Source organism: Kitasatospora sp. NPDC087315 (assembly GCF_044744345.1).
Classification (GTDB): domain Bacteria; phylum Actinomycetota; class Actinomycetes; order Streptomycetales; family Streptomycetaceae; genus Kitasatospora.
This window is the reverse complement of the sequence record NZ_JBIUYD010000005.1, coordinates 55,121-170,463: the sequence shown is the minus strand read 5'-3', so window position 1 is coordinate 170,463 and position 115,343 is coordinate 55,121. Positions and strand designations below refer to the sequence as shown.

Genomic DNA, 115,343 nt, shown 5'->3' with positions numbered 1-115,343 from the left:
GGGTGATGCCCTTGACCAGGGCGTACTGCTGCGGGGACGCTCCGAGGCCGTCGATGAAGGACTTGTCGATCTTCAGGACGGAGATCGGGAACTCCCGCAGGTAGCTCAGCGAGGAGTAGCCGGTGCCGAAGTCGTCGATCGCGATGCCCACGCCCAGGTCGGTCAGGGTGCGCATGTCGGTCCTGATGCGCTCGTCGCGGCGCATCAGGACGGACTCGGTGAGCTCCAGCACCAGCGAGTGGGGGTCGATCCCGGAGGTCCGGAGGGCGCCGCGCACCACGTCCACGAAGCCCGCGTCGCGGAACTGGCGCGCCGAGACGTTGACGTTGACCCGTAGCGGGGGGAGGCCATCGGCGAGCCGCCGGTCGGAGCTGGTCCGCTGCCAGGCGGCCACCTCCTGGGCCGCGTGCTCCAGGACCCAGGCGCCGAGCGGGACGATCTGGCCGCTCTCCTCGGCGAGGGCGATGAACTCGTCCGGCAGGATCATGCCGCGGCGGGTGTGCGGCCAGCGGACCAGGGCCTCGAAGGCGACCAGGCCGCCCGTCGCCAGATCGACGATCGGCTGGTAGTACAGGGTGAAGGCGGACTCGGCGATCGCCGTGTCCAGGTTCTCGTTCAGCTCGTGCCGCTCGACCAGGCCGGTCTGTAAGGCGGGCCGGTAGTGGCACCACTGCCGCTTGCCGGCCGCCTTCGCCGAGTAGAGCGCCAGGTCCGCGTGGGTGAGCAGCTCGGCCGCGTCCACGCTGTCCTCGGTGGTCGCCACGCCGACGCTGGCGGTCACCCGGACGGCGCCCGCGCTCAGCTTGAACGGCTCCGCGAAGGCCGCCAGCACGGTGTCCGCGATCACCCCGACGTCCTCCGGGCGCAGCGCGTCCTCCACCAGCACCGCGAACTCGTCGCCGCCGAGGCGGGCCGCCGTGTCGGAGGTGCGCAGCGCGGTGGAGACCCGCAGGGAGACGGCGACCAGCAGTTCGTCGCCGACCGCGTGCCCCTGGGTGTCGTTGACCACCTTGAAGTCGTCCAGGTCGACGAAGAGCACGCCGATGACCGCGCCGGTGCGTTCGCCGCGGGAGAGGGCGTGCCCGAGCCGGTCCTGGAAGAGGACGCGGTTGGCGAGACCGGTCAGCGAGTCGTGGAAGGCCCGGTGGGTGAGCTCGCGCTCCATCTGGCGCTGTTCGGTGACGTCGCGCAGGGTGAGCACCAGGCCGCCGACGGTCGGGTCGGCGCGCAGGTCGTTGCAGCGCACCTCGGCCTCGATCGGGGTGCGGTCGTGGCGCAGCAGGCGCCAGTGCTCGCGCCGCTGCTCCCGCCCGTCGGCGCCGTCCTGCCCGCGCATCCGGGCGAGCGCGTGGTCGACGGCGCGGCTGTCCTCGGGCGGGACGAGGTCGGTGATCAGGGTGCCGTCCAGGCTGGGGTAGCCGAGGACCTGCTCGGCGGACGAACTGGCGTACCGGACGCCGTCGTCGGCGTTGAGGATCAGGATGACGTCGCTGGTGCTCTGGACCAGGGTGCGGAAGTAGGCCTCGCTGTTGCGGAGGTTGATCTCCTGGCTCAGCATGACGCGTTCGACGGCCAGCGCCGCCTGGGCGGCCAGGATCTCCAGCGAGCCCCAGAGGCTGGCGAGCTCGTGCTCGGTGCCGGTGACGATGAGCGCGCCGATCAGCGGGTCGCCGGAGGGGCGTTCGGCCAGGGTGAGCGGGCAGAGCAGGGCGTACGGCATCCCGCCGAAGCGGGCCGAGAGGTCGGCGCCGATGTCGTCGACGGCGAGTAACCGGGTCTCGCGGTAGGCGGCGAGGGCCAGCACCTCGTCGGAGCCGGGGGCGGCGGGCGGGGCGAAGGGGGCGTGCCGGGTGGCGCCGCGCTCGGCGTGCCGGACGTGCAGCACGCCCGCCTCGGTGACCGCGAGCAGCGCGACGTGCCCGGCCTCGGCGGGCATCAGGGTGGAGGCGGCGGTCTGGACGGCGTCCGCGACCTCCTCGACGGTGACGGCGGCGGTCAGTGAGGCGCCGGCCTCGCGCAGCGCGCGTTCGCGGGCGATGGCCTGCCGCCGGGCGTGGACCACCACGGCGAGCCGGGCCAGCACCAGCAGGTAGAGGACGGCGGAGAACGCGCCGATGACCCCGGCGTTGCTGGTGTTGCCGTGGATCGCCTCGATGATCAGGATGGCCGGGGCGATCAGCGCGGCGAAGGTGAGCAGGGCGAGCCGGCCGGCGCTGATGTCGGGCTGCTGGCTGGGGACGGGTCTGGTCAGCTGGACCATGGACGGATGCAGGGCGGCCGCGCCCCACGCGGTGTAGAAGGCGGCCCAGCCGAGGTCCACGGGCGTGCCGATGTGCCAGCCGCCGTGCAGCTGGGTCAGTCCGTACAGCACGTCGGAGACCAGCATGCCGACGGTGCCGACGGTGAGCAGCTGGAGGGCGCGGCTGGTGCCGCCGCGTGGCACCAGCAGCCGCAGCAGCAGGGCGAGGACCACCACGTCGCCCAGCGGGTAGGCGATCGAGGTGGCCCGCTGGATCCAGGTGAGGTCGGGGTTGCGGGTGTAGGGGAGGATCAGGTAGATCCAGGAGAGCAGGGCCAGGCCCATGGTGAGGATGAGGGCGTCGAGCAGGCTGGCGCGGTCCTGATGGGCCGTCCGCCAGCGGATGAAGCCCAGCACGCCTGCGGCGTACAGCAGGTACTCGGCGAGGTAGAAGATGTCGGCGACGGAGGGGAACGGGTATCCCAGCCGCAGGAACTGCAGCTGGATCACCTGCACCACCTCGCCCGCGGTGAAGCTGAGGTTGGCGAGGGCCAGCAGGTACCAGAACCGTGCGTGCGAGGGGCGGTTGAGGCGGACGCCGACCACGATGGCCACGACGCCGCTGAGGCCGATGCCCGTCCACCAGATGATCCGCTGGGAGGGGTTGGTGTAGTAGATGCCGGTGAGCAGCACCATCCACAGCAGGTAGCAGGCCGTCAGGCGCTGTCGCCGGCGTGTCAACGAGGCTACCTCCTCCGCGACTTCACCCCGCCGAGCGGGCGGGGGACTTCGGGTGAGGGCGGGTTCGGGAGTGGGTAGAGGCATAGGGGAACGGCCCGGGGGAACGTCCGGCTGAACGGCGGTGGAAAGGCGCCGGAAAGACGGTTGGGCGTTCGAGTCGAGCGGTGGGTGCGTATAGTCAGAAATGTCGCACCTCCCAGCATTCTGCCGCCACAGCACGAGGTCAAGCCGGTGGATGAGGCACCAGACAGCGCAGAGGGCGCACGAACGGATGTGAATTCCGGTCGTCACGCCGTGCTTTGCAACAACAACGGTCAGTATGCGATCTGGCCCGGTGACTCAACGGTCCCCGGCGGTTGGCGAAGCGTGTTCGGGCCGGCCGGGCGCGCCGACTGCCGCGCGTACGTGGAGCGCGAGGCGCGGCTCGGCGGGCGGCGTGACGGGCCCTGGGGGTCCGGGCTTCCCGGGCGGGGCGGTGGCGGGCCGGTGCGGGCCGGGTTCGCGGACACCGTGCACGGGCTGTTCCGCGCGCGGGCCGCCCACGACCCGGACGCGGTCGCGGTGCTCGCCGAGGACGGCGCGCTGAGCTACCGCGAACTGGACCTGCGCAGCGACCGGCTGGCCGGCGCGCTGCGGGCCCGGGGCGTCGGCGCGGAGCGGGTGGTGCCGGTCTGTCTGGAACGCGGGACGGGCCTGGTGACGGCCTGGCTGGGGGTACTGAAGGCCGGCGGGGCGTTCCTGCCCCTGGACCCGGCGCACCCGCGCCGGCGGCTCGCGCGACTCGTCGAGGACTGCGGGGCGGACGTCGTGGTGGCGGAGGCGGGCGCGTTCGGCCGGAACGGGGGGCGGGGCGGCTTCGCGGGGGCGGAGGTGCTCTCGGTGGACACGGCGGCGGCCCCGGTGGACCCCGGTGCCGGCGCCGTCCCGCACGCCGTCCCGCACGCCGTCCCGTTCGTCGACGAGGCGGTGCCCGACGACCTCGCCTACCTGATCCACACCTCGGGTACCACCGGCACCCCCAAGGGCGTTGCGGTCACCCACCGTTCACTGGTCTTCACCCTGGACCGGGTGATCAACGCGTACGGTCTCACCCCGCGCGACCGGGTGCTGCAACTCGCCGCGCTCGGCTTCGACACCTCCCTGGAGCAGGTGTTCGCGACCCTGCTCAGCGGCGCCACCCTCGTCCTGGGCGGGGTCCGGACCTGGGCGCCCACCGAACTCGTCCACCGGATGGGCACCCTGGGGCTGACCGTCGCCGACCTCACCCCCGCCTACTGGCACCAGGTGCTGGAACTGCTCCCCGAGGGCGGGCCGGCCCCGGAGGGCCTGCGGCTGCTCGTGGTCGGCGGCGACACCGTGCACGCCGACGACTGCCGCAGGTGCCTGGACCGGCTGCCGGGTGTCCGGCTGGTCAACGCCTACGGCGTGACCGAGGCGGCCGTCACCTCCCTGCTCTACGAGGTCACCCCGGCCGTCCTCGACGACGCCGACGGGGCCGCAGGGACGGGCGCCGCGCCCGTCCCGATCGGCAGACCGTTGCCGGGCGTCCGGGCGCGGGTGCTGGACGCCCGGCTCAGGCCGGTGCGCCCCGGTGAGAAGGGCGAGATCCACCTCGGCGGGCCCGGCCTCGCCCGCGGCTACTGGCGGTCGCCCGTCCTCACCGCCGAGTCCTTCCTGCCCGACCCGTACGCGCCCGTCCCCGGCGAGCGGATGTACCGCACCGGCGACACCGGCCGCTGGCGCCCCGACGGCGGGCTGGAGATCCTCGGCCGCTCCGACGACCAGGTGAAGGTCCGCGGCTACCGGGTCGACCCGGCCGAGGTCGAGTCGGTGCTCGCTGCCCACCCCGAGGTCCGGCTGGCGAGGGTCGCCGCCGACCGGCACACGGACGGCGCGTACGTCCTCACCGCCTACTACACGCTCGCCGACCGGGACGGCTCCGGCTCCCGCGCGCGGCGCGACCGGATCCGCGCGTACCTGGCCGACCGGCTGCCGGACTTCATGGTCCCCGCCGAGTTCGTCCTGCTGGAAAGCATGCCGCTGACCGCCGCCGGGAAGATCGACCGCCGCCGGCTGACCGGCGGCGGACTGCGGCAGCGGCGGGGGGAGGACGGGGGGGGCGGCATCGCCGGCCGCCGCGGCGGGAACGGCGGGAGCGACCGGGACCGCGAGACCGCCGCCATCGAGACCGCGGTCGCCCCGCTCTGGTCCGAACTGCTCGGCGTCGAGGACGTCGGCCCGGCGGACGACTTCTTCGTCCTCGGCGGCAACTCGCTGCTCGCCATGGAGATGCTGGCCCGGGCCCGCATCATGTTCGGCATCGACGTCACCCGGATCCGCTTCCTCGCCCGCGCCCTGCTGCACGACGCCACCCTGCGCGCCTTCGCCGCCGCCACCCGGCGGGCGCGCTCCGGCCGCGACGGCTTCGGCGAGGCGGCCGTCGACTGGGCGGCGGAGGCCGAACTCGGCGTTCCCGTCCGGCAGTCCTGGCAGCCCGCGCCCTCCCGTGCCGAGCCGGCCGAGATCCTGCTCACCGGTGCCACCGGATTCTGCGGTGCCCACCTGCTGAACACCCTGCTGCACACCACCCGGGCCCGCGTGCACTGCCTGGTCCGCGCACCCGACGAGGAGCACGCGCTGGAACGCATCCGCGCCGCGCAGCAGCGCTTCCTGCGGCACGACCTCGCGGACCCGAGGGTCGTCCCGCTGGTCGGCGACCTCGCCGAACCGCTCCTCGGCCTGACGAGGAGCCGCTTCGAGCGCCTGGCCCAGAGTCTGGACGCCATCCACCACCTCGGCGGCCAGGTCAACTTCATCTACCCCTACCGCCAGCTGCGCGCTCCCAACGTGGGCGGCACCCGCGAGATCGTCCGGCTGGCCGGCCACACGCGCGGCATCCCCGTCCACTATCTGTCCACCCTCGCCGTCCTGGCCGGGTTCGGCGCGGCGGGCGTCGGCGAGGTCTCCGAACGGACGCCGCTCGCCCACCCCGACCGGCTGGCGGTCGGCTACGTGCAGAGCAAGTGGGTCGCGGAGCAGGTGCTGCACAACGCGGCGGCGGCCGGGCTGCCGGTCACCGTGCTGCGCACCAACGACGTCACGGGGGACCTCGCGACGGGTGTGATGAACACCGGGACGGAGATCTGCGCGCTGATCAAGTACATCGCGGACACCGGGAGTTGCCCGGACGTCCGGTTGCCGCTCGACTTCGTCCCGGCCGACCGCTTCGGCCGCGCCGTCGCCCACATCGCCGCCCACGCCCCGGCGGAGGGCGAGGTGTACCACGTGACCTCGCCGCTCCCGGCCGATCCGGCGGACCTCGCGGAGCGCCTGCGGGCGCACGGGTACGCGGTGGACGAAGTCCCGTACGGGGACTGGGTGCGGGGCCTGGTCCGCTTCGCGGCGGGCCACCCGACCCACCCGATGACCCCGTTCGTCCCGCTCTTCGTCGACCGCGGCCCGGGGACCGAACTCTCCATCAGTGAAATGTACTTCCGGCCGACGTTCCCGCTCTTCGACCGGTCCAACACGGAGCGGGCGCTGGCCGGCAGCGGCATCGAGCTGCCGCCGGTGGACGAGGAGCTGATCGACCACTACCTGCGACGGCTGACGGTGGAGGGCTTCCTCCTTCCGCCGGCCCGGGCGGTCCGGCGGTGAGCGATCGCGGCGGGTGCGGCGGTCGCGGCGGTGAACGGGTACGGCGGTGAACGGGTGATGCCGTGGTGAACGGGCGTGCGGGGGCGGCCGGATGAGCGAGATGAGCGAGGTGTTCGCGGGGCTGGACGTGGCGCGGGCGCCGACCGGCGGGCCGGCCGCGTTCGGGGCGGGGCTGGACGCCGAGGTGCTGTTCGACGCCTACCGGCACGGGCTCTTCCCGCTGCCGGCCGTCGACGACTACACGATCGCCTTCAACGAGGCCCGGTTCGAAGACGCCGTGGCGGCGGGGGAGGTGGCGCTGCTGCCCGCCACCGGGGGCGGGGGAGGCGTCGGCGCGGATCCGTACGCGCTCGCGTGGTGGTCCCCCGATCCGCGGCCGGTGATCGCGCCGGACGGCGTGCGGCTCGGGAGCCGGTTCGCCCGGCGGTTGCGGAACGGCCTGGACTGGTGGACCAGCGCGGACCGGGCGTTCGAGTCCGTCCTCGCCGGCTGCGCCGAAGGCCGCCGACCGGCCTGGCTCACACGTGAGTTGCGGGCCGCGCTGGTAGGGCTGCACGAGCGCGGCGCGGCGCACAGCGCGGAGGTGTGGGAGGACGGGGAGCTGATCGGCGGTGTCTTCGGTGTCGCCGCGGGCCCCGTCCTCAGCCTCGACTCGATGTTCCACCGCCGCTCCGGTGCCGCCAGGGTCGCCGTCGCCGATCTCGCGGCCCGCTTCGCCGCCGCGGGCGGCCGGCTGCTGGACGCCCAGTGGGACAGCCCGCACGTCCGCAGTCTCGGCGCCGTCCCGATGCCCCGGGCCCGTTATCTCGCGGAGCTGGCCGGGCCACCCGCACCGCGCCCGCTGCCGGCCGGACCGCTCCCGGCGGCCCGGCTGGGGTGAGGACGGGCCGGCTGCCCGGCCCGGCGGCCCGGCGGCTCAGCCCTCCCCGCGCCGCTCCTCCAGCAGACCGAGCAGCCTGGCCACCTCGTGGTCCACGTTGACGTGCTTGTCGTCGACGAACGGCAGCAGGATCCCCTTGCCTCTGTGCGGGTACGCGTAGGTGAAGAAGTCCGGCGCGCCCTTGCCGAGGCCCGAGTTGGGGTTCGGCACCTTGCGGAACTCCTTGATGTCCGCCCAGGCGAGCCGGCGCCGGCGGACGATGCCGCGGACCCGGACGCCCTCCTCGGTGACCAGGGTCGCGGCGCGCGCGGCCGAGATGATCAGCAGGAACAGCAGGCCCAGGATGATCAGCGTGCCGGCGGTCTTCGTCGAGGAGGCGAACTCCTGGTCGGCCCAGAGCGGTACCAGCGCGCCGCCGGAGGCCAGCAGGATGGTGAACGCGAAGCCCCCGATCCGCATGGTGGCCACCCGGTACTCGTGCGGAAGCCGAAGCTGTTCGGAACTCATGCCGCCCCCTGACGAAGGTCATCCCCGGTAATCGACCGGTTCCGCAGTGTAAGGGCTTCGGGGTGCCCGCCGATAGGCTTGAGGAGGACCGGATGTGACGGTACGTCAATTTCGCCGCCACGCTGGGTGAGGTTTGCCCGGGGTGGGGCCGGGCAATCAGCCGGGCATGTTGTCTGTGGTGGTGGCGCCCTGGGAAGGGGAGCCGGTGTTCGTCCGGGCTCCCGACGAACCGCACGACGCGGCGAGCACGATGAAGGTGGCCGTGCTCGCGGCGCTGCACCGGAGCGGGGCCGACCTGGACGCCGAGGTGCCGGTGGTGAACCGCTTCGTCTCCGTGGCGGGCGGCGAGTTCGCCAACGACCCCGGCTGGGACAGCGATCCGGAGCCGTGGGCGCTGCTCGGCGGGACGGCACCGCTGCGGCTGCTCGCCGAGCGGATGATCACCCACTCCTCCAACCTCGCCACCAACCTCTGCCTAGCCCGGGTCGGGCACCCGGCGGTCGCCGAGGTCTGGCGCCGCGCGGGCGCCACCCGCAGTGCCAGCCCGCGCGGGATCGAGGACTACCCGGCACGTGACCAGGGCGTGCACAACCGGGTGAGCGCGCTGGACCTGGTGCGGCTGCTGCGCTCGCTGGCGGGGGAGCCGGAGCTGCTGGCGCTGCTGGAGCGCAACGCGTTCCGGGTGGACCTGGCGGCCGGGCTGCCGCCGGGGACGAGGATCGCGTTCAAGAACGGGTGGTCCCCCGGGGTCCGGCACGGCGTCGGCCTCGTCCACCCCGGGGACTGCCCGTCGTACCTGCTCGCCGTCTGCTACACCGGGCCGCTGGCCTCGGGCGAGGACGAGACGGCGGCGGATCCGGCGGCCCGGCTGCTGGCCCGGATCTCGGCGGCGGTCTGGGAACGGCGCCGGGAGATCGCCCGGTAGGCGGCCTGGCCCGCCGCCGTTCCGGCCCGGCCCCGGACGCACGCGACCCCGCGCGGGCAGCGGCCCGTGCGGGGTCGAGACGAACGGCCGGACGGCGGCCGTCAGTACGGCTTGACCAGGACGTGCGCGGCGCCCGGGATACCGACCTTCAGCAGCTCGTCCTCCTCCGGGGTGGTCGGCGTGCCGGTCTCCTGCTTGAGGACGGCCCGCGACATCGCCTGCACCCACATCGCGCGCGGGCGGCGGCGCTCCTCCCAGGCGGCGAGCGCCGCGGCCACGTCCTCGGTGGCGTCCAGGCTCTCGGCCAGCACCAGCGCGTCCTCGACCGCCATGGCCGCGCCCTGGGCGAGGTGCGGGGTGCTGGCGTGCGCGGCGTCACCGGCCAGGACCACCCGGCCGACGTGCCACGGCTCCTCCACCGTGACCTGCGAGATGCGCGAGTAGACCACCGCCGACGGGTCGGTGACCAGGGTCAGCGCCTCGGCGACCGGGCCGCCGAAGCCGGCCAGCCGCTCGGCCAGCTGCTCGTGGGCGCGCTCCGGGTCCGGGCGGAAGTCCTCGGCCTCGGCGAACACCGAGCCCAGGTACATCAGTTCCTCGGTGATCGGGGTGAGCAGCGCCTTCGCCTTCAGGTTCCCGGCGGACATCACCACACCCTGCACCTCGGGCGAACGCGGCAGCGTCACCCGCCAGTTGGCGAAGCCGGTGTACTCGGGCGCGTACACGTCTCCGTACAGGCGCTTGCGCAGCGGCGAGCCGATGCCGTCGAAGCCGACCACCAGGTCGTACCGGCCGCTGTGGCCGTCGGTCAGGGTGACGTCCACGCCCTGGCCGTCGTCGGCGAGTTCGGCGATCGTGGCGCCGAAGCGCACGGACGCGCCGGCCGCGGTGGCGGCGGCGCTCAGCACCCCGGCCAGGGCGGGCCGCGGGATGCCGTTGTTGGAGGGGGCGTCGCCCATCCGGGGCTGCGGGATCTTGGCGAGCGTGGTGCCGGCCGGGTCGCAGATGGTCAGCACCTCCCACTCGAAGCCGGCCGCCAGGCACGCGTCCAGCACGCCGATCTCGCGCATCACGTGCAGCGCGTTGGACGGCTGGATGATGCCGACGCCGAGCGCCTCCAGCTCGTCGCGCAGCTCGGCCACGTCGACCTGGTGGCCGCGCCGGGCGAGGGCGGTGGCCAGGGTCAGGCCGCCGATGCCGCCGCCGTGGATCAGTACGCGCAGGGGTGAGGTCATGACGGGGTTCTCCCGGGGAGGTCGGTACAGGAACGTCGGTGCGGGAAACAGGGGAGGGAGGGCGCGGGGCCGGTCAGCCGACGGGCGCGGCCCGGACGGCGGAGAGGTCCATCAGGTGGTCGACCAGGGCCAGCAGCAGATCCCGGCCGAACGAGCGCTCCCGCACGTCGCCGAGCAGCATCGGCACCTGCGGGTCGAGGTCGAGGGCGGCCCGGATCTCGTCCGGCGTCCGGGTGTTGTGCGCGTGGAAGCAGTTGATCGCCACCACGAACGGGATGCCGCGGCTCTCGAAGAAGTCGATCGAGGCGAAGCTGGTGTCCAGCCGGCGGGTGTCGGCGATGACGATCCCGCCGAGCGCGCCGTTCACCAGGTCGTTCCACATGAACCAGAAGCGCTCCTGCCCGGGCGTGCCGAACAGGTAGACGACGAGGTCCGCGTTGACGGTGATCCGGCCGAAGTCCAGGGCGACGGTGGTGGTGTTCTTGCTGTCCACGCCGGACAGGTCGTCCACCCCCACGCTCGCGCGGGTGAGCAACTCCTCGGTGCGCAGCGGCGCGACCTCGCTGACCGAGCCGACCAGGGTGGTCTTGCCGACGCCGAAGCCGCCCGCGATCAGGATCTTCACGGCGGCGGGCGCGGCGGGGGGAGCGGGCGGGGTTGGTGCGGTTGGTGCCATGGTTCAGAGTCTCCGGAGTCCTTCGCGTACGGCCGTCAGCAGACCGAGGTCAACGCCCCCGCTCGCCCGGGCCACCGAGAGCGGCGCCCGGGCCAGCAGCAGGCCCTGGGAGATCAGGTCGTCCAAGAGGATCTTGGTGACCGAGACCGGCAGGTCCAGCCCGGCCGCCACCTCGGCGACGGCGGCCGGACGGCGGCACTGGTTCAGGATCATCCGGTGCTCGGGCTGGAGGTTGCGCGGCCCGGACCGGGAACCCCGGGCCAGGGCCACGCGGGCCTCCTCCTCGACCGTGGTCAGCACCGTGATCAGTGTGAGGTTGTCGCGCTCGGGCGCGGTGCGGCCGCGGGTGATGGTGTACGGGCGCACCATCGATCCCGAGCCGTCGTCCTCGTCCTCGTCGGACACCTCGCTCCAGTGGGGCCTCACCGCGCGATCACCCGCGGCCGGCGTGTGTGCTGCGGGCGGCGAACGCGTCGAACTCGCTGCGCGCCGGGGTGCTCATCTTCTGGCCGACCTGCTGCACCAGGGTGTGCATGGCCACCGACATCACCTCGGCGTCCACCTCCTGGGAGGCGATCACGGCCAGGTGGGTGCCCTGGGCGGCGGCGATGATGAACAGCCAGACCTCGGCCAGCTCGACGATCACCTGGTGCACCGGACCGCCGTCGAACAGGGCGCCGACACCCCGGGCGAGGCTCTGCTGGCCGGTGGCGACGGCCGCCAGGCGCTCGGCGTCGGCCCGGTCGATGCTCCGGGAGTGGCTGACGACCAGGCCGTCGTCGGAGAGCAGGACGGCGTTCCTGGTTCCGGGCACCGAGTCGACGAGTCCGTCCAGCAGCCAGTCCAGGTCCTGGTGGGTGGCGATCGTACGGTTCATCACTGGTCATCCGTCCTAGTGGTTCGGGAATCCGCGGCGGGGAGGGCCCAGGGGGACGGGCCCGACGCGGGAGTCGGGGGACCGGCGGCTGCGGTGGGGGACGCCGGGTGTGCGGTGGCGGCGGGCAGCCGGTGCTGCCCGGAGTCCTGGTCACCGTCCTGGCCGCGGGCGGCGCGGGACTGGCGCTGGAAGGCGCCGATCGCGGCGCCCGAGCGGCGCACCGGGCGCGGGCCCGTCCTCGGGGGCCCGTCCTGCCGGTGCGGCTGCTCGGCGGCCGCACCGAAGCCGCCCGGCGCGCCGGGGGCGTCGGGCCGCGGCGGCACCCGCAGCTCGGCGGCCAGGCTGGCCTGGCGGACACGCTGCGGCAGCGGCGGCTGCTCGCCGGTGGGCTCGCTGACCGGCACCGAGGAGGCGTACTCGCGGCGCTCGGCGAGCCGGTAGTGGTCGGCCGGGCGGTACTGCTCGTCGGCGTACGGGGCCTCGGCCGGCGTCACCGTGGCGTAGGCGATGTCCGGGTAGGCGGGGGTGTCGTACCCCTGCTTGTCGTACGCCGCGGAGCCGTGGGCCGCGGAGCCGTGGGCGGGGTTGTCGTACGCCGGGTTGTCGTACGTCGGGGAGTCGTACCCCGTCGCGCTGTACCGGGGGGTGCCGTACCCCGGGGTGGTGTGGTCGCCGTACCCGGTCTGGGCCGAGCCGTACGACTGCGCGCCGTGCTGCTCCATCCCGTACCCGGGGCCGCCGTGGGCGGAGGCGCCGGACGGCTGGAAGCCCGGGAAACCGTGCGCGGCCGTGCCGTCCGCCGGGGAGCTGTGCTCGACCGGCTGGTCGGTCTCCAGCGGCTGGATGTACTCGACGTGCGCGAACGCCTCGACGGGGGTCGGCGCCGAGCCGGGCAGCAGGGCCTGCACGGTCTCGTCGTCCAGGCCGTTCAGGCTGTTCTGGTTGTTCAGATCGTCCAGGCCGTCCGAGCCGTTCAGGTCGTTCAGGTCGTCCAGGTCGGCGATGCCGGCCGCGTGGTCCGGGCCGTCCGCGGGCTCGCTCGCCGCGGTCAGCGCGGTGAGCGCCGCCTTGCGCGAGCGCCGGGCGAGCGGGATCGGCTCGACGGGCGTCGCGTCCGGCAGCCCGGCGTCGCCGTCGATCACCAGTTCCTCCGGGACGAGCACGACCACCCGGGTGCCGCCGAAGGCCGACGGCCGGAACTCGATCCGCAGCCCGGTGTTGGCGGCCAGCCGCGCGACCACGTAGAAGCCGAGGCGGATGTCGTCCGCCCGGGCCAGCACGTCCATCCGGGGCGGACTGCTCATCAGCTCGTTGGCCGCGTCGTACTGCTCGGGGTCCATGCCGAGCCCGCGGTCCTCGATCTCCACCGCGAGGCCGCGGCCGACCATGGCGGCCCGGACCTCCACCGGCGTGGGCGGCTTGGAGAAGGTCGCCGCGTTCTCCATCAGCTCGGCGATCACGTGCGCGACCGAGCCGACGGCCCGCTCGGAGAGCCACGGGTGGCCCTCCACGTCCAGCATGATCCGCCGGTAGTCCTGCACCTCGCTCTGCGCGGCGCGCAGCACGTCCAGCAGCGGGACGGGCTTGCGCCAGCGCCGCTGCGGCTGGCCGCCGGCGAGGATGACCAGGTTCTCCTCGTAGCGCCGCAGACGGGCGGTGAGGTGGTCGAGGTCGAAGAGGCCCTCCAGGACCTCCGGGTCCTCGTGCTTGCGCTCCAGCTCGTCCAGCTTGCGGAGCTGCTGACCGATCAGCAGCTGGGTGCGGCGGGCGATGCGCTGCAGCAGCCGTTCGAAGCCGCGGTGCTGCTCGGCCTGCCGGACGGAGGTCTCCAGCGCGGAGGTCCGGGCCAGGTTGAGCGCATGGCCGAGGCGGGCCAGCTCGTCGGTGCCGTTGCCGTGCGGGCCGGCGGTGATGGCGTGGGTCTCGGCCTCGACGTCCACCTGCTCGCCGCGCGACAGACGCTCCACCACCTCGGGGAGGGTGCGCTCCAGCTCCTGCGCCTGGGTGTGCAGCTCCTGGATGCGGCGGCGCAGCGACCGGGTCAGGCGCCAGGTGGTCAGGATCACCGCGATGACCGCGACCAGGCCGATGAGGCTGGTCAGCACGACCTTGGTGAGCAGCGAGAGGAAGGAGTCCTTGCCGACCTCGACGATGCCGTCGGTGCGGGCCTCGATCGCCTTCACCAGCTGCGGGTTGAGCTGGTCCAGGGCCTGGCGCCACTGGTCCTGCGACGCGGGGAGTCTGACCGTCCCGCCGGACTCCGGCGTGGTCGGCTTGGTCAGGGCCTGCTCGACGGTGTCCTTGGCCTGCCAGGCGGGGCTGTTCATCAGCTCCTGCCAGGCCTGGTCCTCACCGGCGGGGATGTACGGCACGACCTGCACGCCGAACAGGTGCTGCTGCGCGCCGATGGACTGCTGGACCTGCTGGTAGTCGGCGACGCTCAGCCGCCCGGACGGCCAGCCGCGGGCCAGGATGGCATCCTCGCGGGCCAGCATCTCCTTGGCCCAGAAGGCGTTCACCAGGGTCTTGGAGATCCAGGTGACCTCGCCGTTGTCGACGTGGCTGAGCGCGGTGAACAGCCGCAGGTCCACGGCGATCAGGTCGGTGTAGTACGTGAAGACCGTCTGCTGGTCGGTGGCGGCGCGGTCGACCGCGGCGCGCTGCTCGGCCAGCTTGCCCATCGCCTGGCGCGCCTCGGTGACGGCGCTGAGCACCTCGGCGGGCGCGCTGTCGGCGGTCTCGCCGGAGAGCGCCTGGAACTGGCGCACGGCGTCGTCGGTCAGCGCGCGCTGGCGGCGCAGCGCGTCGGTGACGCTGCCGGGCCGGGCGAGCGCCTCGGCGCTGAGCCGGCGCTCCTCCTGGAGGTTGTAGTAGACGATGTTGGAGGGCTTCCCGGCCTTCTGTGCCAGCAGGCCCTGGGCCGCCTGGCGCTGGAAGTCGAGGAAGGTCTCGCCACTGGTCCCGGCCCAGAGGGCGACGAGGGAGAGGCTGGGGACGATGGCCAGGACGAGCAGAGCCGTCCGCAGTGACAGGCGCGGACGCCTGCGGGGGGCCTTCGGCGTCGGGGGCCGCCGATTCGCACGCGCGCGCAGAGCTGACTCCTTGGGACTGGCGGCCGACCCTTCCGGGCCGAACCGTCCGGGGGGCACGGGCTTTGACGAAGCGATACTAGTCATACGGTGTGATGGGAGTGAAAACTCGTTCGCCGCCTGGACGGTGGCCGCACACCGCCTGAACACAACGTCACCGGTCGGTTGACGGTTGGTGGTCGAAGCATCCTTGTGATGGCTGATGACCCGACGTCAGTGCAGGTGGGGGCGGTGGGGGCGGCAGATGCGGAGAGTGTGTGCCCGCGGGGAGCGGGCCGTCCGCAGCCGTAAGGAGCGGGCCTGCCGAGCCTGTGGGCGGCGGGTCGTCGCGCCCGCCGAATCCGTGGGCGGTGGGCCCTCCGTGCGGGGATGGGGCGGGCCTGCCGCGCCCGAGGGCGGCGGCCCACCGTGCCCGCGGAGGGCGGGCCTGCTGTGCCCGAGCGGGAGGGGTGAAGGTGCCCGCGCGCGCAGGACCGGAGTGTCCGCCCGGTCAGGCCGCGAGCAGGCGGGCGCGGGTGGCCTCCAGCTCGGCCGCCAGCCCCTGCCCGGCGCCCTCCGCGTCGCCCCGGCGTACGGCCTCGACCAGTTCGGCGTGCGCCGGGTGGCCGTGGTTCGGATCGCCCTTGCGTAGCTCCAGCAGCCCGACCAGCTCGACCAGACGCTCCTTCAGAACCGGGACGAACTCCGCGAAAAGGTCGGAAAGGACCGGGTTGTGCGCGGCCGCGACCACCGCCGTGTGCAGCGCGATGTCCGCCGTCACGAAGGCGGCGTCGTCCCCCTCGCCCGCCGCCAGGCGGGCCGTCAGCGCCTCGTCCATCGCGGCCAGGTCCGCCTCGGTGCGGCGCACGGCGGCCAGCCGGGCCGCCTGCACCTCGACCACCGTGCGGACCTCGTAGACGTGCGCCAGCTCCGCCCTGCGCAGCCGCGCCGACCAGTCCTCGCTCGGCCGGTCCGCCGTCACGAACACCCCGGCGCCCTGGCGGCTCTGCACCATGCCGGCCCCCGCCAGCGCGCGCAGGGCCTCCCGGACGGTCGAGCGGCCGACACCCAGCTCCTTCGCCAGCGTCACCTCGCCGGGCAGCTTGCCGCCGACGGGCCAGTGCCCGGCCGCGATCTGCTCCTCGATCCGCCGGGTCGCCTGATCGACCAGAGGGGAGGGGCGGAGGGGGCCGAGCGGGGACATCGCGTTCACCTGCCAGGTTGTCTGAGGACTTGGTTCGTGGTTACTGTACCCCGCATGAAGCCGTGGAGTCTCCTTCTTGGTGGCCGCAGCGGGGTCTGACCGGACCGGCACCCCGCTGCGGGGCGCCGTGCTGCCGGTCGTCCTCCGGTGCCGCACCCGGCCGACGCGACCGCACCGTCGCCGCCCGGGTGCCGCACCCCGTCGTGAAGGACTCACGAGACCCATGCGATTCCCCACCCTCCGCACCCCCGCCGGCCCCGTCCCGGCCACCGCCCCCGCCTGGAACCCGCAGCGCGGCAGCGCCATGCCGCACCACCGCTACCGCCCGGCACACGAGCGCGTCCAGCTGCCCGGCGGCCGGCCCGCCGACCGGCCCCGGGAGTGGCCGGGCCGGCGGATCGAGCACGCCCCGCTCTGGGTGCCCGTCGACCTGCGCGACGGCAACCAGGCGCTCGCCGAGCCGATGGACCCGGCACGCAAGCAGCGGATGTTCGACCTCTTCCTGGCCATGGGCTTCAAGGAGATCGAGGTCGGCTACCCCTCCGCCAGCCGCGCCGACTTCGACTTCGTCCGGCAGCTGGCCACCGTGCCCGGCGCCGTCCCGCCGGACGTCACCGTCGTCGTCTTCACCGCCGCCCGCGCCGACCTGATCGACCGCACCTTCGAGGCCGTCGAGGGCCTGCCCCGGGTCGTCGTCCACCTCTACACCGCCACCGCGCCGGTCTGGCGGGACGTCGTCCTCGGCCGCGGCCGCGAGGAGCTGCGCACCCTGATCACCGGGGCCGCCGAACACCTGGCCCGGCGGGCGGAAGGCCGCCCGGGCGTGCGCTTCGAGTTCTCGCCCGAGGTGTTCAACCTGACCGAACCGGACTACGTCCTGGAGATCTGCAACGGCCTCACCGCCCTGTGGGACGCCGACCCCGACCGGCCGGTGATCCACAACCTGCCCGCCACCGTCGAGATCGCCACGCCCAACATCTACGCCGACCAGATCGAGTACATGCACCGCCACCTGGACCGGCGCGACGCGGTGATCCTCTCCGTCCACCCGCACAACGACCGCGGCACCGGCGTGGCCTGCGCCGAACTCGCCGTCCTGGCCGGCGCCCAGCGGGTCGAGGGCTGCCTGTTCGGCAACGGCGAGCGGACCGGCAACGTCGACCTGGTGACCCTGGCGCTCAACCTCCACACCCAGGGCGTCGATCCGATGATCGACTTCTCCGACATCGACGAGATCCGGCGCACCGTCGAACACTGCAACCGCCTGCCCGTCCACGAACGCCACCCCTACGTCGGCGACCTCGTGCACACCGCCTTCTCCGGCACCCACCAGGACGCCATCAGGAAGGGCCTGGCCCACCACGCCAAGACGGCCGCCGACCTGGGCGTCCCGGCCGGCGAGGCGCCGTGGGCCGTGCCCTACCTGCCGATCGACCCGGCCGACCTCGGGCGGGACTACGAGGCGGTGATCCGGGTCAACAGCCAGTCCGGCAAGGGCGGCATCGCCTACCTGCTGCAGACCGGACACGGGCTGGACCTGCCCCGCCGGCTCCAGATCGAGTTCTCCCGGGTGGTCCAGGAGTCGACGGACGACAGCGGCCGCGAGATCGGCGCCGACGAGCTGTACGCGCTGTTCCGGGCGACGTACCTGGACGCGGCGCCGGCGGCCTCGTGGCGCACGGGGGAGCGTGCCGGGCAGGGAGGCGGTGGCGGCCACTGGGCGGAGGTCACCCTCGACGGCCGGGCCTGGCGCGGCGAGGGCAACGGCCCGCTGGACGCCGTCACGGCGGCCCTGCGGGAGGCCGGGACGGCCGTGGACATCCTGCAGTTCAGCGAGCACGCCGTCCGCACCGGCCCCGACAGCGACGCCGTCGCCTACGTCGAGGCGCGGGTCGCCGGGGAGGCGGTGTGGGGCGCCGGGCGCGACACCTCCGTCCTCACGGCGGGCGTACGGGCGGTGCTGAGCGCCGTCGGCCGTGCGGGGGCCCGGGAGATGACGGCCCGATGACAGCCGGTCTCCCCGCCCGCAGCCTGACCGTCGCCGCCGCCCTCGCGGCGGCCGGCCTGACCGGCGAGATCCGCGTCCTGCCCGACTCCGCCCGCACCGCCGCCGAGGCCGCCGCCGCCCTCGGCTGCGAGGTCGGCGCCATCGCCGGCAGCCTGGTCTTCCAGTGCGACGGGGCGCCCCTGCTGGTCATGACCAGCGGCGCCCACCGCGTCGACACCGCCTACCTGGCCGACCGGCTCGGCACCGGCCCGATCGAACGCGCCACCGCCCAACAGGTCCGCGACGCCACCGGCCAGGCCATCGGCGGCGTCGCCCCGACCGGCCACCCGGCCAGACTGCGCACCGTCGTGGACACCGCCCTCGCCGGGCACGACGTCCTCTGGGCGGCCGCCGGCCACCCGCACACGGTCGTGCCGATGACGTACGACGAACTGCTGCGCCTCACCGGCGGGACACCGTCGGAGGTGCACGCCTGAGCGGGCCCGGCCCCGGTTCGTTCCGTTCCGCGCGGGCCCTCCCGGCTGCCGCCCGTAGCCGGGAGGGCCCGCGTCGCTGCCGGACGCGAGCATCCTGCCGTCCGCCCCGTCCGCACGCCATCCCAGAATTCTGGTGGGTGACCGCCCCGGCCGCCGCCGACCGAACCCCCGGTTTCCGCCAAGTTGCCTCCGGGGCGCCCTTCTTCGGTATCCGCGCAGCTCGGAGTGGCTGACCGGCCGGGGCGTCCGGCAGACCCGGAACGGTGGCCGGGCGGAACCGCCGAGGCCGCACGGCGGGCGCGCGCCGACGGCGCCGGGGCGCACCGGGCGGGCGCACATGTCCGGTTCGGGACGGTCGAGTTGTCCGTATGCCGAGGACCGGCCCTCCCGTGTCGGCCGCCACTGCTACACCAAGGGGCGGGCCGAGGCGCACCGGGCGCCCGCCCTCTCGGGAGGCACAGTGGCGAACGACGACGGCCGGGTGTGGGTGCGGGGCCACTTCCGGCGCAAGCCCGCGTCGGGAGGTGGCGGGACCACGAAGGCGAGCGGGTGGGTGATCGCCGGAGCCGTGGCCGTGTTCTGGCTCTGGGGCCACTACGTCGGCTTCACCGACGACGCCGGAGCCCCGCCGCCGACCGCCGCCACGCCGTCCGCGGTCGGCACCCCCTGATGGCCCGGCGCCGGCCCCTGCTGCGCAAGCCACGCGGCCCGGTCGAGCACGTCGCCGCGGCCGCCGTCGGCGTCGCGCTCGCCGTACTGCTGCTCGGCGCCGCGCAGAGCCTCCTCCGGTCCTGGCCCTTCCTCGCCGCCGTCGCCGTCCTCGCCCTCGCGGCCGCCGCCCGCCAGCCGGCCCTCGACCGGGCCCGCACCGAACGCCTGGCCGCCCTGCGGCTCACCCTCGCCCAGGTGGACGCCCTGGACGACCAGGCCTTCGAGTACGCCCTGCGGGACCTGCTGATCCGCGACGGCTGGAGCGCCCGCAAGGTCGGCCAACAGGGCGACCAGGCCGCCGATGTGACAGGCCAGCACCCGAGCCACGGCCGCATCGTGCTCCAGGCCAAACACACCAGGGTCGGCGCCAAGGTCGGCGTCCACGTGATGTACGAGGTGAAGGGGACCGCAGGACCGGTGCACGGTGCCGACATCGCCGTCGTGGTCACCAACGGCACCCTCACCCGCGATGCCATGGCCTGGGGCGACCGGCACCGCATCCACTGGATCGACCGCCCCCGCCTGGAGACCTGGGCCGACCGGGGCACGCCGCTGCACGACCTGCTCGCCCTGCCGGGCCGCCCGGCGAAGCGACGGATCGGGTGGCGGCGGGTGGCGTGAACCGCGGCGGGTTCCAGGGCGGTTCGGTGTCGTTCACACCCGCGATGGCGAAACTCCCGTGCTCCGCGCCGAATGCGTCGACCGCGTCGACGCGGTCCCGCAGGGCGACACGCCGCCCGTGGAACGAAGTCGTGATCTCCCCATCAGCCGCAGGCCAACTGTCATTCAGCAGCGCATGGTTGACAAGGTGAATGTGAGAACTGACCGACGGCCGGGCCACCCCGGGGCCGGTCAGGACGGGCTCTCGGGGTCGGCCCCGAGGGTCTTGCCGTCGACTCCCGGCCGGGGGACGCCGTCGACCGCCACGCAGATGCCGAAGACGCGGGCCTGGCCGGTCCAGCCATTGACCCGGCCGCGGTTGTTGCTGATCTGGACCCGCCTCCGGGCCGGATCCACGGCCGAGACCAGATGCAGGTACACCGCCCCGGCGACGCGGGCCAGGACGATGTCCCCGACCTCCAGCTTCGACGCGTCGACCGGCGCGACGACCACCTGCTGCCGACTGCGGATCAACGGGACCATCGAGGAGCCGCTGGGCCGGAATCCGACGACGGCCCCGGCGGCGACCCGGCCCGCCACTGCGTCCAGCACACCCATGCGGTGATCGTGGCAGACCTGGCCGGGTCACCCAACCGATTTACGCCCCGCCCTGGCGGAACCGCGCCACGAACGTGCGCTGCCAGGGCGTTTCGACGGCGTGCGGGTGGTAGTGCTCCCGGACGAACGCCACCGCCCGGTCGGCCGGGACCCCGTCCAGGACGGCCAGGCAGGCCAGCGCGGTGCCGGTACGGCCGCGGCCTCCGGCGCAGGCGAGCTCGACCCGGTCCGAGGCCGACCGCCCCCACGCCTCGCGGAACGCCCCGGCGGCCTCGGTGCGGTCGGCGGGGAGCCGGAAGTCGGGCCAGCGGAGCCAGCGGCTCTCCCAGTCGACCGCCGGTGGCCTTCGCCCCAGCAGGTAGAGCCCGAAGCCGGGTCGGGGCCCCGGAGGCAGCGGCCGGCTCAGGCCGCGCCCCCGGACGAGCCGGCCCGACGGCAGCCGCAGCACTCCGGCGGCCGTGGGCTCCCAGGACGGCGCGGTGGTCATGGGCCGAGCGTACTTCGTGCCCCGGGTTGTCGGCGGTGTGGCCCTGTGTCGCCAGGTTTCCCTGTCCGGTCCCGGTCTGGGTGCTCCGGCCGCCGCTCGGCTAGTGTGCGTGCATGGGGCTGACGGAAGAGAAGGCCGACCACCTCGCTCCGGAAGCGACGCCGCCCCACGGGGCCGTCTGCCCACGGTGCGAGGAGTCCTCCCGGCTGGCCGTCTTCGAGGAGTACCGCCGGCCGGTCGTACGCTCGGCGGGCCGGGTCCGGCTCCTGGCCGCGGCAGCCCTCGGGGCGTACGGCTGGGGACTGCTGCTCCAGGGGCACACGGGGTTCGGTGCGTCGTTGCTCGCAGGCGCCCTCGCGGCGGGGGCCCTCATCGCCAGGGCGCTCACCCGGGCGGGGTCGGGGTGGCGGACGCAGGTCCTCTACTGTCCACGGTGCCGCGTGCGCTTTCGTCCCGGCGACCCGGTCACCGCGTTGACGATGCCGTCCTCGTTCTCTGCCCCGTGGTGAACCACCGGGCCCGTGCGGGCGCCACCGGCAACGGCCCCGCGCTGCACTTCGGCGGACTCCCCGGTCAGGACGCGGCGTAGAGCGCGGCGGTCGTCGGCAGCCCGGCCCGGTGGGCCAGCGCGGCGGCCTCTCCGCGTGATGCCACGCCCAACTTGGCGAGGATGTTGGCGACATGGAACTTCACCGTGGACTCGCTGATGTGCAGCGCCCGCGCGATGTCCCGGTTGCGGCGGCCCTGGGCGAGCTGGTCCAGGACCTCCAACTCCCTTGGCTGCAAACCTTCCAGGGGATCCGGGCCGGAGGGCGCGGCCGGTGCGGTGAGCGGCAGGTCGACGGTCACCGTGGTGCCCCAGCCGGGCACGGCGTCCACGGCGAGGCGGCCCGCGAGGGCGGTGACGCGGTCCGCCGTCCGGTGTGCGGCGAGCCCGTCCGTGACGAGCAGGCCGGGGCCGTCGTCGCGGACCACCGCGCGCAGGGTGTCGTCGCTGATGCGCCAACTCACGTGCAGGCGCGTCAGGTCGTCCTGTTCCAGCATGATGAGCACGGTGGAGCGGACCGCGGCCCGGGCGGTGTGCGCGGTGTCGGCCGGGATGGACGGGGTGGCCGGGGTGGGCGGTGCCAGGTCGAGGCGGACGGGGCTGTGCCGCAGCAGTGGGCGCAACTCGTCGGCGAGGCGGGCGAACGCGGTGTCGGCGGGCTCCTCGCTGAGCTCCCGGTCGAGGTCCGCGCCGGCCCGCAGGTCCAGCAGGGCGTTCACCGCGAGTTCGGTGGCGCTGCGGCGGGCGGTGGCGTCGTCCAGGGCGGTGGACCGCAGGGGCGCCAGGATCGCGGACAGCGCCGAGGCGTGGGTGCCGGTCAGGTCGGCGATCGCGCGGGCCCGGGCGCCCGCCGAGGCACGGGAGGCGGCGGCGTGCACGGGGGCGGCGTCGGTGGCGCGGTGGTCGGAGTGGATGGTGACCAGCTCCCACACCTGCTGGAGGACGGCGAGCGCCTGCCCGGGCAGCGGTTCGGCGCTCTCCAGGACCAGGACGAGCAGTGCGCCGGTACCGTTCGCCGACGCGGTGATGGTCGAGGCGGCGACGACGGGCCGGGACCGGCCCGCCAGGACGGCGGTGCCCTGCCACGGCCGGCCGACGGCCACGGCGTCCGTCAGCCGGGCGAGTTCCAGGCTGGTGATCCCCCCGGCCAGCTCGGTGGCGCCGAACGCCTTCACGGGCGTGTAGGTGCAGATGCCGCTGAGGTGGGCGATCGCCGTGTGCGGGACGAGGCCGGCGAGCACCTCGGAGAGCCGCCGCAGCAGGTTCGGCCGGGGTGTCCGCAGCACCTCCACGGCCCGCGCCAGCGCCTCCTCGGGCCGCCCCCAGGCATCCCGCCACCGCTCGTGCGCAGCGCCCGCCGTACTGCCCGCCCCGTTGTCCGTCATGCCGTTCAGCCTAGGGCCTGTCGTCGAACTCCCGCCTGCGTGGCGACGCTCCCCCAGCCTTCGGCCGGGAGCCCTCCGGGCGGACGACGGGAGTTCGACGACAGACCCTGGGCCCGGTCGGGCCGGCCCTGGCCGTTCGGCCGGGCGGAACCGGCCGAACGGCGGGCCGGGCACCGGTCGGTGGGGCGTCAGGCTGGAGCCGTCGAGTTCACGAACTCCCTGACACGTGAACTCCCTGACACGTAAAGGACTGTGCGATTCCATGACGAAGGCCATCAGCTTCTCCGAGTACGGCGGCGTGGACGTGCTGCGCCCGGTCGATGTCGAACTGCCCGCCCCCGGTCCCGGCCAGGTGCGGATCGCCGTCCGCGCCGCGGGCGTCAACCCGCTGGACCACAAGCTGCGCAGCGGCGCGATGACCGAGGTGTTCCCGGTCGAGCTCCCGCACGTCACGGGGTACGAGGCGGCGGGTGTGGTGGAGGCCGTCGGCGGGGCTGTGACGCGGTGGCGGCCGGGCGACGAGGTGTTCGGCCTGACCCACGGCGGCGCGTACGCCGAGCACGCACTGGTGGAGGCCGACAGGCTGGCCCGCAAGCCGGCCTTGCTGAGCTGGGAGGAGGCCGCGGCGATCCCGGTGGCGGCGGAGACGGCCTGGCGGGCGCTGGCCGTGCTGGGCGCGGAGAGCGGCCAGACGCTGCTGGTGCACGGCGCGGCCGGTGGGGTCGGCACGTTCCTGCTGCAGTTCGCCCGCTCGCGCGGGATCCGGGTGATCGGTACGGCGAGCGAGGCCAACCACGCGTATCTGCGCGAGCTGGGCGCCATCCCGGTCACGTACGGTGACGGCCTGGCCGGGCGGGTGCGGGCCGTCGCGCCGGACGGGGTGGACCGGGCGCTGGACGCGGCCGGGCAGGGCGGGGTGCTGCCGTTGTCGATCGAGCTGACCGGTGCCGCGGAGAAGGTGGTGACGATCGTCGACTGGGCGGGTGCCGCCGATCACGGGGTCCGGTTCACCGGGGGGACGACGGAGGCCGTCGAGTACCACGGGCCGGCGCTGGCGGGTGCGCTCGCACTGCACGAGGCGGGCACGCTGCTGCTGCCGCTGCACCGGGTGTTTCCGCTGGTGGAGGCGGTCGAGGCGCACCGGCTGAGCGAGCACGGGCACCTGCGGGGAAAGATCGTTCTGACCGTCGGGTGAGCCCGCTCGGCGCCGTCGATCCGTCGGCAGGCCCTGCGGGTCGCCGGCCGGGCCGCGATCCGGGCCGAGATTCGGGTCACGGCCTGAGTCGCCGGCCGGGCCGCGGCGTGGCGCCCCGCGATCTGACTGGCAATCTGTCCGAAATTGTCCCATTCACCCGCTTAGGGTAATTTGGCGGGCGGATTTCCCGGGAACGCGGCGTTGGGCCGTTCGGCCGATGTGCGGTCCTCCGTTCGGTTACGGAGGGTTGACCGGGAGCGGGCGGTGCGGTGCCGCCCGCCCGATCCGGACAGGAGGTCAGATGGACAGGCGCGCGGTGATCAGCGAGTTTCTCGGAACTCTGCTGTTGGTGCTGCTGGCGGTGGGCGCCGCGGTAGTGGCGGGGGAGGCGATCGGTTCCGTCGGGATCGCGCTCGCGTTCGGCCTGGTGCTGCTGGCGCTCGCGTACGCGCTCGGGCCGATCTCCGGCTGCCACGTGAACCCGGCGGTGACGCTCGGTTTCCTGCTGGCCCGCCGGATCGACGGACGGACGGCGGTGTCGTACTGGGTCGCGCAGTTCCTCGGCGGTATCGCCGGCGCGGCGCTGGTCCTGCTGGTGGCCAAGCAGATACCGGGCCTGGAGACCCACGAGAAGCTCGGGACCAACGGCTGGGGTGACCGCTCGCAGGTGCACATCAACGCCGGCGGCGCGTTCCTGACCGAGATCATCCTGACCTTCCTCCTCGTGTACGTGGTCCTGTCGGTCACCCACCGGCTGGCGGCCACCGGCTTCGACGGGCTGCCGATCGGCATGGCGCTGGTGGTCGTGCACCTGGTCGGCATCCCGCTCACCGGCACCTCCGTCAACCCGGCGCGCAGCCTGGGCCCGGCGCTGTTCGCGGGCGGTGCGGCGCTGTCGCAGCTGTGGCTGTTCATCCTGGCACCGCTGATCGGCGGCGCACTGGCGGCCGGGGTGCACCTGCTGACCCATCCGCAGCCGAACCTGGCCGTGGCCGAGGCCGCGGCCACGGACGCACGGGTGGCCGCCGCCGGGCGGTGAACCCAGCCGGACGAAGCCCGGTGCGACGCTGAACTCGGCGTTGTACCGGGCTTTCTGACGTCCGGTCGGTAGAGTCGGGCGCTATGGCGCATCTGAGTGGGGCCTCGGGGCCCGGGCGGCTGGCGGGCAAGTCGTGTGTGGTGACGGGCGCGGCGAACGGCATCGGCCGCGCGGTCGCCGAACGCTTCGCCCGGGAGGGCGCGTTGGTGGTCGCGACGGACATCGACGGCGACGGCCTGCGGCGGCTGGCGGAGCGGCTGCCGCAGGCCGTCACCACGGTGGTCGGCGACGTCTCCCGGGACGACGACGCCCGCCGGATGATCCGCGCCGCCGTCGAGCGGCACGGCCGCCTCGACGTCCTGGTGGCCAACGCGGGCGTGATCCCGCTGATGGAGATCACCGAGGCCGGGGCCGACGACTGGGACCAGGTGATGGCCGTCGACGGCCGCGGGATGTTCCTCACCTGCAAGTACGCCGTGGAGGCGATGAGTGGCACGGACGGCGGAGCCGGCGGGAGCGGTACGGGCGGCGCGATCGTCTGCGTCTCGTCCATCTCCGGCGAGGCCGGGCAGCGCGGCCAGGCGATCTACGGGCCGGCGAAGTTCGTCGCGTCCGGGCTGACCAAGCACCTCGCGGTGGAATGGGCGGACCGGGGCATCCGGGTCAACGCCGTCGCCCCCGGGACGATCACCACCGAGCGGGTGGCCCGGCTGTACGACGAGCCGGGCGGGCCGGAGTACCTGGCGGCGATCGAGAAGCGGCACCCGATGGGGCGGCTGGGCATACCGTCCGAGGTGGCCTCGGCGGTGCTGTTCCTGGCCTCGGACGACGCCTCGTTCGTCACCGGGGTCGTGCTGCCGGTGGACGGCGGGTATCTGGCGCAGTAGGGGGCCCAGGCGCGGGCGTCGGGTTCTAAGGGCGCCGCTCCCCGCGCGCGGGGTTGGTCCCGCCGGCTTCTTGCCGCCGTGAACCTTCCGTGCCCGCTCCCCGCGCGCTCGCCTCGCCGGCTACTCCGGCAGTCGCTCGACCGCGACGATCGCCGCGTCGTCGTCCAGCCGGCCGCCGACGTGGGCGAGCAGGTCCTGGCGGAGCCGGTGCAGCAGGACGGTCGGGGGCTCGGTGTGCCAGGCGGCGACGCGTTCGGTGAGCGGGTAGAAGCGGCGCCGCGTGTCGCGGGCCTCGATCACGCCGTCGGTGTAGATCAGCAGACGGTCGCCGGGCAGGAACGGGAACACCTCCACCTCGTACGCGGCCGGGGCCAGCTCGCCGAGGCCGAGCGGCGGGGCGGGCCGGCGGGCGGCCAGTGCGGTGATGCCGTCGGCGTGCAGCAGGAGCGGGGGCGGGTGGCCGCAGTCGATCAGGCGGAGCACCGAGTCGTTGTCCGGGATGTCCAGGATGACGGCGGTGATGAAGGACTCGCTGCGGTTGTCGACACAGTCCTCGGCCCGGTCGGGCGCGGGGTCGCCCGCCCCGGCGCGGTCGGTCCGCTCGCTCGGCTGGGCGAGGTCCCAGCAGACGCTGCCGTCCAGATAGGCGGCGAGGTCGGGCAGGTCGGCGTGGAGGTGGGCGGCCGCGCGGAACGCGCCGAGCAGCAGGGCGGCGTCGCCGAGCGAGGAGAGGCCCTTGCCGCGTACGTCGCCGACCAGCAGCCGGGTGCCGGTGGCGGTCCGGGCCGCCGCGTAGAGGTCGCCTCCGACCTGCGCCTCGGCCTCGGCGGCCAGGTAGACGGCGGCGAGGTGGAGCGGCCCGATCCGGTCGGGCAGTGGGCGCAGCAGCACCCGCTGGGCGGCCTCGGAGACCGAGCGGACCTGGGCCAGCTGTCGTTCGTGTCGCTCGCGCAGCGCCCGCAGGCCGATCACCAGCGCCGAGACCACGATCAGCGAGCTGAGCTGAGCCTCGATGTTGGAGGTCGCCAGGCCTTCGCGCAGAACGCCGATGAGGGTCAGCGCGGCGATCGCGAGGGCGGCGACACCGGTGGTGGCCCACACGCCGGCGAAGGAGGCCGTGATGGCGGGGGCGACGACCAGCAGCGGGCCGAGGTGGATCTGCGGCGGCGACAGGACTTCGACGACGGTGATCACCGCGATCAGCGCGAGCGGGAGCGCCGTCATCGCGCGGCGGTCGGGCCGCCACGTCCGGTGGCGGTCACGGGGACGCTGCCGAAGTGGCACCTTTCCTCTGTACACCGTGGGGGCGGCCCACCGCACTTCGGGGGGACGTTTCCCGGCACGCGGGCTCCGGCGGGCGTGCTGCTGCGGCGCCTCCGGGCCGGTCGGGTCAGCCCTCGGCGCCGTACCGCGCCAGGTACTGGGCGAAGCGGGCGACGTCCTCGTCCGACCAGTCGGTGAAGCGGGCGGTGAAGGAGATCCGGCGCTGTTCGTTCGCCTCGCGCAGCAGGGTCAGCCCGGCCTCGGTGGCGCGCAGGATCTGGCCCCGCTGGTCGTCCGGGTCGGTCTCGCGGCGCAGCAGGCCGAGCTTCTCCAGGGCGCCGACCTGACGGCTGACGGTCGACTTGTCGAGCATGAAGTGCGAGGCCACGTCGGCGGCCCGGCAGCCGCCGCGCTCGTTGATCAGGTCGAGGATGCTGTAGGTGACCAGGGAGAGGTCCGGGTGCAGCTGGGAGGCCTTGTGCCGGGCGCGCCGGGCGAAGGCGGTCAGCTCGCGCTGGATGGTGTCGATCGACGTCTCGCGGCCGGGCACGGTGGTCCTACCTCCTCGGGAATTTGTTGCACTATACAACGATTCTCGGGTCCACTGCCGCCTGCCGGGGCTCAGCCGGTCTGTCCCGCCCGATGTCCCGCCCGATCGACCGCCACCTGCCAGGCGCGGGCGGCCGCGATCCGGCGGGTCGCACTCGGATGAGTGGCGAACAGTAGCTCAAGCATCCGGGGCGGGTCGACATCGGACACGTTGGCCAGTGCCAGTCTGCGCTGCATCGCGATGAACTGCTCGGTGTCCGAGGTGAGTTCGAGTGCATGCCGGTCCGCCCTGGCCTCGATCCGACGGCTCACCGCGCACTGTACCGGCCCCGACAGGGCGCCCAGCAGCGCGGCGCACGCCGCCAGCAGCGGCAGCGAGCGCGGATCGGCCGCGTCCGCCGCCCCCGCCGCCGACAGCAACGGGCCCCAGCCGGTGAGCAGCCCCAGCAGGCAGACCACCACGGCGGCCCCGGCCGCGCCCAGCAGCGTCCCGGTCAGCACGTCCCGGTGCTTGACGTGCCCGAGTTCGTGCGCCACCACCAGCTCCACCTCACGCGGCTCGGCGGTCGACAGCAGCGTGTCGTACGCGACGATCCGGCGGGTCGCGCCCAGCCCCGAGACGTACGCGTTGAGCGCCGTCGTCCGGCGGGACGCGTCCGCCACCAGCACGTCCCGCACCCGGACGCCGTCCCGCTCGGCGAGCGCGAGCAGCGCCTCGCGCTGGGGGCCCGGCGGCATCGGCGTGAAGCGGTTGAACACCGGCTCGACGAGCAGCGGATGGAGGAAGGACAGGGCCGCCGTCAGCAGCGCCGCCGCGCCCGCCGCCGGGAGCCACCAGCGCTCCGGCGACCAGGCGGTGAGCGCGAACAGCCCGAACACCACCGGCAGCGCCAGCACCAGGGCCAGCGCCAGCCCGCGCAGGGCGTCCACCGCCCAGCCGCCCCAGCCCTGCGTCACCAGCCCGAACCGGGCCCGGACCGACCGGGCGCCCGCCCCGAAGGGCAGCTGTGCCGCCTGGCCGAGGACGACCAGGACCGCCGCCCCCGCCAGCACCTCCGCCGTCCGGGAACCGCCGAACCGGCCGCCCGCCGCCGTCACCAGGCCGGCCCCGGCCGGGGTCAGCCCGAGGGCCAGCGTCAGCGCCAGGCCGGTCAGCCGGCCGCCCAGCGCCCAGGGCAGCTGGGCGCGGCGCAGCGCGCGGCCCCGGGCGCGCTGGGCGGGGGTGAAGTCGGCGGCGGGGGGCGCCAGGTGGCCGGTGCTCTCGGTGCTGCTGCTCTTCGTACCGCTGTTCTCCGTACCGCTCTCGGTGCTGCTCTCCATGGGGGTGCCTGCCGCTCCCGGTGTCCGTCGCCGTGCTCCCGCGCCGTCCGGCGCCTTCCGGGGTTCAGCATGACGCACCGCGCCCGGTCCTCACCCCTCCGCGGGCTCGGTGGCCCCGTGGGTGCCCGCGCGGAGCAGCTGGTGGCCGAGGTCGACCAGCGCCCGGCCGACGGCGAACTCGTCCCCGACCGCCGGGGCCGGTTCGTCGCGCGGATTGCGCCGGGCCTGCGCGTCGCTGTGCAGCAGGGTGCCGTCGGCGTCGAGGACGGCGTGCACCCGGGTGGTGTCGCGGTCCTCGACCACGTGCAGGTTCAACTGCCAGTCCTTGGTGCGGACGGTGCTGCCGCCGGTCGCCCCGGGGCCGGTCGTCGTGTCCGTCGCGGCGACCGCCCTCGGCGCCGCCGAGGCGGTGCCGTCCGCGCGGACGATCACCACCGGGCAGGCGCCGTGCACGGCGCAGCGGACGCTCACCGAACCCAGCAGCGTCCGGGCGAACGTGCCGCGCCCGCGGCTGCCGAGGACCAGCAGGTCGGCGTTCTCGGCGGCCTCCAGCAGCACCTCGGCCGCGTGCCCGAGCACCAGGCTCTCCCGGATCTCCACCGGCCGGTCCGCGCCGACCACCTCGTCCACCTCGGCGGTCAGGGTGCGGCGCGCCGACTCCTCGAACCCGTTGTCCGTCATGGGCGCGAACCACCCGTACAGCGCCGGGTACTCCCACGCCGCCACCACGTGCACCACCGCGCCCGTCAGCGTCGCCTGCCCGACCGCCCAGCGCAGGGCCGCCTTCGAGGGCGCCGAGCCGTCGATCCCGACCACGATCCGCCGGCCGCAGCCGGCTTCCCCGCCGCCCATGACCCACCACCTCGACCTGCCGTGCCGTCCCCCCTCCACGCTGCGCGCGGGTGCGGCCCGCGGGCCAGGGACGGGGTGGCCTGTTCGGGCGGGCCGGTTGGGCCCGGCGGGCCTGTTCGGGCGTTCGCGTCGTTTCCTCGACGCGGCCGTGGGGCGGAGGGGGGCGCGGGGGAGTGGCGTAGGCTGACCGCTCTCGAATCGACCCCGGGGGGACGTTCCATGCGCCGTGTCGCGGCCGCTGTCGCACTGCTGCTCGGGCTGATACCCCTGGCCGCCTGTGGACCCGACGACCCCGCCCCGGCCCCTGCCGCCGACGCGGCCAAACCCCCGGCCACCGGCACCGGCGGGGCCGACGGCGCGACGCCCTCCGGCAAACCCAGCGCCCCCCGCCCCGACGGCAGCATCACCGTGGCGTTCGCCGGTGACGTCCACTTCGAGGGCCGCACCGAGGCCCGGCTCGCCGTGAAGGCGCCGGACCAGGCACTCGGCCCGATCTCCCAGACCCTCTCCGACGCGGACCTCGCCGTCCTCAACCTGGAGACCGCGATCACCGACCGCGGCGCCCCCGAACCGAAGACCTACACCTTCCGCACCTCGCCCAAGGCGCTCACCGCGCTCAAGGACTCCGGCGTCGACGTCGTCTCGATGGCCAACAACCACGCGGTGGACTTCGGCGCGGACGGCCTCACCGACACCCTCGCCGCCAAGGCCTCCTCCCCGGTCCCGGTCATCGGCGTCGGGCGCAACGCCAAGGAGGCGTACGCCCCGTACGTCACCACCGTGCGCGGGGTGAAGGTCGCCGTGGTCGCGGCCAGCCAGGTCGAGGACCTCACCAACCAGAAGTGGCGGGCCGGCGCCAACAAGCCGGGCATCGCGTCGGCCCTGGACACGGCGGCGCTGACCAAGGCGGTCGAGACGGCCAAGCAGCAGGCCCCCGTCGTCCTCGTCTACCTGCACTGGGGCGACGAGGGCAAGGCCTGTCCGACCGGTGCCCAGACCGCCATCGCCAAGAAGCTCGCGGCGGCGGGCGCCACCGCCGTCGTCGGCACGCACGCCCACACCATGCTGGGCTCGGGCATGCTCGGCAACACCTACATCGGGTACGGCTTCGGCAACTTCCTCTGGTACGGCACCTCCAACTACGCCTTCTCCAACGAGACCGGTGTCACCACCCTGACCCTGACTGCGGCGGGCAAGGTGACCGGAGAAACGTTCACCCCGGCCACCATCGACGGCCAGGGCGTCCCCGTCCCGCAGACCGGCCCCGCCGCCGAAGCCGCCCTCAAACGCCGCGACGCCCTGCGCGGCTGCACCGGCCTCACCCCGGCCCCCGCTGCGGCACGCTGAGTACGCTCACGGCATCGGTGGCCGGCGCGCTGCTTTCCGGATCGCGGGCCCTCTCGTCCGCAATGTCCGACCCGATGAAAGTTGCTTCCCGGAGCACGACCCCCGGCTAAAGTTGCAGCTCAGTAAGCTGCTCCCCGCACGCGCGGGGTTGGTCCCACCCTCGGCGCGCTGCCCGGCATCCTGGTCGCCTGTTCCCCGCATACGCGGGGCTGGTCCCGGAAAGCGCCATATCTTCCCTGCCCGCCACGTCTGTTCAGCGCTTCGAGGTGCCGCTTGCCCCGTCGGATCGACAGCTGGGACGGGGCGAGTCATCGTCACGGGGTGGGGAAGTCGGAGGTGGCGATCCGGCCCAGGAGAGTGGCAAGTCGCCGGGGCATGGAGAGGAACGGCGAGTGGCTGCTCGGCAGTCGGTGGACGGAATCGGCGCGCGTGGCGAGTTCGCGCTGCCGGGACGGTTCGAGCGCCTGGTCGCGGTCGCAGACGACGTAGCTGGAGGGCACGGTACGCCACCCTGCCGTGGTCACCCGCTCGGTGAAGGACCGGATGCTCTGCGGGCGCAGCCGGGCCACGGCGCGGTCGGCATCGGCCTCGGGCACGTCGGCGAAGAGTATTCGCCGGGCGTCCTCGTACGGCGGGGTGTGGCCCGTGCCGTCGCCCGGCGCGGGCGTTCCGAGGAACGTGAACATGCTCTCGCCCACGTCCAGTTGGAAAGCGGCGAGGTACACCGCCCCCACCACGTTCGCGGCATCCGCGATGACCTCCGTGGTGGGGACGCCGCCGTAGGAGTGGGCGACCACCACCACCGGGCCGTCGATGCGCCGGAGGCTGTCCCGGATGGCGTCCGCGTCGTCCAGCATGCCCGCCGGGCGGGCGCCGTCGTGCCGGCCGGCCGGGGGATTGGCGCTGGGCAGGTCGACGGTGTGGGACCGCCAGCCGTCGGCGTCGAGCGCGGCGCGTACGGAGTCCCAGCACCAGGCTCCGTGCCAGGCCCCGTGGACCAGCAGGAAGGTCGGCCGGTCGGTGTCAGCGTTCATGTGCGGTACCTCCGTTGTCCGAGCTGCGGATGGCGGGAGACCGTGGCACGAAGCGGGCCGCCCCGCCCAGGGCTCGCGGGCCGAGTGGCCGCACTCGGCACTCCCGACGATACTGCGCGGCCCCTGCACCACCGGCGGCCGGTTGGAGCGTCCGGGGGTGGCCGGCTCGTTGGCGTGATCGACCGGACGGCAGCGGGGTTGGTCCCGCCCTGCAAGAAGAGATCTGAGGAGAAGACGACTGCTCCCCGCACACGCGGGGTTGGTCCCCAGTGGGTGGACACCGCCGACCGGGCGTGGGCCTGCTCCCCGCATGTGCGGGGCCGCTCCCCAGGGCTGAAATCGGGAGCCTGGTGCCAGGTGGGGGCGCTACGCTCTGGTGATCACGAAAACTGGGCGTTGAGGCTCGGCGGGGGGGGGCTGGTCGTATGACGGGTGTTGAGGTGGCGTCCTCCGGGGTGAGACGTGGTGGTGGGCGGCGGCGCTGGGTGGTCGGCGGGGTGGCGGCTGTGGTCGTCGCGGCCGTAGTGACCGGGGTCGCCTTTGTGGCCGGGGTGTGGGACGAGCCCGAGTTGAAGCAGTCGCTCTGCGGGTTGCCGAGGGCGGACAAGAGCCCGCTCGGCGTCGTGCTGCCCAAGGGGCGGCGGGGGGTGGAGACGCGTGAGGTGTCCGAGATGTCGGGGCACGGGAAGGTCTTGTGCGTGATCTCGGTGGACGGGGAAGGGGCCGTCACCGTCCTGATGTTCGGCCAGGATCCGAATCGGCCGACCTCGACCGATACGACCGGTATGGACACCAGGAAGATGATCGCCAAGGGGGTGGTGGCCAGTCTGGGCGGCGCCTCTCAGGTGGACTACTGCCCCGGTACGCGCGACCTGGCCGCGTTCGTCACGGTCATGTCGGACCCCGCTACCTGGCCGGAGTCCCCTGCGGAGCAGGCGGCGCACACCCGCGCACTGGCTTCGCTGGCGGCGACCGTGCTGGCCGAACAGCGGCACGAGGTGTGCTACTGACGGCTGCGAGGCCGGGCGTCAGCCCTTGTGGTCGGCTTCGCCCTGCTTCCAGTAGCCCTTGGCCTGGACGAGTTCGCGGGGGTAGCCGCAGGTGTCGAGGAGGTGTCGGCGGATGGTGGTGACGGCGGTGGACTCGCCGGCGAGCCAGGCGGCTTGAGGGTCGGGCGACGCCGTGAGGACGGCGTCGGTGAGGAGGCGGCCCTTGGGGGAGCCGTTGCGGGGGAGCCGGATGGTGGTGAGGTCGGCGCGGGTGGCGATGGGGAGGGTGTCGGCCGGGGCGGCGATCTCGACGTAGGCGGACACCCTTACGGTCGGCGGGAGTTGTTCGAGGATGGTGAGGGCGGCGGGCAGGGCGCTTTCGTCGGCGGCGAGGAGCAGGTGGGTGGCGCCGTCGAGGGGCGAGTAGCGGCCGCTGGGGCCGGCGAGGCGGGCGCGGTCGCCGGGGCCGGCGATGGACGCCCAGCGGGCGAGCGGGCCGTTGCCGTGGAGGACGATGTCGATGTCCACCTCGTGCTGCTCGGGGCGGTGGTGGCGGATGGTGTAGGCGCGGGAGTGGCCTTCGGGGATCGCCAACTTGACCCACTGGGTGGGGTGTTCGATGCCGAGGCCGGGCAGGGTGGGGCCGGTGGAGGTGAGCCGGACGAGGGTGGAGGTCAGCGGGGTGACGGCGATGACCTCGGCGTCGTGGGTCGGGCGGGTCGGGCGGGAACGGCCGAACACGGCGTACTCCTGATCGGGCCCGGAGGCGGACACGGGCCGGTGGAGGGAGGCGGGGAGGGGCGGGCTCAGCCCTTGAGGTGCTGGTCGAGCAGCGCGTCGACGAAGGCCCGGTCGAGCGGGCGGCGCAGCACCAGGGCGCGGTGGTAGAGCGGGGCGAGCAGGGCGTCGAGGACGACGGCGGCTTCGTCGGCGGAGACGGCCAGACAGGCCCGGGTGTGCGCGACGTCCCGGGTGCGCAGTTCGTCGAGGAAGCCGGTGTGCATCAACTCCGCCGTTCGGGCGTCGAGTTGGGCGTGGCCGAGGAGGGCCTGGAGGACGCGGCCGGCCGGTTCCTCGCCGAGGAAGACGGCGAAGCGGTGGACGTACGCGCGCAGGTCGGCGGGGGTGGAGGGGGCCTCGGGCCAGGCGAGGGCGGGGGTGGCGTCCAGGACCAGGTTGTCGAAGAGGATGTCGACCTTGGACTTCCACCAGCGGTAGATCGTCTGCTTGGCGACCCCGGCGGCGGCGGCGATGCCCTCGATGGTGAGGGCCTCGAAGCCGTGCTCCACCAGGAGGTCGTCGGCGGCGTTCAGCACGGCCAGGCGCGCGGCCTCGCTGCGGCGGCTGCTGGTGGAGCTGCTGCCGGTGGCGGGGCGGGGCTGGGCGGCGATGGTGCTGACGTCCTCACGGGCGGGCCGGTGGGGTTGCCGGCCGGGGGGTCTGATCGGGGCCATCCTCTCATGCCCCTTCCGCCACACCAGCCGCAACGTTGCGTCCAGGTTCAAGGCCCGGTCGCGAAGGCTCGGCGTGGACCGCCCGGCGCGAACTCCGTACGCGGCCTCGCCTCCGGAGTGGAGGTGGCGGTCCGCAAGTTGACGGACCCGCAGCCCTCTCGGCCTGGTCGAACAGCTGTGTTAGGTTAGCCTTGCCTAATGTCGCTGGTCGGAGGGGATTTCCTGTGCAGCAGTCCGAACTGGCCGGTACCGTCGCGATGGTCACCGGCGCCGGGCAGGGTATCGGCGCGGCCGTGACGCGTGCGCTCGTCGCCGCAGGGGCCGTCGTCGCCGCCGTGGACCGCAACCCGGGCCCGCTCGCCGCCCTCGCGGACGAGCTGGCGGGCGCATCCGTGCACGGGTCCGACGGCGTCGGGCGGCCCGTCCGGCCCTACGTCCTGGACGTCACCGACGCCGCCGCCGTCGAGGCGGCCGTCTCCCTGATGGAAAGTCAACTCGGCCCCCTGGGAATCCTGGTGAACGTCGCCGGCATCCTGCGCGCCGCGCCCGCCGTCGAACTCTCCGACGAGGACTGGGTGGACACCTTCGCCGTCAACACCAACGGGGTGTTCCACACCTGCCGGGCGGTCGGCCGCCGGATGGCGGAACGCGGTACCGGCGCCATCGTCACCGTCGGGTCCAACGCCGCCGGGGTGCCGCGTACCGGCATGGCCGCCTACGCGGCCTCCAAGGCGGCGGCCACCATGTTCACCCGCTGTCTGGGGCTGGAGCTCGCCCGCTCCGGCGTGCGCTGCAACATCGTCTCGCCGGGATCCACCGACACCGACATGCAGCGGGCGCTCTGGCAGGGCGACGCGGGGGCCGCCGAACAGCGGGTCATCGACGGCGATCCGGCCGGCTACCGGGTGGGCATCCCGCTCGGCCGGATCGCCGCGCCCGCCGACATCGCCGAGGCGGTGGCCTTCCTGGTCTCCGACCGGGCGCGGCACATCACCATGCACGACCTGTACGTGGACGGCGGCGCCACCCTGCGCGCCTGACCCCACGGCACACCAGGGCCCCGGGACACCCGGAACCCCGACACCCCGGAACCCCGGGACACCGCGACGCGCACCCCCGCCACCGCAGAGCCCGAACCACACCACCCGCCGGCCGGCCGACAACGGCGCCCGGCGGCCACTCGCAGACTGGAGAATCCAGGTGACCACGGTGCATCACGCCCCCGCCGGGACGGACCACACCGTCATCGGCGCGGCCAGCGGGCTGCTGGGCCAGTACCGGGCCGCGCCCGACGAGGCGTTCTTCGCCTCACCGACCCGCACGCTGCTCACCGAGGGCGTGCACGCCAGGGTCCCGCAGGACGGGCGCCCGCTGCCGGTGCGGGTCGCCGAGACGCTCGCCCGGGCCCGCCGCGACGGGGTCGAACACCCGCTGGTGGTCGGCGCGGTGGCGTTCGACCACGACAGCCGGGCCGAGCTGGCCGTCCCCGCGCTGGTCCGCCGGTGCGGCGCGCTGCGCGACGACCCGCTGATCGCGCTGCCCGCCCCGGCGGCCGACCGGGTGGAGTGGCTGGTCCGCCCGGTGCCCGAGCCGGCCGCGTACGGTGCCGGCGTCGCGGCGGCCGTCGAGCGGCTGCGCGGCGGCGAGTTGAGCAAGGTGGTGCTCGCCCGGACGCTGGAGCTGAGTGCCGACCGCCCGCTCGACCTGCCCACGATCCTGCAGCGGCTGGGCCGCCGCGACCCGGGCGGCTACACCTTCGCGGTGCCCGCCGGCGGCGGCCGGACGCTGATCGGCGCCAGCCCCGAACTGCTGCTCTCCCGCCGGGGAACGGCCGTGCTGGCCAACCCGCTGGCCGGCTCGGTGCCGCGCAGCGCCGACCTCGGCGAGGATGTCCGCAGGGCGGCCGGGCTGCTGGAGTCCCCCAAGGACCTGCACGAGCACGCCGTCGTGGTGGACGCCATCCGCGCGGCGCTGGCGCCGTACTGCCGCACGCTGGACGTGCCGGAGCGGCCGACCCTGGTCCGTACGGCCGCGATGTGGCACCTGGCCACCACGATCACCGGCGAGCTGGCCGACCCGGCCGTCTCGGCGCTGGAGCTGGCCACCGCGCTGCACCCGACCCCGGCCGTCTGCGGCACCCCGACTCCGCTCGCCCGCACCGTGATCGGCGAGGTGGAGCCCTTCGACCGCGGCCTGTACACCGGCATGGTCGGCTGGGGCGACGCGGACGGTGACGGCGAGTGGGTGGTCACCATCCGCTGCGCGGAGGCGGAGGAGCGCACGCTGCGCGTGTACGCGGGGGCGGGGGTGGTCGCCGAGTCCCGGCCGGAGGCCGAACTCGCCGAGACCAGCGCCAAGTTCCGTACCTTCCTGGACGCCGCGGGGGTGCCGCGATGAGCAGCGCCCAGCCGGTGGAGTTCCCCGGATTCACCCCGTACCCCGCCGAGTTCGCCGAGCGCTACCGCGCCGCCGGGTACTGGCGCGGCGAGACCTTCGGCCGGATGCTGCGCGAGCGGGCCGCCGCCCACGGCGAGCGGATCGCGATCGTCGATCCGTCCGGCCTGTCCGGCCCTTCCGCTCCGGAGGGCGGGCGCCGCTGGTCGTACGCCGAACTCGACCGCCGGGCCGACCGGATGGCCGCCGGCCTGCTCGCCCGGGGGATCGGCAGGGGTGACCGGGTGGTGGTCCAGCTGCCCAACACCGCCGAGTTCTTCGAGGTGGTCTTCGCGCTGTTCCGGATCGGCGCGCTGCCGGTCTTCGCGCTGCCCGCCCACCGGTACACCGAGATCGGCTACTTCTGCGGGTTCACCGGTGCCGCGGCCTATGTCGTCCCGGCCGTCGAGAACGGCTTCGACTACCGTGAACTGGCCTCCCGCGTCCGGTCGGAGAACCCGTCGCTGCGGCTGGTCCTGGTGGCCGGCGAGGACCCGGGGGAGCACGTCCGGCTGGCGGACGTGCCGTCCGACGGGCCGGGGCCCGACGCCGAGCCGCGCCCGGAGGACGTCGCCTTCCTCCAGCTCTCCGGCGGCAGCACCGGCGTGCCCAAGCTGATCCCGCGCACCCACGACGACTACATCTACTCGCTGCGCGGCTCGGTGGAGCTGTGCGCGGTGGACGAGGACAGCGTCTACCTCTGCGTGCTGCCCGCCGCGCACAACTTCCCGCTCAGCTCGCCGGGCACGCTCGGCACGCTGTACGCGGGCGGCCGGGTGGTGCTCTGCCCGCAGCCGGGCCCCGAGACGGCGTTCCCGCTGATCGAGCGGGAGGGCGTGACCATCACCGGCCTGGTGCCGCCGCTGGCGCTGCTCTGGCTGGACGCGGCCGAGCGCGGGCGCGGCCTGGCCGGCGCGCCCCGACTGGACAGCCTGGAGGTGCTGCTGGTCGGCGGCGCCAAGTTCAGCGAGGAGGCGGCCCGCCGGGTCCGCCCGGTGCTGGGCTGCACGCTCCAGCAGGTGTTCGGGATGGCCGAGGGCCTGGTCAACTACACCCGGCTGGACGACCCGGAGGAGGTGATCGTCTCCACCCAGGGCCTGCCGATCTCCCCGGACGACGAGATCCGGGTGGTCGACGACCAGGGCGCGGACCTGCCCGCCGGCGCCACCGGCCATCTGCTCACCCGCGGCCCGTACACCATCCGCGGCTACTGGAACGCGCCGGAGCACAACGCCAACTCCTTCACCGGGGACGGCTTCTACCGCACCGGGGACCTCGTCCGGCGGACCGCCACCGGCCACCTGGTGGTCGAGGGGCGGGCGAAGGACCAGATCAACCGGGGCGGCGAGAAGGTCGCCGCCGAGGAGATCGAGAACCACCTGCTCGCCCACCCGGCCGTGCACGACGCCGCCGTGGTGTCGATGCCCGACCCGTACCTCGGCGAGCGCACCTGCGCCTATGTCGTGCTGCGCGCGGAGGCCCGCCCGACGCCGCCGAAGGCGATCGAGCTGAAGCGCTTCGTCCGCGGGCGCGGCCTGGCCGACTTCAAGGTCCCGGACCGGGTCGAGTTCGTCGAGGCCTTCCCCGCCACCGGGATCGGCAAGGTCAGCAAGAAGGACCTGCGCGCGGCCATCGCCGCCACCCTCCGCCCCGCCCCTACCAGCTGAAGGAAGCACCGCCGTGGGTCTGCCCCGCATCCCCTCCTATCCCATGCCCTCCGCCGACGGCCTGCCGGCCAACCGGGTCGCCTGGACGGTCGACCCGTCCCGTGCGGTGCTGCTGGTGCACGACCTGCAGAACCACTTCATGAACGCCTTCGACACCGGCGCCGCTCCCGTCACCGAACTCTTCGGGAACGTCGGCCGGTTGCGCCGGCAGGCCGACCGCCTGGGCATCCCCGTCGTCTACTCGGCGCAGCCCGGCGGCCAGAGCCCGGCCGAGCGCGGCCTCCAGCAGGACTTCTGGGGCCCGGGCATCCCGGACGACCCGCGCGCGGCGGCCATCGCCGACGCCGTCGCCCCGGCCGGCCACGACACCGTGCTCACCAAGTGGAAGTACAGCGCCTTCGTCCGCACCGGGCTGGACGAACTGCTGCGCGAGCAGGGCCGCGACCAACTGGTGATCACCGGCGTGTACGCGCACATCGGGGTCCAGGCCACCGCCTGCGACGCCTGGATGCGTGACATCCAGGCCTTTGTGGTGGCCGACGCGGTCGCCGACTTCAGCGAGGCCGAGCACCGTGCCGCGCTCTCCTGGGTGGCCGGCCGCTGCGGCCTGGTCACCACCACCGACGCAGTGCTGGAAGGGAAGTGACGGGCATGGCCTTCACCGTGGAGCGCATCCGGGCCGAGGTCGCGGACCTGCTCGGAGAGGACCCGGCGGACATCCCGCTGGACGAGAACCTGGCGGACTGGGGCCTGGACTCGGTGCGGCTGATGGCGCTCGCCGAGCGCTGGCGGGCCGAGGGCGCGGAGGTGGCCTACCTCCAGCTGGCCGAGCGTCCGGCCGTCGGGGCCTGGGCCGAGCTGCTCGGCGCGGCCTGATGGACACCGCGCTCGTGGCCGGGACGGCCGCCGCGCCCGTCGCCGGGCCTGCCACCGCCGGGCCTGCCACCGCAGGGCTGAAGCGGCCGCCGACCACCGCGGTCGGCCCGATCGAGGCGCAGGCCGCCCGGACGCCCGGTGCCGCCGCGCTGGTGCTGGCCGACGGCTCGGTGGTCCGCTACGGCGAGCTGAACGCGGCCGCCAACCGGATGGCCCGGCACCTGACCGGCCTCGGCGCCCGCCCCGGCACGGTCGTCGGCCTGGCGCTCACCCGCCCGGCCGAGCTGCTGCCCGCGCTGCTGGCGGTGGCCAAGTCCGGTGCCGCGTACCTGCCGTTGGACCGGGACGACGCCCCCGGCCGGCTCTCCTGGGTGCTCGCGGACGCGGCCCCGGTCTGTGTGCTGGGGGAGGGCGTGCCCGGTGCCGTCCGGCCGCAGGAGGGCGAGCTGGCCGGGCTGCTGGCCACCGACCCGCCACGGGCGCTGACCCCGCAGCACCCCGTCTGCCTGGGCTACGGCCCCGGCGGCCGGCCGGCCGGCGTCCCGGTCGCGCACGCGGAGGTGGACCGCCGGGTGCGGGACCTCCAGGCCGCCTACGGGCTGGGCGTCGGCGACCGGGTCCTGCAACTCGGGCTGCCGCTCTGGGAGTTCTTCTGGCCGCTGCGTACGGGGGCGGCCGTGGTGCTCGCCGACCCGGAGAGTCCGGCCGAGATCGGCGAGCTGGTACGGGAGTTGGGTGTCACCGCGCTGCGGGCGGCTCCGGCGGTGCTCGGTGAGCTGCGGCCGGCACCGGCGCCCGTTCACCTGGCCGTCGCGGCCACCGGCTGAGCGGCCGCCCGCCAAGCCGCCGAGCCGCCCGCCGAGCGGCTGCCCGGGCAGCCGCCTGCCCGGCCGCTACCCGCCGAGCCGGGCCGCCGCGAAGTCGGCCGCCGTCCAGGCCATCGCGACCGCGCCGTCCAGGACGGCGCGGTCGGCCTCGGGGGAGACGGCGGCCTCGGCGAAGGCCGGCTCGTGCGGGGCGCAGGCGCCGCCGGTGATGTCCAGCACCGGGTGGATCGCGGGTACGGCGTGCGAGACGTTGCCCATGTCGGTGCAGGCGAACGGTCCGCTCTCGACCGGCTCCGGGCGGCCCAGCGCGGCCGCGTTCGCCCGCCAGAGGGCGAGCAGCCCCGGGTCGCCGCGGAAGTCCAGGTAGTCGGGCTCGGGCCGGGTGAGCGAGACCTCGCAACCGGTGGCGAGCGCGCCGGCCCGGAAGCAGGCCTCGACCCGCTCGCGCAGCGCCGTCAGGTCCTCGGCCGCCGAGGCGCGGATCTCGTACTCGGCGGTGGCGGTGTCCGGGATCAGGTTGGGGGCCGTCCCGGCGGCGGTGGTGATGCCGTGCACCCGCCACTGCGGCGGGAGTTGCTGGCGCAGCAGGCCGAGCGCGACCTGCGCGACGGTGAGCGCGTCGGCGGCGTTGCGCCCCTCGTGCGGGTTGAGGCTGGGGTGGGCGGCGCGGCCGGTGTACCGCACGGAGAGGGTGCCGAGCGCGAAGGAGCGGAAGTCGGCGACCTCGACCGGGCAGGGGTGGACCATCATCGCGGCGTCCACGCCCGCGAAGGCGCCCGCGTCCAGGAGCAGGGCCTTGCCCGCGCCGCGTTCCTCGGCGGGGGCGCCGATCACCCGGACGGTCAGTCCGAGCCGGTGGGCGTCCGGTCCGAGGGCGAGGGCGGCGCCGAGCCCGGCGGCGGCGATCAGGTTGTGGCCGCAGGCGTGCCCGAGGCCGGGCAGGGCGTCGTACTCGCAGACCACGGCGACGGTGACCGGCCCGGAGCCGGTGCTCGCGGTGAACGCGGTCTCCAGGCCGTGCGCGGGCGCGGTGACGGTGTAGCCGTGGGTGCGCAGCAGGTCGGCGCACCAGGCCGCCGCGCGGTGTTCCTCGAAGGCCGTCTCCGGGTGGGCGTGGATGCGCCGGCTGAGCGTCAGCAGCTCGTCCCGGTGGGCCTCGACGCGTGCGCGCAGGGCCGTTCTGACGTCGGTCGGGGTGGACAAGGGTGCCTCCGGAGGCGTCAGGGCCCGTGCTTCACCGGGCTGTTGACCAGACAGTATGTAGATAGCTTAGGCTAACCTAAGTAGGCGTTTCGTTCGCCGGACCCGAGGAGCTCTCAGAACCATGCGTCGCCACCAGGCCGCGTCCGACCCCGTCGCCGCCCCCGCCGCCGACGTACCGCTGCTCGCCACCCAGGCGGCCATCTGGTACGCGCAGGCGCTCGACCCCGACAGCCCGGTCTACAACACCGGCGACGCCGTCGAGATCACCGGCCCGCTCGACGCCGACCTCTTCGAAGACGCCCTGCGGCGGACCCTGGACGAGGCCGACGCCCTGACCGCCCTCGTCGTCACCGACCGGGACGGCACCCCGGCCCTGCGCCCGCGCCCCGGCCACACCTGGCCGCTGCACCGCCTCGACCTGCGCGCCGCCGCCGACCCGGCCGCCGAGGCCGAGGCCTGGATGCGCGCCGACCTCGCCAGGCCCGTGGACCTCACCGAGGGGCCGCTGTTCACCCAGGTCCTCATCCGCCTCGCCGACGACCGCCACTGGTGGTACCAGCGCGTCCACCACCTCGTCGTGGACGCCTACGCGCTCACCCTCCTCGGCGGCCGGGTCGCCGAGCTGTACACCGCGTACGCCACCGGCACCCCGCCCGGCGACCGCGCCTTCGGCACCCCCGCCGACACCGCCGCGGAGGAGGCCGCCTACCGGTCGGGCCGGGAGTACGCCGCCGACCGGGAGTTCTGGCGCGAGCGACTGGCCGGCGCCGAGGCCCCGGCCACCCTGCCCGGCACACCGGACGGCACCTCCGCCCAAGCCGCCGAAGCCGCCGCCCAAGCAGCCACCGCCGGCGCCGAGCCGCTGCGCCGCACCGCCGAACTGCCCGCCGGCACCCTCGCCCGGCTGGAGCGCGCCGCCACCGCCGCCCGCGCCACCTGGGCCGAACTGGTCATCGCCGCCACCGCCGGCTACCTGCACCGCCTCGCCGGCACCGAGGACGTCGTCCTCGGCCTGCCGCTCGCCAACCGCCGCGGCCCCGCCGCCCTGCGCACCCCCACCGCCACCGCCAACATCCTGCCGCTGCGCCTCGCCGTCCGCCCCCGGGACACCGCCGCCGAACTGCTGCGCCGCGTCGTGCTGGAACTCCGCGCCGTCCGCCGCCACCAGCGCTACCCGCTGGAGGACCTGCGCCGCGACCTCGCCCGCACCGGCGACCGGCGCGCCCTGTTCGGCCCGATGGTCAACATCAAGGCCTTCGAACGCGACCTCGACCTGGCCGGCCTGCCCGGTACCGTCCGCAACCTCGCCGCCGGGCCCGTCGACGGCCTCGCGCTCGCCGCCTCGCCCGGCCCCGACGGCGCGCTGCGCCTCGGCCTGGACGCCCACCCCGGCCGGTACGACGCCGACTCCCTCGACGCCCACCAGGACGGCCTGCTCCGCTACCTCGACGGCCTCGCCGACCTGCTGCTCACCGACCCGCAGACGCCGATCGCCCGGATCGACCTGCTGGACGCCGACACGCTGCGCCGCGCCACCGCCGGCCGCGAGGAGCCCCCGGCCGAGCTGACCCTGCCCGCGCTCTTCGCCGCGCAGGCCGCCCGCACCCCGGCCGGGACCGCCCTGCGCAGCGGCGAAACCGCCCTCACCTTCGCCGAGCTGGACGCCGCCGCCAACCGACTCGCGCACCGGCTGGCCGCCCTCGGCGTCCGCGCCGGGACGCCCGTCGCGCTCGCCCTGCCCCGCAGCGCCGACACCCTGGTCGCCATGCTCGCCGTGCTCAAGGCCGGCGGCGCCTGCCTCTCCCTCGACCTCGCCCACCCCCGGCAGCGGATCGCCGACATCCTCGACGACACCCGCCCGGTCTGCGCCGTCGGCACCGCGGCGGCGCTCGCCGCACTGCCCGGCGACGGCACGCTGCCCGCCGTCGTCCTGGACGACCCGGCGGAGCGCACGGCGCTCGCCGCACTGCCCGCCGGGCCGCTGCCCGCACCGGACCCGGACCACACCGCCTACCTGCTGCACACCTCCGGCTCCACCGGCCGCCCCAAGGGCGTCGTCGTCACCCACGCCTCGCTCGCCAACCTGCACGCCGGCCACGGCGAGGACCACATCGCCCCCGCCGTCCGGCGCACCGGTCGCGAGCGGCTGCGCGTCGCCCACAGCGCCTCGTTCGCCTTCGACGCCTCCTGGGACCCGGTGCTCTGGATGGTCCACGGCCACGAGCTGCACCTGCTCGACGACGAGACCTACCGCGACCCGACCGCCCTCGCCGGATACGTCGACCGGGAACGGATCGACTATCTCGACGTCACCCCCTCCTACCTCGAAGTCCTGCTCGCCGAGGGCCTGCTGGACGACGACCGGCACCGCCCCGCGCTCGTCGCGGTCGGCGGCGAGGCCACCCCGGACGCCCTCTGGCAGCGGCTCACCGCCGTGCCGGGCCTGCGCCCGCTCAACCTCTACGGCCCCACCGAGACCACCGTCGACGCCTACTCCTGGACCCCGGGCCCCGACGGCACCCCGGTCGGCCGGGTGGTCCGCGGCTCGCGCGCCTACGTCCTCGACGGCTCGCTGCGGCCCGCGCCCGACGGCGCCACCGGCGAACTGTACGTGGCCGGCGCCTGCCTGGCCCGCGGCTACCTCGGCCGCCCCGACCTCACCGCCGAGCGCTTCCTCGCCGACCCGTTCGGGCCGCCCGGCGGCCGGATGTACCGCACCGGCGACCTCGCCCGCCGCCGCCCCGACGGCACCCTGGAGTTCCTCGGCCGCGCCGACGACCAGGTGAAGATCCGCGGCTTCCGGATCGAACCCGGCGAGATCGCCGCCGTGCTGGCCGCCGAACCGGGCGTCGCCCAGGCCGTGGTGATCGCCCGCCCGGGCCCGCACGGCAAGCGGCTGCTCGGCTACGCCGTCCCCGCCGCCGGTGCCGCCCTCGACGCCGGCCACCTGCGCTCCGCGCTCGCCGAGCGGCTGCCCGGCCACATGGTGCCCGCCGCCGTCCTCGTCCTCGACGAACTGCCGCGCACCGCCAACGACAAGCTCGACCACCGCGCCCTGCCCGAGCCGGCCGCCGACGGCCCGGCGCCCGGGGCCGCCCCCGCGACCCCGCAGGAGGAGGTCATCTGCGGCCTGTTCGCGGCCGTGCTCGACCTGCCCGAAGTGCCCGGCCGGGACGCCGGGTTCTTCGACCTCGGCGGTCACTCGCTGCTCGCCGGCCGCCTCGCCGCCCGTCTGCGCGACACCCTCGGCGCCGCCGTCGGCTTCGCCGACGTCTTCCGCCACCCCACCCCGGCCGCGCTCGCCGCCCTGCTGCGTGAGCGCTCGGCACCCGAGCCGCGCCCGGCCCTGACCGCCGTGGAGCGGGCGGAGCGCACCCCGCTCTCGCCGGCCCAGCGCGGACTCTGGTTCCTGCACCGGCTCGAAGGCCCCAGCCCCACCTACAACATCCCGCTCGTCCTCACCCTCACCGGCCCGCTCGACCGCGACGCCCTCGCGCTCGCCGTCACCGACCTCGCGGCCCGGCACGAGATCCTGCGCACGGTGTACGTCGAGCCCGGGAGCGGCGAGCGTCGGCCCGGCGACCCCGGGGCCGACGAGCCGTACCAGCGGGTGCTGCCGCCCGCGACCGTCCCCCTGCACACCGGGCCGACGCTCGCCGAGGCCGTCCGGTACGCCTTCGACCTGGCCGCCGAACCGCCGCTGCGGGTCAGCCTGTTCGAGGACGGCGACGGCCGGCACACGCTGCTCCTGCTGCTCCACCACATCGCCGGGGACGGCGCCTCCACCACCCCGCTGGCCCGCGACCTGGCCGCCGCCTACACCGCCCGCCTGGCCGGCCGCGCACCCGAACTGCCGCCACTGGCCGTCCAGTTCGCCGACCACGTGGCCTGGCAGCGGCAGCTGCTCGGCAGCGCCGAAGCGCCCAGTCCGCTCGCCGTCCGCCAGCTCGACCACTGGCGCAAGACCCTGGCCGGCCTGCCCGACCAGCTCGAACTGCCCACCGACCGCCCCCGGCCGCCCGTCGCCGCCCACCACGGCGCCACCGTGCCGTTCGCCCTCGGCGCCGACGCCCACGCCGCCCTGGCCGCGCTCGCCCGCACCACCGGCACCAGCGTCTTCATGGCCGTCCAGGCCGGCCTCGCCGCCCTGCTCACCCGGCACGGCGCCGGCACCGACATCCCCATCGGCACCCCCGTCGCCGGCCGGGACAGCGACGAAACCGCCTCCCTCGTCGGCTACTTCGTCAACTCGGTGGTCCTGCGCACCGACACGTCCGGCGACCCCACCTTCCGCGAGCTGCTCGACCGCGCCCGCACCGCCGTCCTCGGCGCCCACGACCACGCCGACCTGCCCTTCGACCGGCTGGTCGAGGAGCTCAACCCGCCGCGCTCACTGGCCCGGCACCCGTTGTTCCAGACCATGCTGGCCTGGCAGAGCGTCCCCGACGAGGAGTTCGCCCTCGGCGGCGGCCTCACCGCCCGGATCGCCGCCGTGCCGTCCGGCACCGCCAAGTTCGACCTCACCCTCAACGCGGGCGAACTGCGCGACGGCGGCATCGCCGGCTTCCTGGAGTACCGCACCGACCTCTTCGACCCGGCCACCGCCGAGGCCCTGTCGGCCAGGCTCGCCCGGCTGCTCACCGCCGCCGCCACCGCGCCCGACACCACGATCGGCCTGCTGCCGCTGACCAGTGAGGAGGAGCGGCTGCGCGCCCTGGTCGAGTGGAACGGCCGGCCGGTCACCTCCGTCCCCGGCGCCACCCTGCCCGAGCTGTTCGAGGCGGCGGCGCTCGCCCACCCGGACGCCACCGCCGTCAGCTGCGGCGACGACTCCCTCGACTACCGCGAACTCGGCGCCCGCGCCGACCGGTTGGCCCGGCTGCTGGCCGCCCGGGGGATCGGCCCCGGCACCATCGTCGCGCTCGCGCTGCCGCGTTCGTCGGAGCTCGTCACCGCCCTGCTGGCCGTCACCAAGTCCGGCGCCGCCTACCTGCCGCTCGACCCCGACTACCCGGCCGACCGGCTCGCCTACATGCTGGCCGACGCCGAACCCGCCGCGCTGCTCACCGACGCCGCCACGGCCGCCCGGCTGCCCGCCCACCAGGTGCCCCAACTCCTCGTCGACGGACCGGAGCCGGCGGCCCACCCGGCCACCCCGCTGGCCCAGCACGAGCGCACCCGGCCGCTGCGCCCGGACGACGTCGCCTACGTCATCTACACCTCGGGCTCCACCGGCCGGCCCAAGGGCGTGCCCGTCACCCACCACAACGTCGTCCGGCTGTTCAGCGCCACCGACCACTGGTTCGGCTTCGGCGCCGAGGACGTCTGGACGCTCTTCCACTCCTACGCCTTCGACTTCTCGGTCTGGGAGCTGTGGGGAGCCCTGCTGTACGGCGGCCGGCTGGTCGTCGTCCCGCACCTGGTCAGCCGCGACCCGGCCGCCTTCCTCGACCTGCTCGCCCGCGAGCGCGTCACCGTCCTCAACCAGACCCCGTCCGCCTTCTACCAGCTCAGCGCCGCCGACCGGGACCGCCCGGGCAGTGAACTCGCCCTGCGCTACGTGGTGTTCGGCGGCGAGGCACTGGAACTCGGCCGACTGGACGACTGGTACGAGCGGCACACCGACAACGCCCCGACGCTGGTCAACATGTACGGCATCACCGAGACCACCGTGCACGTCTCGTACATCGCCCTGGACCGGGCGAGCGCCGCCGCCGGCACCAGCAGCACCATCGGCGTCAACATCCCCGACCTACGGGTCTACGTCCTGGACCAGCACCTCCAGCCCGTCCCGCCCGGCGTCACCGGCGAGATGTACGTGGCCGGCGCCGGCCTCGCCCGCGGCTACCTCGGCCGCCCCGCGCTCAGCGCCGAACGGTTCGTCGCCGACCCGCACGCCGAACTCTTCGGCGAGCGCGGCACCCGGATGTACCGCTCCGGCGACCTCGCCCGCCGCCGCGCCGACGGCGTCCTGGAGTACTTCGGCCGGGCCGACCAGCAGGTCAAGATCCGCGGCTTCCGGATCGAACTCGGCGAGATCGAGGCCGTGCTGGCCGCCCACCCGGACGTCGCCGACGCCGCCGTGATCGTCCGCGAGGACGTGCCCGGCGACAAGCGCCTGGTCGGCTACGCCGTCCCGGCCCGCCCCGTCACCGCCGAGGACCTGCGCGCCCACACCTCCGGCGACCTGCCCGCGCACATGGTGCCGTCCGCCGTCGTCCTGCTGGACCGGCTGCCGCTCACCGCCAACGGCAAGCTCGACCGGCGCGCCCTGCCCGCCCCCGAGGCCCCGGCCGCGGGTGCCGGCCGCCCACCGCGCACCCCGCGCGAGCAGCAGCTCCGCGAACTCTTCGCCGAAGTCCTGGGCGTCCCGGCGGTCGGCGTGGAGGACGACTTCTTCGCCCTCGGCGGCCACTCGCTGCTGGTCGTCCGCCTCGCCGCCCGGATCCGGGCCGTCCTCGGCCTGGAGGTCGGCATCGGCACCCTGTTCCAGGCCCCCACCGTGGCCGCCCTGGAGTCCGCCCTCTCCTCCGACGCCCACGGCGCCGACGCGCTGGACGTACTGCTGCCGCTGCGCCCGGCCGGGCCCGGCAAGCAGGCCCCGCTGTTCGCCGTCCACCCGGCCGGCGGCCTCAGCTGGTGCTACACCGGTCTGATCCGCCACCTGCCCGCCGACGTGCCGATCTACGGCCTCCAGGCCCAGGGCGTCGGCGCCGCCACCGCCGGGCTGCCGCTGCCGCGGACCCTGGAGGAGCTGGCCGCGCACTACGTCGACCGGCTCCGCGAAGTCCGGCCCGACGGCCCCTACCGGCTGCTCGGCTGGTCCACCGGAGGCATCATCGCGCACGCCATGGCCACCCGGCTCCAGGAACTCGGCTGCGCCGTCGAGCTGCTGGCCATCCTGGACGCCTACCCCGCCGAGGGCTTCCGCGACCTGCCCGTGCCCGACCAGGCCGAAGCCCTGGAGGCGTTGCTCACCATGGGCGGCCACGGCCCCGAGGACCTCGACGGGCAGCCGCTCGAACTCGCCACCGTGACCGCGCTGCTGCGCCGCGAGGGCAGCCCGCTGGCCGGGCTCGACGAGGCCACGCTGGAAGCGCTCAACCACATCTACCTCAACACCAACCACCTGGTGCGCGGCTACGACCACCGGGTCTTCGACGGCGACGTGCTGTTCTTCCGCGCCACCGTCGACACCATCGACGAGACGCTCACCCCCGAGACCTGGACCCCGTACGTCTCCGGCCGGATCGACAACACCGATGTCGCCTGCTCGCACAAGGACATGACCCTGCCCGCCCCCATCGCGCACATCGCGCGCGTGGTCGCCGAACACCTGGAGAACCAGCCCCATGAGTGACGCCCCCGCCAACCCCTTCGACGGTGACGGCGAGTTCCTCGCCCTCGTCAACGACCAGGGCCAGCACTCGCTCTGGCCGGCCTTCGCCGCCGTCCCGGCCGGCTGGACCGTCGCCCACGGGCCGTGCGAGCGCGCCCGCGCCCTGGACTGGATCACCGAGAACTGGACCGATCTGTGCCCGGTCCGGTAACCGAGACCCCGGCGCGCCCCCTCCTCGCGGGGCGCGTCGCCGTGGTCGTCGTCTACACGGCCGCGATGTGCATGAACGGCCTGGACTCGACGATCGTCAACCCGGCCCTGTTCACCATCGCCGAGGACTTCGGCCGCCCCGTCTCCGCGGCCAACGCCGTCGAGGTCGCCTTCCTGGTTGGCCTCGCGGTCGGGCTCCCGGTGGCGGGCTGGCTGGGCGACAGGTTCGGGGTCAAGCGGGTCTTCCTGGGCTCGCTGGCGGCGTTCACGGCGGCCTCGGCCGTCTGCGCCGCCGCCCCCGATCTGGGCTCGCTCTCCGCCGCCCGGGCGGTGCAGGGCGTGGCCGGCGGGCTGCTCACCCCGGTCGGCATGACGCTGCTCTTCCGGGCCTTCGAGCCGCACGAACGGGCCGGGCTCGGCAAGGTGCTGATCGTGCCGACCGCCCTGATGCCCGCCCTCGGTCCGCCGCTCGGCGGCTTCCTCACCGAACACCTCTCCTGGCACTGGCTGTTCCTGGTGAACGTGCCGATCGGGGCGGCGGCCGTGCTGATCGGCGCCATCGGCCTCGCCTCGGAGGGCGAGCCCCCGGCCGGCCGCTTCGACACCCTCGGCTTCCTGCTCGCCACCCCCGGCCTCGGCCTGCTCACCTACGCGCTCGGCTTCGGCCCGGCGCACGGCTGGGCCTCGCCGGCGGTGGCGGTCAGCGGGGTGCTCGGACTGCTCCTCCTCGGCCTCGCCGTCCGGCACCAACTACGGGCCGACAAGCCGCTGGTGGACCTTCGGCTGCTCGCCGACCGGGTGTTCGGCGCCGCCTCCTGGCTCGCCCTGCTGACGGCGGCCGGGCTGATGGGCGCGCTGTTCGTCTTCCCGCTGCTCTACCAGGCCGCCCTCGGGGCCTCGGCGCTGGACGCCGGGCTGAGCGTCTTCCCGGAGGCGATCGGCCTGATGGCGGCCTCGCAGGTGGTGGACCGGCTGCTGCCCCGGGTCGGACCGCGCCGTCTCGCCGTGCCCGCACTGCTGCTCGCGGCCCTCGTCCTGGCGGCGCTGGCCGTCCCGGGCGTCGGCGGGAACGCCTGGGCGGTGCGGGCGCTGATGCTCGGCATCGGGCTGGTTCTCGGCACCGGGGTGCTCACCGTCCAGATCGCCGGCTTCGCCGAGGTGCCGCCGCCCGCCATGGGCCAGGCGATGGGCCTGTTCACCATCGTCCGCACCCTCGGCGGCGCCCTCGGCATCGCCGTCACCGCGGCCCTGATCGGTGCCCTCGCCGACGACGGCACCCACGGCACCGAGCCCGGCCCCTACCGGGCGGCGCTGCTGGCCACCGCCGGGGCCGTGGCCCTCGGCGCCCTGGTCGCGGCCCGCCTCCCGAAGGAGGCCCCCGGCCCGCCGCCGCTGGACTGAGCGGCACCACGCGGCGGCAGGCCCGGACCCGCCGAACCGTATGGCGCGGGCCCGCCCCCGGATTCGGGGCGGGCCCGCGTCTGTCGCCGTTCACGGTCCGCCGGCCGGTCCCGACCGGCGGTCCCGCGAACCGCCGTCACGGCCCCGGCCTCACCTCAGCCGCGCCGCGTTCAGCAGGGTCTGGGTGACGGAGTTGCCGTTGCTGTCCGTGGCCTTCGCCCGCAGGGAGACGAAGCCGGAGTTGTGCGGCGGCGCGGACAGTTCGGCGGTGCCGTCGCGGTCCGGGTTCAGCCTGGTCCAGGTGGCGCCGCCGTCGTAGGAGGCCTCCAGGGAGGTGCTGGTGATCCTCCCGGCCCGGGTGGCGTTGTCCATCGGCGAGGCGGTGACGCCGATGCGCGCGTTGCGGTGGATCGCGCCGTCGGAGTCCGCGCCCAGGTTGTAGTCGAGCTGGACGAGCGGGAGGTAGTCGTAGCCGTCCGGAGCGGTCGCGGAGGTGAACGTCCACTCGGTGGTGGTGCCGGTGCCGTAGGCGAAGACCCCGCTCTGGCCGGTCGTGGCGACCAGGCGGTACGGCTCGGGCTTCGCCGAGGCGGGGACGGTCAGGTAGAGCGCCTGGCCGTCCTGCCGGGCCAGCAGGGTGCCGCCCCGGTAGAGCGCCAGGTTCTCCTTGAGGTCGTCGCTCAGCGCGAAGCCGGAGCGGCCCGCTTCACCGTCGCCCCAGCCGGGGATGTTGACGACCATCCAGTCGCCGGTGCGGCTGGGCAGCCAGGTGCCGGTGTTCAGCCGCGGGTGCAGTGGCGCGGAGAACCACCGGTGGTCGGTGGTCGTGCCGGCCGCGTAGGTGCGCGGCACCGCCCGCTCCTCCACGATCGAGCCGAGGGTGGACTGCTCGTACCAGGTGAAGCCCTGCTGGGTGCCCACGTAGTCGACGCGGGCCCGCGGCATGGGCTGGTACTCGGCGAAGCCGAAGCCGCGGCTGTTGAAGTCCTGGAGGTCGTAACGGAATTCGCCGCCGAGGACGCGAGAGGGCGAGGTGAAGTTCTGCCGGACGGTGGCGAGGCCGGACTCCTTCGGCTGGTACAGCAGGTCGGCCGGGACGGCGCCGTCGTGGCGGTCGACCAGGTCGTAGACGTAGTCGCGGTGGTCACGGGCGGTGACGTCCAGGCGGTCGTCGCCCTTGGCGATCGCGGCTTCCAGCTTCTTGCCCTCGACCTTGGTCAGCGAGGCCACCTGGATGGGCGCGTCGGTGTAGTCGGCGTTGCCGTACCAGGTGCTGAGGCGGCCCTCGGTGTCGTTGACGACCAGCAGCAGCCTGGCACCGGCCGCGACCGCGGCCGCGGACTGCGCGGTGGGCGGGACGGTGGAGTTGGCGTCCACCACGACGGCCCTGCCCCTGGCGTCGATGCGGGCGTAGTCGGCGGCGGCGCCCTGGCCGGCGTGGACGGCGCGCAGGCGGCTGCGGCCGGGGGCGAATGCCGTGGAGCCTACCTGCTGGACGAGGTCGGTGAACTCCGTGCCCGCCCCGTTCACCTCCAGCGTGCTCTGGCCGAGCCGCCAGCGGGTGAGGAAGTGGAAGGCGCCGGTGGTGACGGGAGTGGTCTGCTGGGCCCAGATGCTGGTGTACTTCAGCGGGATCAGCAGGACTTCGTCCAGGCCGCCGGTCTCCCTCAGGCCCCGGTACCACTCCATCCGGTACTGGGAGGCGGTCGCCTCCCTGGGCGTGCGGACCTGCACCTGGTGCGCCCGGCGGGCGTCGAGCGCGACCGTCCGGTCGGCGGTGAGCTCGACCTGCGGGTCGGACAGCACCGCGAGGCCGAGACCGTCCGGCTTCTCGGCACCCGGGAGGTCGGCGGTCGTCAGGACCGCGTAGGTGCCGGGCGCCAGCCGCAGGGTGGTGGTGCCGTCCAGCTGGGCGAGGAGGACGTCACCGGTGTGCAGGTCGTAGACCTCGGCGAGACCCTGGAGCGGGCCGCCGTCGCGGCCGGTCGCGTTGACGGTCAGGTTGTAGCGCTCGCTCTCGACGTTGATGCCGACGAGGGTGTGCGCCACGACGCCGCCGGTGGCCGGGTCGGTGGCCAGCAGCTGCCCGTCGAGGTTGCCGGTGGCGGGTGCCTTCGCCGGGTCGCCGGTCAGGGCGACGTCGGCGGTGCCGCCCGCGGGTACGGTCACCGAGTCGGCGGAGAGCTTGAACACGCCCGCGGGGGCCGGGGTGTCCAGCGCCAGCCTGAGGGTGACGTCCGCACTGCCGGTGTTGCGGTAGGTCACGGTCCTGGTGCGGGGCCGGTCGGCGCCGTGCGGCCAGGAGTAGAAGCCGGACCACGCGGTGGCGGTGGCGTGGACGCTGCCGAGCACCGCGGCCCTGGCGTCCAGCCGGCCGGCGCCGCCGTCGCCGACGGTGATGCCGGGCGTCAGGTGCGTGGTGCTGACCAGGTCGTCCTTGATCTGCCGGCCGGTCCAGTCCGGGTGCGCGGCGGCGAGCAGCGCGGCCGCGCCGGCGACGTGTGGCGTCGCCATCGAGGTGCCGCTCATGGTGGTGTAGTAGCCGCTTCCGTCGGTGTGCTGCGAGCGGGCGGCCACGATGTCCACACCGGGAGCGGTGAGTTCGGGCTTGGGGTTGCCGTCGAGGGCGCGCGGGCCGGTGCTGGAGAAGTCGGCGAGGTTGTCGCCGGAGTCGACCGCGCCGACGGTCAGCGCCGAGGTCGCGGAGCCGGGGGAGGAGACGCCCCCCGCACCGGAGTTGCCCGCGGCGATCACGAACAGCGCGCCGGTCCGGGCGCTCAGGGCGTCCACGGCCTGGCTCAGCGGGTCGCTGCCGTCGCCGACGACGGAGGGGTCGCCGAGGCTCATGCTGACGATCCTGGCGTGCTCGGTCTCGGCCGCCCAGGTCATGCCCGCGATGATCCAGGAGTCCAGGCCGGTGGCGCCCGGGCCGCCGAGGACCTTGCCGACGACGAGCCGCGCGTCCGGCGCGACGCCCTTCTCCTTGCCGCCGGAGGCCGCGCCGGTACCGGCGACGGTGGAGGCGACGTGGGTGCCGTGCCCGTGGACGTCCTCGACGGACTCGCCGGGGACGAAACTCTGACTGCCCGCCACCCGGTCGGCGAGGTCGGGGTGCCCGGTGTCGATGCCGGTGTCCAGGACGGCCACCTTGATGCCCGCGCCGGTGTTGCCCCCGGACCACACCTCGGGTGCGCCGATCTGCGCGGTGCTGTCGGCCAGATTCGCCGTGGCCCTGCCGTCCAGCCAGATGTGGCTGACACCGCCGGCGAAGGCCGGCGCGGCGCCCCGGGCCGTGACGGCGGTCAGCTGCCGCCAGGCGGCGGCGGAGTCGTCCCGCCTGACGGTCGAGGCCGTGGCGTTGATCGCGGGGAGATCCCGCGAGGTGGTCAGCTTCGCGGCGGCCGGGCCGTCCGCGGCGCCGCGGGCACTCCTGTCGTACTGGACGATCAGCGGGAGTGCGGACGCCTGCGCGTCGTCGTAGCCGTCCGCCACCAGCGCGGTGACGTCGAACAGCCGCTTGTCGAGGATTCCGGCGGCGACATAGGGGAGGACGCTGTCCGGGTAGACGTAGGTGTCGTCGCCGACGGTCAGGGTGTGCACCACACCGGTGCTGTCCCGGGCCGGTGTCACCGAGGTGATGACCTGCCCGGTCGCCAGGGTGGTCAGGGTGACCCTGTCACCCGTGAGCAGGGTGATGGTGCGTGAACTCGTGCCGGGGGCGACGGCGGGGCCGTTCGCGGGTGCGGGGGCCGCGACCGCGCTGAAGGGGCCGGCGGGCGTCGCGGCGAGAGCGGCGAGAGCGGCGCCGACGGCTATCAGGCGCCGGAGCCGTGGAGTGGGGGATCGCACAGGTCTCCTCTGGGGAACTTCCGGGGGTGGCAGGGCTGGTGAGATTCTGGTGCGCTCCGTGCCCGGACATCCCTCTCGGCGGTGGCGGTTGCCCGTCAACGGCGTGCCCCCGACAGCCCGGATCCCCCTGGGCGGTACGGATGCTCACTTCGGGCCGCCCGTACGGTACTTCGCCACGCAATCTTCATGAGTGCCCATTGACTGCCGTAGGGCTTCTCTTTACGGTGATCATGGCCACGTCATTCGGAGGCCGATCCGACCCGGCCCGTACCGGCCGGCGAGCCGATGGGGTACGAGCCGATCGTCACGAAGGGGCGAAGTCGGTTGCTGGAGGCGCTGGAAGAACAAGGGCGGCTGCTCGACGGTTTCGGCCTGGGAGCCGAGGCGGAGCACGTCTACCTGGCACTGGTCACCCGCCCCGCCGCCCAGCTCGCGGAACTGGCCGCCGCGACCGGCCGTCCGCAGCACCAGGTGCGGGTGGGGCTGGCGGCCCTGGCGGAGCAGGGGCTCGTCCAGCCGGTGGGCGGCCGCTACCGCGCGCGCGAGCCGGAGCTGGCCTTCCGCAATCTCCTGGCCAGGCGCCAGCGGGAACTGGAGGAGGCCCGGACCAGCGTCCAGCGGCTGGCCGACGTCTACCGCCGGTCCGCGCCGGCCCGCGACACCACGGAGATCGTCCAGGTGGTCGCCGGACACCAGGCCCTGGCGGCCGCCGTCCAGGACGTCCAGGAGAGTGCCCGCAAGGAGGTGCGCGCCCTGGTCAAGCCGCCGGTCTTCGCGCTGTCCGCGGCGGACAACCTGCCCACCCAGCTCGCCCGGATGGCCGAGGGGCTGAGCTACCGGGTGGTGTACGAGCAGTCGGCCCTGTCCCAGGCACCGGACGAGAACCTGATCGAGTCGTCCCTGTGCAGTGGCGAGTTGATGCGGACGGCGCCGGCCGTGCCGGTCAAGCTCTTGCTGTCCGACGCCGGCCGGGCCCTGATCCCCCTGGACCCGGGCGGCGGGGAGGAGCGCTTCGGCCTCCTGATCCGACACCCCAGCCTGATCGCCGTGGTGGAGGCGCTGTTCGAGAGCGTCTGGGAGTCCGCGACACCGGTGCTCCCCCGGCCGGACGGAACCCCGGAGAGCGTGGGCGCCGGGACGGTGTCGGCCAGACCTTCGCCGAGTGATCTGCGGCTGCTGTCGCTGCTGGTGGCCGGTCTCCCCGACCGCGCGGTGGCCACCCACCTCGGGGTCAGCAAGCGGACGGTGGAGCGGCGGGTGCGACGGCTCCTGGACCGGGCGGGGGTGAGCACCCGGATCCAGCTGGGCCTCCACGCGGCCCGCGAGGGGTGGATCTGAGACGGAGTCCGGGCCGGCGGAGTCCCGTACCCCGGCCCCGAGAGCCCCGTACCCGTTGGTCTGTAGCATGACGAACCGTCGATCCGTTCGTCGAAGCGCAGGAGGAACGCGCTGGAGCTCCACTTCACCACCCTCGGACCGCTGAAGGCCTGGCGGGCCGGCCGCGAGCTGCGGATCAACCGGGCCCAGGACCGGGCCGTCCTCGCCGTCCTGCTCGCCCAGGCCGGCCGCCCCGTCCCGGTCGGCGAGATCATCGACGGGGTCTGGGGCGAGGAGGGCGACGAGGCCCCGGACCGCGCCGGCGCCCTGCCCGGCAACGTGTACCGGCTCCGCAGCGCGCTGGACGCGGGCGGCCCGAGCATCCTGCGGCACGAGGCCAAGGGCTACCGGCTGGACGCCGACCCGGCGGGCATCGACCGCACGGCCTTCCTGACCGCGCTCGCCGACGCCGCCACCGCCCGCCGCAACTGGCAGCCGGAACGCGCCCGCACCCTGCTGTCCGACGCCCTGGACCTCTGGACGGGCCGGGCCCTGGACGACGTGCCGGGGCCCTTCGCCGCACACGAACGCCGCCTGCTGGCCGCCCGGCGGGACGAGGCGCGGCGCTCCCGCCTCGAACTCGACCTGGAACTGCGGGCGGACACCTGGACGCCCGCGCCGGCCCGCACCCCCGTCCGCCCGGTGCTGCGCCCCTTCCAACTGCCGCCCGACCTGGGTGACTTCACTGGGCGCGGGGAGGAACTGGCCGCGGTCGCGGAGACCCTGACCGCACCGGACCGGACCGGCCCACCGCTCGTCACGGTGACCGGCCCCCGGGGAGCCGGCAAGAGCGCGTTCGCCGTCCATGCCGCCCACCTGGCCGGCGCCGCCTACCCGGACGGCCAGTTGTACGCGGATCTCCACGGCCGGGACGCCCCGACGGTGCCCGCCGTCCTGGCGGCGTTCGTCCGCGCGCTGGGCGTCGAGGAGCGGGCCGTGCCGCCGGACCCGGCCGACCGCCGCACGCTGTACCACCGGCTGCTGGCCGACCGGAGGGTCCTGGTCGTCCTCGACGGGGCCGCCACCGCCGACCGCGCGGGCCCGCTGCTGCCCGTGGCGCCCGGCTGCGCCGCCCTCGTCACCGCCGACGGCCCCGGCCCGCTGCCGCTCGGCGCCCCGGGCGAGCGCGTCGCATGTCACGCCGTCAGCCTCGGCCGGATGACCCCCGGTGAGGCACAGGCGCTGCTCGGCCGGGTGCTCGGCACCGACCGGCTGGCCCGCGAACCGACGGCCGCCCGGACGCTGGCCGCCGTCTGCGACCATCTGCCGGGTCCGCTGCGGGCCGCGGCGGACCGGCTGGTGCGCCGCCCCGCCTGGCCGGTCGCCGCGCTGGTCCCGCGGACCGGCGGCCCCGGCGGGACGTAAACGAACGCGTTGATCATCCGTCAATCGGCGGGTCACACAATCCCCTCAGCGGCCGCCGTCACCCGCCCGACCAGGCCGGCCGCCGTACCAGCACCGGGCGAGGGAAGAGGGACAAGCAGTTGAGCAGCACCGTCGCACGAATCACCCGCAGGCTCGCCGGCGTCGCCGCCGCCACGGCCCTGGCCGCGGCGAGCGTCCTGGCCGCCCAGGGCACCGCCCACGCCGCCTACGACGCGCCGACCGCCAGTATCTGGGACGACGAACAGCTCCCGAACGACGGCCGGCACATCGACAACCGGGGCCAGTACGGCACCGCTCGCCTCATCATGCAGTCCGACGGGAACCTCGTCACCTACTACGCGCCCGGCCACGACTGGTCACGCCAGTCCGCGACCTGGGCGTCCGGCACCGTCGGCTGCGGCGCCAAGGCGGTCATGCGCGCCGACGGCAACCTGGTCGTCCTCAACGCGTCCGGCGGCCTCTGCTGGGAGAGCGGCACCGGCGGGCACCCGCACGCCCGGCTGACCCTCTGGCGCAACGGCGACCTCCTGATCACCGACACCTGCAACCGCACCCTCTGGGAACGGCAGCCCGGGATCACCTATGTGCCGGGCCAGACCCGGGGCCCGCTCGCCGGCCCCGCCTCCACCGAGAGCCCCTACGTGGTCCTGCCCCCGCCCACCGGCTGCTCGGCGGCCTGACCGGCCGACGCCTTTCGGTCAGGGCTTGTCCGGCAATCCCCGCCGCGCGCGAACTGCCGGACAAACCCTGACCGGTCCTCGGGCCGGCCGGGCCGAAGACGTGCGCCCGCCGTCTCCCCGCGCCGGCCCGGGACCTCCGAGTCCACAGGGAGACCCGACATGGAGACCACCGCAGTCGAGCGAGCGGCCGGAGCCGGCCTTCGCTTCCGCCTCCTGGGCCCGCTGGCCGCCTGGCACGGCGACCGGCGCCTGGCGCTCGGGCGCCGGCAGCAACAGGCCTTTCTGGCCATGCTGCTCGGCCAGCCGGGCCGGGTGCTCACGTCCGCCCGGCTCGGCGACGGCATCTTCGACGAGGACAGCCCGCCGAACCGGCCCAGGTCCGTCCTGGCCACCCACGCCTACCGGCTGCGCAGGGAGCTCAGGAACCACGGCGCCGAGCACTTGCTGGTGACGGTCGACGGCGGCTACCGCCTCGACGTGCCAGCCGAGGCACTCGACACCGGCACGTTCGACCTCCTCGTCGCCGGCGCCGACGACGCCCTCGCCGCCGGTGAGCGGCCGCGCGCCCGCGAACTGCTCACCCGCGCGCTCGCCCTGCACGAGGGGGAGCCGCTCGCCGGGCTGCCCGGCCGGCACGCCGCCGAGCTGCGCCGCCATCTGGCCGAGCGCCGGGTAGACGCGCTGGAGTCGAAGCTCGGCCTCGACGTCGACCTCGGGGACAGCCCGTCCTGCCTCGTCGACCTCGACCAGGCCGTCTTCGCCCACCCCTTCCGGGAACGGTTCCGGGCCCTGCTGATGCGGGAGTACCACCTGTCGGGCCGGCCGGCCGAGGCCCACGCCGTGTACGCCGACGCCCGGCGCTTCTACCGCGCCGAAGGGCTGGGCTGTCCGGAACTGGACGCGCTGCACGCCCGCGTCCTCCGCGCCGACCCCGCCCTCGGCACCCCGGGCCGGCCCGGAGTCCACGCGAGGCCCGACTCCCCTGACCAGCCGGCCGGTTCGGCGCGGCCGCCGGTACCCGACCAACTGCCCGCTGCCGTATCGGACTTCACTGGCCGACAGGCCGCCGTCGCGGAACTGACCGAGGTGCTCGCCGGCCCGGACCCGGGCGCCGTCGTCATCTCGGCGGTCAACGGGATAGGCGGGGTCGGCAAGACCAGCCTGGCCGTGCACGTCGCGCAGGCCCTGGGCGACCGCTTCCCCGACGGCCGGCTCCACATCGACCTGCGCGGCGCCCAGGCCGATCCGCTCGACCCCGCCGAGGCGCTCGGCGCCTTCCTGACCGCCCTGGGCGTGGAGGACCGCGAGATCCCCGCCGACCCGGTAGAGCGCGCCGCGCTCTACCGCACGACGGTCACCGGCCGCCGGCTGCTGCTCCTGCTCGACAACGCGGCCACCGCCGAGCAGATCGCGCCGCTGCTCCCGGGCTCGCGGACCTGCGCGGTGCTGGTCACCAGCCGCGCCTGGCTGACCGCGCTGCCGGGCGCCCGCCACCTCCACCTCGACGCGATGGAGCCGGCCGAGGCGCTCGACCTGCTCGCCGGCATCGCCGGCCGGGCCAGGACCGAGGCCGAGCCCGAGGCGGCACTGGCGATCGTCACCGCCTGCGGCCTGTTGCCCCTGGCCGTCCGGGTGGCCGGCTCCCGGCTGGCGGCCGACCCCGCGCAGACCCTGGGCGTGCTGGCCGCGAGCCTCGCCGACGAGCAGACCCGGCTCGCCCGACTCGCCTGCCACCAAACCGCCGTGGAATCCGTTCTCGCGCTCTCCTACGCCCGGCTCAGCGCACCGCAGGCGCGCGCCATGCGGCTGCTCGCGCTGCCGGACGCCCCCGAGCTCTGCGTCGCCGCCGCCGGGGCGCTGCTCGGCAGCGGCCCCGAGGAGACCCGCGACCTCCTGGAGACGCTGGTCGACCTCAACCTGCTGCAGTCGCCCGCCGCCGACCGGTACGGCTTCCACGACCTGCTGAGGGTGTTCGCCCGGCAGCGGAGCGGCCATGAGGACACTCCCGCCTCGGTGACGGCGGCGTTCGCCCGGCTGCTGGACTTCGCCCTGGCCAGCGCCCGCAACGCCGAGGAGACCGCGCACCGGGTCGACCGCGCCCGGCGCAGTCTCATCGAGGCCACGACCACCGTGCCGGGGCAGGAGTTCGGCACGGTGGAGTCCGCCACCGCCTGGATGCGGTCCAGGACCGCCCTCCACCGCGCGGTGATCGACCGCGCCTGCCAGGACCCCGGCCTGCCGCTGGCCGAGACCGCCGACCTGCTGGACAAGATGGGCTCCGTCCTCTTCGGCCGCGGCTACATCGCGACGGTCGCCGACCTCGCCGGCCAGGTCGCCGCCGCCGCCCTGGCCCGCGGCGACCGCGCGGCCGAGGCACTGGCCCGCTCGGTCCGGGGCAGCATGCTCTGGCACGCCAACTCCTATGCGCGGGCGGGCGCGGAACTCCGCCGCTGCCTGGAGCTGTGCGACGGGCCGGACCGGCTGCGGCTGCGGGCCAACGTCCTCCAGCTGCTCGGCGCGAACGCCCGCGCCCTGCGGGAGTTCGGCGCGGCCATCGGCCCGCTGGAGGAGGCCGCGGCGGTCTTCCAGCGGCTGGACGACGGCACCGCCGAGGGGCTCGCGCTCGGCGAACTCGCCTTCAACCGGGCCCAGTGCGGGCACCTGGCCGAGGCGAGGGCCGCCGCCGAACGCTGTGCCGAACTGACAGGCGCGCAGGTCTCCATCTCCGAAGCGGTCGGCCGGTACTACCTCGCCCGGGTGCTGCACCTGTGCGGCGACCTGGCGCCCGCCCTCGACGCGGCGGAGCACGGGCTGGAGCGGTTCCGCTCCTTCGGCATGATCGGCTTCCAGGCCGCCACCGGCAGCCTGATCGCCCACATCCACCTCGCGGCCGGCCGGGAACGGGCCACCGTCCGGGCCGCGGAGGAGGCGCTCCCGCAGGCCCGCCAGGTCGGCGGCATGCTGGAGGGCACCCTGCTGCGGGTCCTCGGGCGGGCGCTGGCCGGGCTGCACCACACCGACCGGGCCAGGGCCTGCCTCACCCAGGCCCTGGGCCACTTCGAGCGGCTGGGCCTCGCCTCGGACGCGGCCGAGGTCCGGGAGATCCTGCGCGGCCTGGGGTGAAGGGCCTCCGCCGGCGTGCTCATCGAATGTCCATCACCGTCGTCGAGTCTTCTCGCGGTTGCCCGGTCACCCGGACGGGGCAGGCACAGGAAGGGACCGATCATGGTCGTTCAGGGAATCAGGAAGGCCGCCATGGTGCTGGCCGGCACGGCGCTGTTCGGCGGCATCGCCCTCGCGGGCGCGGGCACCGCCGCGGCGTCATCGGGCGGCGGCTGCGGCGGCCCCGCCTGGGAGCAGGCGTGCATCAGCGCGGGCGGCGGCCAGGTCACCGCGACGGCGGTCACCAACCTCGGCAGCAACAGCTGCACCGAGCAGATCATCCTCTGGGACTACACCACCCAGAGCCAGGCCCTCTCCACCTCGTTCCCCTGCCGCTCCGGCCAGTACAGCTACAGCTACACCCTCTCCAACCCGACCCCGGGCCACGACTACAAGGCCGAGGTTCGCCTCTACTGGCAGGGCGGCTCGGGCTACGACTACCAGCTCAGCCCCGACCTCTGGTACTGACCGTTTTCCACGGATGGCCGGTGACGCCGGCCTGAGGGGACGCCCCTGAGGGGCGGGTGGCCGCCGCCACCCGCCCCTTTCGTGATGTCGTCGCGCGGAGAGGTCAGCACTCCGAACGGTTTTCGAACGGCCTTCGGGGCACCCCGAAATGCGCCCTCAATGGAACAGGAAATCGATCTGGGGGAATGTTTCCGCCCATTCCTGCTGAATTTCCCCGCCACCTCCCATGAGCGGCCGTTGACGGAAGCGTGAACGCCACGGTGCGCGCGCCGGTGTGACCCGGCGTCAGGGGTTTCGTCGACGGTGGCTTCGCGCACCGCGCCGGTCGCCGCTTCCTTCCAGGTCAATGACGGTTCCCGGCCGGCGCTCCGCACCCTCGCCGGACGGCCGCCCGCCCGCGTCGCCCCCCTCGGAGCGGGCCCTTGCGGCCGGGGCGGCGCACACGTCCGCTCCCCGGCGTACTCATGGGCGCACGGCTGAGCGGGGGGCGTGCGGGCCGTTGGAATGGCCGGGTCCGCGCCGTTGCGCGTAAACTCCAGCACCCCCATATTCGGATAGTCACATTGCAGCCGGGTTTCTCCGGCTCACTGTCACTGATCCGCCGACGACCCCTGCCATCCCGGGCCGTGACGGATGTCGGCTCCGCTGCCGACCCACTCGCGCACCCCGCTCCGAGGAGGGTTTCCGTTGGACAACCGGTACGAGGCCTACGCCTTTGCCGACCCGCTCTTCTACGACTCGCCCCGGCGCTGGGGCGCGCACGAGGAGTTCGCCGCCGTCGGACGGCCGCTGCCCACCGGGTGGGAACGCGGCGATCTGGAGCTCTGGACCGTGGTGCGGCCGGTGGACGTCCAACTGCCCTTCCAGGGCTGGAAGATCCATGTGTCGTCGTGCCTCGAAACCGCCGAGGAGGTGCTGGAGGAGGTCCACGCGTACTGCCTGCGGGAGCGCATCACGTTCAAGTTCCTGCGCGGCCTGCCCATCCTCCAGGTGCAGAACTCCAAATACGCGGCGCGCGGCGCCAGCGGGAAGTTCTGCACGCTCTACCCGGTGGACGACGCCGAGCTGGAGCGATGTCTCGACGGCCTCGGCCGGCTGCTGGCCGGACGCCGGGGGCCGTACATCCTCAGCGACCTCCGCTGGGGTGAGGGGCCGCTCTACCTGAGGTACGGCGGGTTCGCGGAGCGCTACTGCCGCAACGACACCGGGGAACGGGTGCTCGCCCTCGCCGGCCCGGACGGACGGCTGGTGCCCGACGTCCGCGGCGCCGGGTTCGCCGTCCCCGCCTGGGCTCCGGTGCCCGCCTGCATCGCACCGGCCGTGGCGGAACGGGCGGCGCAGCAGGACACCGGGCTCCCGTACACCGTGGAGCGCGTCCTGCACTTCTCCAACGCGGGGGGCGTCTACCTGGCCCGGGACGGGGCCGACGGGCCGCAGGTGGTGCTGAAGGAGGCCCGGCCGTACGCCGGCCTGGACCAGCGCGGGGTCGACGCCGTGACCAGGCTGCGCAACGAGCACGACATCCTGCTCCGGCTGGCGGGCGTCCCCGGCGTCCCCGCGCAGCACGGGCTGCTGACGGCCTGGGAACACGAGTTCCTGGTCCAGGAGTTCGTCGAGGGCCGGTCCCTCAGCGAGTGGCTGACCGCCCGCTACCCGCTGATCCACCCGGACGCCGACGAGGCCTCGGTCGCCGAGTACACCCGCGAGGCGCTCGGGATCGTGGACCGGATCGAAGAGGCCCTGGCGGCGATCCACGCCCGCGGGGTGGTCTTCGGCGACCTCCACCCGCGCAACCTGATCATCCGGCCGGACGGCGACCTCTGCTTCATCGACTTCGAACTCGCCAGCACCGTCGAGGACTTCGTCCGCCCGGCGCTGGGCGCGGCCGGCTTCACCGCGCCGCCGGGACACACCGGGACGCAGATCGACCGGTACGGGCTGGCCGCGATCCGGCTCTGGCTCTTCCTGCCGCTGGCGCAGCTGCTCGCCCTCGACCCGGGCAAGGCCGGCGAACTCGCCGACGCCATCGAGCGCCGCTTCCCGGTGCCCCCCGGCTACACCGACGAGATCCGCCGGCTGCTCGGCTCCGCCCCGTCCGACGGCCGCACCGGCCGGCCCGAGCTGGGCGGGCACCGGGCCGAGGCCAGGGCGCTGCTCGCCGCGCCGGAGGCCGACTGGCCGGGGATCAGGGACTCGCTGGCCGCCGGTATCGCGGCGATGGCCACCCCCGAGCGCGCGGACCGGCTGTTCCCCGGCGACGTCGCCCAGTTCACCCACGGCGGCCTGGGCCTCGCCCACGGCGCGGCCGGCGTCCTCTACGCCCTGCACGCCACCGGTGCCGGTGTCGACCCCGAGCACGTCCGGTGGCTGGCCCGCGCCGCCCGGACCCGCCCGGCCACGGCCGGCCTGTACTCCGGCACCCACGGTGTGGCCTACGTCCTGGACCTGCTCGGCGAGCGGGAAGCGGCCCTCGGGCTGCTGCGGCGCCTCACCGAGGCCTCGGCGGACGAACCCGGCCCCGGCCTGGCCGGCGGGGCGCCCGGCATCGCCCTGACGCTCCTGCACTTCGCCGGTGCCACCGGTGAACCGCGGCTGCTGGACGAGGCGCTGGCCCTCGCCAGGGCCTCGGCCGACGCCCTGGAGAAGACCGGCCGCGGCGACCCCCGCCGCCGGGCGGGCCTGCTGGCCGGCGCCTCCGGCACCGCGCTCGCCCTGGTCCGCCTGTACGAGCGGACCGGTGAGACCGCCCTGCTCGACCAGGCCGAGACCCTGCTGGAGCTCGACCTCGACCGGTGCGCGAGCATCGCCGACGGCACCCTCCAGGTCGTCGACGGCCGCCGGGTGCTGCCGTACCTCGAGACCGGCAGCGCCGGCATCGGCCTCGCGCTGGACGCCCTGCTGGCCCACCGCCCCGACAGCCCCTCGGCCGACCGGGAACGGCCGATCCGCCGGGCCGCCGAACCCGAATTCGTCATCCAGCCGGGCCTGTTCAACGGGCGGGCGGGGCTGCTCGGCTACCTGGCCGTCACCCGACGGCGCGCCGACGAAGCGGAGGCGACAGCCCTGCTGGGCCGCCAGCGGGCGCTGCTGACCCTGCATCAGGTCCCCTATCGGGGCCGGCTCGCCTTCCCCGGCGACCAGCTGCTGCGGCTCTCGGCGGACCTCGCCACCGGCTCCGCCGGGGTGCTGCTGGCCCTGGGCACGGCGCTGGCCGGGACGCCCTTCCTCCCCTGGACCGGCGGGCCGGGCGCCACCCCGCCGACCACCACCACCCCCGGCTGACGGGCCCCTCGCGGCCTGTCCGCCCCGGGCGCGGGCCCCGCGCCCCCCACCGACTCCCGGCCGCCGGCCGGGCGATCAACCCCGAAGTGAAGGAGACCAGTCATGGCGATCCTCGACCTCCAGACCATGGAACTGCCCGAGACCGAGGCGGCCCCGATCGACGACGCCCTCGCGAACACCAGCTCGCTGAGCGTGCTCAACTGCGGTGCCAGCACCGTCAGCACCCTGCTCTGTCTCTGAGTCGTACCGCCGCCCGGTAGGGCGGGCAGCACGGCGGAGCCGGCCGGGCCGTCACCACGGGCCCGGCCGGCCACCGGGCCGGAGCGGCACCCAGCCGTTCCGGCCCGGTCCGCGCGGTCGTCGGTGCCGCCGCTTGTCTGTTCGTGCGCAGCCGGTGCCGGTACCGCCGCCCGTCCGCCCGCGCGACACCGCCGAACCAGCAGAGAGGTTGCCCGTGGCCGACCGGACCCCCCGCACCGACCGCCGCGCGCCGGGCCGGGTACGGCTGCGCCGCGAACTCACCGCCGAGCCCGGCCGACTCGTCTGCGCACTCCTGCTCGCCCTGGCCGCCACCGCCGCCGCCCTGGCCCTCCCGCTGCTGGTCCGGAAGATCATCACCGACTTCTCCGGCCACCGGCCGCTCGGCGCCGACGTGCTGATGATGTGCGTGGCCGCCGTCGCCGGAGCCCTCACCCAGGCGCTGTCGGGCTTCCTGCTGGCCCGGATCGGCGAGCGGATGACGTACCGCCTGCGGATCCGCCTCATGGAGCACACGCTGCGGCTGCCGCTGGCCGTGGTCCGGGCCCAGGGCACCGGGGAGCTCGCCGCCCGGATCACCTCGGACGCGCTGCTGCTGCGCCAGGTGGTCGAGGTGGCCACCCAGCTTCCGCTGGCCGCACTGACCGTCGCCTCGACGCTGCTCGTGATGGTCTGGATCGACTGGGTCCTCACCCTGGCCACGGTCGTCGCCCTCGCCGTGCTGACCGTCCTGGTCCTGCTGATCCTGCGCCGGATGAAGGCCAACGTGACCGGTCAGCAGGACGCGGTCGGCCGGATCGCCCAGCGCTTCACGGCCGACCTGGAGGCGCTCACCACCATCAAGGCGTACCGGGCCGAACCGGTGGCAGCCAGGGCCCTGGCGGCGGACGCCGAGCGGCTGCGGGCCGTCTCCCTGGAGGGCGCCCGCCTCGGCGCCCTGATCCCGGCGGTGCTGACGCTCGGCAACCAGCTGGCGATGATCGCCGTGATCCTCACCGGCGGCGCCCGGCTGGCGGCCGGGGACCTCCAGGTGGCGGCGTTCGCCGCGTTCCTGCTCTACCTCCTCCAGACCGTCCCCTCGGTGAGCACCCTGGCCACCGGCTTCGGCCGGCTCCAGGCCGGGCTGGCCGCCCGGGACCGCTGCAACGAACTGCTGTGCCTCGCCCCGGAGACCGATCCCCGGGACCCCGGACCGGCCGCCCCCACCCCGCTGCCGGACGCGCCGTCCGTGGTCTTCCGCGCCGTCTCCTACACCCACACCGGGTCGGGTGACGCCGCGCTGCGCGGGATCTCCTTCACCACCGCCCGGACCGGACTGACCGCCGTCGTGGGCCCCTCGGGAGCCGGCAAGAGCACCACGCTCTCACTCATCGACCGTTTCATCCGGCCCTCCGCGGGCTCGATCACCGTCCTGGGCCACGACGCCCGGCACTGGCCGCTGGACGCGCTGCGCGCCCGCATCGCCTACGTCGACCAGGCGTTCACCCTGCTGGAGGCCACCGTCCGGGAGAACCTGCAACTCGGCCGGGCCCGGCCCGTCGACGAGGGCGACCTGGTGGCCGCACTGGACGCCGTCGGGCTCACCGAGGACATCGCCCGCCTCCCGCAGGGCCTCGACACCCTGCTGGGCCGCGAGTCGGATCTGTCGGGGGGTCAGCGCCAGCGGATGGCGCTGGCCCGCGCGCTGCTCTCCGAGGCCGACATCGTCCTGCTGGACGAGCCCACCAGCCAGCTGGACGGGCTCAACGAGCAGCGCTTCCGCGCCATCGTGGCGGAACTGGCGAAGACCCGCGCGGTGATCGTGGTCGCCCACCGCCTCTCCACCGTCCAGCACGCCCACCACGTGATCATGATGAGCCGCGGCACCGTGATCGACGCCGGCGGCCACGCCACCCTCCTGGCCCGCTGCACCCCGTATCGGGACCTGGTCGCCAGCCAGTCCGCCCCGGAGGCTACTGCTGGTGCCGGCCCCGCGCTCGCATAGCTACGGCAAAGACAAGTAGCTCTCCGGAGTCTCCGTGACGTTACGCAACACAGTGCGGGCGTGCCGTTCCGGCTTGGTGGGCCGCTCCATCAGCAGGGCGGTGGCCTCGGTGAGGCTGACCTCGCCCCGGAGGAACTGGACGACGGCCTCGGTGATGGGCATCTCCACGCCGTGGCGGCGGGCGAGGCCGAGGATCGCCTCGGACGTTTTGACGCCCTCGGAGGTCTGGCTGATCGCGGCAGCCGCCCCGGTGACGGACTGTCCGCGGCCGAGGCGTTCGCCGAAGGAGCGGTTGCGCGACAGCGGGGAGGAGCAGGTGGCGACCAGATCGCCCATGCCGGCCAGACCGGAGAAGGTGCGCGGGTCGGCGCCGAGCGTGGCGCCGAGCCGGGAGGTCTCCGCCAGGCCCCGGGTGATGAGCAGGGACTGCGCGTTGTCACCGAGCCCCATGCCGACCGCGATGCCGACCGCGAGGGCGATGACGTTCTTCGCCGCGCCGCCGAACTCGCAGCCGATGACGTCGGGGTTGGTGTAGGGGCGGAAGTACGGGGTGCGGCAGGCCGCCTGGAGGCGCTTGGCAACCGGTTCGTCGGCGCAGGCGACCACGCTCGCGGCGGGCTGCCGGTTGGCGATCTCCCGGGCCAGGTTGGGCCCGCTGACCACCGCGACGCGCTCCGGGCCGACGCCGGCGACCTCGGCGATGACCTCGCTCATCCGCATCCCGGAGTCGAGCTCGATGCCCTTCATGAGGCTGACCAGCACGGTGCCCGGGCCGAGCAGCGGCACCCAGGTGGCGAGGTTGGCGCGCATGGCCTGCGCCGGCACCGACACCACCACGTAGTCGGCGCCGGCCAGGGCGCGCTCGACGTCGGTGGTGGCCCTCAACTGTTTGGGCAGGTCGATGCCCGGCAGGTAGACGGGGTTCTGGTGGCGCTCGTTGATCGCGTCGGCGATCTCGGCGCGCCGGGCGTGGAGGGTGACGTCGGTGCCGGCGTCGGCGAGCACGGACGCGAACACGGTGCCCCAGGAGCCCGCCGAGAGCACTGCCGCCGTCGTCACCATCCTTTCCGCGTGGTGAAGGCGACGAAGTCGGCCCAGGCGGTGGGGGAGAAGGCGAGTTGTGGGCCGGTCTGGTCCTTGGAGTCCCGGACGTGGATGGTCGCGGGGGTGACGGCGACCTCGATGCACTCGCCACCGCCGGTGCTGCTGTGGCTGGACTTGAACCAGGTCAGTTCGGTGCTCATTGATCCTCCACCTACGTGTTGATGAACCGTGCCAGTTCCTCGGAGGGGGCGTGAGTTTGTGTGGGCCCGGAGGTTACTGCTGGTGCTGGGCGGTGAAGGCGATGAAGTCGGCCCAGGCGGTGGGGGAGAAGGTGAGCTGTGGGCCGGTCTGGTCCTTGGAGTCCCGGACGTGGACGGTCGCGGGGGTGACGGCGACCTCGACGCAGGCGCCGCCTTCGGTCCCGCTGTGGCTGGACTTGAACCAGGTCAGTTCGGTGCTCATTGATCCTCCGCCAGCTTGCCGATGAACGTGGCCGACTCCTCGGGGTTGAGGGCCTGCCGGAGGATCATTTCATGACGCTGGCTGAGTAGGCTCACTCTGCCAGGATCGGAATGGAGCAGGCCCATCGCTTGTCCCTCCTCGTAAGCGAGCCGCTGGTGCTCCGAGGTGTCCAGCAGGATGAAGGGTCCGTTCAAGCCGGGATGTGCCCCCTTGTTAGGAACCACCTGCACGGTGACGTGGCGTGCTGACCCGACGGTCAACAGGTGCCGCAGTTGCGCCCTGAGTGCTTCCGGAGTACTGAGCTGGCTGCGCAGTGCTGCCTCTCCGATCAAAAAGTTGAAGGACTTGGTCTGAGTCCTCAACAGCGTTTGACGTTCCAGCCGGGCCGCAAGACGCTCTTCCACTGTTTCGTCGTCGAGTGGCGGCCAGTTGGCATTGAGGAGCGCTCTCACGGTTTCCTCGGTCTGGAGTAGACCGGGGATGAGTTGAGTCTCGTACCAGTTGATGACCACCGCCTCGGCCTCGTACCGCATGTAGTCCTCGGCGAACGACGGGTACTTTTCCGGCTTCAGGTACTCCTCTCCCGCCGCCAGGATGCCCTTCGCTCCGCACATCTGGTCGGCGATGTCGAGCAGATGTCTCGACGGGCGTCTGCGGCCGGCCTCCATCGAGCGGAGGCTCTCGACGACGTACCCGGCCTCCTTGGCCAAGTCCTCGCGGCTGACTCCGGCGTGGGTGCGCCAGAGCTTGATCTGGTTGCCGCAGTACCGCCACGACATGGGAGGCGGCGTGGTGGAAGATTCGCTCATCGCTGACCCCCCGGGTCCTCGTACTGGCCTGGCACCCGAGGCTACTTCGGCGTCGGCCTGGAAGGGGTGCGGATTTGGCCGAAACCCCCTGTGCGGGTGATTTCCGAGCTCGTGCTGACACGAATCCGACGGTGTGGCAGAGGCTGAGGCAGGCGGGCTGGGGCGCGCCCGGCCTGTCCGAAGGCCGTTGCCCCTGGCTTGAGGTGACCCTCTGTGGGGCGGATGGCGACGGCCATCCGCCCGACAGGGGGGCGAGTCCGTGCGGCCCCGGAGATTACTGCTGGTGCCGGGCGGTGAAGGCGACGAAGTCGGCCCAGGCGGTGGGGGAGAAGGCGAGTTGGGTGCCGGCCCGGTCCTTGGAGTCCCGGACGTGGATGGTCGCGGGGGTGACGGCGACCTCGACGCAGGCGCCGCCCTCGCTTCCGCTGTGGCTGGACTTGAACCAGGTCAGTTCGGTGGTCATTGTTCCTCCATCAACGTGTCGATGTGAACAGCCTTCCGCTTCAGGCGTTGTCGAACCCGGCGGCAGTATCGGCCGCCCTCCCCTCCCTGCCGCTAGCAGGAGGGCGCTCCGGTGGGGGACACGCCCGCCGCACCGTCCGGGCCCAGCAGGTGTGCCAGTCCGTCGGCCAGGCCGCCGCGCCAGCAGGCGTAGTCGTGGCCGCCGTTGAACTCGCGGTACTCCAGTGCGTAGCCGCGGGCGGTCAGCACGTCCCGCAGGTGGCGGTTCTGGGGGAGCAGCATCCACTCCTGGAGGCCGACCTCGACGTAGAACCGGGCCGGGCGGCGATCACCCGCCGCGAACTGGCGGGTCAGCCACTCGCTGCCCTCGTCGAACTCGGTGCCGTCCGGCCACCAGAAGGAGCCGGACTGGGAGAGCGCGTTGCCGAACCGTTCGGGGCGGCGGAAGGCGGCGAAGGCGGCGGTGAGGCCGCCCGCGCTCTGGCCGGCGATCACGGTGGCGTCCGGGGACGAGGTGGTGCCGTACAACTCGGTGGCCCACGGCAGCACCTGGTCGGCGAGGAGGTCCACGAAGTCCGGGTTGCAGCTCAGGTCGGCGGGGCGGCCGGGGCCCATGGTGTGGACCAGCAGGGCGACGGCCGGCGGGATGCGGCCGTCGGCGGTGAGGTTGTCGAAGGTGTCGCCGACGGACAGCACCTCGCCCCACATCTCGCCGTCCAGCAGTACGGCGACGGGGTAGGGCCCGTGGGCCGGGTCGTGTCCGGCCGGGAGGTGGACGTCCACCCGGCGGCCGGCCGCCTCGGCGGTGACCGTCCGCCCGCGCGGGACGCCGTCGCGCCGTTGAGCGTACGGCTGCGCGGGTGCGTCCGGCAGGCTGAGCACCGACGACGGGTGGCGGCCGTCCCGGGCGGGAAGCAGTGGACCCCGGGCGAGCGGGTCGGGCCGGGCGCCGTCGAGGACGCGGAGCCAGTCGGCGCGCGTGGTGCCGGGGGTGGTGCCGCGGACCGGGTAGAACTGGTAGGAGGCCCGGTGGTCGGCGCGCAGCCGGTAGGTGAGCGCCCAGTGCCCTTCGGGCTGACGCGCCATCAGGTGCGGGGTGAGGTCGCCCGCGTGGCGGTCCTTGTCGGTGACGGTGTGGACCAGGGCGAGGACGCCGTCGGAGGGGGTGTCCGGGTCGTCGCGGTGGACGAAGGTGACGAGCCGGTACGCCGGGTCGTCCGGGTCGGGCCCGATCAGCGGGGAGCCTTCGGTGGCCAGCCGGGCGAGGAAGTCGCCACCGGGTGCGGTCGGTTCACTCTGCATGCGGTAACTCCAAAGGGGCTAGGCGGGGTTGCCCTTGTGGCCGAGCAGGACCCAGAGCAGGAACGGGCCGCCGAGGACGGTGGTGACGATGCCGACGGGGATCTCCACGCCGTCGATCAGTACCCGGCCGAGGGTGTCGGCGAGGACGATCAGGACGGCGCCGACCAGGGCCGAGCCGAGTACCGGGACGCGGGACGGCCCGGCGAGTCGCCCGGCGATCGCGGGCGCGGCGAGGGCGACGAAGCCGACCGGTCCGCAGACGCCGACGGCGAGTCCGGCCAGCGCGACCGCCAGCAGCAGGCAGACCAGGCGCACCCGGCCCGGGTCGACGCCGAGCGAGGAGGCGACGTTGTCGTCGAAGCGCAGCACGGCGAGCCGGCGGGCGACGACCAGGGCGAGCGGTACCAGCACCGCGAGCCCGATCAGCACCGGTGTGGCCACCGCGTAGTCCCGGCCGTTGAGGCTGCCGGAGGTCCAGACGTACAGCGACCCGGCCGAGTTGAGCGAGCGGCGGGCCATCGCCACCTGGATGACGGCGGAGGCGAGCGCCGACATGGCGAGGCCGACGACCAGCACCCGGTAGCCGCGCGCGCCGAGCCCGCCGGAGACCAGGGTGACCACCAGGACGGCGACGAGCGCGCCGAGCGGGCCGGCCCACCAGGCGCCGAAGGTGCCGGAGGCGGTGACCGAGACGGAGATGAGCACGGCGGCGGTGGCGCCGTCGTTGACACCGAGCAGTTCGGGGGTGGCGAGGCGGTTGCGGGCGAGCGTCTGGGTGAGGCAGCCGGCCAGGCCGAGGGCGGCCCCGGCGGCGATGCCGGCGACGATCCGGCCGAGCCGGAACTTCTGCACCAGCAGGACGTCCAGCCGGTCGCCGTAGCCGAAGACGGCCTGGAAGGTGGGGCCGAGGCCGAGTTCGCTCTGCCCGGCGTGCGCGGCGACGACCACGGCGGCGAGGAGGGCGGTGGCCAGACCGGCCGCGGCGAGCAGCGCCCGGCGGGGGAGCAGCAGCGAGAGCGCGCCGCGCCGCAGCACCAGATCGGGCTTCTCGGTGGCGGTCTCCTCGCGTGCGGTGCCGGATTCGCCGGGCGCGGTGTCGGTCATGCCGAGCGCGGCCATCCGGCGGGAGCGCACGATGGCGATCAGCGTCGGTGCGCCGATCAGCGCGACGATCACCGAGACCGGGGCCTCGAACGGCCGGGCGACCACCCGCGCCAGGACGTCGGCGCCGGTCAGCACGGCCGCGCCGACCAGGCCCGCGAACAGGGTGAGCCGGCCGACCCGGGGCCCGGCGACGGCGCGGGCGAGGAACCCGGCGAGCAGGCCGAGGAAGGAGACCGGGCCGGCCAGGGCCACCGCGGAGGCGGTGAGCAGGGTGACGGCCACGGCGACGGCCGCGCGGGTCGCGTTGGGCCGGTGGCCGAGGCCGCGCGCGAGGTCGTCGCCGAGGGCGAGCGCGGCCAGCGGCCGGGTGGTGAGCAGGGCGACCAGGAAGCCGGCGCCGAGTACCGGGGCGAGCTGACGCAGCATCGTCCAGCCCTCCACGCCGGCGAGCGAGCCGAGCACCCAGACCCGGTACCGGTCGTACGCCTCGGGGGAGTTGACGATCAGGACGCCGGTGAGCCCGCCGAAGGTGGCGCCGACGGCGGAGCCGCCGAGCACCAGGCGCATCGGGGAGCCGCCGCCCCGGCCGCCCGCGATGAGCAGCACGACGGCGCTGGCGAGGACGGCGCCGCCGAAGGCGAAGGCCAGGTAGCCGTAGGAGGTCTGCACACCGAGGACGGCGATGCCGAGGACGACGCCGAGCGAGGCGCCCGCGTTGACGCCGAGCAGTCCGGTCTCGGCGAGCGGATTGCGGGTGACGGACTGGAGTTGGGCGCCGGCGACGCCGAGCGCGGCGCCTACCAGCAGCGCGGTGAGGGTGCGCGGGAGGCGCAGGTCGCCGACGACCAGGGCGAGACGGCTGTCGCTGCGGGCGCCGTGCCGGCCGAGCAGGTAGTCGAGCACCTGGCCGGGGCCGACCTCGCCCGCGCCGACCGAGAGCGAGAGCGCGGTCAGGGTGAGCAGGGCGACGACGACGGCCCCGGCCGCCGCGGCGGCGGGCCAATGGCGGTGGTCGCGGCCGGGCTTGGGGGCGGGGGCGTCGGGGCCGGTGCGGGCCGCGTCGGCGGTACCCACTTGCGACAATGTCATAAGGTAAGGCTAACCTAATGGATGTTCCGTCCCGGGGGTGCCCGGCGTCGACCGCCGACCTCACCCGGCTGTCGCCCCGAGGCCCCCGGGACACCTCTCAACTTCCGTACCACCGCTGCCCGGAGGCACCCATGCCGACTGCCCAGAGCCCGCTCCACCCCGCCCGCCGCCGGGCGGTCCAGGCGCTGGCCGCCACCGGGGCGGTCGCGCTCCTGCTCACCGGCTGCGGCTCGTCGGGCTCCTCCGACAAGGCCTCGGCCTCCTCGTCCGGCACCCCGGCGGCCGACGCCGCGGGCGGTTCGGGCGCCGCCGGCGGCAAGCGCACCGTCAAGGACGCCACCGGCACCGCCGTCGAGATCCCCGCCGACCCGCAGCGGATCGTCACCCTCACCCAGGAGGACCTGGACGCGGTGCTCGCCCTCGGCGTCAAGCCGGTCGGCATCACCAACGGCCAGGGCCTCAACGAGCCGCCCGCCTACCTCAAGGACAAGGTCCAGGGCATCACCGTGGTCGGCAACCTGCTCCAGCCCGTCATGGACAAGGTGATCGCCGCCAAGCCCGACCTGATCCTGGCCGGCGACATGCAGGACGAGCAGATGCTCAAGCAGCTGCGCCAGATCACCCCCGCCACGGTCGTCACCATGGCCCCCACCGACGACTGGAAGCTCTCCTTCCGCGGCATCGGCAACGCCGTCAACAAGCTGGACCAGGCCAACAAGGTCATCGCCGACTACGACGCCAAGGCCGCCAAGGCCGGCGGCGAACTGGGCGCCAACAAGGGGGCCGCGGTCTCCATCGTCCGCTGGAACCCCACCGGCCCCAGCTGGATGGAGAAGAAGCAGTTCGCCAGCGGCGTCGCCCTCGACATGGGCCTGACCCGCCCGAAGGCGCAGGACAAGGACGGCAACGCGCACACCCCGGCGCTCAGCCTGGAGAAGATCAACGAGATCGACGGCGACTGGCTGTTCCTCTCCACCCTCACCGACGACGGCAAGGCCGCGCTGAAGGACGTCCAGTCCAAGCCCGCCTACCAGGAGTTGGGCGCGGTGAAGAACAACCACACCGTCACCGTGGACGGTTCGGTCTGGTCCACCCGCGGCGGCCCGCTCGCCGCCGACGTCGTCATCGGCGACATCACCAAGGCGCTCACCGCCTCCTGAGCCGCCACCCGGCCCGACCGAAGGAACTGGCAGATGGAATTGGCGGTCCAGGGGCTCGCGGCCGGCTACGGCGCGGGGCGCCCGGTGCTCAGCGGCGTCGACCTCACCGTGCCCGCCGGGCAGGTGGTGGCCATCGTCGGCCCGAACGGGTGCGGCAAGTCCACCCTGCTGCGCTCGATCGCCCGGCTGCACCGGCCGGACGCCGGGCGGGTGCTGGTCGGCGGCGAGGACATCTGGCGGCTGCGCCCCCGGCAGGCCGCGCACCGGGTGGCGCTGCTCCCGCAGAGCCCGCAGGCGCCGGAGGCGGTCACCGTCGCCGGGCTGGTCCGCTACGGCCGCCACCCGCACCAGGGCCTGTTCCGGCAGTGGTCGGCGGACGACGAACGGCTGACCGCCGAGGCGCTCCGGGCCACCGGCGTCGAGGCGTTCGCCGACCGCCGGCTGGACCGCCTCTCCGGTGGCCAGCGGCAGCGCTGCTGGCTGGCCATGGTGCTGGCGCAGGACGCCCCGGTCGTCCTGCTGGACGAGCCCACCAGCGCGCTCGACCTCGGGCACGCGGTCGAAGTGCTGGAACTGGTACGGCAGGTGGCGGCCGACGGGCGGACCGTCGTCATGGTGCTGCACGACCTCGCGGCGGCCGCCCGCTACGCCGACCTGGTGGTCGCCCTGCGCGACGGCGCCGTGGTCGCCTGCGGGCCGCCCCGCGAGGTGGTGGACGCGCCGCTGGTCCGGGCGCTGTACGACATCGACAGCGATGTGCTGCCCGCCCCCGGCGACGGCGCGCCGGTGATCGTCCCCCGCGCGGGGACACGGGCGGTCGCGGGCTGAGCGGAGCGCGGCGGGGCCCGGTCCGGTTTGCACCGGACCGGGCCGGTCGTGCGTACGGGGGGTCTGGCCAAGGTGAACCCAAAAGGGCAGTGGGGAGATCTTGGAGGCGTGAGGCCACGTTCCGGGCGTATCACCGAGGGCCTGGTCCTGTCCCGGGTTCCGCTGTTCCGAGCATCCTCCGGTGGTGACGCCGTGATGATCCCGTGCGGGTGCGTGTGGCGCGTCCGGTAGGGCCGGGCATCGGGTGGGGTGGGGATGACTTCGATCGAGCGGACCGCGTATCCGCGGTTCAAGCGGCTGATCACCGCGCGTGAGCTGCATGTGTTCTTCACGCCGTCCGAGGAGGAGCGGGCCTGGGCGCAGGAGGCCACGGACTCCGACGAGCACCAGCTCGCGCTGCTACTGGCGCTGAAGTCGTACCAGCGCATGGGCTGCTTCCCCGAGGCGCACGACGTGCCGGACCAGATGACGGAGTTCGTGCGCCGGGCAGCGGAGCTCCCGGAGCACGCCCTGCCGGTGTACGGCTCGGAGCGGACGGCCAAGGGCCGGCGGAGCATGGTCCGCCAGCGGTGCGGGAGGCGCTACGACGGTCAGGGCGCCCGGGCGCCGGCCGAGGAGACGATGCGGACAAACCGGCCGGGACCACACCGGACAGCCCCGCAGGACCTCCCTTCCCGAACCCCGTCCCGCCCCCGTGCCGACTGACGTCGGCGCGGCCTGAAGGGCCGGCCCGCACGCGTGCAGCCAGGGCACGTCACAACGCGGCGACACGGCCTGGTGCGGCACTAAGATCTCCGAACCGAGTATCAGAGGGGGCAACGTGGCCATCGACATAGTCGACACCATCAGGCTCGCGAAGACGAACCGACGGAGGGACAAGCGTCTGCTTGACCGCCAGGAGGAGCTCGATCAGCGGGCCGCCGACGAGAACGCCGCCCTGCAGAAGGCACGGCAGGCGCTCTACGACGAGGCCCTCGTTCCCTTCCGCGATGTTTTTCAGCGTCTCAAGCACATCGATCCGATCGAGCTGGCCGCGATCGAGAGGCCAACCGTCGGCGGCGAGGTGAGCATCAACGGTTGGCGGCCGCGCAAGATTGCCGTGCCGACCGCTGTCAAAGCGTTGGCAGGCGGCGTGCTCCTGGTAGCCGTCCCGCTTGCCGTTGGTCACATGGTCCCGGCAGGCGCCTATCGCGTGGTGCGGAACTTCGGCTCCGACTCCAACGGCAGGGCGATAAAGACGCTGTACGGGGCGGCGGCCCGCAGCGCCACGCTCGCACGGTTCGGCCGCGGCTCTATCGTCACGGGCGGCGGCGGGGTGGCGGCCGGAGAGAAGGTGCTGTCCGAACTCGGCAAGACTTCGGCCGACCTCACGCAGAAAGCCATCGTGAAGTGCCAAATCCACATGCTCGGCGACGGTCGGCAGGAGAAGGCACGGGACCTGGAGCGACGCGAGAGGAAGATGCGCGAGAAGCAGGACGCGGCGCCCGCGCTGTACGAGCGCAGCAAGGACATGCAGCGCGTCCTGCAGGACCTCCGGTCCAAGCTGGTGAGACAGCTCCCGTCATTCACCACGCTGGTCGAAACGTGCGACGACTTTGCCCGATACGACTCCTGGCAGCGCGCAGAGGTGGCGGCGATGGTGGAGCTCGACGGCCTCGCCGTCATGGTCATGGATTGCCCGATCATCGACGCAGATGGATGGATGACCGAGGCATCGGGGCGGGTCATCGCCGACGCCGAGGTCCGGCTGCGGGCGATGGAACCCGAGGCGTGAGTTCCGTACTTCGGCTTCGGGACTGGTGAGCTCGTATGTTCAGGTGTCGCCTGTGCGCGGCCGAGTCGGAATGGGGCTCGCGCTGAGCGATCGGCGCGAGCCCGGCGGATGCCGATCGCCAGTGGCTACCGCTGCCTGGCACGGAGGACGTGCGAAGGCGCCCGACCGGGCCCTTGCTCACGCACGCTCAGTCGATCCGCTTCCTCCGCAGTCTCGATCAGCTGAGCGGTGGTCAAGGGGACTGCTGCCGCGAAGATCCGCCCGAGATGGTGGCAGTGCAGCATCGGGCGGAGTTCCTCCGGGTGCGGCTCATCGGCGACCGCGAAGAGATCGGGCAGGGTCCAGCCCAGCGGACCTGCTACGGCAGACAGCTGCTGCCGCCGGTGCGGACTCGGGTCCCAGCGCCACACCATCCCGTGCAGCGTGCTGACGGACAGTCCCATGAACGGCAGTTCGCGGATGCCGAAGCCGCGATTGCGGATCAGCGCGCCGAGCACGGCGGCAAACCTGGTCTCGGCGGGACGGCGGCCCGGCCACGACGGCTGGACGAAGGGTTCTGGAGCGGCGGCGTGGGCCAGCGAGCGGACGAAGACCTCCAGCGCGGCGAGCTGCGAGTGGTCGCAGTAACTGATGCGGTATGCGAACTGCCTCATGACCCTGGCGTCGCGCTCCGGGGGAAGGAGTTCCGTCGGTATCGGGTGGCCTGCGACAACGAAGAGGTCGGCGGCCGGTATGTCGAGTTCGGTGGCAAGTTCGGTGAGTCGCTGCGGGGCGGTGCCACTTCCGCTCGCGGCGAGACTGCTCAGGATGATGGCCCGTTCCATGTGAGGAAGGTAGCGGGTGGGCTGTCCCGTTTTATTTGGTCCTTGCCGATGGCGTGGCCCCTGCACTGGGCAGATGCAACCCGTGGTGCTCAGGAAAAGTCCGGCAGTTGTAGCCTGCGAGCCATGACGCTTGGGACTGGGACGGTGCACGGCTTCTGGGCGCGCAAGTTGCTCGCAGACGCGGGTGTGGATCCGAACGATCTGCGGCTGGACGTGTACGAGCACGTGGACCGTGGAATCGCGCTTGCCATGAGCGGGTTCGACTCCGAGCGTTCCGCGCTGGTCGAGGGCGCGGTCTCAGTCGCCTCGGACATTCTGCGGCGATGGCGTACGCCCCGGCCGGAGTTGGTGGCCGGCCTGGTGCGATGCCTGGAGTCCCGTCATTCCCATGCCAGAGGCGACGCGGCGATGGTGCTGGCGCGGCTCGTTTCGGCGGACTCCACGCAAGACATCACGTCGGCCGTTCCCGCACTGATCCTGGCCGCCAACGATTCCTACGACCGGGTTGCCGGGCCGGCGGCGCTGGCTCTTGCCCGTCTCGATCATCCGGGAGTCCTGGACCCGGTACACCGGTGGTTGGCGTCGAGCAGCCGACTCCCGTTCTTCCAGGTGACTTCACTCGGGCAGGTTCTGCGGCCGCTGGTGAGATGTGCCGACGAGTTGCTCCCCGGGATCCGTCGCATGCTCGTCGGCTCGGCCGACAGCGGGGGACTGCGTCCGGTCCTCACAGCACTGGCCGCGTGGGGCCCCGCCGCGAGCGCGGCGGTTCCAGAGCTGGTGCCGGCACTCGCCACCCGCAACGTGCGATGGGTCTGCGACGTGCTCGGCAGTATCGGCGCGGCGGCGGCGCCCGCGGCGAACACCCTCGACAGCTTCGTCCGCGGCGTCAGGCAGCCACCGCGCCACGACGGCAGCACCCTGGTGCCGAACGGCATACGGAGATGGCACGGCGCCCAGAACGCGGCGTGGGCCCATTGGCGGATCACCGGTGAATCAAAGGTCTTCCTGGCTTTCCTGGAGGACGCGGCATCCCGGGGCTTGGGGTACGCCGACCTCGGCCGGTTGGCGGAGTTGGGGCCGCAGGCGACGCGATGCGCGACCGCGGTCCGGCCATTGCTGGAGTCACCCGGCCCGTGGACCCGTGTCCAGGCCGCCTACGCCTGGTGGCGGATCGCCGGCGACACGGACGCCGCTGTCCCGGTACTGCTGGCGGCCCTGGAACCTCTGAAGTCGGGTGATGCCGACGAGCCCTGCCGCGCGGCGGTCCGGTACATCGCCCAGATCGGTGCCCCGGCCTTCGCCGCGGCGCCTCTGCTCGAAGCGACGCTGTCGTCCGACCGGTGCTTCCCAGCGGACGTCTACCCTGCGGCACGCGCGGCGCTGGTGGCCTTCGGCGGCAGTCTTCAATAAGCCAGCGTTTGTTGAAGACTGCCGGCAGGCCCCCGAGAGGACCCCAGGGCCTTCAAAAACCCGGGTGGTTCAACAACCCCCGACCACTGTTTTCTGACAGGATTCCGGGCGTGGGCACGCCACTTGAGGATGCCCGGTTCGAACTCCTGGTCGCTGGCCCGCCGTCCGCACCGAGATCCGCATCGGATACGCATGGGTGTCCACCGGCGGACAGAAGCTCGACCGCCGGCTCGACGCCCTCAACGTGGCCGACCGCCGCCGGATCTTCGCCGACAAGAAGTCGGGGAAGAGAACGACCTGCGGCCCGAGCTGAAGGCGTGCCACGCCCTCCTCGCCCCGGGCGACACCCTGGTGGTGCCCGCCCTCGACCGCTACGGCCGCTCCCTGCAGGACCTGATCACCATGGTCGGCGAACTGCGCAAGCGGGAGATCGGCTTCACCTCGCTGCACGAGCGGCTCGACACCACCACCCCCGGCGGCCGGCTGGTGTTCCACGCCTTCGCCGCCCGCGCCCACGGCAAGGTCGGCCGGGCCCGGGACCGGTCAGGCCGGGCGGGCGGCGCGCGGGCGCAGGAAGACCGCGATGAGGACCGCCGCCACGACCGTCACCGCGACGTCCACCCCGATCGCCAGGTGGAGTCCGTCGAGGACGGCCACCGGGTCCTGGGAGCTTCCGGTGCGGGCGACGGCGACGGCGCTGATCACCGGGATGCCGAGGGCGAAGGCGACCTGCTGGGTCATCGTGGTCAGACCGGTGGCCAGGCCCTGCTCGTGGTCCGGCAGCCCCGAGGTGGCCGTGACGGTGTAGGCGACGATGCCGTAGACGTGCCCGAAGAAGCCGATCGCGCTGCTGGCGATGACCAGGACGATGCCCGTGCGGTCGGTGCCGAGCAGGAGCAGGACGGCGTTGGACGCGCCTTGGACGACCAGCCCGGCGACCAGGCTGTTGCGGGCGCCGACCCGGCCGAGCAGACGCGGGCCGAGCACGCCGGCGAGCGCGGCGGTGACGCCCGGGACGCCGAAGACCAGGCCGGTGACGAGCGCGGAGTAGCCCAGGACGGTCTGCAGATAGATGGTCAGCAGGAAGACGATCGCCGTCTCCATGGCGAACACCACCAGCCCGCCCAGGTTGCCCCAGCCGACCGTGCGCTTGGTGAGCACCCGCAGCGAGGCGAGCGGCTCGGCGGCGCGGTTCTCGACGAGCGTGAAGACGACCAGCAGGACGGCGCCCACGGCCAGGCCGGTGAGGGCGGCGCTGTCGCCCCAGCCCGCGTGCCCGGCCCGGGTGATGCCGTAGACGAGGAAGAGCAGCCCGCCGGTGACGGTGACGGCGCCGGGGATGTCCAGCCGGCCGGTGGCGCGGTCGCGGTCGGCGGGGATCAGCGCCGGGGCCGCGACCAGCAGCACCACCGCGACCGGGGCGTTCACCAGGAAGGCCCAGCGCCAGGAGAGCAGGTCCGTCAGCACGCCGCCGAACAGGGCGCCCACCGCGAACCCGGCGGACATCAGCGCGCCGTTGAGGCCCAGCGCGCGCCGCCGCAGCGGGCCCTCGGGGAAGGACGTGGTCAGCAGCGAGAGGGCGGCGGGGGTCGCGATGGCGGTGGCCAGGCCCTGGAGCACCCGGCCGGTGAGCAGCACGGCGGAGTTCCCGGCCAGACCGCCCACCAGCGAGCCGGCCGCCAGCAGGGCGAGGCCGGTGACGAAGAGCCGGCGGCGGCCGAGCAGGTCGGCGACGCGGCCGAACAGCAGGGTGAACCCGGCGGCCGGGAGGGCGAAGGCGGTGGCGACCCACTGGAGGGCGCCGAGCGAGAGGCCGACCCCCCGGCCGATGTCGGGCAGGGCGACGTTCAGGATGGAGAAGTCCACGGCGAGCATGAACTGGGCGCCCAGCAGCAGCGCCAGGATCAGGCGCCGGCGGGTGGGCAGCCGGTCCGGTGCGGACGGCTCCGCCGGGGTCGAGGAGGGGGCGGCGGTCTTGGAGGGGGCGGGCACGGGCTGCCTTTCGTCGCAGTCGTCGCAGTCGTCGCGGGGGGTGTCGATGGCGTCGTCGCCGGTATCGCGTTCGTCGCCGCGGCGGCCCGGGCCGGACCACCGCACGGAGCAGTCTCGAAGACCGCGACCGGGTTACCCAGACCTCGATATTTGGTACTACTGGCCGGGACAGGCTAAGAACCAGCCGGTCGAGGACACTGGACACCATGGATTCCCAGACCGCCCAGACCGAACTCGGTGAATTCCTCCGCTCCCGGCGCGCCCGGCTGCAACCGCAGGACGCGGGGCTGGTCGCCTACGGCACGCGGCGGCGGGTGCCGGGGCTGCGCCGGGAGGAGCTGGCGCAGCTCGCGGGGGTGAGCATCCAGTACTACACGCGGCTGGAGCAGGGGCAGAGCCGGAGCGCCTCCGAGGCCGTCCTGGAGGCGCTCGCCGACGCGCTGCGGCTGGACGAGGCCGAACGCGCGCACCTGCACGTGCTGGCGCGGCCGTCCGGGGCGGCGCGCCGCCGTTCCGCGCCGGAGCGGCTGGGCCCGGGCCTGCGGCAGTTGCTGGACGCGATACCGGACGTGCCGGCGCTCGTCCTGGGGCGGCGCACCGATGTGCTCGCGTGGAACCGGCTCGGGCACGCGCTGTTCGCCGGGCATCTGGACCAGGCCGCCCCGGACCGGCCCGCCGACCGGCCGAACCTCGCCGCGATGGTGTTCCTCGACCCGCACACGCGGGAGCTGTTCGTGGACTGGGCGGACAAGACCCGGGAGGCGGTGGCGCATCTGCGGGTCGCCGCCGCGCGCTACCCCGACGACCCCAAACTGACCTCGCTGCTGGGTGAACTCGCCGTCCGCAGCCCGGAGTTCTCCATTCTGTGGGCGGCCCATCAGGTGCGTGAGTGCCCGTATCTGGAGCGCGAGTACCACCATCCGCTGGTGGGCCGGATGACGCTCTCGCAGCAGCCGTTGCAGCTGCCGAACGCCCCGCAGCAGCGGGTGATGGTCTACACGGCGGAGCCCGGTTCCCCGTCGGAGGCGGCGCTGCGGCTGCTGGCCTCGCTGGCGGGCGGGGCGGGCGGGGCGGGCGGGGCGGCCGGGGCGGGCGCGGGGGCCGGGGCGGCTACGGCGCGCCCTTCGGTGCCCGACCGGCGCGCTTAAGGCCTGGCACGGTCGGGACCACCCAATAGATCACCCGTTCGAGTGGTTTGGGTCGGGCCGCCGACCAGGGCGGGCCCCCGGCAGACGTGTTGTCAGTGTGTCCCGTTACGTTCCTCCCATCACTGACCAGCTGGGAGGAGAGCGGACGTGGCATGGGTGGAAGCGGGATCGGGCGGCTATCAAGTCGCGCTCGACGCGGAGGGCAGGGTGGTGTGCCGCAACGCGGCCGGCCGCCAGTTGAAGTCGGTCCCGTCGAAGCTCGGTGACGACCCGGTGGTGACCGGCCTCAAGCAGCTCACCGAGTGGCTGGCCGCGCACCGGCGGCGCTGTCTGGAGGACGTCGAGCGCTGGATGGTGCGCTCGCTGCCCGTCCCCGCCGCCGTGATCACGGCCGTCTGGGCCGACGAGGCCTGGCAGGACGTGCTGCGCGACCTGGTGGTCACCGGCCCGGACGGCGCGGTCGCCGGCTTCCTGCGCGGCGCCGACGCCGAGCGCGGCCTCGGCCTGGTCGACCTGGACGGGGACACCGTGCGCCTCACCGACGGCGAGATCCGGATACCCCACCCCGTCCTCCTGGAGGACCTGGCCGAGCTGCGCGAGTTCGCCGTCGAACTCGGCGTCTCCCAGCAGGTCCAGCAGCTCTACCGGGAGGTCTGGCACCGCCCGGCCGCGCCCGGCACCGGGGCCACCGAGGTCACCGACTACGCCGGCGGCCGCTACAAGGAGCTGCGCGAGCTGCTCGGCCGCTGCACCCGGCTCGGCTACCGGGTGCGCGGCGGCCACGCCGTGCTGCCCGTCGTCGAGGCGGGCGTCGCCCTGGAGGCCCGGGTCTGGGTCGGCGACTACTACGAGTACGACGAGTGCGAGACCGGAGCACTCAGCTGGACGGGCCCGGACGGCAAGGTGCTGGCGCTCGCGGAGGTCGGACCGGTCGCCTGGTCCGAGGGAATGCGGATGGCCGCCGCACTGCACGCCGGCCGCACGGTCGAAGGGGAGGAAGCCGCATGAGCACCACCGGACCGAACGAGAAGCTGCTGGACGCCGGAGCGGTGCTCCCGGCCGGCACCCTGCCCGGCGCCGGGCAGCCCGACAGCGTCGCGGACGTGCTCACCGCCCGCGCCTACACCCACCCGGTGCTCGGCGAGCGCCGGATCGTCCGGCTGGTGCCCGGCGCGCTCGGCCCGGCCGAGGACCTCGCGGTGGACTTCCTCGGGCTCAAGCCCACCGGGGAGCCCGCCGAGGTCGGCCAGGTCCGCCAGGAGGCACTCGGCTTCCCCGCCTGGGCACTGGTCCACGACCCGGCCAACGGCCACCACGCACTCGCCCTGGTCAAGGAGATGGAGCGGCTCGCCCGGCAGGCCAAGTCCAAGCCGGGCAACGCCAAGGACGGCTTCGAGGCGCTCGCCGTGCGCCTCGGCCGCACCGTGCCGCACTTCCTGCCCACCTACTGCGAGGAGGTCGGCCGGATCTTCCTCGCACAGGGCAACCAGACCTACGCCGGCACCTTCTTCGGCAAGGCCCGCGAGGCCGAGCGCACCCACGGCCTGGCGATCGACGAGGAGCGGCTGCGCGCCGTCTTCCTGGAGTTCGCGCTGGCCGGCGCGCTCACCGTCAAGGCGCTGCGCCAGTACGTCAAGGAGCTGAGCGTCCGGCTCGACCCGCTGACCGCCTGGCAGCGCTTCCGCCAGCTCTGCGCCGAGCGCTCGGCGGCCGGCATGGCACCCTATGCCGGGGTGGCCGAGGACGCCCGCGCCCTGATCCGCGCGGCCGGGCTCGACCGCGCCGAGCACGAGCAGGCGCTGCTCGCCGAGCTGCTCGCCTCACCCGCCGTCAACCGGGCGCCGGGCGCGTTCTGGAAGTCCTGGCACAGCGTCGTCGTCGAGCTCGGCCGGCGCGACGAGACCGTCCGCGCCCGCCTGCTGGAGCTCCTGCCCGACCCGGAGGGCTCCTCGGACCGGACCACCCAGGACGCCGCCTGGCTCGCCGTCCTCGCCGAGAGCGGCGCCGAGCAACTGCTCACCGGGCCCCGGGCGGAGGAGGCCGCACCCGCCGCCTGGCTCCAGCGCTGGTGCGGCCACCTCGGCCGCAGCTGGCGCACCAGCGGTTCCAGCGCCGCCACGGTGGCCCTCGCCGGGCGGATGGCCGAGCGACTGCGCGCCGACGACGTCCCGGTGGACCTCTTCACCGGCATCCGGAACAGCAGCACCCTGCTCGACCTGCTCGACCTGCTGCTCGCCGAGGGAGTCCCGGTCGCCGACCCGGCCGACGACCACACCTTCGACCTCACCGACTGGGTCGGCGACGCCGGCCCCGACAGCGCCACCCTCGCCGCCGTCGCCGCCGACCCCCGGTTCCGGCCCGCCCTGCGCGCCGCCGTCCCCCGGGCCTGGGACGCCGCCGTCCGCAAGGGCCTGCCCGCACTCCCGGTGCTGCGCGAGCTGTTCGTCGAATGGTCCGACGAGCGCGCCGACACACTCCTCGCCGCCCGTGGCCTGGCCGGCGCCGCCGACCTCCTGCAGCAGCTGATCCTCAGCCGCACCGCCATCCGCCAGGAGAACCCGGCCGCCGCCGAACGGATCGCCGGCCTCGACGCCACCGGTCTGCTCGCCCGCGCCCTGCGCACCGGCATCCTCGACGAACTCGGCTGGCCCGCCCTGGAGGAGGCGCTCGGCCGGCTCGGCCTCCCGCAGCGCGAGGCGCCCGGCTCACCCGTCGACACGACGTTCCGCAAGGGCCTGATCATCGAGGAGGCGTGGCCCGCCCTGATCCTGGCCCGCAAGGACCAGGTCCTGGTGGTCGGCCCGCAGGGCATCCTGCTGGAACACACCCTGCGCATCCCCGACAAGCTGGAGCGCTGGCAGGAGCCCCGGCTTCGCTACGCCGACGGCGAGCTCCTGGTCGCCTGGTACCGCGAGGGCAAGCAGCACGCCTACTGGTCCGGCCGACCCACCGAGATCTTCGCGCTCGGCGGCGAGACCATCGTCCGCTACTACGGCAGCGGCGACACCCCCGGCGTCCCCTCGCTCGCGCTGCCCGGCGGCGGCCGGACGTCCGGCGAGCGCCCGCTGCACGCCGGGGACACCCGGGTACCCGCCGAGCACCGGGTGATCGGTGACGGCACCGGCCACTGGACGCTGCGCTCCGGCCGGAACGGATCCGCCTTCACCGAGTTCGACCCGGCCACCGGCACCCTCGGCCGCGCCGCCGAGCCGCCCCGGATCGCCGCCACCGCGGCCGCCGGCCGGCTCCAGCCCGGCTTCACCCGGCTGCTGCCGCTCCAGCCCGGCCTGGAGGCCACCCCGCTCGGCACCGACGGCACGGTGCTCGGCAGCTGGGCCCGCGTCGACGGGGCCCGGGTCACCACCGTCACCGCCGACGGGCAGACCCTCGTCCTGACCGGGCAGGGCAAGCACGCCCAGCGCTACCCGGTCGGCCGGCTCGGCCTCCCCGGCGCGGCCCACCCGATGATCACCGAGAGCCGCGGCGGCATCCTCGCCCTCGTCCTGCCCGACGCGGACGGGGCAGGGGACGCCGGTAGCGACCGCACCGCCGAGGTCAGCGCCTGCCGGGCCGGCGACCTGCACGCCGCCGGCACCGCCCTCGTCCCCCCGGTCGACCACTGGCACGCCCTGCGGCCCCGCGACGAGGACGGCTCCCGCGTCCTGCGCGCCGTCACCGCCGAACAGGCCGCCCGGCTGATCGACGCCGCCTGGCCGACGGACACCGAGCCCGTGGCCGAGGAGGAGCAGCGCTGGCTCACCGTCCAGGGCGTGCGGCGCCTGCTCGCCAACGGCAAGGCCCGCAACCGGGTACCCGTTCAGGCCGTCGGTGACGCCCTGCCCGGCATCGGCCACCCGCTGCTGCTGGCCGGCGTCGCCGGGCTCGCCCGGTTCGCCGCCAACCTGCTCGACCAGGCCGCCCGGTTCGTCCCGCAGCCCGAGGCCGAGGCCCGCCCCAAGGCCGGCACCGCCCGGCCGGGCACGGCCTACCGGCCCGAGCACGGCAGCGACCACGACCTGCGTGAAGCCGTCGGCATCCTGCTGCCCCACCTCGGCGGCCTCGGCCACTCCTGGGACGGCGGCGAGCAGTGGCGGGTCCTCAACAACCTGCGCACCGTCACCGCCGTCCTGGCCGACCCGCCGGCCGCCGGCCCCGAGGGCTGGTCCGACCCGCTGAAGGTGACACTGCACGGCGACGAAGACCACCACGGCTGGCTCCACCTGCTCGGCCGGCTCGACACCCTCGCGTTCGCCGCGGCCGCCCCGCTCACCGGGTCGGCGGAGCGGTCCACGCTCGCCCTGCTGCTCGGCGAGCTCACCGCGGGCCCGCTCGCCGACCGCGGCGCCACCCTGCGCGAGATCACCCTCACCGAGCCGCTCCACGACCACGCCCACCAGCTCACCCACGGGGACCAGCAGCACCACCGGCGCGCCGGGCAGGTGCTGCGGCACGGCGACCGCACCGTGATCATCCTCGGCTGCCGCCACCACCGCGACGGCCGGGTGTACTGGCTCGCCGTCGACCACGACCCGAGCGGCGCCTTCGGCCCGGTCGCCCACTTCACCACCGCCGAGGAGCGCACCACCGAGGAGACCCTCACCGCCGACTGGACGGCCGAGTTCACCGCGCTGCTCGCCCTGCACGGCGGCTTCGCCCGGGAGGCCGCCCCCGCCGCCGCGTTCGGTGAACTCACCGGCATCGGCAGCACCCGCGCCACGCTGCTGCTCAGCCCCACCGACACCCTGTTCCGGTGGTACGGCAACGCACTGCCCGCCGACCGGCTCAAGGAGTACGGACTCAAGTCCACCGAGGCCAAGGCCGCCCGCGACTGGCTGCGCGACCGCGACCACGAGGCCCTGGCCGCCGTCTGGGCCGCCCTGCTGCCCGCCGACCCGAAGACCCTCTGGACCGAGGGCCCCGATGTCACCGCCGGTGCCGAGCAGTGGACGCAGCGGTTCGGACGGCTCGTCACCCTCCCCGAGGACGCCCAGGCCACCGTCAGCGGTGTCGGTATCCAGCAGATCGAGGCGATGCTCAACCCCGACCGGACGGCCTGGCTCAGCGGCACCACCGGATTCCGGCTGGCCGCAGGCAAGGACGACGGCACCCAGCAACTCCTCGCCGACGACCAGGCAGCGGCGCCGACCAAACACGACCTGCGCGGCGCCGTCGCCGCCCTGCGCTGGCTCGCCTACCACCTCCCGTACGACAGCCCGCTGCGCTCGCTGCTGCCCCGGGCCGCCGAGGCCCTGCGCGCGCGCCTCGCCGACCCGCACCTGCTGCTGGACAACGAGCTCGAGTACACCGTCAAGGGCGAGCGGCTGACCCCGGTGCTGCGCACCAGGTACGGTCTGCCGGCCGAGGGCGGCGCGGACGCCGACGGGCTGGTCCGCTGCGGCGAGGCCCTGGTTCTCGCCCCCGGCTACGGGGGCAAGGAACGGGCCTGGCTGCGCCCCGCCGGGCTCACCGGTGCCGACGACCCGCTGCTCGAACTGCTCGACGGGCTCTCCTACCCGCACGTGTTCAGCGCTCAGCGGCTCGCTCTGGAAGCCGTCCTGAGCGGCGAGCTGGAGCGGCTGGTGGCGGCCCCGGAGCCCCAGGAGTCACCGGAGTCCCAGGCCTCCCCGGCGGAGACCGGCTGGGCGCAGAACCCGCAGTTCAGCGTCCCCGGCCTGGTCGCCGAGGTGGTCGCCGCGCACGGCCTCGGCGAGGACGCCGCCGTGCTCTACCTCCAGTTGCTCGCCCTGCCCGACCCGACCGACCGCAACGTCGCCCGCTGGACGGGCTGGAAGCCCGCCCGGCTGAAGAAGGCCCGTGCCGAACTCGCCGCCACCAGCCTGGTGCTGGAGGCCAAGCGGGCCCGGGCCGGCCGCAGCCTGTTCCTGCCCGGCGGCTGGCAGGAGGCCAAGTCCCCCGGCCTGCCCGCCGAGACCTGGAAGGCCGGCCTGTACGAACTGCCCACCCACCACGCCGTCCTGCCGTACCTGCCGGTTCCCGAGCTGTTCGCCCGGGCCTGGCAGCGGATCGGCACGGGGGACGTCCCCGGCTACGAAGAGCTCCAGACCAGCAAGCGCAGGAAGGCCGCCCGCCGATGAGTACCACCGTGACCGACCCCGTCGCCGGCTCCCCGGCCGTCCCCGGGGCCGCCCCCGCCGCCCGGCAGATCGTTCCGCCGGAGGAGAAGTACGCGGCCGAACTGGAGTTCCTGGCCGCCCACGACGCCGGCCCGCGCCCGCCCGGCTGGCGGCTCACCCCGCGCGCCGTGGTCACCTTCGTGATGGGCAGCGACGGCCAGAAGCTCAAGGCCGGACGGAAGAGCCTGGCCATCGAGCAGAAGTTCGTCGGCGAGCGGGCACTCGTCGAGCGCTGTGTCGTCACCCTCGCCGGCGAGCGCGGCCTGCTGCTCGTCGGCGAGCCCGGCACCGCCAAGTCGATGCTCTCCGAGCTGCTCGCCGCCGCGGTCTGCGGCACCAGCGCGCTCACCGTCCAGGGCACCGCCGGTACCACCGAGGACCAGCTCAAGTACGGCTGGAACTACGCCCTGCTGCTCGCCAAGGGCCCCAGCCGGGACGCCCTGGTGCCCTCCCCGGTGCTCACCGCGATGACCACCGGAGCCGTCGCCCGGGTCGAGGAGGTCACCCGCTGCCTGCCCGAGGTGCAGGACGCCCTGGTCTCCCTGCTCTCCGAGCGCCGGATCGCCGTCCCCGAGCTGGCCGGCACCCCGGACGGGCAGCTGCACGCCGCGGCCGGCTTCACCCTGATCGCCACCGCCAACCTGCGCGACAAGGGCGTCAGCGAGATGTCCGCCGCCCTCAAGCGCCGGTTCAACTTCGAGACGGTCGGCCCGATCGGCAGCCTCGCGGCCGAGGTCGAGCTGGTCCGCCGCCAGTCCACCGCCGCCGTCGCCCGGGCCGGCGCCGCCTACGCGGTGGACGACGCGGTCCTGGAGGCACTCGTCACCGCCTTCCGGGACCTGCGCACCGGCCGCTCCACCGAGGGCTGGGACGTCGAACGCCCGTCCACCGTGATGAGCACCGCCGAGGCCGTCTCGGTGGCCACCGCCCTCGGCGTCGGCGCCGCCTACCTCCCCGACACCGGGGACGTGCTCGGCCGGCTGCCCGGCCAGCTGATCGGCGTCGTCCGCAAGGACGACCCGGCCGACGCGGCCCGCCTGCTCGGCTACTGGGACGGCCCGGTCCGCCGCAGGGCCGAGCAGGGCGCCGCCACCTGGCGCACCCTCTGGGACCTGCGCTCGGCACTGGAGGCGTGAGGCGATGAGCAGCGCGGACATCCCCGACAGCCCCGACATCCCCGATGGCGCGGAGCCCCAGGACTCGCGAGACCCGCGAGACCCGCGCGAGGTCGTCGAGGCGGAGGCGGCCCGGCTGGCCGCCTCCGGCACCGGCGGGCCGGGGCCCTATCTGATCGGCGTGCGGCACCACGCGCCGTCGCTCAGTGCGGTGGTGCCCGCGCTGCTCGACGCCGTCCGGCCCGAGGCGGTGCTGGTCGAACTGCCCGCCGAGTTCCAGCCCTGGCTCGGCTGGCTGGCCGACGAGTCCACCCAGGCGCCCGTCGCCCTCGCCGCCGCCCCCGGCGGGCCCGAGGACGGCGCGGGCCCGGGGGAGGGCACCTCGGACCGTACCCCCGGGCTCGCCTTCTACCCGTTCGCGGACTTCTCGCCGGAGCTGGCGGCCCTGCGCTGGGCCCGTCGCAACGGTGTCGAGGCGATCGCCTGCGACCTGCCGCTCGCGCACCGGTCCGAGGGCCGGTCCGTGGGCCGTCCCGCCGGTCCGAGCCCCGACGGACCGGCCGCCGACACCGGCCCGGGCGTGGCCGACGCGCTGCGCCACCGGCTCACCGGGCGGGACGACGACGAGGACCTCTGGGACCGCCTGGTCGAGACCGCGGCCCCCGGCTCCACCCCGGAGGCCGTCCGGCGTGCCGCCCTGCTGGTCGGCTGGGCGATGCGCCGCGACGCCGAGCAGGGCGACGGCGTCGACCGGTACGACCTGCGGCGCGAGGCCTGGATGCGGGCGCGCATCCGGGCGGCCGCCGCGGACGGGCGCCGGGTGGCCGCCGTGGTCGGCGCCTTCCACGCGCCCGCGCTGCTCGATCCGTCGGCGGACACCGCCGGCGAGGCGTCCGGCGAGGCGTCCGACGGGGTGCCCGGGCCGGACGGCGGCCACGTCGTCTCGCTGATCCCCTACACCTACCCGCTGCTCGACGCCCGCTCCGGCTACCCGGCGGGCATCCGCGACCCCGAGTGGCAGCACACCGTCCTCGACGCGGGCGGGGACGCGGACCGGCTCGCCGACGCCCTCACCGGCACCGCCGTCCGGATCTGCGCCGCCCTGCGCACCCAGGACCACCCGTCGGGCCCGGCCGACGCCCGCGAGATCGTCCGGCTCGCCGGGGACCTCGCCCGGCTGCGCGGGCTCGCCGCCCCCGGCCGCGGCGAACTCGTCGAGGCCGTCCAGACCGTGCTCGCCCAGGGCGAACCCCTCGGCCGCGGCCGGGCCGTCGCCCGCGCGCTGGAACGCGTCCTGGTCGGCACCCGCACCGGGCGGCCCGCGCCCGCCGCCCCGCGCAGCGGCCTCGCCCCCGCAGTCGAGGTCCTGCTCGCCGACCTCGGCCTCCCCGGCCCCGCCGACTCCGGCGAGGCCGCCCCGCGCGAACTGCGCCTCGACCCGCTGCGCTCCCCCCTCGACCGCCGCCGAGAACTGCTCCTGCACCGCCTCGCCGCCTGCGGAGTCCCGTACGGCGAGCCGGTCGCCGGCACCGGCGCCGGAGGCACCGAGACCCTCGGCACCCGCTGGCAGGTCCGGTGGACCCCGGCCGTCGCCGCGATGCTGACGGTGGCGGGCACCCGCGGCGTCACCCCGGCCCAGGCCGCCGAGGGAGCCCTGCGCGAGCGGCTCCGCCGTGAGCGGCAGGCGGACGGCCCGACGGCCCGCGAGGTCGTCCAGGGCCTCGCCGACGCCGCCGCCTGCGGCCTGCCCGCGCTGGCCGACACCCGGCTCGCCCAGCTCACCGCCGTCCTCCCGGAGAGCGGGACGCTGCCCGAACTCCTCGACGGCCTCGCCCTCCTCGACCGCCTCACCGCCGGTCACATCCCGGGCCTCGCCGCCCCGGCGCCGCCGGGCGACGCGCAGGCGGCCGGGCCCGCCGAGGGCGCGCCGGGGACGGGCGCGGACCCGGGACCGCTCGCCGCCCCGGGCGTTCGTCCTGAGCCGGGTGCGCCCGCTTCACCCGTTTCGCCCGACGGTTCGGCGGGTGCCGGTGACCGCGCCGCCGCGCTGGCCGCCGCCGGCGGGCTGCTGACCGTCGCCGCCGTACGCCAGCTGGAAGGGCTGGGCGGCTCCGACGACCCCGCCGACGCGCGGGCCCTGGTGGAGCTGGCCCGTCGGGCCGACCAGTCCGGCGGCCTGCGACTCGGTCATGCGCTGGCCGAACTCGCCGTCGGGGGAAGCCCGTTGGTGCGGGGTGCGGCCGGTTCGGTGCGGGTGCTGCTCGGACAGGAACGGCCCACCGCCTTCGGCGACCGCGTCGCCTCCTGGGTGGACGGTGCCACCGAACCGGCCGCCCGGCACGTGCTCGGGCGGGCGCTGGTCGGGCTGCTCACCGCGGCGGAGGGGCTGTTCGCCTCCGCGCCCGAGGTGCTGGAACCGGTGCTGGAGCGCGTCACCAGCCTGCCCGACAGCGGGTTCCTGGACCGGCTGCCCGCCCTGCGGGGCGGCTTCGACACCCTCAGTCCGGCCGCCCGCGACCGGCTGCTGACCCTGGTCGAGGAGCGGCTCGGCACCCGGCTCCAGGCCCTGCCCGACACCGTCGCGCCCGCGCTGCTGGCCCGTTGGGCCCGCGCCGACCTGGCCGCCCGCACCGCCCTGGGCCGACGCGGCCTGTTCCCTCCGGCCGTCCCCGGGCCCTCCCCGGCGGCGGCCGGACCTGCCACACCGCCCCAGGCGGCGGGTCAGGCCACCTCGGGCCCGGCCGCGTCCGGCCACGACATCGCCGCCGACCCCGCCACCCATGCCCTCGCGCCCGCCGAGCGCTGGCGGCTGCTGCTCGGACGGCCCGGGAGCGGCGGCCTCGGCGGGCGGTCGGCCCGCCTCGCCACCGCACTCGACGAGCTGTACGGCACCGGCCGGGGCGAGGGTTCCGGCCCCGGGCTGGACGGGCGTGGCGGCGCCGGTGGCAGCCGGGGCGGCCGCGAGGCCCCGTACCCCGGGGTCCGGGAGTGGTCCGAGGAACTGGCCACGCTGTTCGGGCCCGGCATCCGCGAGGAGGTGCTCGCCGCGGCCGTCGCGCACGGCCGGACCGACGCGCTGGACGCGATCGACCCGGCCGCCGTCCGCCCGTCCGTCGACCTGCTCCGCACCGTCCTGGAGCACGCCGGGGGCCTGCCGGAGGCCCGGATCGCGAGGCTGCGCCCGCTGGTGCGGCGCCTGGTCGACGAGCTGACCCGGGAGCTGGCGACCAGGCTGCGCCCCGCCCTGACCGGGATCAGCGTGCCGCGCCCGAGCCGCCGGCCGGGCGGCGGCCTGGACCTGGACCGGACGATCCGGGCCAACCTCGCCACCGCCCGTCCGGCCCGGCCGGGCGTACCGGGCGGCGGCACGGTGATCGTCCCCGAGCGGCCGGTGTTCCGGACCAGGGCCCGCAAGGCAGCCGACTGGCGGCTGATCCTGGTCGTGGACGTCTCCGGGTCGATGGAGTCGTCCACGGTCTGGGCGGCGCTGACGGCCTCGATCCTGGCCGGGGTGCCGTCGCTGAGCACCCACTTCGTGGCCTTCTCCACCGAGATCGTCGACCTCACCGAGCGGGTCGAGGATCCGCTGAGCCTGCTCCTGGAGGTCCGGATCGGCGGGGGGACCAGCATCGCGACCGGGCTGAAGTACGCACGGGAGCTGGTGACGGTGCCGTCCCGCACACTCGTCGCGGTGATCAGCGACTTCGAGGAGGGCGGCCCGATCGGCGGGCTGCTCGCCCAGACCAGGGCCCTCGTCGACTCCGGCTGCCAGCTGCTCGGCTGCGCCGCGCTGGACGACACGGGGACGGCCCGCTATTCGAAGGCGGTCGCGAGCCAACTCGTCGCGGCCGGAATGCCCGTGGCGGCGCTCAGCCCGCTGGAACTGGCCCGCTGGGTGGGGGAGAAGGTCCGATGACGGAGCAGCAGAGCACGACGGAGCAGCAGGGCGTCACGGAACGGCAGGCCTGGCCCGCCGTGCGGCCGGAGGTGGTCGCCGAGGTGGTGGCCGGGCTGTCGGCCCGCCTGCAGAAGCGGTTGGACGGTGCGGCGGAGAAGCTGGCCGACCGGCCGGTGGAGCACTCCGGTGACGAGTGGCGGATCGCGGTGGACGAGGAGACGTCACTCGTCCTGCACGCGCCGGGAGGGGTGGTCGCCGACGCGGCCGACGTCCGCTGCGGCTGTCTGCTGGCACCCGCCTGTGTCCACCGCGCGGCGGCGGTCACGGTCTGCCGCCTGGCCGACCCCTCGACCGACCCCTCGGCCGAGACCGGTTCGGGGGAGACCGGTCCGGGCCCGGCCGAGGGGCCGGAGCGCGCGCCCGGGGAAGCCGCCGGAGACGCCCCGGGCCCGGAGGCCCCCCTCACCGCGCCCGAGCGGGCCGCCGTCCGCCACCTCCACCGGGCGGCGGCCGCCGTGCTGGCGGCCGGGGTGAGCGGGGCGGGCGCCGTCCTGCAGGCGGAGCTGCTGCGGGCCGCCCACCGGGCCCGGATCGCCGGGCTGTACCGGCCGGCCGCCGCCGCGGTGGCCGTGGTGACGCGGGTCCGCGCGGCCCGCTCGGGCGAGCCGGACCACCGGCTCGCCGACCTGGTCGCGGGCCTGCGCGAGGTGCTGGAGCTCACCGCCGCCCTGGTGGCCGGGGCGGGCCGGGTCGACGAACTGCGCGGCACCGCCCGCCAGGTGTACGGCGAGGTGGGCGGCCTGCGGCTGTACGGGCTGTTCGTCGAGCCGGTGCTGACGGCCACCCACGCGGGTGTGCTCAGTTGGGCGGTGGACGCGACCGGTCGGCTGAGCACCCTCGCGGAGATCATGCCGCACGACGACGCGACGACGGCCGCCCCGCACGCCGTCGGGGCCGGGAACCGGGCGGTGCGGCTGGGGGACGCCTCGCTCGGCCACCGGGAGTTCAGCCGCTCCGGGCTGGCGGTCCAGGGGGCGACCAGGTCGGCCGCCGGACGGCTGGGCGCGGGCGCCTCCGTCCGGGCGGTCCGCGCGGCGGGGGCGGCGTGGACGGCGGAGCCGTCGGCCGCGCTCTGGGCCGAGCCGCCGGCCGCGCAGGTGGAGCGGGCCCTGTCGGCGGCGGCGCTGCCGTACGAGAGCCGGCCGGCCGGGAGCGACCTGCTGTTCCTGGACGTGACGCTGCTGGGCGCCGCCCCGTACGGACCGGGCGGCGGGGCGCAGTTGCTCGCCGACTGCGACGGGCTGGTGATCGCCCTGCGCGCGGCACACGACCACCCGGGCCTGGCCTACCGGGGCAATCTGGCCCTGCTGGCCACGGCCCCGGGCCTGCGCCTGCGGGTGATCGGACGGCTGGAGCGCGCGGCCCGTCCGGAGCTGCGGCTGCTGGCGATCGGCGTGCCGCCCGGCGAGCCGGGGCCGCAGTCGCCCGTGCTGGCCCTGCCCGCCGACCGGGCGGGCCGGGTCAACCTCGGCCTGGAGCGGATGCAGACCGCCGACCTCACCCCGGCAGCCCCGCCTGCCGCCGCCCCGCCCGCCACGGCTGCCACGGTCGCCGCCCCGGAGGGCCCGGCCCCGGACGCCCCCGTGCACCTGCTCACCCGCCGGGTCGAGCAGGCCGTCACCGGCGGGCGGCTCGGGCTGGCGTTCGGCGCGGGGTCGGCGGGCACCGACCAGGCACAGCTGCGGTCGGCGGGCCTGGCCACGGGGGCGGCCCTGCTGGACGGGCTGCGCGCGGCGGCGGGGGACCAGCCCCGGGATGTCTTCGGCCGGGTCGTGGCGGATGACCACGACGCGTTCACCGGTGCCTGGCTGGCGGCGGCCTGTTACGGCGAGGAGCTGGCCTCGGCGCTCTGCGCGGGCGCCTGGGTCCCGGACCAGGGCCGGCACGAGGGGGCCGAGGCCGAGGCGCCGGGAAAAGTATTTGCAAAAGCAGGTAATCCGCGCTAAATGGCATACTTGGCGGACAGGAAGCGTTCAGAGGCCGTAGGACGGCCGGGGCCGGGAGACGGAACCGGACGACGGAACCTGGACCGGGAACAGACGGGAACAGAGAGGCGAGCCATGGGTATCCACGACGATGCCGCCGAGATCCGCGCCTGCGGCTGGCGTACGCTCGCCGCGCTGCACGGTCTGATCGACGCCGCGCTGGAGAAGGCGCTCCAGGCGGAGCACCAGCTCTCGGTGGTCGAGTACACCGTGCTGGAGGCGCTCTCCCGGCAGGACGGCTGGCACATGCGGATGCAGCAGCTGGCCCGCGCGGCCGCGCTGAGCAGCAGCGCGACCACCCGCCTGGTGACCAGGCTGGAGGACCGCGGCCTGCTCAGCCGCTACCTCTGCATGGACGACCGGCGCGGCATCTACACCGAGCTGACCCCGCAGGGCCGCCAACTGCTGGCAGCCGCCCGCCCGGTCCACGAGGCCACGCTGGAGGCCACTTTGGCCAAGGCCACCGAGATCCCGGAGCTGGCCCCGCTGGTCCGTGCCCTGGGCGAACTGGAGCCCGCCGCCCGGGCCGCCCCGACCGCGGTCTGATCGTCCCGGGGGCTGTCCCGGCCGGGGGGCAGCCCAGATCGTGGTCGGGGCGGTCCTCAGCGCCGCCCGGCGAGGGCGTCCCGGTGCACCCGGTCGAGGAGGGCGAGCAGCAACTCCTTGCTGGAGGCCCGCTCGCGGACGTCGCAGAGCACGACCGGCACGGTCGCGTCCAGGTCGAGGGCGCGGCGGACGTCCTCGGGCGCGCAGTCGCGGCGGCCGTGGAAGCAGTTGACCCCTATGGCGAACGGGATGCCGCGCTGCTCGAAGAAGTCCACGGCGGCGAAGCTGGATTCGAGCCGCCGGGTGTCGGCCAGCACGATCGCGCCGAGCGCGCCCAGGGCGAGGTCGTCCCACATGAACCAGAACCGGAACTGGCCCGGCGTGCCGAAGAGATAGAGCACCAGGTCCTCGCGGATGGTGATCCGGCCGAAGTCCATCGCCACGGTGGTGGTGGACTTGCCCTGGACACCGTCGAGGCTGTCGACCCCGATGCTGGCGCGGGTCATCCGCTCCTCGGTCTGCAGCGGTTCGATCTCGCTGACCGAGCCGACCATGGTGGTCTTGCCGACGCCGAAGCCACCGGCGACAAGGATCTTGACCGCGCCCGGCACCAGGCTCTGGGACGTCAATTCGGGTCTCCTGAAAGAGAACTGAAGGTAAGAAGAGAACGGCCACCGGCGTGCGGCGACGGCCGTGAGGGGCCGAGCAGGGCGGGGCCGCCGGTCAGAGCCGGCGGACGCCCTCGATCACGGCCTGGATCAGCGAGAGGTCCGGTGCCTCGGCGAGCTGGACCGGCGCCCGGGTGAGGATCAGCCGCGCCTCGGCCAGATCGTCCAGCAGCACCTTGACGACGCTCACCGGCAGGTCGAGGCTGGCCGCGATCTCGGCCACGGCCAGCGGGCGTTCGCGGCACAGGTCGATGATCGCGGCCGGCTCCGGCGTCAGCCGGGCGGTGTCCGTGAGCGGGTCCGCGGTGACCACCAGGGTGATCAGTGCGAAGCCGTCACGGACCGGGCCGGTCCGCCCGTTGGTGATGGCGTAGGGGCGGACCAGATGGCCGGCGTCCTTGTCGAAGAACCAGGCCTCCTCGGCGCCGGCGGTCACGCACCGCCGCCCGCGCCGACCTGGCCGGCGTCGCTGCGCGGCGCCGCGGTGAGGTACTGGCCGACCTGCTTGACCAGCACGTTGATCTCGTACGCCATCAGGCCCGCGTCGACCAGTTCGCTGGTGAGGACGGCGAGCCGGGCACCCTGCCCGGCGGTGGTGACGAACAGGAACAGCTGGTCCATCTCGATCACCGTCTGCCGGACCCGGCCGCCGTTGAAGCGGTGGCCGGCGCCGCGGGCGAGGCTCTGCAGGCCGGAGGCGACGGCCGACAGGTGTTCGGCATCGGCGCGGTCCAGGCCCTGGGAGAGGCCGACCAGCAGGCCGTCCTCGGAGAGGACGATGGCGTGCCGGGTCTCGGGTACCCGGGCCACCAGCTGGTCCAGCAGCCAGTTGAGGTCGCGCGGGGTTTCGGTGTGCTGCGTCATCACTGCTCGTCCTTAGCTGCGGAAGGTGCGGCCGGTGCGGGGGGAGCGGCCGGTGCGTCCGAGTCGGGGGCCGCCGCACGGGCGGTTCGGGTGCCGCGCTGGATGGCGGCCATGGTGGCGCGGGACCGCTGCGGGGAGAGGTCCTCGGCCGAGCCGCCGGGAGCCGGAGCCGGGGTGCCGTACGGACCGGCCGTTGGTGCGGCCGGGGCGACGGCCGGCGGCGGCGGCATGGCGCCGGGCGCGTTGGCCTCGCGCAGCTGCTCGGCGAGGCTGGCGTTGCGCACCCGCTGCGGCAGGATGCGCGGGGTACGCAGCTCGCCGTCCGGGCCGTGCTCCACGGGGGCCTCCGGGGCACGCCGGTGGCTGGGCGTGCGACGGTCGGCGGGGTGGCTCGTCGGCAGGTCGTCGTGCCGGCCGTCCGGCGGAGGGCCGCCGGGGAGGCCGGCCGCCGGCTCGTCGGTCAGGCCGTCGTACGGCCGGGGCAGCACGGGCCGGGGCACGACCACGGCGCCGGGCAGCCCGGGGATCGGGGAGCCCACCGGCAGACCGCCGTTGGCGGGCTCCCCGTCGGCCCGTCCGCTGTCGATGGGGTACTGGGCCAGAAGTTCTCCGATGATCACACTGCTGTCGCCGTCACCGGACGCCTGACGCGGTGCCCGACCCGGCGCATGGCCGGACGCATGACCGGACGCATGACCGGACTCCCGACCCGACGCATGAGCGGGCACCTGCCCGGGAGCCTGGCCCGGCTGGTTCGGGCCGGCGCCCGGCGCCGCGCCCGGCCCGTTGCCCAGCAGCCCGCCGAGTACCCCGGCCAGCGCGCCCGACAGTTCGGCGTGGGCCTCCTCCGCCGACCCGCCGTCCGCGGCCTCCTCCGGCACCGGTGTCCGGGTGACCCGGGCGCCGGTCGGCAGGCCGGGCACCGACGCCGACTGCTCCGCCTGCTCCAGCAGGACGGCGGGCACGAGCACCACGGCCCGGGTGCCGCCGTAGGGGGAGGGGCGCAGCGTGACCTGGATGTCGTGCCGGGCGGCGAGCCGCGCCACCACGAAGAGGCCGAGCCGCAGGTCGTCGCCGAGCGCGGAGACGTCCAGCTCGGGCGGGTTGGCCAGGTAGTCGTTGAGCCGCTCGTACTCCTCCTCGCTCATGCCGAGGCCGCGGTCCTCGACCTCGACGGCCAGGCCCTTGGGGACCTCCTGCGCGGAGACCTGCACCTGGGTGTACGGCGGGGAGAAGGTGGTGCCGTTCTCGATCAGCTCGGCGATCAGGTGGATGACGTCGGCGACGGCCTGCCCGCTGAGCGAGGCGCGCGGCACGCCCTGGACGACCACCCGGGCGTAGTTCTCGGTCTCCGAGACGGCGCTGCGCAGCACGTTGACCATCGGCACGGCGTTGCGCCAGCGCCGGGCGGGCAGGGCGCCGCCGAGGATGACCAGGTTCTCGGCGTTGCGGCGCATCCGGGTCGCCAGGTGGTCGACCGCGAACAGCTCGCGCAGCAGCTCCGGTTCCTCGTGCTCGCGCTCCAGTGCGTCCAGCATGCTGATCTGGCGGTGGATCAGGATCTGGGTGCGGCGGGCGATGTTGAGGAAGACCTTCTTCGTCCCCTCGCGGCCCTGGGCCTGGTGGACGATGGCGGCGACGGCGGCCTGCCGGACGGCGGCGAGGCCGTCGGCGGTCTGCTGGACCTCGTCGCCGGAGCGTCGGGGCGGGGCCCAGGCGGGCGGCGACGGGACGGACTCGCCGGCCTGGAGCCGACCGACCACCTCGGGGATCTCGTGCCGGGCCAGTGCGAGGGTGTCGGTGCGCAGGTCCGCCAGCCGGCCGGACAGGGCCAGGGCGACCCGCACGCCGTGGACCAGGCTCCAGAGCAGGACGACGGCGACGGCCGCGCTGACGGCCAGCAGGGGCGTGCGGTGTCCGGCGCCGCGCAGCAGGAAGGCCGCATAGCCCCAGGCGGCGGCCAGGCCCAGGCAGGGGACCAGCGCGAGGGCGAGGAGCGAGCTGCGGAGGGAGCCGGACCGGCCGGCGCGGTGGCCCGTGCGGGGGGCCGATATGCCTGGCATCTGATTCCTTGTTGCAGGGCCGAACGGTGGGGTGGCCCGTGCGCGGTCCGGCCGGGGCTTCAGGGCGCCACGGCCGGGGTTGCCGGACGGACTGACGCGGTGTCACCGTCCGTGCGGGGTGCAGCACGGCCCGCCGACTGCAGGAACGCTACCAGCCCCAGGTGCCCTGATCGCAACATCAACTGACGATATGTGAACGGGTGGTGACGGGGCCGGATGCCCCTCCGGAGACCGCCGGATGGCGGATCGTCACAGGTCGGAAAGGGTTTCGGGAACGCCGACGGCTTTCCGGAGGCCGCGGCCGGTCTCCGGAAAGCCGCCAGGAACAGGTCAATCGCCGGTGCGTCGCCGGCGCGACCCCCGTACGTCGACGCCGACGCCCGGCCGGACCGGGCCCGTTCAGCCCGCCAGCGGCATGTGCAGCACGGAGGCCTCCAGCTCCATCGTGCGCTCGGCGTCGCTCTCCACCTCCGCCTCGTGCTGGGCCAGTTCGGTCCAGGCCCAGCTGGCCGGGCCGGACAGCTCGGCCGACCACTGCTTGCCGTAGGTGCCCGCGGCGACCTGGCCGAGCCGAAGCCGCTGGACGTCCGAGGTGCCGGCCGGCGGGTAGACGTGGGTGGCGTCGCGCAGGTAGCGCTCGATGTGGAACTCGGCCTGGAGGCCCCGGGCGGCGTGGATCTCCATCGCGTTGCGTGCGGAGTCCAGCGCGTACTCGGTGTTGATCAGCTTGGCGTTCATCAGCTCGGCGTCGCAGGCCTTGCCGTGGTCCAGCAGGTGCGAGGCGTGGTACGCGGAGAGCTTGGCGGTCATCAGCCGGGACTGCATCTCGCCCAGCTTCAGTGCGATGTTGGGCAGTTGGGAGAGCGGCTTGCCGTAGAGCGCGCGACCCTCGGCGAAGCGCACCGTGTCCTCGACGATCGCCCGGTGGATGCCGAGCGCGACGGCGGCCAGGTTCAGCCGCCCGTACAGCGTGGAGGAGGAGTAGGCGACGTCCAGGCCCTGGCTCTCCTCGCCCAGCCGGTTGGCGGCGGGGATCCGGCAGTCCTCGAAGACGAGTTCGCCGAAGCTGAAGCCGTGCAGTCCGCTCTGCGAGCCGAGGGTGCCGGGCCGGAAACCCGGGCGGTCGCTCTCCACCAGGAACGCGGAGAGCCCCCGGCTGCCCTCGCCGGTGCGCAGCACCACGCCGTGCACGTCGCCGATGTGCGAGTTGCCGACGAACCACTTGCGGCCGTTGAGCACGTACTCGTCGCCCTCGCGCCGCGCGGTGCCGGACATGCCGAGCACATGGCCGCCCGACTCGGGCTCGGTGACGGCGATGGTCGGCAGCGACTCCCCGGAGGCGAACCGCGGCAGCCAGTGGCGCCGTTGGGCGTCGGAGCCGTAGTGGATGACCTTGGCGACTCCGAGCTGCGAGGCCTGTGCCATCGCGCCCATCGCGCCGCTGACCCGGGAGAGCTCCTCGACGATCACGGTTTTGGCGAGGTGGCCGAGACCGAGTCCGCCGAACTCGCGCGGAATGGTGACGCCGATCCAGCCGCGGCGGGCGATCTCCCGGGAGAGCTCGAACTCCACTCCGCGGTCGGCTTCCATTCTGGCCACCTGCGGACGTACTTCCTTCTCCGCGAACTCCCGGACCTCGGCTCGGAGGCTCTCGTGCCGCTCGTCGGTGAAGTAGTCCATAGCCATGGGTGGGTCCTCTCGGTCAGCGGGTGGTTGTGCCTCCGTCCGTGCTGCCGATTCCGCTCGTCCGCCAATGGACGTGGGGGCGGGGTGCTGGCGGCCGGGTGTCCTGTTGCAGCCGGGCGCGTGCGGAAGTTCGGGCGGCATCCGGGGGACGCCATCCGTGTTTTCGGCAGGGCTCATTGTCGTATGGGGACCCGGGTGCCTCCACAGTTGACCTTCGATTGGCGTGAATCGTTTCAACCGAACACCGGGAGGATTGGAACGCAGGGGGGCGGGGAAATGGTCCTTCTTCACTTCGCGACCTGCCCAAGCCGCCGTCCACATGCGGCTTTGACTGTTCATCAGCACGGCCGAACCGGAGAGCCGGGAGCGCGGATCGTGTCGGATGTCTGATTACATGTGCGCCATGACTGATGTGATGAGCACTCAAGGCCAGTTCCCGGGTGCCGCCGGTGAGTCCGAGCGGACCCGCAGGCTGCGCAGCCTGGGTCTCAACGAACCGACCGCGGACGAGGCCTTCGACCGCTTCGCTCACCTGGCCGCCAGCATCACCCGCGCCCCAATCGCGATGGTCAACTTCATCAACGACGAGCGCCAGATGTTCCGTGGGCTCTACATTCCGCCAAGTTCGGCCGAGGTCGCACCCGAAGGATCCTCCTGGGCCGACCGAGGCATCGCCTTCGACCTGCCGACCCGTCAGATGCCGATGAGCCACGGCTTCTGCCCCCACGTCGTCGCCCAGCGCTCCCCCCTCGCGCTGGACGACATCCTCGCCTACCCCCGGTTCGCCGGAAACCCGGTCGTGGACGAGCTGGGCGTGCGCGCCTACCTCGGCGCCCCGCTCGTCGACGACACCAACACCGTCATCGGCACCGTCTGCGTGCTCGACCACGAACCCCGCCAGTGGGGCCGCGAGCGGCTGCGCGACATCCAGCACCTCGCCGAGGCCCTGCTCTCCGAGATCCGGCTGCGCGACAACCTGCTCGCCCAGCAGCAGGAGATGTTCGCGGCCTTCGACGGCTCACCGTTCCCGATCATCCTCACCGACGGCCCCGGCCAGGAGATCCGCTACGCCAACGCCCAGCACGCCGACACCTTCGGCGCCCCCGCGGCGTACGGCTCGGTCGGCCAGGCCTACCCGCAGCTCGGCGCGGCCGGCCTGCAGCAGGCCGTCGCCGAGGCCTACCGCACCGGACGGACCACCGTCCTGAACGACGTCCGGATCCAGTCCGCCCGGCCGGACGCCCAGCGGGGCCAGCAGATCTTCAGCTTCACCTGCACCCCGCTGCGGGCCGCGCGCACCGGCCAGGTCAACGGTGTCCTCACCGTGGGCATGGACGTCACCGCGCAGTCCCGCACGGAGGAGGAGCTGGGCACGCTCGCCGCGCTGCTGGTCGACCGGCTCCAGCAGAACGGCGCCACCACCGGCCGTCCGGGCGTCGCCGCCGGGGAGACCGGACTCGTCCTGCCGGGCTGAGCCCTGACCGACCACCGTGGCGACGGACCGGCGACCACCCGGCCGACCACCGCCGCTCCCACCGCAGTTACCGCCGACACCGTGGCGGGGAGCCTCTCACCCCCGAGGAGAGGCTCCCCGCCACTTCGCCGTCCGGGCGGGGGCCGTGTTTTCCGGCCACACTGCCCCCGGTCACGCCGCTGTCCTGCCACGCCGCCGCCCCGGCATCCCGCCGCCCGGCCGGCCTGCCGCCGGGCCCGCCGGTTCACCCGACCGGGCCCAGGCGGGTGAACCGGCGGAGCAGGCAGCCCCGGGCACGCCCCGCGCGCGGCCCGCCGATGGTAGGCATGGGCCGCATGGAGTGGTTCGCCGCACCCGAGTACTGGCTCAGCAGGCTGCTCCTGCAACGGATGCTGGCCGCCCTCTACCTGATCGGCTTCCTGGGCGCCGCCGCCCAGTTCCGGGCCCTGATCGGCGCGGACGGCATGCTGCCGGTGCCGCGCTTCACCGCCCGGGTGCCGTTCCGGCAGGCGCCCGGCCTCTTCCACCTCCACTACAGCGACCGCTTCTTCGCCGCCGTCTCCTGGACCGGAGCCGCCCTCGCCGCCGCCCTGGCCGGCGGACTGGGGGACGCCGTCCCGCTCTGGGCGACGGTGCCGCTCTGGGCGGTGCTCTGGCTGCTCTACCTGTCGATCGTCAACGTCGGACAGACCTGGTACTCCTTCGGCTGGGAGTCCCTGCTGCTGGAGGCCGGCTTCCTCGGCGCCTTCCTCGGCAACGAGGACACCGCCCCGCCCCTCCCGGTGCTCTGGCTGATGCGCTGGCTGCTCTTCCGGGTCGAGTTCGGCGCAGGCCTGATCAAACTGCGCGGCGACCGCTGCTGGCGCGACCTCACCTGCCTCCGGTACCACCACGAGACCCAGCCGATGCCCGGCCCGTTCAGCTGGTTCTTCCACCACCTGCCGGCCCCGCTGCACCGCGTCGAGGCCGCCGCCAACCACCTCACCCAGCTCGTCGTCCCGGTCGGCCTCTTCCTCCCGCAGCCGATCGCCACCTACGCGGCCTGCCTCGTCGTCCTCACCCAGCTGTGGCTGGTCGCCTCCGGCAACTTCGCCTGGCTCAACTGGCTGACCATCACCCTCGCCCTCGCCGCCGTCGACCCGCACCGGCTCGGCCTCCCGGCCCGGCCCGGCCCGTACGGCGCCGCACCCGGCTGGTACGAGGGCCTGGTGATCGCGCTGACCGCCGCCGTCGCGGTCCTCAGCTACTGGCCGGTGCGGAACATGGTCTCCCGCCGCCAGATCATGAACCGCTCCTTCAACCGCCTGCACCTGGTCAACACCTACGGCGCCTTCGGCAGCATCAACCGGATCCGCCAGGAGGTGGTGGTCGAGGGCACCGACGAACCGGTCGTCACCCGGCACACGGTGTGGCAGGAGTACGGCTTCAAGGGCAAACCCGGCGACGTGCGCCGCCTCCCACGCCAGTACGCCCCCTACCACCTCCGGCTGGACTGGCTGATGTGGTTCGCCGGGATCTCGCCCGCCTACGCCCGGCCCTGGTTCCTGCCGTTCGTCGCCCGCCTGCTGGTCAACGACCCCGCCACGCTGCGCCTGCTGCGCCACAACCCCTTCCCCGGCGCCCCACCGACCCACGTCCGGGCGACCCTGTATCTCTACCGGTTCACCGATTGGCGCGAACTGCGCGAAACCGGCGCGTGGTGGCACCGGACGGCGCTGCACGAATACCTCGCGCCCGTCAGCCTGGGCATCCTCACCCGTTCCGGCTACCGCCCGCCGCTCGGACGGCGGATCCGCACCGTGCCGGTGGACCGGTTGCGGCGGCCGGGCGGCCACTCGCCCGGCCCAGCGCCGCACCACCCGCCCGGCCCTCCCGAGTAGCGGCCACGCGGGCGGTATGGCACGCCACACCCGACCGTGGGGCGGTGGGTGCGTGCAAGGCTCGAACGGGCACCCGTATTCTGGGCCTCCACAACCGGCGGCCCGACCGCGCGCCCCCAGCCCCTCCCGTCGGGGCCCCGTGCGCACCCGGTCCGCCTCCCCTCGCCGCCAGCCCCGCCGCAGTCGCCCAGAACCGGACCTCACATGACAGTGCTTCACTCGCGCAACGCCGACGCCGCCGACGACGCAGCCGCCAAGGACGCCACGGACCCGGAGCAGGCCCGCGGCCAGGAGGCCACGGCAGAGCCCGACCTCCGCGAGGACCTCGGCCGGTACGCCGAGCTCGGCGCCTTCAGCCTCACCGCCGACACCCACGCCTGGTACGCGGCCGTCGACACCGTCGCCACCCCGGAGGACGCCCGCGCCGCCTCCACCTCCCTCGCCGAACTGCGCGGCCGCGACCTCCAGCAGACCTGGGAGGCCGTCACCGCGCTCGCCGCCGAAGCCAAGCTCGAGGAGCCGGACACCGTGGCCAAGGCCGCGCTGCTCGTCGAACTCCTCCAGCGCGTCCACCGCACCTCCACCGTCCTCGTCGGCGCCGCCTACGAGGCCGACCTCGACGCCCTCGCCGCCGCCACCGCCGACGGCACCTGGCGCCGCGAGCGCGGCGTCAAGCTCTCCTGGCTGCGCGCCCGCGCCCTGCGCAAGCAGGCCACCGCCCTGGCCGCCGGCCCCCGCCGCCCCAGCCGCGAGGACCTGCACGAGGCGCTCGCCTCCGCCGAGGTCGAGCGCCGCGCCTGGGCCGTCCTCGCCTCCGAGGGCACCCTGCCGGTCCCGCCCGCCGACGGCGCGCTGGTCGAGCGCACCGCCCAGGCCTTCGAGGCCATCAACAGCGGCCTGGGCGGCCTCGCCCGCCTGCTGCCCGACCACGACCTGGACGGGCTGTCGTTCACCGACCTCATCGACCTGGTCGACCGCCTCGCCGCGGACGAGGGCACCCTCTACCGCCTCCCGACCCTGCGCACCCTGCGCACCACCCTGGAGGAGGCCGGGCTCACCGAACTCCTCACCGAACTCGCCGCCGCCCACGCCGACCGCCGCGCCGCCGAGGCCGCGTACAACGCCCGCCAGGCCCTGGCCGGCGGCCAGCGGGACGGGCTGGCCACGGCCGCGGAGACGGGCACGGAGCCGGAGGCTGCGGCCGAGGTCGAGGCCGAAGCCGAGACGGAGATCAAGGTCGAAGCCGAGGCCGGGGCCGAGGTCGCGACGGACGCCGCAGCCGAGGCCGAGACGGACGCCGCAGCCGAGGCCGAGGCTGCCGCTGCTCCGGCGACGGACGAGCCGGCGGCTGAGCTGAAGGCCGAGCCGACGGCCGAGGAGCCCGCCGAGTCCCAGGTCCGGGTGGTCACTCTTCCGGCCCCCTCGCCCGCCGCCGACGACCTGGTACTGCCCGCGTCGGCCACTCCGGCCGAGCCCGAGCCCGAGGCCGTGGTGGCTGAGGTGCCCGAGGCCGTTGAGTCGGTTGTCGAGCCGGTGGCTGAGGTCGAGCTGGCCGAGGCCGAGGCGGTTGCGGCTGAGGCCGAGCCGGTTGTTGTTGAGGTGGCGGAGGTCGCTGGGTCGGCTGCCGAGCCGGTGGCTGAGGTCGTCGAGTCGGTTGCGGCTGAGGTGGCGGAGGTTGAGGCCGGGGCCTCGGTTGACGTCGTGGAGGCGGAGCCGGTCGTCGAGGCCGTTGTGTCCGAGGCCGTTGAGTCGGTTGTCGAGCCGGTGGCTGAGGTCGAGCTGGCTGAGCCCGAGGCCGTTGTGGCTGAGGTGGCGGAGGTTGCTGAGTCGACTGCCGAGCCGGTGGCTGAGGTCGAGTCGGCTGAGCCCGAGGCCGTTGTGACTGAGGTCGAGGCCGTCGTGCCCGAGGCCGTTGAGTCGGTTGTCGAGCCGGTGGCTGAGGTCGAGCTGGCTGAGCCCGAGGGCGTTGTGGCTGAGGTTGTCGAGCCGGTTGTTGTTGAGGTGGCTGAGGTTGAGGCCGGCGCTTCGGTTGACGTCGTCGAGGCGGAGCCGGTGGTTGGGGTTGAGGCTGCCGAGTCGGTGGTGGTGGCCGAAGTCCAGGCCGTTGCGGCTGAGGTTGTCGAGCCGGTTGTTGTTGAGGTGGCTGAGGTTGAGGCCGGCGCTTCGGTTGACGTCGTCGAGGCGGAGCCGGTCGTCGAACCCGAGGCGGTCGAGGCCGAGGCCGTCGTGCCCGAGGCTGCTGAGCCGGCTGCCGAGCCGGTGGCTGAGGTCGAGTCGGCTGCCCCCGCCGTTAAGGTCGAGGCCGAGCCCGCCGCCGCTGAGCCCGAGCCTGCGGCCACCGGTCGGCCGGCGAAGCCGGACTTCACGCCGGGCCGCCCGGTGACCGCCTACTCGGCGGAGGAACTGCTGGCCGTCGTCCGGTGGCTGGACGGCGATGGCGTCGACCGCAGCGACGAGGAGTTGCTGCGGGCGGCGATGAAGGAGCTGGGCTTCGCCCGCCTGGGGCCGCGGATCAAGGAGGCGCTGGGGACCGCGGTCGCCGCCGCCAGGGGCTGACCGCAGGCCCCGTCGAATCCTGGGTGGCACCGCCGGTTAGTCCGGCGGTGCCACCTTTCGCGTTCTCGTCGTCCGGCCGGCCCCCGCCCGGGGTCCGGTGGTACCACTCCTGAGGGGGCGCCGATGAGCTGACTGGCAGCCACGGGTGAGACAGCGGGTAGTCGCCTGGATACATATTGCTGCCATGACAAGAAGACACAGCGGCCCGTCGCGGCTCCACGCCCGTACGGTCCGCCTCGCGACGGCAGCGGTGACGCTGGGAATGATCGGCGTCGGCCTCACCGGTCAGCTCGCACCGGCCGCGGCCGCCCCCCGACAAGCGGTCGCCGCCGTCCCCGAACGGGTCAGGGCGACCGGGACGCCGCTGGTTCAGGAGACCTTCACCGGGGCCACCGCCGACGCGGACTTCACGGCCGTCGGCTCCGCCTGCCTGACCGGTGCCCCCGCCGCCGCCGCGCCCGGGCCGGGCAACCATCCGCTCGGCGGGTGCCCGGCTGCCGAGACCGGGCCGGTGCCGCCCCTCAACGCGGCGCCGTTCGGCTATCTCCGGGTCACCGACTCCAGCAACGACCAGAGCGGTGCCGTCCTCTACAACCAGGCGCTCCCCGCCGGAAACGGCCTGGACGTCACCTTCGACCAGTGGCAGTACGGCAGCACCACGCCCAACACCCCGGCCGACGGCATCTCCTTCTTCCTGGTGGACGGCGATGAGTCCCTCACCCACCCGGGGGCTTTCGGCGGCAGCCTCGGCTATGCCCAGAAGCTGCCCAACGACGACCCGAACCTCGCCTTCCTGCCCGGCGTCGACCGCGGCTACCTGGGGGTCGGGCTCGACGTCCTGGGCAACTACTTCGGCGACTGGGAGCAGCGCGGCAACGGCTGCGCCCAGCGCTCGCCGGCCGGTACGCAGTTCCGGGTGCCCGCGCCGGGCGCCAACATGGTCACCGTCCGCGGGCCGGGGGACGGTCTGCTCGGGTACTGCTTCCTGACGGCGACGACGAGCAACTTCACCACCACCGGTCCGTGGCCGTCCACGCTGCCGGGCCTGCTGCAGGGCCCGCTGACCACGCTGCCGCCGGGCGTCACGCCCCAGGACGCGCAGACCGCGCTGGAGCCCTCCCGGCGTCGGGTGAACGTCCATCTGACGCCCGCCCCGCACCCGGTCCTGACGGTCGGCATCGACTTCAACGACGGGACCGGCCCGCACCAGGTGCTGTCCACGCCGGCTCCGGAGCCGGTGCCCGCCACGTACAAGTTCGGGTTCGCGGGGTCGACGGGCGCCTTCACCGACGTCCACCTGATCCGCAACGTGGCGATCACCACCGAGCAGCCGCTGCCCACCCTGAGCCTGGTCAAGACCCCGCACGAGCCGCTGCCCGGGCTGCTGGTGCCGGGTACCCCCGTCCCGTACGACTTCGTGGTCACCAACGCGGGTGCCTCCCCGGTGACCAACCTGGCCGTCAACGACCCGCTGGTCACCCCCATCACCTGCCCGGTCAGCACGCTGGCGGCCGGTGAGACCGTCACCTGTACGGGGACGTACACCATCACGGCCGAGGACGTGGCCCGCGGCTTCGTCACCAACACGGCCCAGGCCACCGCCACCTTCAACGGCACCCCGATCACCTCGCCGCCCTCCTCGGCCACCGTGCCCATCGTCACTCCGCCGGGCATCACGGTGGAGAAGCACGTCGACGCCCCCGAGCCGTTCGCCGTCGGGGAGACCGTGCCCTACTCCTACCTGGTGACCAACACCGGCGGTGTTCAGCTGGACGCCGTCACGGTGACCGACGACAGGGTCACCGGGATCGTCTGCGCCGCCACCGTGCTGGCACCGGCGGGCAGCCCCGGGGCCGGCACCACCTGTCACGGCACGTATGTGGTGACCGAGGCGGACGCGGCGGCCGGCCAGGTCACCAACCACGCCTTCGCCACCGGCACCGCCAACGGCACCACGGTCACCTCCCCGACCGTCGACGCCACGATCACGATCAGAGGGGCGTCGCGGCTGAAGCTGAAGAAGCACGCCGACACGAAGGGCCCGGTCCGGCCCGGCGAAACGATCCACTACACCTACACCGTGACCAACACCGGCACCACCGAACTCCAGGGCCTCACGGTCACCGACGACCGCGTCCAGCAGGTCACCTGCGATCTGACCAGCCTCGCCGCGGGCCAGAGCACCACCTGCCACGGCACGTACCAGGTCACCGAGGCCGACGCGAAGGCCGGCAAGGTCACCAACCGCGCCCGGGCGACCGCTCTGGACCCGCAGGGCGGGACGGTGGAGAGTCCGCCGGCGGAGGTCACCGTCACCGTCACCCCCTGCCCGGCCGATCACGACCACAAGGGCGGGCACCCGGGTTGCCCGAGCCACCCCGGTCACCCCGGTCACCCCGGTCACGACCGGCCGAACGCCGTCCCGCCCGCTGATGGCGGCCACCCCGGCGGTCCGGGCGCCGGCCACGCCGAGGGCTCCGTCCTCCCCAGTACCGGCAGCGGTCCGGAGACCGCCGTCGCGGGCCTGGCCGGGAGCGGCCTGATCGTCCTGGGCTGCGCCCTGTGGCGCCGGTCCCGCCGACGCGCTGCCGTCACCGAGCGCTCGGCCCCGCGGGACAGCTGACCGCGGGACGGCTCGTCCTCGGGCCGACGTCATGTCCGAGGCCGCAGGACGCCGGCCCGCAGCACCGCGGCGGCCCCACCGTGCTTCATCGCCGGTGGGGCCGCCGGTCTGTTGCGGGGCCGCCGTTGTCGCCGCTCGTGGCCGCGGGCCCCGTACCGCGGCTCAGTCGGTCTTGGTCCAGGGGGCGCTGGACATCAGGGCCTTGACGTTGGCGACGTAGCCGGGGTTGGGGATGACCAGGCTGCCGCCGGTCTCGCCGGTGACCGGGTCGGTGACGGTGTTGTAGTGCACGTTGCCCGCGCCCGCGTTGTACGCGGCGATGACCAGGTCGAGCAGCGGCGTCTTGCCGGTGACCGGGTCGGGGGAGAGGTCGTACTTCCCGCCGAAGGAGGAGTCGCCGTAGTAGGCGACCAGCCAGTCGAGCAGCTGGGTGCCCAGCTGGACGTTCCCGGCGAGGGTCTTCGGGTCGGAGGCCGTCCCGAACTTGCTGTTCATCCAGCTCACCGTGGCGGGCATGATCTGCATGGTGCCGATGCCGCCGTCACAGGCGAGGATGCCGGACTGCCAGCCGCTCTCCTGCCAGGCGATCGCCCTGACCAGGTTGGCGGGCAGTGCCGGGAGCCTGTCGGTGCCGCCGTTGCTGAGGTTCAGCACCCGGGGCTGGCCGGCGGCGGCGGTGAGCGCCGCGGCCACGGCCTCCTTCGGCTCGTCGGGCTGGGGCTTGCTCGGCTTGCAACTGCTCTGCAGCGGCGGGACGTGCGGGGTCGCGGGCGCGGGCGGCGGCGGGGGTGCGACCGGTCCGGGCTTGGCCGTCGGCGCGGGCGCGGCCGCGACGGGGGCGGGGGCCTTCTCCGCGACCGGGGCGGAGGGCTTGGCGCTGTTCGGCTTGGCGCCGTTCGGCGTCGCGCTGCTCGTTGTCGCGCTGGGCTTGGCCGACCTGCTCGTGCTCGGCGACGGGCTGCCGGTCGGGCTCGGGCCGGTACTCGCGGTCGGCGTGTCGGAGGGGGTGGCCGTCGGGGCCGCGGACGGCGAGGTCTCCGTGGTGGTGGCGGCCGGTGTGCTCGGTGGCCCCCCGGCCTCGTCGGTGACCTTCTTGCTGCCGCAGCCCGTCAGCAGCGCCGTCGACACCGCCGCAGCCGACACCATCACCAGTACCCGACGCGAAGCACCCAGGTGCATGCGATCCAACCCCCCAGTCGTCACCGGCCGGCCCGGTGAGAGGCGGTCATCTTACGGCGAGCAGATCATCGGACTGATAGGCGGGTTCGGCCCGTTCACCGGCCCGGCGGGAAGCCCGGGGTGAAAATCGTTTGCCGGGAGGCGACCGCGCGATGAGACTCGGCCGGACGAGCCGTGCCGGCCGACGCGCGGCCGAGAGCCAGGGAGTTCTCCAGTGCCCGACCTTCTGCGTCCCCGTGCCCTGGCCCCGGGGGACCTCGTCGCGGTGGCCGCGCCCGCCGGACCGCTGGAGGCCGAGGCGGTGCCCCTGCTCGACCGCGGTGTGGCCACCCTTGAGGCGATGGGCTTCCGGGTCCGCCGGAGCACGCTGACGGCCGTCGACCGCCGCCGGTGGTGGGCCTCGGCGCCGCCCGTCGAGCAGGCCGGGGAACTCAACGGCCTGCTCCGGGATCCGGAGGTCCGGGCGATCGTGGCGCACACCGGCGGACAGGCGACGGTGGGCTACCTGGACCTGCTGGACCTCGACGCCGTCCGGGCGGACCCCAAGCCGATCCTCGGCTGCAGCGACCTCTCCCTCCTCCTGCTCGCCCTCCACGCGCGCACCGGGCTGGCCGGCATCCACGCGGACATGGCCACCTACGGCCTCGGCGGCTCCTGGCACCGCCCAGGGCCCGCAGGACACCGCGACCACCGGGCCGAACTCACCGGGACCTACGCCCGGTTGCTGACCGGCACCGAACCGCTGGGCACCCTGACCGCGCTCTCCCCCTGGGAGTGCTGGCGGCCCGGCCGGGCGTCTGGGCCACTGGTCGGCGGCCTGCTCGGCCGGCTGGTGACGCTCCAGGCGACGCCGTTCGCCCTGCCTCCCGAGCGCTTCGACGGCGCGGTGCTGTTCTGGGAGGAGGTGGACCGCCCGCTGTCGGGGGTCTGGCACGACCTCCAGGCCCTGCGGCTCTCCGGAATTCTGGACCGGGTCGCCGCGATGGTCGTCGGCGTGCCGCACCAGGTCCCGGCCGCCGGCTGCGGGGACAGCCGGCCCACCCTGAGGGACGTGGTCCTCGACGTCGTCGGCGACCGGGAGCTGCCGGTGCTCGGCGGGGTCGACTTCGGGCACGCCGGCCCCAACCTCCCGCTCCCGCTGGGTATCAGGGCCACCGTCGACGCCACCGCCCGGACGCTGGCCCTGGACGAGCCGGCCGTCGTCCGGGCCTGAGCACCGGGGCTCAGGCCGGTGCCGCCCCGGGCAGCGCCCGCGCCAGCTGGGCCGCCAGCACCCCCGGCGCCTCGGCCAGCGACGGGCCGTACCAGGTCAGATGGCGGCCGCTGACCAGGGCCGCCGGGACACCGGGGAACGCCTCGGGGCCGTCGGTGGCGGTGAAGTGATAGGGCTCGTCGGGGAGCACGACCAACTCCGGCTCCGACGCGAGGAGTTCGGGCAGCGGGACGGCCGGGTAGCGGTCCGGGTGGTCGGCGTGGATCAGCTGGACGCCGAGGCGGCGGAGCAGGTCACCGGCGAAGGTGTCGCGGCCGAGCACCATCCAGGGGCGGCGCCAGACGGGGGTGACGGCACGGAGCGGGACCGGCCGGGGGAGGACGGTGGCCCAGGCGGCCTCGGCGTCGTCGAGCCAGGACGGGCGCGGGAGGCCGCAGGCGGTGGTGAGGAGCCGGTGGAGCGAGCGGAAGGCCCCGTCGAGGGTGCGGATGTCGGTGACCCAGACCGGGAGACCGGCCGCGCGCAGGGCGTCGAGGTCGGGCCGGCGGTTCTCCTCGTCATTGGCGAGGACGAGGTCGGGGGCGAGCGCCGCGATCCGGTCGACGTCGGGGTTCTTGGTGCCGCCGACGCGGGTGACGGCGAGACCGGCGGGGTGCGAGCACCAGTCGGTGGCGCCGACCAGCAGCCCGGGCGCGGTGACGGCGACGGCCTCGGTGAGCGACGGGACCAGCGAGACGACCCGCCGGACGGGGTGGGGGCCGACTCGAACGGGCATACCGAGATCGTCCGCCGGAGCGAAGAGGTCGGAGGGGAAGAAGTGGGTGGAGCGAGCCGAGGGAGCCGGGGGAGAGGCCATCCCATCACCGTAGACCGTGCCGTTTCGCACGGTGCGGCGCTGCGCCGGAAAGTCCCGGGAACCGAGCGGGCACAAGGGCCGACTACCTGGTCCGGGTTCGTAGGACGGGCCCGAGCACGACCATTGACCAGGAGAGTTGTCATGCGCCCTCGCGTGTTCTGCGGTATCGCGGCCGCCGTAGCCCTGTTCGCCACGGCCTGCGGAAGCGGTGGTGGGGGGAGCGACGCCGCGAGCGGGGCCGGCGGCCAGGCGGCGGCCGCGGGGGCGTATCCGGTGAAGGTGGCGGACTGCGCGGGCAAGGAGACCGTCGTCAAGGAGGCCCCCCGGAAGATCGTCACCAGCAATGCCGCAGGCCTGGAGATGCTGCTGCAACTCGGCGTCGGCGACCGGGTGATCGGTACCGGGTTCCCGCCGGGGAAGGGCAGCCTCCCGGCGGCCCTGGCCGACCAGGGCGCAAAGGTCCCGGTCCTGGGGGACACGGTGATCGCCAAGGAGAAGCTGCTGGGCTCCGGCGCCGACCTCTACGTCGACACCTTCGGGTCGATGCCGATGATGGGCGGCGCGGGCGCCGGGCCGAGCGAGGAGGAGTTCACGGCGGCGGGCATCAAGCACGTCGTCCTCCTCTCCACCGCCTGCGCCGGCACGCCGAAGGCCGCCAAGGGCCCGCGCACCGACCTCGCCGAGGTGGAGAACGACATCCGCCGGCTCGGCGCCGTGACCGGGACCGCCGCCCGGGCCGAGGAGTTGGTGGCCGGGATGGAGAAGCAGATCGGCGAGGTGCGGACCGCGACCGCCGGCGTCCCCGACGACCAGCGGCCCGGCTACTTCCTCTTCGACTTCGACGGCGGCGTCAAGCAGCCCGTCGCCGTCTGCGGCCGGCAGGTCGCCAACGCGGTGATCACCCTGGCCGGCGCGCGCAACGTCTTCGCCGACTGCGACGCCGACTTCAAGCAGGTCTCCTGGGAGGACGTGGTGGCCAAGAACCCGGACTGGATCCAGCTCGCGGTGCGCAACCGGGGCAGCGAGGAGGACAACCGCAAGGCCTTCGCCGACGCGGAGGCCTTCCTGAGAGGCTTCCCCGCCACCCAGGGGCTGAAGGCGGTCAAGGACGGCCGCTTCCTGCGGATCGGCTCCGAGGTCACCACCATCGCGGGGGTGCGCGACGCCGACACCGTCCGGCAGATCGCCGCCACCGTCCATCCGACCCTCGTCAAGAACGGGCAGTAGCAGGTGACCACGGCCGCCCTGACCGAGAAGAGGAGCCGGGCGCGGACCCTGCGGGCCGGTCCGCTGGCCGCCGGGCTCGCCGTCGCGCTGGTCCTCGCGCTGACCGCCGCGGTGTCCTTCGGGTCGGTGGACATCCCGCCCGGCGAGGTCTGGTCGGTGGTCGCCCACCGGCTCACCGGACGCGCGCCCGAGGCCGGCACCCGGGACCTCATCGTCTGGCAACTGCGCGTCCCCCGTGCCCTGTTGGCGGCGATGGTCGGGGCGGGCCTGGGCCTGGTCGGCACCGCCGTCCAGGCCCTGGTCCGCAACCCGCTCGCCGACCCCTATCTGCTCGGCATCTCCTCCGGGGCCTCGCTCGGCGCGGTCGCGGTGATCGTCCTCGGCACCTCGCTCGGCCTGGAGATGAACTTCGGCAGCGCCATCGGCCTGACCGTCTCGCTCGCCGCCTTCGCCGGCGCACTGGCCGCGTTCTCCCTGGTCTGGGTCCTGGCCAGGCGCGGCGGCGGCTTCTCCCCGCTGCGCCTGGTGCTGGCCGGCATCGGTATCGGCCAGTTCCTCACCGGCTTCACCAGCTACCTGGTGCTGCAGACCAGCGACGAACAGCAGACCAGGGGCGTGCTGTTCTGGCTGATGGGCAGTCTCAGCGGCGCGGTCTGGGGCCAACTCGCCGTCCCCGCCATCGCGGTGGCCCTCGGTCTGGCCTTGCTCCAGGCCCGCGCCCGGGGGCTGAACGCCA

Annotated in this window: 85 protein-coding genes and 1 pseudogene (2 of these 86 running past the window's edge); 50 read left to right on the top strand and 36 right to left on the bottom strand. The window is 74.5% G+C overall.

The window, feature by feature from the left end:
- On the bottom strand, positions 1-2,980 hold the 5' portion of the coding sequence (locus ACIO5D_RS09450; protein ID WP_400794526.1) for a putative bifunctional diguanylate cyclase/phosphodiesterase. 194 nt of this gene lie to the left of the window's left edge; only the first 2,980 of its 3,174 coding nucleotides appear in the window; it begins with the start codon at positions 2,978-2,980; its stop codon lies off the left edge, out of view.
- Between the two features lie 168 nt (positions 2,981-3,148).
- On the opposite strand from ACIO5D_RS09450, the gene ACIO5D_RS09445 reads away from it, so the two are divergent.
- Both ACIO5D_RS09445 and ACIO5D_RS09440 read left to right on the top strand, forming a co-directional pair.
- Entirely contained in the window at positions 3,149-6,637 is a 3,489-nt protein-coding gene (locus tag ACIO5D_RS09445; RefSeq protein ID WP_400794524.1) for an amino acid adenylation domain-containing protein, read from the top strand.
- Positions 6,638-6,728: 91 nt separating this feature from the next.
- On the top strand, positions 6,729-7,517 hold the full coding sequence (locus ACIO5D_RS09440) for a leucyl/phenylalanyl-tRNA--protein transferase (protein WP_400794521.1): 789 nt from the start codon (positions 6,729-6,731) through the stop codon (positions 7,515-7,517).
- Positions 7,518-7,553: 36 nt separating this feature from the next.
- On the opposite strand, the gene ACIO5D_RS09435 is transcribed toward ACIO5D_RS09440, so the two are convergent.
- Positions 7,554-8,024: a PH domain-containing protein gene (locus ACIO5D_RS09435; protein WP_363604425.1), complete on the bottom strand. Its 471-nt coding sequence runs from the start codon at positions 8,022-8,024 to the stop codon at positions 7,554-7,556.
- A 166-nt stretch (positions 8,025-8,190) separates the two neighbouring features.
- Between ACIO5D_RS09435 and ACIO5D_RS09430 the strand changes: the two genes are divergently transcribed.
- Positions 8,191-8,949, top strand: a complete 759-nt coding sequence (locus tag ACIO5D_RS09430; protein ID WP_400794519.1) for a serine hydrolase — start codon at positions 8,191-8,193, stop codon at positions 8,947-8,949.
- 101 nt (positions 8,950-9,050) lie between these two features.
- Here ACIO5D_RS09430 and ACIO5D_RS09425 read toward each other — a convergent pair whose 3' ends face one another.
- From ACIO5D_RS09425 to ACIO5D_RS09400, 6 genes are all read right to left on the bottom strand, one after another.
- A complete protein-coding gene (locus ACIO5D_RS09425; protein ID WP_400794517.1) occupies positions 9,051-10,184 on the bottom strand; it encodes an FAD-dependent monooxygenase in 1,134 nt (377 codons plus the stop codon).
- A gap of 73 nt (positions 10,185-10,257) precedes the next feature.
- Complete coding sequence (locus ACIO5D_RS09420; RefSeq protein WP_363604431.1) at positions 10,258-10,860, bottom strand: ATP/GTP-binding protein; 603 nt, start codon at positions 10,858-10,860, stop codon at positions 10,258-10,260.
- A gap of 3 nt (positions 10,861-10,863) precedes the next feature.
- The gene (locus ACIO5D_RS09415) at positions 10,864-11,286 is read right to left on the bottom strand and encodes a DUF742 domain-containing protein (protein ID WP_400649977.1); all 423 of its coding nucleotides are present in this window, start codon (positions 11,284-11,286) and stop codon (positions 10,864-10,866) included.
- A gap of 7 nt (positions 11,287-11,293) precedes the next feature.
- Positions 11,294-11,737, bottom strand: a complete 444-nt coding sequence (locus ACIO5D_RS09410) for a roadblock/LC7 domain-containing protein (RefSeq protein WP_363604433.1) — start codon at positions 11,735-11,737, stop codon at positions 11,294-11,296.
- Positions 11,737-14,913 carry a nitrate- and nitrite sensing domain-containing protein gene (locus ACIO5D_RS09405; protein WP_400649973.1) on the bottom strand — a complete coding sequence of 1,059 codons (3,177 nt, stop codon included), beginning with the start codon at positions 14,911-14,913 and terminating at the stop codon, positions 11,737-11,739. The genes ACIO5D_RS09410 and ACIO5D_RS09405 overlap by 1 nt, the downstream gene beginning before the upstream one ends.
- 403 nt (positions 14,914-15,316) lie before the next feature.
- Entirely contained in the window at positions 15,317-16,009 is a 693-nt protein-coding gene (locus tag ACIO5D_RS09400) for a FadR/GntR family transcriptional regulator (protein WP_400650339.1), read from the bottom strand.
- A 223-nt stretch (positions 16,010-16,232) separates the two neighbouring features.
- Here ACIO5D_RS09400 and ACIO5D_RS09395 point away from each other — a divergent pair, with 223 nt between their 5' ends.
- From ACIO5D_RS09395 to ACIO5D_RS09380, 4 genes are all read left to right on the top strand, one after another.
- On the top strand, positions 16,233-18,017 hold the full coding sequence (locus tag ACIO5D_RS09395; protein WP_363604437.1) for a 2-isopropylmalate synthase: 1,785 nt from the start codon (positions 16,233-16,235) through the stop codon (positions 18,015-18,017).
- On the top strand, positions 18,014-18,493 hold the full coding sequence (locus ACIO5D_RS09390; RefSeq protein WP_400794515.1) for a YbaK/EbsC family protein: 480 nt from the start codon (positions 18,014-18,016) through the stop codon (positions 18,491-18,493). The genes ACIO5D_RS09395 and ACIO5D_RS09390 overlap by 4 nt, the downstream gene beginning before the upstream one ends.
- Before the next feature lie 460 nt (positions 18,494-18,953).
- Complete coding sequence (locus tag ACIO5D_RS09385) at positions 18,954-19,163, top strand: hypothetical protein (RefSeq protein WP_400649967.1); 210 nt, start codon at positions 18,954-18,956, stop codon at positions 19,161-19,163.
- Positions 19,163-19,825 (top strand): restriction endonuclease, encoded by a 663-nt coding sequence (locus tag ACIO5D_RS09380; RefSeq protein ID WP_400649964.1) that lies wholly within the window; start codon positions 19,163-19,165, stop codon positions 19,823-19,825. The genes ACIO5D_RS09385 and ACIO5D_RS09380 overlap by 1 nt, the downstream gene beginning before the upstream one ends.
- 231 nt (positions 19,826-20,056) lie before the next feature.
- On the opposite strand, the gene ACIO5D_RS09375 is transcribed toward ACIO5D_RS09380, so the two are convergent.
- Both ACIO5D_RS09375 and ACIO5D_RS09370 read right to left on the bottom strand, forming a co-directional pair.
- Positions 20,057-20,422, bottom strand: coding sequence for a S26 family signal peptidase (locus tag ACIO5D_RS09375; protein ID WP_363604444.1), 366 nt, complete (start codon positions 20,420-20,422; stop codon positions 20,057-20,059).
- A 40-nt stretch (positions 20,423-20,462) separates the two neighbouring features.
- Positions 20,463-20,909: a protein phosphatase gene (locus tag ACIO5D_RS09370; protein WP_400794513.1), complete on the bottom strand. Its 447-nt coding sequence runs from the start codon at positions 20,907-20,909 to the stop codon at positions 20,463-20,465.
- A gap of 113 nt (positions 20,910-21,022) precedes the next feature.
- Here ACIO5D_RS09370 and ACIO5D_RS09365 point away from each other — a divergent pair, with 113 nt between their 5' ends.
- Positions 21,023-21,418, top strand: a complete 396-nt coding sequence (locus ACIO5D_RS09365; protein WP_400794511.1) for a hypothetical protein — start codon at positions 21,023-21,025, stop codon at positions 21,416-21,418.
- Positions 21,419-21,482: 64 nt separating this feature from the next.
- Here the strand turns inward: ACIO5D_RS09365 and ACIO5D_RS09360 are convergent, their stop codons facing one another.
- Entirely contained in the window at positions 21,483-22,841 is a 1,359-nt protein-coding gene (locus tag ACIO5D_RS09360) for a LuxR C-terminal-related transcriptional regulator (RefSeq protein ID WP_400794509.1), read from the bottom strand.
- 262 nt (positions 22,842-23,103) lie between these two features.
- On the opposite strand from ACIO5D_RS09360, the gene ACIO5D_RS09355 reads away from it, so the two are divergent.
- The 3 genes from ACIO5D_RS09355 (at position 23,104) to ACIO5D_RS09345 (ending at position 25,962) form a co-directional block, all read left to right on the top strand.
- On the top strand, positions 23,104-24,036 hold the full coding sequence (locus tag ACIO5D_RS09355) for an NADP-dependent oxidoreductase (RefSeq protein ID WP_400794507.1): 933 nt from the start codon (positions 23,104-23,106) through the stop codon (positions 24,034-24,036).
- Between the two features lie 301 nt (positions 24,037-24,337).
- Positions 24,338-25,075 (top strand): MIP family channel protein, encoded by a 738-nt coding sequence (locus ACIO5D_RS09350; RefSeq protein ID WP_363604453.1) that lies wholly within the window; start codon positions 24,338-24,340, stop codon positions 25,073-25,075.
- Positions 25,076-25,158: 83 nt separating this feature from the next.
- A complete protein-coding gene (locus tag ACIO5D_RS09345) occupies positions 25,159-25,962 on the top strand; it encodes an SDR family NAD(P)-dependent oxidoreductase (protein ID WP_400794505.1) in 804 nt (267 codons plus the stop codon).
- Between the two features lie 120 nt (positions 25,963-26,082).
- On the opposite strand, the gene ACIO5D_RS09340 is transcribed toward ACIO5D_RS09345, so the two are convergent.
- The 4 genes from ACIO5D_RS09340 to ACIO5D_RS09325 form a co-directional block, all read right to left on the bottom strand.
- Positions 26,083-27,186 carry a PP2C family protein-serine/threonine phosphatase gene (locus ACIO5D_RS09340; RefSeq protein ID WP_400649947.1) on the bottom strand — a complete coding sequence of 368 codons (1,104 nt, stop codon included), beginning with the start codon at positions 27,184-27,186 and terminating at the stop codon, positions 26,083-26,085.
- Positions 27,187-27,352: 166 nt separating this feature from the next.
- On the bottom strand, positions 27,353-27,775 hold the full coding sequence (locus tag ACIO5D_RS09335; protein ID WP_363604456.1) for a MarR family transcriptional regulator: 423 nt from the start codon (positions 27,773-27,775) through the stop codon (positions 27,353-27,355).
- A 71-nt stretch (positions 27,776-27,846) separates the two neighbouring features.
- Entirely contained in the window at positions 27,847-29,094 is a 1,248-nt protein-coding gene (locus ACIO5D_RS09330; protein WP_400794503.1) for a M48 family metalloprotease, read from the bottom strand.
- 90 nt (positions 29,095-29,184) lie between these two features.
- On the bottom strand, positions 29,185-29,946 hold the full coding sequence (locus ACIO5D_RS09325; RefSeq protein ID WP_400649941.1) for a universal stress protein: 762 nt from the start codon (positions 29,944-29,946) through the stop codon (positions 29,185-29,187).
- 219 nt (positions 29,947-30,165) lie between these two features.
- Between ACIO5D_RS09325 and ACIO5D_RS09320 the strand changes: the two genes are divergently transcribed.
- Positions 30,166-31,293 carry a CapA family protein gene (locus ACIO5D_RS09320; protein ID WP_363604460.1) on the top strand — a complete coding sequence of 376 codons (1,128 nt, stop codon included), beginning with the start codon at positions 30,166-30,168 and terminating at the stop codon, positions 31,291-31,293.
- 314 nt (positions 31,294-31,607) lie between these two features.
- Here the strand turns inward: ACIO5D_RS09320 and ACIO5D_RS09315 are convergent, their stop codons facing one another.
- Entirely contained in the window at positions 31,608-32,327 is a 720-nt protein-coding gene (locus ACIO5D_RS09315) for an alpha/beta fold hydrolase (RefSeq protein ID WP_363604461.1), read from the bottom strand.
- Between the two features lie 497 nt (positions 32,328-32,824).
- Between ACIO5D_RS09315 and ACIO5D_RS09310 the strand changes: the two genes are divergently transcribed.
- On the top strand, positions 32,825-33,337 hold the full coding sequence (locus ACIO5D_RS09310) for a hypothetical protein (protein WP_363604463.1): 513 nt from the start codon (positions 32,825-32,827) through the stop codon (positions 33,335-33,337).
- 18 nt (positions 33,338-33,355) lie between these two features.
- On the opposite strand, the gene ACIO5D_RS09305 is transcribed toward ACIO5D_RS09310, so the two are convergent.
- Both ACIO5D_RS09305 and ACIO5D_RS09300 read right to left on the bottom strand, forming a co-directional pair.
- Positions 33,356-34,057 (bottom strand): siderophore-interacting protein, encoded by a 702-nt coding sequence (locus ACIO5D_RS09305; RefSeq protein WP_400794501.1) that lies wholly within the window; start codon positions 34,055-34,057, stop codon positions 33,356-33,358.
- Positions 34,058-34,122: 65 nt separating this feature from the next.
- Positions 34,123-34,770 carry a TetR/AcrR family transcriptional regulator gene (locus ACIO5D_RS09300; protein WP_400794499.1) on the bottom strand — a complete coding sequence of 216 codons (648 nt, stop codon included), beginning with the start codon at positions 34,768-34,770 and terminating at the stop codon, positions 34,123-34,125.
- Between the two features lie 257 nt (positions 34,771-35,027).
- Here ACIO5D_RS09300 and ACIO5D_RS09295 point away from each other — a divergent pair, with 257 nt between their 5' ends.
- The 6 genes from ACIO5D_RS09295 to ACIO5D_RS09270 all read left to right on the top strand — a co-directional run bounded on the left by ACIO5D_RS09295 (position 35,028) and on the right by ACIO5D_RS09270 (position 40,573).
- Positions 35,028-35,810, top strand: a complete 783-nt coding sequence (locus tag ACIO5D_RS09295) for a 2,3-dihydro-2,3-dihydroxybenzoate dehydrogenase (protein ID WP_400650336.1) — start codon at positions 35,028-35,030, stop codon at positions 35,808-35,810.
- 154 nt (positions 35,811-35,964) lie between these two features.
- Positions 35,965-37,167 (top strand): isochorismate synthase DhbC, encoded by a 1,203-nt coding sequence (gene dhbC / locus ACIO5D_RS09290; RefSeq protein WP_363604607.1) that lies wholly within the window; start codon positions 35,965-35,967, stop codon positions 37,165-37,167.
- Positions 37,164-38,870, top strand: coding sequence for a (2,3-dihydroxybenzoyl)adenylate synthase (locus ACIO5D_RS09285; RefSeq protein WP_400759582.1), 1,707 nt, complete (start codon positions 37,164-37,166; stop codon positions 38,868-38,870). The genes dhbC and ACIO5D_RS09285 overlap by 4 nt, the downstream gene beginning before the upstream one ends.
- A gap of 13 nt (positions 38,871-38,883) precedes the next feature.
- On the top strand, positions 38,884-39,516 hold the full coding sequence (locus tag ACIO5D_RS09280) for an isochorismatase family protein (RefSeq protein WP_363604471.1): 633 nt from the start codon (positions 38,884-38,886) through the stop codon (positions 39,514-39,516).
- A 5-nt stretch (positions 39,517-39,521) separates the two neighbouring features.
- Entirely contained in the window at positions 39,522-39,746 is a 225-nt protein-coding gene (locus ACIO5D_RS09275) for a phosphopantetheine-binding protein (RefSeq protein WP_363604473.1), read from the top strand.
- Positions 39,746-40,573 (top strand): AMP-binding protein, encoded by an 828-nt coding sequence (locus ACIO5D_RS09270; RefSeq protein ID WP_363604475.1) that lies wholly within the window; start codon positions 39,746-39,748, stop codon positions 40,571-40,573. Before ACIO5D_RS09275 ends, ACIO5D_RS09270 begins: the two co-directional genes overlap by 1 nt.
- A 66-nt stretch (positions 40,574-40,639) precedes the next feature.
- Here ACIO5D_RS09270 and ACIO5D_RS09265 read toward each other — a convergent pair whose 3' ends face one another.
- A complete protein-coding gene (locus ACIO5D_RS09265) occupies positions 40,640-41,776 on the bottom strand; it encodes a M20 family metallopeptidase (RefSeq protein WP_400794496.1) in 1,137 nt (378 codons plus the stop codon).
- A gap of 121 nt (positions 41,777-41,897) precedes the next feature.
- On the opposite strand from ACIO5D_RS09265, the gene ACIO5D_RS09260 reads away from it, so the two are divergent.
- From ACIO5D_RS09260 to ACIO5D_RS09250, 3 genes are read left to right on the top strand one after another with little or no spacing between them, the layout of a single operon-like run.
- Positions 41,898-49,136: an amino acid adenylation domain-containing protein gene (locus ACIO5D_RS09260; RefSeq protein WP_400794494.1), complete on the top strand. Its 7,239-nt coding sequence runs from the start codon at positions 41,898-41,900 to the stop codon at positions 49,134-49,136.
- A complete protein-coding gene (locus ACIO5D_RS09255) occupies positions 49,129-49,326 on the top strand; it encodes an MbtH family protein (protein ID WP_363604479.1) in 198 nt (65 codons plus the stop codon). Before ACIO5D_RS09260 ends, ACIO5D_RS09255 begins: the two co-directional genes overlap by 8 nt.
- Entirely contained in the window at positions 49,311-50,726 is a 1,416-nt protein-coding gene (locus ACIO5D_RS09250) for a DHA2 family efflux MFS transporter permease subunit (protein WP_400794492.1), read from the top strand. Before ACIO5D_RS09255 ends, ACIO5D_RS09250 begins: the two co-directional genes overlap by 16 nt.
- Positions 50,727-50,876: 150 nt before the next feature.
- Here ACIO5D_RS09250 and ACIO5D_RS09245 read toward each other — a convergent pair whose 3' ends face one another.
- Positions 50,877-54,575 (bottom strand): S8 family serine peptidase, encoded by a 3,699-nt coding sequence (locus ACIO5D_RS09245; protein WP_400794490.1) that lies wholly within the window; start codon positions 54,573-54,575, stop codon positions 50,877-50,879.
- Between the two features lie 324 nt (positions 54,576-54,899).
- Here ACIO5D_RS09245 and ACIO5D_RS09240 point away from each other — a divergent pair, with 324 nt between their 5' ends.
- From ACIO5D_RS09240 to ACIO5D_RS09205, 8 genes are all read left to right on the top strand, one after another.
- Positions 54,900-55,913, top strand: coding sequence for a helix-turn-helix domain-containing protein (locus ACIO5D_RS09240; RefSeq protein WP_363604484.1), 1,014 nt, complete (start codon positions 54,900-54,902; stop codon positions 55,911-55,913).
- Positions 55,914-55,994: 81 nt separating this feature from the next.
- Positions 55,995-57,317 carry a BTAD domain-containing putative transcriptional regulator gene (locus ACIO5D_RS09235; RefSeq protein WP_400794692.1) on the top strand — a complete coding sequence of 441 codons (1,323 nt, stop codon included), beginning with the start codon at positions 55,995-55,997 and terminating at the stop codon, positions 57,315-57,317.
- A 119-nt stretch (positions 57,318-57,436) separates the two neighbouring features.
- Positions 57,437-58,018, top strand: a complete 582-nt coding sequence (locus ACIO5D_RS09230) for a hypothetical protein (RefSeq protein WP_400649912.1) — start codon at positions 57,437-57,439, stop codon at positions 58,016-58,018.
- A gap of 159 nt (positions 58,019-58,177) precedes the next feature.
- Positions 58,178-61,141 carry an AfsR/SARP family transcriptional regulator gene (locus ACIO5D_RS09225; protein WP_400649909.1) on the top strand — a complete coding sequence of 988 codons (2,964 nt, stop codon included), beginning with the start codon at positions 58,178-58,180 and terminating at the stop codon, positions 61,139-61,141.
- Positions 61,142-61,243: 102 nt separating this feature from the next.
- Entirely contained in the window at positions 61,244-61,648 is a 405-nt protein-coding gene (locus tag ACIO5D_RS09220) for a hypothetical protein (protein WP_363604489.1), read from the top strand.
- A gap of 687 nt (positions 61,649-62,335) precedes the next feature.
- On the top strand, positions 62,336-64,930 hold the full coding sequence (gene lanKC, locus ACIO5D_RS09215; RefSeq protein WP_400794488.1) for a class III lanthionine synthetase LanKC: 2,595 nt from the start codon (positions 62,336-62,338) through the stop codon (positions 64,928-64,930).
- Between the two features lie 102 nt (positions 64,931-65,032).
- Entirely contained in the window at positions 65,033-65,170 is a 138-nt protein-coding gene (locus ACIO5D_RS09210; protein ID WP_363604491.1) for a SapB/AmfS family lanthipeptide, read from the top strand.
- A 214-nt stretch (positions 65,171-65,384) separates the two neighbouring features.
- The gene (locus tag ACIO5D_RS09205) at positions 65,385-67,172 is read left to right on the top strand and encodes an ABC transporter ATP-binding protein (protein ID WP_400649904.1); all 1,788 of its coding nucleotides are present in this window, start codon (positions 65,385-65,387) and stop codon (positions 67,170-67,172) included.
- Here the strand turns inward: ACIO5D_RS09205 and ACIO5D_RS09200 are convergent, their stop codons facing one another.
- The 7 genes from ACIO5D_RS09200 to fhuB form a co-directional block, all read right to left on the bottom strand.
- Positions 67,173-68,234: an NAD(P)H-dependent glycerol-3-phosphate dehydrogenase gene (locus tag ACIO5D_RS09200; RefSeq protein ID WP_400794486.1), complete on the bottom strand. Its 1,062-nt coding sequence runs from the start codon at positions 68,232-68,234 to the stop codon at positions 67,173-67,175.
- Positions 68,228-68,416 (bottom strand): DUF397 domain-containing protein, encoded by a 189-nt coding sequence (locus tag ACIO5D_RS09195; RefSeq protein WP_400794484.1) that lies wholly within the window; start codon positions 68,414-68,416, stop codon positions 68,228-68,230. The genes ACIO5D_RS09200 and ACIO5D_RS09195 overlap by 7 nt, the downstream gene beginning before the upstream one ends.
- Before the next feature lie 73 nt (positions 68,417-68,489).
- Positions 68,490-68,678, bottom strand: a complete 189-nt coding sequence (locus ACIO5D_RS09190) for a DUF397 domain-containing protein (protein WP_400794482.1) — start codon at positions 68,676-68,678, stop codon at positions 68,490-68,492.
- Complete coding sequence (locus tag ACIO5D_RS09185; protein WP_400794480.1) at positions 68,675-69,487, bottom strand: Scr1 family TA system antitoxin-like transcriptional regulator; 813 nt, start codon at positions 69,485-69,487, stop codon at positions 68,675-68,677. Before ACIO5D_RS09185 ends, ACIO5D_RS09190 begins: the two co-directional genes overlap by 4 nt.
- 274 nt (positions 69,488-69,761) lie before the next feature.
- Entirely contained in the window at positions 69,762-69,950 is a 189-nt protein-coding gene (locus tag ACIO5D_RS09180; RefSeq protein WP_400794478.1) for a DUF397 domain-containing protein, read from the bottom strand.
- Positions 69,951-70,042: 92 nt separating this feature from the next.
- Positions 70,043-71,251 carry an enterochelin esterase gene (gene fes, locus ACIO5D_RS09175; RefSeq protein WP_400794476.1) on the bottom strand — a complete coding sequence of 403 codons (1,209 nt, stop codon included), beginning with the start codon at positions 71,249-71,251 and terminating at the stop codon, positions 70,043-70,045.
- Between the two features lie 18 nt (positions 71,252-71,269).
- Complete coding sequence (gene fhuB, locus ACIO5D_RS09170) at positions 71,270-73,444, bottom strand: Fe(3+)-hydroxamate ABC transporter permease FhuB (protein WP_400794474.1); 2,175 nt, start codon at positions 73,442-73,444, stop codon at positions 71,270-71,272.
- A 131-nt stretch (positions 73,445-73,575) separates the two neighbouring features.
- Here fhuB and ACIO5D_RS09165 point away from each other — a divergent pair, with 131 nt between their 5' ends.
- From ACIO5D_RS09165 to ACIO5D_RS09150, 4 genes are all read left to right on the top strand, one after another.
- Positions 73,576-74,604, top strand: a complete 1,029-nt coding sequence (locus ACIO5D_RS09165; RefSeq protein ID WP_400649883.1) for an ABC transporter substrate-binding protein — start codon at positions 73,576-73,578, stop codon at positions 74,602-74,604.
- Positions 74,605-74,637: 33 nt separating this feature from the next.
- The gene (locus ACIO5D_RS09160) at positions 74,638-75,432 is read left to right on the top strand and encodes an ABC transporter ATP-binding protein (RefSeq protein WP_363604507.1); all 795 of its coding nucleotides are present in this window, start codon (positions 74,638-74,640) and stop codon (positions 75,430-75,432) included.
- Between the two features lie 255 nt (positions 75,433-75,687).
- Complete coding sequence (locus ACIO5D_RS09155) at positions 75,688-76,137, top strand: DUF4158 domain-containing protein (RefSeq protein WP_400794472.1); 450 nt, start codon at positions 75,688-75,690, stop codon at positions 76,135-76,137.
- A gap of 115 nt (positions 76,138-76,252) precedes the next feature.
- Positions 76,253-77,206 carry a hypothetical protein gene (locus ACIO5D_RS09150; RefSeq protein ID WP_400794470.1) on the top strand — a complete coding sequence of 318 codons (954 nt, stop codon included), beginning with the start codon at positions 76,253-76,255 and terminating at the stop codon, positions 77,204-77,206.
- A gap of 125 nt (positions 77,207-77,331) precedes the next feature.
- Here the strand turns inward: ACIO5D_RS09150 and ACIO5D_RS09145 are convergent, their stop codons facing one another.
- The gene (locus tag ACIO5D_RS09145) at positions 77,332-78,030 is read right to left on the bottom strand and encodes a hypothetical protein (protein WP_400794468.1); all 699 of its coding nucleotides are present in this window, start codon (positions 78,028-78,030) and stop codon (positions 77,332-77,334) included.
- Between the two features lie 123 nt (positions 78,031-78,153).
- On the opposite strand from ACIO5D_RS09145, the gene ACIO5D_RS09140 reads away from it, so the two are divergent.
- Positions 78,154-79,440 carry a hypothetical protein gene (locus ACIO5D_RS09140; RefSeq protein WP_400794466.1) on the top strand — a complete coding sequence of 429 codons (1,287 nt, stop codon included), beginning with the start codon at positions 78,154-78,156 and terminating at the stop codon, positions 79,438-79,440.
- A gap of 297 nt (positions 79,441-79,737) precedes the next feature.
- A pseudogene (locus ACIO5D_RS09135) lies at positions 79,738-79,935 on the top strand (recombinase family protein); the annotation flags it as partial.
- A gap of 48 nt (positions 79,936-79,983) precedes the next feature.
- Here ACIO5D_RS09135 and ACIO5D_RS09130 read toward each other — a convergent pair.
- Positions 79,984-81,432 (bottom strand): MFS transporter, encoded by a 1,449-nt coding sequence (locus tag ACIO5D_RS09130; protein WP_363604610.1) that lies wholly within the window; start codon positions 81,430-81,432, stop codon positions 79,984-79,986.
- Between the two features lie 206 nt (positions 81,433-81,638).
- Between ACIO5D_RS09130 and ACIO5D_RS09125 the strand changes: the two genes are divergently transcribed.
- The 7 genes from ACIO5D_RS09125 to ACIO5D_RS09095 all read left to right on the top strand — a co-directional run bounded on the left by ACIO5D_RS09125 (position 81,639) and on the right by ACIO5D_RS09095 (position 96,318).
- Positions 81,639-82,580 (top strand): helix-turn-helix transcriptional regulator, encoded by a 942-nt coding sequence (locus ACIO5D_RS09125; RefSeq protein ID WP_400794464.1) that lies wholly within the window; start codon positions 81,639-81,641, stop codon positions 82,578-82,580.
- Between the two features lie 147 nt (positions 82,581-82,727).
- Positions 82,728-83,588, top strand: a complete 861-nt coding sequence (locus ACIO5D_RS09120) for a DUF4132 domain-containing protein (RefSeq protein ID WP_363604512.1) — start codon at positions 82,728-82,730, stop codon at positions 83,586-83,588.
- On the top strand, positions 83,585-88,675 hold the full coding sequence (locus tag ACIO5D_RS09115) for a hypothetical protein (RefSeq protein ID WP_400794462.1): 5,091 nt from the start codon (positions 83,585-83,587) through the stop codon (positions 88,673-88,675). Before ACIO5D_RS09120 ends, ACIO5D_RS09115 begins: the two co-directional genes overlap by 4 nt.
- Positions 88,672-89,850, top strand: coding sequence for an AAA family ATPase (locus ACIO5D_RS09110; RefSeq protein ID WP_363604515.1), 1,179 nt, complete (start codon positions 88,672-88,674; stop codon positions 89,848-89,850). The genes ACIO5D_RS09115 and ACIO5D_RS09110 overlap by 4 nt, the downstream gene beginning before the upstream one ends.
- Positions 89,851-89,854: 4 nt before the next feature.
- Positions 89,855-93,745, top strand: coding sequence for a DUF5682 family protein (locus ACIO5D_RS09105; protein WP_400794460.1), 3,891 nt, complete (start codon positions 89,855-89,857; stop codon positions 93,743-93,745).
- Positions 93,742-95,733, top strand: coding sequence for a hypothetical protein (locus tag ACIO5D_RS09100; RefSeq protein WP_400794458.1), 1,992 nt, complete (start codon positions 93,742-93,744; stop codon positions 95,731-95,733). Before ACIO5D_RS09105 ends, ACIO5D_RS09100 begins: the two co-directional genes overlap by 4 nt.
- 114 nt (positions 95,734-95,847) lie before the next feature.
- Positions 95,848-96,318, top strand: a complete 471-nt coding sequence (locus ACIO5D_RS09095) for a MarR family transcriptional regulator (RefSeq protein ID WP_363604520.1) — start codon at positions 95,848-95,850, stop codon at positions 96,316-96,318.
- Between the two features lie 56 nt (positions 96,319-96,374).
- Here ACIO5D_RS09095 and ACIO5D_RS09090 read toward each other — a convergent pair whose 3' ends face one another.
- The 5 genes from ACIO5D_RS09090 to ACIO5D_RS09070 form a co-directional block, all read right to left on the bottom strand.
- Positions 96,375-96,947: an ATP/GTP-binding protein gene (locus ACIO5D_RS09090; protein WP_363604522.1), complete on the bottom strand. Its 573-nt coding sequence runs from the start codon at positions 96,945-96,947 to the stop codon at positions 96,375-96,377.
- A 94-nt stretch (positions 96,948-97,041) separates the two neighbouring features.
- Positions 97,042-97,422 (bottom strand): DUF742 domain-containing protein, encoded by a 381-nt coding sequence (locus tag ACIO5D_RS09085; RefSeq protein WP_363604523.1) that lies wholly within the window; start codon positions 97,420-97,422, stop codon positions 97,042-97,044.
- Positions 97,419-97,850 (bottom strand): roadblock/LC7 domain-containing protein, encoded by a 432-nt coding sequence (locus ACIO5D_RS09080; RefSeq protein ID WP_400649864.1) that lies wholly within the window; start codon positions 97,848-97,850, stop codon positions 97,419-97,421. Before ACIO5D_RS09080 ends, ACIO5D_RS09085 begins: the two co-directional genes overlap by 4 nt.
- Positions 97,850-99,913 carry a sensor histidine kinase gene (locus tag ACIO5D_RS09075; RefSeq protein ID WP_400794456.1) on the bottom strand — a complete coding sequence of 688 codons (2,064 nt, stop codon included), beginning with the start codon at positions 99,911-99,913 and terminating at the stop codon, positions 97,850-97,852. Before ACIO5D_RS09075 ends, ACIO5D_RS09080 begins: the two co-directional genes overlap by 1 nt.
- Before the next feature lie 399 nt (positions 99,914-100,312).
- The gene (locus ACIO5D_RS09070; protein WP_363604611.1) at positions 100,313-101,593 is read right to left on the bottom strand and encodes an acyl-CoA dehydrogenase family protein; all 1,281 of its coding nucleotides are present in this window, start codon (positions 101,591-101,593) and stop codon (positions 100,313-100,315) included.
- A 421-nt stretch (positions 101,594-102,014) separates the two neighbouring features.
- Here ACIO5D_RS09070 and ACIO5D_RS09065 point away from each other — a divergent pair, with 421 nt between their 5' ends.
- The 4 genes from ACIO5D_RS09065 (at position 102,015) to ACIO5D_RS09050 (ending at position 110,132) form a co-directional block, all read left to right on the top strand.
- Entirely contained in the window at positions 102,015-103,073 is a 1,059-nt protein-coding gene (locus ACIO5D_RS09065; protein ID WP_363604527.1) for a GAF domain-containing protein, read from the top strand.
- A 335-nt stretch (positions 103,074-103,408) separates the two neighbouring features.
- Positions 103,409-104,953, top strand: a complete 1,545-nt coding sequence (locus tag ACIO5D_RS09060; RefSeq protein WP_400794689.1) for a lipase maturation factor family protein — start codon at positions 103,409-103,411, stop codon at positions 104,951-104,953.
- 204 nt (positions 104,954-105,157) lie between these two features.
- The gene (locus ACIO5D_RS09055; protein WP_400794454.1) at positions 105,158-107,509 is read left to right on the top strand and encodes a hypothetical protein; all 2,352 of its coding nucleotides are present in this window, start codon (positions 105,158-105,160) and stop codon (positions 107,507-107,509) included.
- A 184-nt stretch (positions 107,510-107,693) separates the two neighbouring features.
- Entirely contained in the window at positions 107,694-110,132 is a 2,439-nt protein-coding gene (locus ACIO5D_RS09050) for a hypothetical protein (protein ID WP_400794452.1), read from the top strand.
- Positions 110,133-110,294: 162 nt separating this feature from the next.
- Here ACIO5D_RS09050 and ACIO5D_RS09045 read toward each other — a convergent pair whose 3' ends face one another.
- A complete protein-coding gene (locus tag ACIO5D_RS09045; protein ID WP_400794450.1) occupies positions 110,295-111,278 on the bottom strand; it encodes a transglycosylase SLT domain-containing protein in 984 nt (327 codons plus the stop codon).
- 247 nt (positions 111,279-111,525) lie between these two features.
- Between ACIO5D_RS09045 and ACIO5D_RS09040 the strand changes: the two genes are divergently transcribed.
- On the top strand, positions 111,526-112,524 hold the full coding sequence (locus ACIO5D_RS09040; RefSeq protein WP_400649852.1) for an LD-carboxypeptidase: 999 nt from the start codon (positions 111,526-111,528) through the stop codon (positions 112,522-112,524).
- A 10-nt stretch (positions 112,525-112,534) separates the two neighbouring features.
- Here ACIO5D_RS09040 and ACIO5D_RS09035 read toward each other — a convergent pair whose 3' ends face one another.
- Positions 112,535-113,299 (bottom strand): helical backbone metal receptor, encoded by a 765-nt coding sequence (locus ACIO5D_RS09035; RefSeq protein ID WP_400794448.1) that lies wholly within the window; start codon positions 113,297-113,299, stop codon positions 112,535-112,537.
- A gap of 222 nt (positions 113,300-113,521) precedes the next feature.
- On the opposite strand from ACIO5D_RS09035, the gene ACIO5D_RS09030 reads away from it, so the two are divergent.
- Together ACIO5D_RS09030 and ACIO5D_RS09025 are read left to right on the top strand one after the other, a co-directional pair.
- On the top strand, positions 113,522-114,607 hold the full coding sequence (locus tag ACIO5D_RS09030; protein ID WP_400649849.1) for an ABC transporter substrate-binding protein: 1,086 nt from the start codon (positions 113,522-113,524) through the stop codon (positions 114,605-114,607).
- A 3-nt stretch (positions 114,608-114,610) separates the two neighbouring features.
- Positions 114,611-115,343, top strand: partial view of an iron ABC transporter permease gene (locus ACIO5D_RS09025; protein ID WP_363604539.1) — the 5' portion only. Its footprint extends 347 nt past the window's final position; 733 of the gene's 1,080 nt are visible here — the first part of the coding sequence; its start codon is at positions 114,611-114,613; its stop codon lies beyond the right edge, outside the window.

What these genes read in the sequence shown, in the direction of transcription:
- ACIO5D_RS09225 (WP_400649909.1), top strand. Translation starts at nt 58,178, where the DNA reads ATGGAGACCACCGCAGTCGAGCGAGCGGCCGGAGCCGGCCTTCGCTTC.
- ACIO5D_RS09030 (WP_400649849.1), top strand. Translation starts at nt 113,522, where the DNA reads ATGCGCCCTCGCGTGTTCTGCGGTATCGCGGCCGCCGTAGCCCTGTTC.
- ACIO5D_RS09390 (WP_400794515.1), top strand. Translation starts at nt 18,014, where the DNA reads ATGACAGCCGGTCTCCCCGCCCGCAGCCTGACCGTCGCCGCCGCCCTC.
- ACIO5D_RS09105 (WP_400794460.1), top strand. Translation starts at nt 89,855, where the DNA reads ATGAGCAGCGCGGACATCCCCGACAGCCCCGACATCCCCGATGGCGCG.
- ACIO5D_RS09155 (WP_400794472.1), top strand. Translation starts at nt 75,688, where the DNA reads ATGACTTCGATCGAGCGGACCGCGTATCCGCGGTTCAAGCGGCTGATC.
- ACIO5D_RS09035 (WP_400794448.1), bottom strand. Translation starts at nt 113,299, where the DNA reads ATGCCCGTTCGAGTCGGCCCCCACCCCGTCCGGCGGGTCGTCTCGCTG.
- ACIO5D_RS09295 (WP_400650336.1), top strand. Translation starts at nt 35,028, where the DNA reads ATGGTCACCGGCGCCGGGCAGGGTATCGGCGCGGCCGTGACGCGTGCG.
- ACIO5D_RS09200 (WP_400794486.1), bottom strand. Translation starts at nt 68,234, where the DNA reads ATGGTGACGACGGCGGCAGTGCTCTCGGCGGGCTCCTGGGGCACCGTG.
- ACIO5D_RS09440 (WP_400794521.1), top strand. Translation starts at nt 6,729, where the DNA reads ATGAGCGAGATGAGCGAGGTGTTCGCGGGGCTGGACGTGGCGCGGGCG.
- ACIO5D_RS09095 (WP_363604520.1), top strand. Translation starts at nt 95,848, where the DNA reads ATGGGTATCCACGACGATGCCGCCGAGATCCGCGCCTGCGGCTGGCGT.
- ACIO5D_RS09360 (WP_400794509.1), bottom strand. Translation starts at nt 22,841, where the DNA reads ATGACGGACAACGGGGCGGGCAGTACGGCGGGCGCTGCGCACGAGCGG.
- ACIO5D_RS09320 (WP_363604460.1), top strand. Translation starts at nt 30,166, where the DNA reads ATGCGCCGTGTCGCGGCCGCTGTCGCACTGCTGCTCGGGCTGATACCC.
- ACIO5D_RS09060 (WP_400794689.1), top strand. Translation starts at nt 103,409, where the DNA reads ATGGAGTGGTTCGCCGCACCCGAGTACTGGCTCAGCAGGCTGCTCCTG.
- ACIO5D_RS09115 (WP_400794462.1), top strand. Translation starts at nt 83,585, where the DNA reads ATGAGCACCACCGGACCGAACGAGAAGCTGCTGGACGCCGGAGCGGTG.
- ACIO5D_RS09365 (WP_400794511.1), top strand. Translation starts at nt 21,023, where the DNA reads ATGGGGCTGACGGAAGAGAAGGCCGACCACCTCGCTCCGGAAGCGACG.
- ACIO5D_RS09420 (WP_363604431.1), bottom strand. Translation starts at nt 10,860, where the DNA reads ATGGCACCAACCGCACCAACCCCGCCCGCTCCCCCCGCCGCGCCCGCC.
- ACIO5D_RS09125 (WP_400794464.1), top strand. Translation starts at nt 81,639, where the DNA reads ATGGATTCCCAGACCGCCCAGACCGAACTCGGTGAATTCCTCCGCTCC.
- ACIO5D_RS09405 (WP_400649973.1), bottom strand. Translation starts at nt 14,913, where the DNA reads ATGACTAGTATCGCTTCGTCAAAGCCCGTGCCCCCCGGACGGTTCGGC.
- ACIO5D_RS09375 (WP_363604444.1), bottom strand. Translation starts at nt 20,422, where the DNA reads ATGGGTGTGCTGGACGCAGTGGCGGGCCGGGTCGCCGCCGGGGCCGTC.
- ACIO5D_RS09325 (WP_400649941.1), bottom strand. Translation starts at nt 29,946, where the DNA reads ATGGGCGGCGGGGAAGCCGGCTGCGGCCGGCGGATCGTGGTCGGGATC.
- ACIO5D_RS09345 (WP_400794505.1), top strand. Translation starts at nt 25,159, where the DNA reads ATGGCGCATCTGAGTGGGGCCTCGGGGCCCGGGCGGCTGGCGGGCAAG.
- ACIO5D_RS09165 (WP_400649883.1), top strand. Translation starts at nt 73,576, where the DNA reads ATGCCGACTGCCCAGAGCCCGCTCCACCCCGCCCGCCGCCGGGCGGTC.
- ACIO5D_RS09075 (WP_400794456.1), bottom strand. Translation starts at nt 99,913, where the DNA reads ATGCCAGGCATATCGGCCCCCCGCACGGGCCACCGCGCCGGCCGGTCC.
- ACIO5D_RS09275 (WP_363604473.1), top strand. Translation starts at nt 39,522, where the DNA reads ATGGCCTTCACCGTGGAGCGCATCCGGGCCGAGGTCGCGGACCTGCTC.
- ACIO5D_RS09330 (WP_400794503.1), bottom strand. Translation starts at nt 29,094, where the DNA reads ATGGAGAGCAGCACCGAGAGCGGTACGGAGAACAGCGGTACGAAGAGC.
- ACIO5D_RS09065 (WP_363604527.1), top strand. Translation starts at nt 102,015, where the DNA reads ATGAGCACTCAAGGCCAGTTCCCGGGTGCCGCCGGTGAGTCCGAGCGG.
- ACIO5D_RS09300 (WP_400794499.1), bottom strand. Translation starts at nt 34,770, where the DNA reads ATGGCCCCGATCAGACCCCCCGGCCGGCAACCCCACCGGCCCGCCCGT.
- ACIO5D_RS09395 (WP_363604437.1), top strand. Translation starts at nt 16,233, where the DNA reads ATGCGATTCCCCACCCTCCGCACCCCCGCCGGCCCCGTCCCGGCCACC.
- ACIO5D_RS09425 (WP_400794517.1), bottom strand. Translation starts at nt 10,184, where the DNA reads ATGACCTCACCCCTGCGCGTACTGATCCACGGCGGCGGCATCGGCGGC.
- ACIO5D_RS09210 (WP_363604491.1), top strand. Translation starts at nt 65,033, where the DNA reads ATGGCGATCCTCGACCTCCAGACCATGGAACTGCCCGAGACCGAGGCG.
- ACIO5D_RS09145 (WP_400794468.1), bottom strand. Translation starts at nt 78,030, where the DNA reads ATGGAACGGGCCATCATCCTGAGCAGTCTCGCCGCGAGCGGAAGTGGC.
- fhuB (WP_400794474.1), bottom strand. Translation starts at nt 73,444, where the DNA reads ATGACATTGTCGCAAGTGGGTACCGCCGACGCGGCCCGCACCGGCCCC.
- ACIO5D_RS09430 (WP_400794519.1), top strand. Translation starts at nt 8,191, where the DNA reads ATGTTGTCTGTGGTGGTGGCGCCCTGGGAAGGGGAGCCGGTGTTCGTC.
- ACIO5D_RS09160 (WP_363604507.1), top strand. Translation starts at nt 74,638, where the DNA reads ATGGAATTGGCGGTCCAGGGGCTCGCGGCCGGCTACGGCGCGGGGCGC.
- ACIO5D_RS09195 (WP_400794484.1), bottom strand. Translation starts at nt 68,416, where the DNA reads ATGAGCACCGAACTGACCTGGTTCAAGTCCAGCCACAGCAGCACCGGC.
- ACIO5D_RS09140 (WP_400794466.1), top strand. Translation starts at nt 78,154, where the DNA reads ATGACGCTTGGGACTGGGACGGTGCACGGCTTCTGGGCGCGCAAGTTG.
- fes (WP_400794476.1), bottom strand. Translation starts at nt 71,251, where the DNA reads ATGCAGAGTGAACCGACCGCACCCGGTGGCGACTTCCTCGCCCGGCTG.
- ACIO5D_RS09255 (WP_363604479.1), top strand. Translation starts at nt 49,129, where the DNA reads ATGAGTGACGCCCCCGCCAACCCCTTCGACGGTGACGGCGAGTTCCTC.
- ACIO5D_RS09270 (WP_363604475.1), top strand. Translation starts at nt 39,746, where the DNA reads ATGGACACCGCGCTCGTGGCCGGGACGGCCGCCGCGCCCGTCGCCGGG.
- ACIO5D_RS09100 (WP_400794458.1), top strand. Translation starts at nt 93,742, where the DNA reads ATGACGGAGCAGCAGAGCACGACGGAGCAGCAGGGCGTCACGGAACGG.
- ACIO5D_RS09260 (WP_400794494.1), top strand. Translation starts at nt 41,898, where the DNA reads ATGCGTCGCCACCAGGCCGCGTCCGACCCCGTCGCCGCCCCCGCCGCC.
- ACIO5D_RS09355 (WP_400794507.1), top strand. Translation starts at nt 23,104, where the DNA reads ATGACGAAGGCCATCAGCTTCTCCGAGTACGGCGGCGTGGACGTGCTG.
- ACIO5D_RS09190 (WP_400794482.1), bottom strand. Translation starts at nt 68,678, where the DNA reads ATGAGCACCGAACTGACCTGGTTCAAGTCCAGCCACAGCGGGACCGAA.
- ACIO5D_RS09340 (WP_400649947.1), bottom strand. Translation starts at nt 27,186, where the DNA reads ATGACGGCGCTCCCGCTCGCGCTGATCGCGGTGATCACCGTCGTCGAA.
- ACIO5D_RS09370 (WP_400794513.1), bottom strand. Translation starts at nt 20,909, where the DNA reads ATGACCACCGCGCCGTCCTGGGAGCCCACGGCCGCCGGAGTGCTGCGG.
- ACIO5D_RS09110 (WP_363604515.1), top strand. Translation starts at nt 88,672, where the DNA reads ATGAGTACCACCGTGACCGACCCCGTCGCCGGCTCCCCGGCCGTCCCC.
- ACIO5D_RS09055 (WP_400794454.1), top strand. Translation starts at nt 105,158, where the DNA reads ATGACAGTGCTTCACTCGCGCAACGCCGACGCCGCCGACGACGCAGCC.
- ACIO5D_RS09380 (WP_400649964.1), top strand. Translation starts at nt 19,163, where the DNA reads ATGGCCCGGCGCCGGCCCCTGCTGCGCAAGCCACGCGGCCCGGTCGAG.
- ACIO5D_RS09045 (WP_400794450.1), bottom strand. Translation starts at nt 111,278, where the DNA reads ATGGTGTCGGCTGCGGCGGTGTCGACGGCGCTGCTGACGGGCTGCGGC.
- ACIO5D_RS09435 (WP_363604425.1), bottom strand. Translation starts at nt 8,024, where the DNA reads ATGAGTTCCGAACAGCTTCGGCTTCCGCACGAGTACCGGGTGGCCACC.
- ACIO5D_RS09400 (WP_400650339.1), bottom strand. Translation starts at nt 16,009, where the DNA reads ATGTCCCCGCTCGGCCCCCTCCGCCCCTCCCCTCTGGTCGATCAGGCG.
- ACIO5D_RS09220 (WP_363604489.1), top strand. Translation starts at nt 61,244, where the DNA reads ATGGTCGTTCAGGGAATCAGGAAGGCCGCCATGGTGCTGGCCGGCACG.
- ACIO5D_RS09050 (WP_400794452.1), top strand. Translation starts at nt 107,694, where the DNA reads ATGACAAGAAGACACAGCGGCCCGTCGCGGCTCCACGCCCGTACGGTC.
- ACIO5D_RS09080 (WP_400649864.1), bottom strand. Translation starts at nt 97,850, where the DNA reads ATGACGCAGCACACCGAAACCCCGCGCGACCTCAACTGGCTGCTGGAC.
- ACIO5D_RS09180 (WP_400794478.1), bottom strand. Translation starts at nt 69,950, where the DNA reads ATGACCACCGAACTGACCTGGTTCAAGTCCAGCCACAGCGGAAGCGAG.
- ACIO5D_RS09315 (WP_363604461.1), bottom strand. Translation starts at nt 32,327, where the DNA reads ATGAACGCTGACACCGACCGGCCGACCTTCCTGCTGGTCCACGGGGCC.
- ACIO5D_RS09070 (WP_363604611.1), bottom strand. Translation starts at nt 101,593, where the DNA reads ATGGACTACTTCACCGACGAGCGGCACGAGAGCCTCCGAGCCGAGGTC.
- ACIO5D_RS09350 (WP_363604453.1), top strand. Translation starts at nt 24,338, where the DNA reads ATGGACAGGCGCGCGGTGATCAGCGAGTTTCTCGGAACTCTGCTGTTG.
- ACIO5D_RS09410 (WP_363604433.1), bottom strand. Translation starts at nt 11,737, where the DNA reads ATGAACCGTACGATCGCCACCCACCAGGACCTGGACTGGCTGCTGGAC.
- ACIO5D_RS09285 (WP_400759582.1), top strand. Translation starts at nt 37,164, where the DNA reads ATGAGCAGCGCCCAGCCGGTGGAGTTCCCCGGATTCACCCCGTACCCC.
- ACIO5D_RS09185 (WP_400794480.1), bottom strand. Translation starts at nt 69,487, where the DNA reads ATGAGCGAATCTTCCACCACGCCGCCTCCCATGTCGTGGCGGTACTGC.